The organism is Mesorhizobium sp. WSM3868, assembly GCF_002294785.1.
GTDB lineage: Bacteria > Pseudomonadota > Alphaproteobacteria > Rhizobiales > Rhizobiaceae > Mesorhizobium.
Genome location: NZ_NSGB01000009.1, coordinates 1 through 112,621, shown reverse-complemented (window position 1 = coordinate 112,621; position 112,621 = coordinate 1). Strand labels below are relative to the sequence as shown.

The window sequence follows — 112,621 nt, the reverse complement described above, 5'->3', positions numbered from 1 at the left end:
GCATCGACTATCGCGCCGAGGTCGAGAAGGCGCTGGACGAGGTCGCGGCCGAGCTGGAGAAGCATCTCGACTGCGATGCGCTTTTCGGGCTGGCGCGGTAGGTCCTCCCGTCGATGCGCATACGCTTGCCATTAGCGAAAGCTTCCGTCGCATCGTCATCCTCGGGTCTTCGCGTCCGCTTCGCTCCCGCTCCGCCCGTGGATGACGAAGTTCAGGCGTTTTCGCCAGCCGCAAATGCCGGCGCGGATAGCAACTACGCCTTCTCGCCCGCCTTCGGCCAGTAGGTGCCGAAGGACCAGACATTGCCTTCGGGGTCGAGGCAGATGAACTCGCGACTGCCATAGTCGCGGTCGACCAGTTCCTGGGTGATCCTGGCGCCGGCCTTCTTCGCCTTGGCATAGGCGGCATCGGCATCATCGACGGCGATGTAGATGGACTTGCCGCCGCCACCGCCGGGCTCGCCGACCATCTTGCCGTAATCGTCGTCGCGCGCGGTGCCGAGCATGATCATCGAGGACCCAAAGGTCAGTTCCGCGTGGTGAACGATGTCGCCATCGCCATAACGGGAGCGCAGTTCGAAGCCGAAGGCCTCGCTGAGCCAGTCGATCATCCTAGCGGCGTTCCTGTATCGCAGGGCTGGATAGAGACGGGGTGCTTCGTTTGTTGCTGGCATGACAATATCCCTGTGCCGGTTGAATGAATGCCAGTCTGTGCGAAGGCGGTTTCCACGTCTTGAAGAAATGTTACCTCGCCTGAGGCTTAGATCCGCGCGGCGAGCCCGGACGGCGTTTCGCCGGCAAGCTGACGGAATTCGCGCACCAGATGCGCCTGGTCGGCGTAGCCGCAATCGGCGGCAATGCCGGCCCAGTTGTCGTCCTGCCGCTTCGACAGCGACAGCGCGCGGTTGAAGCGCACGATGCGTGACAATGTCTTCGGGCCGATGCCGATCGCGTCGGTGAATTTCGCCGCCAGATGCTTGCGGCTCCAGCCGATCTCGCTGGCGAGCGCCGAAATGCGGGTGCGGCCGCCCGATGCGATGACCGTTCGGTAGGCCCAGGCGATTTCGGGCGAAAGCGCATGCGCGTCCGCGAGGCGGCCTGCGATGAACCCCTCGGCAATGTCGAAGCGCTTGTCCCAATCCGACGCTTCGCCGAGCTGTTCGCGCAGCGCGATGCCATCAAAGCCCATCGCATCGTCCAACCCGACCATGCGGTCGCGCAATTCACTCATCGCCAGGCCGAAGAATTGCCTGGCGCCGAGCGGCGTGAAATTGACCTGGACACAGCAGGCGGCGCCGAAGGATTCGATCATGACCGGGCCGGCATAGAGACCGGCGGCGAAGCTGGCGTAGCGATCGTTGTCGCCCGGGCTGCGGCCGAGCCCGATGGCGAAGGCTCCGGCGAAGCTGATCACCAGCGGTACAGTCAGCGAGGCATATTCGACCATGCGGAAATGGCCTGGCCGTATTTCCCGGTAGCCGCAGATATCCGTGACGATGCCTGCGAGAGAAGCGGCGGGTTTGCGCCGCACCATCTCGAAATGGAGGGCGGGAGAGCGAGTATCCTGCCGATGGCGCTCCGTCTCGTCGGACATGCCGCGAGTCTAGCAGAACACGCTCGCAAAAATCAAAAGCGCCCGGCAGGGCCGGGCGCCCCGAGTTGCCTGAGATTGGTGTTGGCGGTTAACGCAATTCCGGACGGAAAACCGCTGCACACTTTTCCTGGAATTGCGTCAAGCGCCGCGCATCAGACAGCCGCCGGCGAGCACGACATAGGCGATGAGCATGATCCACACCGACGCAAGAGGAATGAACGCAAGAAGGCCGAGAGCGGCGAGAAGGCCAATGACGGCGATGACCAACGAAATAATGAACACGATCTGCGTGGGCGCACTAAGATTCATGTCTGGTCCCTCCAACATGATTCGCAACACCCGAATTCTACCAGCAGGACAGTCACACACCAATGAGTTGGCGTAGGGGATTGGCCGGGTCGGCAAGCAGCTTCACCGCCAGCGCTACACACACGATCACCAGCAGCGGCTTGATCAGTCTTGCGCCGATTTTGATGGCGAGGCCTGCGCCGAGGCGGGCGCCCAGAAACTGGGCGACACCCATCATCAGACCGATCTTCCAGTCGATGACGCCGACGGCGGCGAAGACGACGAAGCCGCCGATGTTGGAGGCGAAATTGAGCAGCTTGGTGTGCGCGGTCGCCTTGAGCAGACCATAGCCGGCAAGGCTGACGAAGGCGAGCATAAGGAACGAGCCCGTGCCTGGGCCGAACAGACCGTCGTACAAGCCAATGGCAGGCACAACCGTTAGGCCGAATAGGAGCGGCGACAGACGTTCTGCGCGGTCAACGTCGTTCATGTTGGGTTTGAACGCGAAGTATAGAGCGATCGCGATCAGGAGAAACGGCAAAAGGGCGCGCAGGAAGTCGCCGGGCACGATCGTCGCCAGCAAGGCGCCGATGGCGCCGCCAACCAGCGCCAGCAGCGCGGGAGGCAGTTGTCGGCGCAGATCGACCTGGCCATTGGCGGCATAATGGATCGTGGCCGAGCCGGACCCGAACATGCCCTGCAGCTTGTTGGTGCCGAGCGCTGCCACCGGAGAGAAGCCCGCCAGGAGCAGCGCCGGGATGGTGATCAGGCCGCCACCGCCGGCGATCGAGTCGACGAAGCCCGCCGCGAAAGCGGCTGCGGTGAGCATGAAGACAGTCTGCAAGGTAAGGTCGATCATCGGGCTGTGGGTCAAGGCGGGGGACGGCTGCTTCCATCATGCTTAGACAGTTTGCGCAAGACCGATTCCACGCTAACAATTTCAACGGAATCGCAAAGGGAGGCTTACGGCGATGGCGCTGCTCGACCAGATACGCTCGATCTTCGACGGCGACCCGGGCGTGCGCAAGGTAGCGGACGATCCGGTGCTGTCGGCCGAGCTTCTGATGCTGTTCCGGATGATCCTGGCCGACGGCGCGGTGTCGGAGAGCGAGATGGTCGCCTTCCGGCACATCTGCAAGGAAGCCTTTGGCATTCCCGAAGCCTCGATCGACAGCGTCGTCGAATATCTCAACGACTACGGCTACGAGACCAACGGCTCACAAGCGATCGCGCTGTTCCGCGACCTCGATGTCGAGCGGCGAAAGCTGCTTGCGCGCCACATGGCCGAGATCGCGAAGGCGGATTCCAAGCTTGCCGAGAGCGAGGTGAAGCTGCTGCGTCGCACGCTCGACCTGCTCGACATCAGCCCGGTGGATTTGGTCAAACCGGAGGGCTGAGCGCGGGCTCGCCGCTTACCCTTGTTCCTGCATGCGTCGCGCTATGGCACGGTGAAGGTCCGGCGCCGCCGCGACCAGCGCCTGCGCGGCTTCCGAGCGCGGGCTGTCGAGCACATCGGCCGTCCTGCCGCGCTCGACGATCTTGCCCTCATGCATGACCAGCACCTCGTCCGACATGGCGCGGGCAACCGTCAGGTCATGGGTGATGAACAGATAGGCGATGCCGAGCTTCTGGTTAAGCTCGGCGAAGAGGTCGAGGATCTGGGCGCGGATCGACACATCCAACGCCGAGACCGGCTCGTCGGCGACGACCAGTTTCGGGCGGGTGATGATGGCGCGGGCGATCGACAGGCGCTGGCGCTGGCCGCCCGAGAATTCATGCGGATATTTGTCCATGTCGCGCGGGCCGAGTCCGACCTCATGCAGCGCATGCGCGACCAATTCGCGCCGCTCGGCTTTCGACGGCTGGGTCTCGAGAAGATGCAACGGCTCGGCGACCAGCTTCTCGACCTTCTGGCGTGGATCGAAGGAGCCGTAAGGGTCCTGGAAGACAACCTGCATGTCGCGCCTGGCCGGCTTCAGTTCGGCCTCTGACTTGCCGGTGATGGTCTCGCCGCGAAAGCGGATTGAGCCCGCCGTCGACTTGTCCAGTGCCAGGATCATGCGGGCGAGCGTGGATTTGCCGCAGCCGGAACGGCCAACGAGGGCTACCGACTGGGCCGGCTCGATGGTTAGCGAGACATCGTCGACGGCGCGAATCGGTTCTGCCGCCCGGAACAAGGATTTGCGCCGACCCGGATAGTCGCGGCTCAGGCCTTCGACTTCGAGCAGCGGCCTTGCCGAACCGGCAAGGTGTTTTTTGGGCCGCGCCGGCACATGCATGGAAGCCAGCGCCAGCTCGCGCGTGTAGGGGTGGTGTTGTGCCGACAGCGTGCGCGCGGTGTCGCCGGCCTCCATCACTTCGCCACCGCGCAGGATGGTCAGACGGTCGGCCATCTCGGTCACCACCGCGAGATCGTGCGAGATGAGCAGCAGGCCCATGCGGTTTTCGCTGACGAGGTCGCGCAGCAGGTCGAGGATCTGCGCCTGCAGCACCACATCGAGCGCCGTGGTCGGCTCGTCGGCGATCAGCAGTTTTGGCTTCAGCGCGCAGGCGATGGCGATGACGACGCGCTGGCGCTGCCCGCCGGAGAGCTCATGCGGGTAGCGCGACAGTGGGAACTTGGCTTCCGGCAGGCCGACACGGTCGAGCATTTTTCGCGCGCGATCCTCGGCCTCGGCGCGGCCCGCCCTGGTGTGCCAGCGAATGCCCTCGGCCACCTGCTCGCCGATGGTCTTGACTGGATTGAGCGCCGTCATCGGCTCCTGGAAAACCATGCCGATGTCGTCGCCGCGCAGCGCGCACATCTGGTCCTCGCTCGCTGCAAGGAGGTCGATGCCGTCGAAAGTGACGCGTCCGCGGGCTTGAGCTAGATGCGGCAGCAGGCTCATGATCGTCAGCGCCGTCATCGATTTGCCGGAACCGGATTCGCCGACCAGGCCGACCACCTCGCCGGGCGCAATCGCAAGCTCGACCTGCTTCAGGATCGGCATTCCGCCGATGACAAGCGACAGGTTCTCGATCTGGAGCAGGCTCATCGCCGCCGCCGCGATTTCGGATCGAGGATGTCGGCGATGCCGTCGCCGAGCAGGTTGAGCCCAAGCACGGTCACGATGATCGCCATGCCGGGAAAGATCGCCATCCACGGCGCCGTCACCATCCGCGTCTGCGCGTCGAACAGCATGCGGCCCCAGCTCGGCATTGGCGGCTGCGCGCCCAGGCCCACATAGGAAAGCCCCGCTTCGGCGAGCATGCCCAGCGCAAACTGGATCGTGCCCTGTACCAGCAGCAGTGTCGCGATGTTGGGCAGGATGTGCTCGATAGAAATCTGCGTCATGCCCTTGCCGGCAGCCCGTGCGGCGAGGATGAATTCGCGCGGCCAGATCGCCAAGGCGCCGGCGCGGGCCACGCGCGCAAAGACCGGGATGTTGAATATGCCGATGGCGATGATGGCGTTGACGGCGCCCGGGCCGAAAATGGCCGTGATCATGATCGCCGACAGCAGCGCCGGGAAGGCGAAGACGAGATCGTTGATGCGCATCAGCGCCTCGTCCGCAAGGCCGCCCCGCGCCGCCGCGAAGGCGCCGAGCGGCACGCCGATGCCCATGCCGATACCGACCGCCACCAGCGCCACCGCGATCGAGTTGCGTGCGCCGACCATGATCATCGAAAGGATGTCGCGACCGAAATGGTCGGTGCCGAACCAATGCGTCCACGAGGGCGCCTGCGTCTTGTCTGCGATCACCAGCTTGGTGACGTCGTAGGGCGTCCATACAAAGGAGAGCAGCGCGATCGCGGCCACCAGCAGCGTGATGGCGAAGCCGATCAGAAATGAGCGGTTGCCGAAGGCTTTGGCCAAAACCCCGGCAAGCGTTTCCTCGGGCAGGTCGACGCGCACCGTCATTGTCGCCCCCTGAGCCGCGGATCGACAACGGCGTAGGAGAAATCGACCAGCAGATTGACGGCGATCACGGCGGCGACCAGCAGCATCACGACGCTCTCGACGACGATCAGGTCGCGCTGGGTGATGGCCTGGAACACCAGCCGTCCAAGCCCCGGCAGATAGAAGACATTCTCGATGATAATGGTGCCGGCAAGCAGGAACGCGAATTGCAGGCCGAGAATGGTGAGCACCGGGATCATGGCGTTGCGCAGCGCGTGGCGCCAGAGCACGGCGCGGTAGGGCAGGCCCTTGGCGCGGGCGGTGCGGATATAGTCTTCGTTGAGCACCTCGATCAGCGCCGAGCGGGCGACGCGCGCCAGGATCGCCGCCTGCGGTAGCGCCAGCGCCACCGCCGGCAGCAGCAGCGATTTTACCGCCGGCCAGATCCCGGCGCCCCAGCCAGGAAACCCACCCGCCGGCACCAGCCGCAGCCAGACGGCGAAGAGATAGATCAGCATCAGCGCGAACCAGAAATTCGGCACGGCAACGCCGAGTTGGGCAGCACCCATGGCGACTGTGTCGCCGGCCCGGCCCTGGCGGCCGGCGGAAAACACCCCGACCGGAATGGCTATGACGGTCGACAGCGCCAGCGCGATTAGCGCCAGCGGCAGAGAAACGACGACGCGCTCACCCACGAGGTCGATGACGGGAACCGAATAGGTGTAGGAGCGACCGAAATCGAGGCTGAGCAACCCGCCCGCCCAGTGCAGGTAGCGCAGGACAAGCGGCGCGTTCAGGCCCATCTGGTTGCGCAACAGCTCGACCTGGTCGGCGCTGGCGTTGAAGCCCAGCATCAGGCGCGCCGGGTCGCCAGGCAGGATTTCCATGACCGCAAACACCACCATCGAGGCCAGCACCAGCGTGATGGCCGCGATGATGAGGCGCTTGAGGAGATAGGTGGCCATGGGAGGCGATCAGGCGACCGCGCCGGCCGTCAATCCGTCCACTTCACCTTGGTAAGGTCATTGGCCTGAATCGGTGCATTCTCCCACAGGCCCTGCAGCTTCGCGTCCCAGACCCCGACCTTCGGCAGCTCGTAAAGGAAGCCGACCACGGCGTCGTCGGCCAGGATCTTCTGCGCCTCTGCCAGCAGCTCTTTCCGCTTCGCCTCGTCCGAGGTCAGGTTGAGCTTGGCGATGATGGCGTCGAAGGCCGGGTTGTCGTAGTTGAAGTAATAGTCCTTGCGCGAATAGATATCGATGTCGTTCGGCTCGGTGTGGGAGACGATGGTGAGGTCGTAGTCCTTCTTGGTGAAGACCTGATCCAGCCATTGCGCCCATTCGACGGGGATGATCTCCAGATCGATGCCGACATCGCGCAGCTCGGACGCGATGATCTCGCCGCCAAGCCGCGCATAGGACGGCGGCGGAAGCTTCAGCGTCGCCTTGAAGCCTTTTTCTAGGCCGGCTTCCTTCAGCAGTTCCTTGGCCTTGTCGACATTGTGCGGATAGAGGCCGGTGAGGTCGACATAGTCTTTGTTGGCGGGCGACATATGCGAGCCGATCGGCACGCCGAGGCCCGCCGAGGCGCCGTCGATGATCGCCTTGCGGTCGAGCGCGAAGGAGATGGCCTGGCGCACCTGGAGCTTGTCGAAGGGCGGCTTCTTGTTGTTGATCGAAAGAATCGTCTCGCCTTCGGTGGAGCCGATCACCACCTTGAAACGCGGATCGTCCTTGACCTGAGCGACGCTGTCGGGATCGAAGAAGGGGAAGGCCTGGATGTCGCCGGAAAGCAGCGCCGGCACGGCCGCGGCGGCATCGGGTACGATGCGGAACTCGACCTTGTCGAGCGCAACCGGGGCACCCCAGTAATTATCCGACTTCACAAGCGTGATCGACGAGCCCTTGGCCCAGCTCTGGAACTTGAAGGGGCCGGTGCCGACCGGCTTTTCCTTGTTGGTGTCGGCCGATTTCGGTGACACGATCACCGCGTCGCCCCAGCCCATATTGTAGAGGAAGGAGCCTTGCGGGTTTTTCAGCGTGACCTTCACCGTCGCCGGATCGACGACATCGACCTTGTCGATCTGCGCGAACAGCCCCTTTTGGGCGTTGACCGAATTGTCGGCCCGGGCACGGTCGAGAGAGAATTTCACGTCATCGGCGCTGAAATCGCTGCCGTCGTGGAATTTCACGCCGGTGTGCAGCTTGAAAGTGTAGATCTTGCCGTCATCCGAGATGGTCCAGCTTTCGGCAAGGTCGGGGATCACCTCGCCGTTCGGACCGATGCGGGTGAGACCTTCGAAGACATTGGCGTAGAGCACCTCGTCGATGGCGGCGGCGGCGCCCGCGGTCGGATCGAGATGCGGGGGTTCGAGCGGAATGCCGATGACGAGGTCGGTGCGGGCCGAAAATGCCGACGTGGCGGCAGCGAAAATAAGCACAGCGGCGGCCAAAATGGTCTTCCACAGTTTCATTGCCGAACTCCCATGCGGTCAAACGGACAAGCCCAGCGGATAGAAGCGTGATTTGGCCTGTGAGTAAATTGCGTTTCGTGCTGCCGGGTGGCGCCAAGGGAAATGTTTTTCCCGATCAGCCGGTTGTACCGCGCAGCAGCACGTCGAGGCCGATCGCCATCACCTTGGCCGCGTCCACCATGTCGGCGATGCCCACCCATTCGTCCGGCCGATGCGCGAGATCGAGGATGCCGGGGCCATAAGCGATGCAGTCATAGATCTGGCCAATGCGGGCAACATGCTTCTGGTCGTAGGTACCGGGCGAGATGACGTATTCCGGCTCGCGGTCGAAGATTTCCATGATGCCCTTGGCGACGGCTTTCACCACCGGCGCGTCGCGCTCGGTCATCAGCGGCAGCACCTCCATCAGGTCGCGGATATCGTAGTCGAACTTTTCTCGCTCTCGCTTCAGCCGGTCGAGGATGCCGGTGACTTCACCCTTGACGGTGGCGAGGTCTTCCTCGAGCAGGAAGCGGCGGTCGATGGTCAGCCGGCAGGAATCCGGCACGTTGGGCGAGGGCAGTCCCGGCCGGAAATCCTCGGTCTGGCCGCCATGCACGGAATTGATGTTCATGGTCGAGCGCCGGGCGCCCTCGGGCACCACCGGCATGCGCGTCACCTTGCGGTCGAGCGCCGGGAAAAGCTCGTCCTCGAAGGCCTGCACGACGGCGCCCATATGGCGCACCGCGTTGTCGCCGAGGAACGGCATCGAGCCATGCGCGATCTCGCCCTTGGTCTCGATCTCGGCCCACCAGACCCCGCGATGGCCAAGGCAGATGCGGTCCTTGTTCAGCGGCTCGGGGATGATGACGTGGTCGACCTTCGGCTTCGAGAAATAGCCGAGCTTCGCCAGATGGGCGACGCCGCCGAACCCGCCGGATTCCTCGTCGACCGTGCCGGATATCTCTATGGCGCCGGGAAAGTCGGGGTAGACCTCCATGAAGGCTTCGGCGGCAATGACAGAAGCCGCCAGCCCGCCTTTCATGTCGCAGGCGCCGCGGCCGTAGACCCTACCTTCCTTCACCAGGCCGGCGAAAGGATCGACGGTCCAGCCTTCGCCGGCCTCGACCACGTCGATATGCGAGTTGAAATGGACGCAGGCACCGGGCGAGCGGCCGTCGAAGCGGGCGACGACATTGACGCGCGGGTAGCGGTCGGTGTCGCCGGGTGTGCCTTCTGCGCGAATGAATTCGGTTTCGAAGCCGAGCTTCTTGAGGCGTGCGCCGAGATACTCGGCACATGGCCGGTAGGCCTCGCCGGGCGGATTGACGGTCGGAAAGCGGATGAGCTCGGCGGTCAGCGCTATCAGGTCGTCGACCCGGTCATCGACGGCCCGGAGGAGTCGTTCATTCATCCTGCCGATTGAAAAAGCAACGCGGCGCTTTTGCAAGCTGCCTTTCGCGGTTGCCGGACAATGATTGAGGGCAGGCTCGCGCTTAAACCGTTGAGAGTGGGTGGCGGCCCAGCAACTATGACGGGAAATCATTCAAATTCGCGAATCGAATTGGCGAATTTGTCAAGGAGTGTGTGGTACTTAACGCACCTGCCGGCAAAAATGATGGAAAAGAACCACGTGATGGCAGGGGGCAATCGAAGGGGGTTCATCGCATGAAAAAATCCAGCCTCATGGCGGCCGTGCTGGCAACCACGTTGCTCGGCACGTCGATCGCAAGCCGGGCGGCTTCGCTGGTCGCCAATATCGACGTCTCGACGCAGACGATGACCGTCAGCAGATACGGCCAGGTGCTGTATCGCTGGAATGTATCGACGGCCCGTAGGGGCTACTTCACACCGCGCGGCAGCTACCGGCCGCAATGGACCGCGCGGATGTGGTACTCGCGCAAGTACGACAATTCGCCGATGCCGTATTCGGTGTTCTTCCGCGGCGGCTACGCTATTCACGGCACCGGCGCCGTGAAGTATCTCGGGCGTCCGGCCTCGCATGGCTGCGTGCGCCTGCATACGGCCAATGCCGCGACTTTCTATTCGATGGTGAAGGAAGCCGGCTACGGCAACACGCGAATCGTCGTCACCGATTGAAACGGGCCGGAGAGGGCTGACTACGCCGCAGGCAGCATCTGATGGCTGCGCCTGCTCCTTTCGGAGCGTTGCAGCAATGCCGCACATGCTTCGAAAACAAACAGCTTATACTAGCGCGAGCATCGCCGAAGCTGGTTTGCATGACGGCGCAGTGGTAAGTGCGAAGCGTTGTTCTGGCTGCTTGGGGACTTTAATGTATCGATTTCTATTGAGCGCTGCGATCGCGGCAACCGCAACCTCGGCTTTTGCTGCCGATGCACCCGTTCTTCTGGACCAGGAACTCGCGCAGCCGCATATATCAGGTTATGGCGAAATCTATCTCGGAGGTCTCTATTTCGCGACCCCCGGGGACGACTCGGATGGCACGACTGCCGGCGGCGCCTTTCGGGTGAATTTCCCGATCGACGCCCGCTGGAACATCCAGACCGACGGGGTGATCGATTCGCTTTGGGTCGAAGGCACGAACATCTACAGCTACGGGGGTGCGATCCACGGTTACTGGCGCGATCCGAGCTCATATGCGCTGGGTGGATTTGCGACGATAAACGGATTTGGCGGCAATAACGGCATCGGTGACTTAGACCTTTATACCTTCACTGTCGGTCCAGAGGCTCAGGCCTATTTCGGCAACGTGACGATCTACGGGCAGGCCTACTACGGGCAGTTGCGGGCCAGCGGCGAGTCCGAACATTTCGACAATTGGGGCGGCCGGGGTGTCGTGCGGTATTTCGCGCAAGACAATCTCCGCTTCGACGGCGAACTCGGCTTCTCGCGGCTGTCCGGTTTTGGCGGACATTTCGATACGGTCACGGCGGCATTGCAGGCTACTTATCGGTTCTCGGGGACCCCTTGGTCGGTATTTGGCCGCTATCAGCTGGATCACCTGACCTTCTCGGAGGCTTCAGGCAGCGTGAACATCCACAAATACGTGGTTGGCCTGCGGGCAAGCTTCGGCTCGGACACACTGCTTTCCGAGGATCGCAACGGTGCCACGATGGATACGTTCCGGCCGAACTTCACCATCCCCGCTCCGCTTTGAGACAGCTGAACCTGGAGCCGCGTGGACTTAGTCCTCGCGGCTGTGCGTTGCGCATGGGTCGCAACAGGGCTAGGGGAAAGCTATTTCAAAGCGGTTCCGTGTTTGATCCAGACGAAAGCGATCTGAACGTTCTGGGCCGCTTTAGCTGACCTTGGCCTGCTCACGCCGCTTACGTCGGCGGCCGCTCATCTCCCAGCGCTTGTGGAACCACATCCACTGTCCGGGATCCTCGCGCACCCAGCGCTCGACGACGTCGGCGAGCAGCTGCGTGGTGGCGTGAACATCGACGCTGCCGGTTTCGGTGCGCGGCAAGTCGAGCTTGTCTTCGATTTCCAATCGGAAACGGTTTCCCGGCAGCCTGACGCAGCGCGCCGGATAGACATCGCAGTCATAGTGGCGGGCGAGCATGCCCAGCACGGGATTGCTCTGGCAGGGGCGACCAAAGAAGGTCGTCTCGACGCCGTTCGTGAATTTCTGATCGACCAGCACGCCGATATTGCCGCCGTTTTCCAGGATGGCGGCAAGGGCGAACGATGCGCCGGTCGAGGACGGCAGCAGGCCTCCCATGCTCGAGCGGCGAGTCGAGTGGATATAGTCGGCAAGGTAGGGATTGTTGGGCGGGCGGAACAGCGCGGTGATGTTCATGCCGAAGGTGGCGGCGGCGACCGGCAAAAGCTCGAAATTGCCGAGATGGCCGGTGAACAGGATATGCGGCTTCTTTTCGCTGGCGATTTCGACGAAATGCTCGATGCCGCTGACCTCGACCCGGCCCGGCTTGGCGGCATTCGGGTCGAAATCGAAGAGGGCATCGAGGAAGATGTATTCGGCGGCAAGCCGGGCCATGTTGCCCCACATGTCGGACGCGATGGCCTCGATTTCGGCATCGCTCTTTTGCGGATAGGCAAGGCGCAGATTGTTGACGGCCACCCGGTGCCGTCCGACCATCGGCCCGATGCGGCGGGCGACGCGGTCGGCGAAGTTGAGCGCGCTGTCAGGCGGCAAAAGGCGCAGCAGGCCGATGACCGCCATGGCAAGCCGCGCCACCAGCCAGTGCTCCATTTGGCGTAGCCGCCGGCCATAGCGGAACATGAAGTCCCGGCGGGCTTTCTTGAGCACCTTGCCGACCATCTTGTCTTAGGAAACGCGAAGAATGATCTTGCCGAAGACGTCGCGGCCTTCCATGCGCTTCAGCGCGGCGTCGATGTCGTCGAAGCCGACTTCGGTGTCGATCACGGGCGCGACGAGACCGGCCGCCATCTTCTGCATGGCATCGGCCATGTTCTCCATGCGGCAGCCGAAGGAGCCGAGCAGCTTCAGCTGTTGCTGGAAAAGCTGCATCAGATTGACCTGCGTCGAGACGCCGGAGGTCGAGCCGCAGGTGACGAGGCGGCCGCCGCGCTTCAGGCACAGCATCGAGCCGGCAAAGGTGTCGGCGCCGACATGCTCGAACACGACATCGACGCCCTTCTTCTTCGTCAGCTTGCGCACCACGCCTTCGAAGCGATCCTCGCGATAGTTGATGACATGGTCGGCGCCAAGCGCCTTCGCCTTGTCGATCTTGTCGTTCGAGCCGACCGTAGTGATGACCGTGCAGCCCATGCGCTTCGCCAATTGGATGGCTGCGGAGCCGATGCCGGAGCCACCGGCATGGACGAGGATGGTCTCACCGGGCTCCAGTTTCGCGTTGTCGAACAGCATATGCTCGACCGTGCCGAAGGTGACGGGTGCGACGGCAGCGCCGATCTCGGAGACACCGGGCGGCGCAGGCACCAGGAGACGGGCAGGCAGGTTGATCTTTTCCTGCGCGAAGCCGTCGAGATGAAAACCGTGGACGCCGGAGACGTGCTCGCAAAGATTGTCGCGGCCCTCGCGGCAGGCACGGCAGAGCCCGCAGGTTCGCGCGCCGTAGATCGACACCAGTTGCCCGGGCAGGAGGGTGGAGACGCCGGGTCCGATCGCCTCGACCTCGCCCGAGGCTTCGGCGCCGACGACCAGCGGCAGCTTGCGCTTGGCGAAGGCCATGCCGCGCCAGCCCCAGACGTCGATATGGTTGAGCGCCACCGCCTTGATGCGGAGCGTCACTTCACCTTGCGAAGGCGGCGGGGGAGGCGGAAGGTCCACCGTTTCAAGGCGGCGGTCCTCGATAAGTTGCAATGCGCGCATTTGGCCTGTCGGTACTTTGGAAGCGGGAAAACGTCCGCTTAGACCGGTTCCCGCGCCATGACAAGGCAGGTGTTCTGGCCGCCGAAACCGAAGGAATTCGACAGAACCGTGCCGACCTCGGCGTTGCGCTTCTTGTTTGGCACCACGTCGAGCACGATTGCCGGATCAGGATTGTCGTAATTAATGGTCGGCGGGATAACGCTTTCGCGCATGGTCATCAGCGAGAACGCGGCCTCGACCGCGCCGGCAGCGGACAGCGTGTGGCCGATCATCGACTTGTTCGACGAGATCGGCATCGAGCCGATCCGCTCGCCGAACACGGTCGACAGCGACAGATGCTCCATCTTGTCGTTTTCCGGCGTCGAGGTGCCGTGCGCGTTGACGTAGTCGATCTCGTCCTCGCTCAAGCCGGCATCCGCAAGGGCGGCGCGTACCGCGGCGATGGCCGGCGAACCGTCAGGCTTGGAGCGGGTGCGGTGGAAGTCGTCGGCGCGCTCGCCGCAGCCGCGCATGATGCCGAGGATGGTGGCTCCCCGGGTAAGTGCCGCCTCCAGCGATTCCAGCACCAGCGCGCCGGAACCTTCGGCAAGGACAAAACCGTCGCGGTCCTTGGAGAAGGGTTTCGAGGCCTTTTCGGGAATGTCGTTGTGGGTGGAAAGCGCCGAGAGCAGCGAGAAGCGGATCAGGGCTTCGGCCGTGGCGGAGCCGTCGGCGCCGATCGACAGCGCCTTGTCGCATTCGCCGCGGCGGATCGCCTCGACACCGAGCTGGATGGCGGTGGCGCCTGACGCGCAGGCTGTCGACAGCGTGATCGGCAGGCCGCGCGTGCCAAAACGATCGGCCAGGCGATCGGCGATCGAGCCGAACTGGGTGGTCTCGAAAATGCCGAGCTCCTTCAGTCCGCGCGCCACGCGCAGCAATCTCTCGGAACCGCTTTCCTTCTTGTCGGAATTGTAGAGCGAGAAGCGGTCGGCCCAATCGAGCTCGACCGGCGGCGAGGCGAGAAAGAGCGGGCCGCCGAAATCGCCGGAACCGAGGCCGGCCTCCGACACCGCTTCCTGGGCCGCGGTCTCGGCCAGCTCGTAGGTGAGGAGGCTCGCACCCTTGGAGCTCGACGGCAGGAAATCGACCATGCCGGAAATGCGGGTGTTCAGATGATCGACGGGAAAGCGGGTGATCGGATGGATGCCGGATTTGCCTGAGGTCAGCGCCGCCCAGTTGTCGGCCTTGCCGACGCCAAGCGAAGTCACCACGCCGATGCCGGTCACGGCGACGATAGGCCTGCCCATGTGATCGCGGAGATTGGCCATGTTCTGTCTGTCTCGCTCTAAGCGGCCTTGATCAGCCCCAGGCCCTCGAATTGGTGATAGCCGATCGCCGTTGCAAGGACGGAGCTGGGGGCGCCTTCGAATGGTTGCTCCACTGTGGCATCGAAGACAGGGTAGGGGGCCTTGCGGTCGACGGCGAGCGCGGCAAGCGCCACGGCGAAGGGGAACTGCGCTTCCTTCATGTGGCCGGTGAGCGTCGAGAAGGCGCGCACTGCAAGCGCCGGGTTGGCATCGAGTGCCACCTTTTCGGCCGCCGTGGCGGCATGGGCGCCGGAGGCACCGGAAATGGTCAGCAATTCGCCGGCGGGCAGCGCCGCCTGCTTCAGCAAAGCGGCGATTTCGGCATTCAGCTCGCCGCGCCGGCGCCTCGCCCGGCCGGAAACCACAGGACCGAGCTCAGCATAGATCTTGCGACCCCGGCTCTGCGCATGCTCGCGCTGTTCGAGCACCAAGAAAGCGCCGCCCGAGCCCGTCACCACGCCGCCGCCTTCCGCGCCCTGTCTTTGCCAGACCGGTCTCCACGGGCCGCGATGCAGATAGCCGGCGAGTTCATAGCCGAGCAGCATGTCTGAGTGCTCGGTCTGGAACGCGCCGCCGACCAGCACATGGGTCGACTGGCCCGAGCGGATGCGCGCGGCGGCCGTCTCAACAGCCGAGACGCCGGCGCCTTCCTCGCCCATGAAGGTGCGAGACGAGCCGGTGACCTTGTGCACGATGGAGATGTTGCCGGCGAGCAGATTGGAAAGCTGGGCGAGGAAAAGCGTCGGCCGCAACTCCGTGGTCAGCTTCTCGTTGAGCAGCACGTCGCGGTCGTTGCGGCTCTCGGATGCTGCGAGTATCGCGCTGTCCACGGCCTCGTCGCGCTCGCCGCCGCCGGCCGCCACAACCATGTCCATGGTCGCGCAAAGCTCGTCATTGCCCTTGATGCCGGCGTCGTCCAGCGCCAGGCCGGCGACATAGGTGCCGAGCCGCTGCCAAGTCTCCATCTGGCGCTGGTCGCCGCGCTTGGCGATCTGCAGGTTCCAGTCGATCTCGGGCAGGGGATGAATTGTGTAGGGCGCAAAGCGCGTCGCATCGAGCACCGGCTCAACGCCCGGCTGGGTCAGCTTCTGCCAATGCGCGTCCGGTCCTTCTCCCAGCGAAGAGACAAGGCCGATGCCGGTGATGACGACGTCGCGCGGGCTGCTCATGAGCGGCTTTGCTGGTCAGGCTGGAGGCGGGGCAAGGTCGCGCTCTTCAGGCGGCCTTGGCCGCGACCAGCGCGTCGATCTTGGCGCACAGGTTCTGCATGACGAAGTAGTCGTCGGTCGAAGCCTTGCCGTCATTGACCTCTTGCGTCCACTTCTCGAGCGGCACCTTGATGCCGAATTCCTTGTCGATGGCAAAGACGATGTCGAGGAAATCGAGGCTGTCGATGCCGAGATCGTCGATGGTATGGCTTTCGGGCGTGATGGTGTCGATATCGATCTCGCTGGTGTCGGCAATGATCTTGGCGACTTTCTCGAACGTGGTGGACAAGGGCTCTTCCTTCGGTTGCGGGCGGAATCTGTCCGCATCTTGTTTTGGCGCTGTCTAATCGGTTTTTCCGGGCAGGAAAAGGCCTGACACGCCGGGCGCAGATGGGATGCCGGCTTTGTGGACGCAAGAAGGGCCGCCGGGCAACCGGCGGCCCTTCCCATTTTGCGTGGCGTAAGCTCAGCCTTCGCGGAGCTTGACCAGATCGTTGAGCAGCCCGCCCGTCCCGTTGTGGACAGTCAGGCGCTCGACCTTGCCGGCGATGGCCTCGAGAGCCTCAAGCTCCTTCAGCCGCAGCATCACCGGATTCTCGGCCATCACCTTGGCCGTGTTGAGCAGCGAACGCGTGGCGTTCGTCTCCTCGCGGCGGCGGATGACGTTGGCCTCGGCCTGCTTCTCGGCCGAAACCACCTGGTTGAGGATCTCGCGCATCTCGCCCGGCAGGATCACATCCTTAAGCGCGATATCGCTGACCTCGAGGCCGATCGCGGCCATGTCGGAACGCACCTTGGCGGCTGCCTCCTCATCGACCGTGATCTTCTTGTCGAGGATATGGTCGAGGGTGAGCGCGCCGAGCGTCTTGCGGAAGGCGTACTGCAGGGCGCGGTAGAGGGCTTCCGAGAAGTCCTTCACCGTGCTCACCGCCGTCACCGGATCGACGACCCGGTATTCGGCGGCGATGTTGACGCGGATCGTCACGCGATCCTTGGTCAGCACTTCCTGCCCGGCGACATCAAGCGACTGCCGCTTGAGGTCGACGACCTTCACCTGGACCATGCGCCCGACATTCCAGAAGGCGTGCACACCCGCGGCAAGCGTGCGGGTGTAGACGCCGTCCACGAACAGCAGACCGACCTGCCCGTCCACGACCGGATGCAGGAACATGTGTTCCGCCTTTCGGGCCTGGCCGATCCGGCGCATCAAGGCCGGATCGACGGCCAGATCGGCCGCCGTATCGACGGAGGTCACCGCCCACGGGCCGGCATCCGTCCACAGCACGAGCTTGCGATCCGGAGCGAGAACGGCATGAAGGGCGCCGTCGCGCTCGATCACGGCAATGTCGGTGCGCCCGGTGCGAACCACGGTGAAGTGACGCGCGGCCGCATCCGGGAGCTTGTCGAACAATGCCTTCTCGTAGGCCGAAACGAATTCCGGGTTCTTCAGGTCGTGCCTGGAGATTTCCAGGTTTCCGCGCCGGTTGTCGAGCCAATGTTCGCCCGGCATCAGGACAGCCTGGATCTCGCCCTTGTAGAGGGCGACGGCACGTTCATTTTCCTTCACGAGGACGCGCTGGCGTCCCAGAACCTTTTCGAGAATGGTCTTCATTGTCTTACTCCTGTCGGGCATGGCCCCATGCGAGGCGTCACGTCATGCGTCGATCGTCCTTTCGTTTCTCGTTTCGTTTCCCGGCACGGATGATCCGGAGACCGGTGGCATCGCCAGGCGGCGGGCCTTCGGGAGCGGATCGCGGGGCGGCAAGGCGGGCGCCGGCGCCCGAAGGCTCCTTTGCCGGCATTGCCGCGCCTTGATCGTCACCGCGAGCCTGGCCGCGAGCCGATGGCATCGGACCGTTCAATACGGCATCGGCCCGAAGGCTTAGCCGTCCGTCAGGTCTTCTGCATTCCGGTCCCCGGACCGTTTTGGATAACACCACCCAAAGGTGTCGGCTTAACAGGCCGTTGGAGAAGGAATCGAACCTTCGACAATCAGATTATGAGTCTGACGCTCTAACCAAACTGAGCTATCCGTGGTGCTGATGAAGGGACTCGAACCCCTGACCTCCGGACCCAAATCCGGCGCTCTTCCTCTGAGCTACATCGGCGATCCCAACACTCCGAAACGGCGCCGTACACAGCGCGGCAAAGCCGGCTGCGCGGGCGGAGACGAAAGCTCCAACCGTTGTGCTCGCTTCGGTTTTCGTGACCGGGAGCGCGCCTATAGGCCCTGCGACGGCTTGTCGCAAGCGGCATTATCGCGGGGGCTTGCGGCTTCTTGCGGCTGTGGCATTTCGGCCACAGTGCTGAGCTGGGCAGACCTATGCCGTCAGAAGGTGACGCGGCCGAGCACTTTGAGGCCGTCTCCATTAGGCGCCACGACCACGGCCTCGCCCTCGCGCGGCGAGACGCCGGTGAGCGCCTGGATGTTTTCCAGATGCGTGACCAGCACCAGAGTGTCAGAGCCGGAATAGCCCCGGATCTCCTTCATCACCGCCTCCATCTGAGCGGCCTTCTCAGCCGAATCGGTCTTGAGCAGGTCAAGCGGCGCAAATGGTTTCGGTTCGGCCTCGAAAGCGATGCGGGCGGTGTCAAGGCAGCGGCAGTAGCGGCTGGAGAGCACACGCTCGATGGGCGCCGCGCGCGCCGCAAACAGCGCCCCGATGCGGCTTGACTGCTGCTTGCCGCGCTCGGACAGGTTGAGCTGGGTGGCGCAATTGCCGATGTCGAAATTCGCCGGATCGGTGGTCCCGGTGACGAAGGCATGCCTAAGCAGGACGATATGGCCGCCATCGCGCAGCAGCGCCCAGCCGGCGTCGGTTGCGTGGGCGAGGGTGGGAACGGCAAGCAGGAAAAGCGCCAGGGCAAGTCGCAGCATGTGAAGTCCTTATGGCGGCCGGAGAGGCCGGGGCCATCTTCGGCATATAGGGACCGCAAAGCCGGCTGAAAAACAAGCAGAGGACCAACGGTCGGCCGGAGAACGGCCGATTGCACGGCGCTCGAGGCTTGCCTATCACGGTAAAGATGTCTCCGCCCGAACAATGACGGCGCTCACCGAAACCGTCCTCTTCGTCTTCAGTCTCGTTGCGCTCGGCTATCTCGCCGGCCTTACCGGCTATCTGAAGCCGGCAAGTGGTGAGGGCATATCCGAATTCGCCGTCAACGTGGCTATGCCGCTGCTCTTGTTCCAGACGATGGTGAAGTCCGATTTCCATGGCGTGGCGCCATGGTCGCTGTGGAGCGCCTATTTTGCGGCGGTTGCCGTCACCTGGTCCGCCGGGCACCTGGTCATGACGCGCCTCTTCGGCCGCGATGCCCGCGCCGGCATCGTCGGCGGCGTGTCCTCGGCCTATTCCAATGTCGTGCTGCTTGGCGCGCCCTTCATCCTCGGCATATTCGGCACCAGCGGGTTCGAGGTGCTGTCGCTGCTGGTCTCGATCCACCTGCCTGTCATGATGATGGCGTCAATCGTGCTGTTCGAGATGTTCGGCCGTCAAGACGAAGAGTCCGTGCATCCGCTGCGCGTCATCCGGAATTTCCTCAGGCGGCTGTTCGTCAACCCGCTCATCATTGGCATTCTCGCGGGGCTCGCCTGGCGCTTCACCGGCGCGCCGCTGCCGCCGCTGATCGAGCGGCTGGTCGACGCGCTGGCCGATACGGCCGGGCCGGTGGCGCTGTTTGCGATGGGGCTCAGCCTGCGCCGCTTCGGCATTTCCGGGAACGTGCGCCCAGCGCTCGCGCTGTCGGCGCTGAAACTCTTCCTGATGCCGGCCTTGGTGCTGCTCCTGGTCTGGCTGCTCGGCCTGCCGCCGCTGACGGCAAAGGTCGCCGTGGTCGTGGCGGCGCTGCCTTCCGGCATCAATTCCTATCTCATCGCCGTCCAATTCAACACCGGTCAGGCGCTGGCGTCCAACCAGATGACGATCGCCACGGCCAGCGCGGTGCTCACCACATCCTTCTGGCTGACGGTGGTCCTGCATGTGTTCGGCTAGCGCTCGTTTTTGCTGGCCCAACCCCTATATGCCATCTTGTGATTGCTTGCCGGGCTTTCCCTAGGTAAGAGCAATGCGCCAGCGTGCAGCCTTGCACGCCCCCGAATATCCAGAAAAACGGCCGATCAGCGCGCCGAACGGAGGCCAGACCATGCTTCAGAAAACCAGTCATTTCATGCGCCAGGCCAATCTCATCAACGGCGAATGGGTGCAGGCCGACAGCGGCCAGACCATCGACGTCAACAATCCGGCGACCGGCCTGAAGATCGGCACCGTGCCGAAGGCCGGCAAGGCCGAAACCCGCCGCGCCATCGAGGCCGCCGATGAAGCATTCAAGAGCTGGCGCAAGACCACCGCGCTCGAGCGCTCGAAGCTTCTGCGCAAGCTGCACGACGCAATGATGGACAATCAGGACGTGCTGGCCGAGTTGCTCACCATCGAGCAGGGCAAGTCGCTGTTCGAATCCAAGGGCGAGATCGGCTCGGCCGCGAGCTATATCCTCTGGTTCGCCGAGGAAGGCCGCCGCACCTATGGCGACATCGTGCCGTCGCCCTGGGGCGACCGCCGCATCCTGGTGACGAAGGAGCCGGTCGGCGTCATTGCCGCCATCACGCCATGGAACTTCCCGTCCTCGATGCTCGCCCGCAAGCTCGGACCGGCGCTGGCCGCGGGCTGCACGGCCGTGGTCAAACCGGCCTCGCAGACGCCTTATTCGGGCCTCGCCTGGGGCGCGCTCGCCGAAGAGGTCGGCTTCCCCAAGGGCGTCATCAACATCCTGACCGGTTCGGCCGGCGAGATCGGCGACGAGATCTGCGCCAACCCGCTGGTCAAGAAGATCACCTTCACCGGCTCGACCGAGGTCGGCAAGATCCTGATTCAGAAGTCGTCGACGACGGTCAAGAAAGTGTCAATGGAACTCGGCGGCAATGCTCCGTTCCTGGTCTTCGACGATGCCGACATCGATCGCGCCGTCACCGGCGCCATCACCGCGAAGTACCGCAATTCCGGCCAGACCTGCGTCTGCACCAACCGCTTCCTCGTCCAGGCGGGTATCTATGACAAGTTCGTCGAGAAGCTGGCCGCTGCCAGCAACAGTCTGAAGGTCGGCTCCGGCCTGGAAGAAGGCGTGCAGCAGGGGCCGCTGATCGACGAGAAAGCGGTCGAGAAGGTCGAGGAACTGATCGCCGATGCCACCTCGAAGGGCGGCAAGGTCGTTGCCGGCGGCAATCGCCATGCGCTCGGCGGCTCGTTCTTCCAGCCGACGGTCATCGCCGACGCCACGCCCAAGATGCGCTTCATGAAGGAAGAGATCTTCGGGCCGGTCGCCCCGGTGTTCAAGTTCGAGACCGAGGAAGAAGCGATCGCATTGGCCAACGACACCGAGTTCGGCCTCGCCTGCTATTTCTACACCGGCGATCTCGGCCGCGCCTTCCGCGTCATGGAAGGGCTGAAATACGGCATGGTCGGCGTCAATGAAGGCCTGATCACCACGCCCGAGGCGCCGTTCGGCGGCGTCAAGGAATCGGGCCTCGGCAAGGAAGGCGGACATCAGGGCATCGAGGACTATCTCGACACCAAATATGTCTGCATCGGCGGCCTCGGCCTCTGACACCGCTCGACTGGTGGGGCAGGCATCAGGCCTGCCCTTGCCGGAGACGGCCGGCGTAGTCCACAGATCAATGAACTGACGTTTTCGGGCACAGCGATGAAGGACGGCGAGGTCTTCGGCACGACGCAGGCGGGCGAGGCCGTTCGCCGCTTCACCATCCGTGGCGGTGGTCTCACGGCCAACATCATCGGGCTTGGCGCGATCATCCAGGATCTGCGGCTCGCCGGCCATGATGCGCCGCTGGTGATGGGCTACGACCAGTTCGAGCCATATGAGACCGACCGCGCCTATTTCGGCGCCGTCGTCGGCCGCTTCGCCAATCGCATTCGCGACGGCCGCTTCACCATCGCCGGCAAGCGCTACCAGACCGAGCGCAATTTTCTAGGGAAACACACGCTGCATGGCGGCTCGGAGGGCTATTTCCACCGGCCATGGTCGGTCTCGCTGCACGGGCGCGATTTCGTGACGCTGACACTGCACGATCCCGATGGCACGATGGGCTTTCCAGGCGCGCTGGACGTCACCTGCACCTACCGGCTGAAGATCCCCGGCACGCTCAGCATGGAACTGACCGCCACATGCGAGGAGCCGACGCTCTGTAATCTTGCGCAGCACTCCTACTTCAATCTCGACGACGGGGGCGCGGGCGACATTCTCGACCACCGGCTGATGCTCAATGCCGGCGCTTATACGCCCGTCGACGCAGAGATGATCCCGACCGGCGCGGTGAAGCCTGTCGACGGCACGCCCTATGACTTCCGCCAGGCGCGGCCGCTGCGCATGGAATCGGAAGGCGAGCAGCTTCCCTACGATCTGAATTACTGCCTCGCCTCCAGCCGTGGACCGCTGCACCAGGCAGCCTGGGTGCAGGGCGCCAGTTCCGGCGTCGAAATGGAAGTCTGGACCACCGAGCCCGGCCTGCAGCTCTATATCGGCCAGTATGTCGCGCCGTCCTCCCCTGGGCTGGACGGGCGCGGCTACAAAGCCTTTTCAGGCTTCTGCCTCGAAGCTCAGACCTGGCCCGACGCGCCGAACCGGCCCTATTTTCCACAGGCCACGCTTTGGCCGGGCCAGATCTACCATCAGGTGACGGAATACAGGTTCCGGCTCCCTAGCTAGATCCCAAAGGCTGTTCTTAGAATCTCGAACGGCGCGAGCGCGCCGCGCACCTGTACGACGGCCGCAGCCACCCGATGCGCGCGCCGAACCGCGTCGACTGGGGCGTGACCGGCAAGCCGGGCGGCGAGATAGCCGCCGTTGAAGGAATCGCCGGCGCCGGTAGTATCGACAGGCGAGGCGACATGCACTGCCTCGATTGTTTCCGAGGCGCCGTCCACGGCAATCAATGCCGGCTGCTCGCCGTTCTTGACGACAACCTCGCCGACCACTCCTCCGAGACGCCTGGCAGTTGTTTCCGGCGCCTCATCGCCAAACAGCATCTGCTCATCCGGAAAAGTGGGCAATGCGATATCCGCGACGGCGAGCGCTTCCAAGATCGCAGCCTGCGCGGTTTCACGGCTCGGCCACAGCCTGGGACGGTAATTCGGGTCAAAGGCGACCAGCGAACCCGCCGCGCGTGCTGTCGCGACGGCCGAAAGCAGGGTTTTGCGCGCGGCATCATCCAGAATTGCCAAAGTGATTCCGGAAAAATAGACAAGCGCCTGGTTTTCAAGACTTTTCGCCAGTGCCGCTGCATCGGAGGCAAGCTGGCGCGCGGCAGCATCGCTTCGCCAGTAAGTGAAGGCGCGCTCGGCTCCAGTGAGCGTGATGGCGTAAAGGCCCGGTCTTGCGCCGGCAATGACCGGGCTGCTGCCGATACCGATGCCGTTCTGGGCTAAGAACGCGATCTGATCGCGGGAAAAAGGGTCGTCGCCGAAGGCCGAGACATAGGTCGCGGGCCGGCCGGGGCTGAGCGCATGCAGCGCCCATAGCGTATTGAAGGTGTCGCCGGCAAAGCCCATACGCCAGTTCGGTCCTGCCTGACCCGACAGTTCGAGCATGCATTCGCCGATCGACGCGACACCATTGGCTTCCATATGACTTGTCCTCCTAAAGCTTTGGTGCTGTAGCTTTTTGCAGCCGGCAGCGCCATGCTTGGCGCAGGCCGATTTTTGCGCCAGAAGCGATTTCCCACAGGCGGGAGGGATGCTGCGCGCAGCCCGTGACGTTATCAGCCGAAGAGGAGCCGGTTTGGCATCGATATGGCGTTACATTCTTGCGGGTCTCGGTCTTGCTGCCCTGCTGGTCGGCATTCTGACTGTCGTCTACCTGACGGCGCCGCATTCGGCACCGGGCCCCGATACGTCGCGTTCGAAAAAGACGGCGAGCGGCCTGTTCGTTGCGAGCTTCGAGCCGGAGCGCGGCGTCATCCGGCAGGGCGAGTTGCAATCCTGGCTGCTGACACTGAAGACCTCCGCCGGCGCTCCGGTGGAGGGGGCCGCGATCACCGTTTCCGGCGGCATGCCGCAGCACAATCACGGCCTGCCGACCAGCCCGCAGGCGACCGACTATATGGGGGCGGGACGCTACCGCATCGACGGCGTGAAATTCACCATGACCGGCTGGTGGCAATTGCGGTTCGCGATCTCGGCGGCGGCGGGTTCCGATTCGGTCGTCTTCAACATCGTGTTGTGAGCGGCCGATGAAGCGTCTTCTCCGCCTCGCAAGCCTGTCAGCTCTGGCCGCGCTCGCTTGGCTTGGCGGTTGCGGCGAGCCCGAGTTCAGCGACGCCGAGAAGAAGACCATCGCCTCGCTGGCGTTGAACACGCTGCCGGCGCTCAAAGCGGACGACGAACCAGTATGCCGATGTGCCGGCCGCTGCAGCGCTCGGATCGACGCTGTTCTTCGATGTCGGCATGAGCCGCGACGGCACGGTGTCCTGCTCGACCTGCCACAAGATCGACCGTCAGTTCCAGGACGACCTGCCGCGGGCGGTCGGCGTCGGCCACACCAATCGCCGAACCATGCCGCTGGCCGGCGTGGCGCGCGATCCTTGGTTCTTCTGGGACGGACGCCGCGACAGTTTGTGGGCGCAAGCGCTGACGCCGCTCGAAAACCCGCTGGAGCAGGCCGGCAACCGCGCGGCCTTCGCGCATTACATCACGGACCGGTTCGGCGAGCGCTATGAGCGCATTTTCGGGCCGCTGCCCGATCTTTCCACCGTGCCGGCCAATGCCAGCCCGCTCGGCACCGAGGCCGAAAAGGCGGCATGGAACGCCATGCCCGCCAGGCAGGCCGAAGACGTCAACCGCGTCTTTGCCAACATCGGCAAGGCAATCGCGGCCTTCGAGCGCTCGATCGAACCTGGGCAGACGCGTTTCGACCGCTTCGCGATCGACCTCGCGACCGGCACCAAGCCGCAAGGCGATGCTGCCTTCTCGCCGGAAGAGATCCTCGGGCTGAAGCTGTTCATCGGCAAGGCCAATTGCGTGACTTGCCATAACGGGCCGCGCTTCACCGACAGTTCGTTCCACAACACCGGCGTGCCGCCGGTCAAGGATCTGCCGCCCGACCGCGGCCGGGTCGATGCCGTGGCTCAAGTGCAGGCGGACCCGTTCAACTGCTTCGGCAAGTTCCGCGACGGCGATGAAAGCGCCTGCCGCGAATTGCGCTTCATGGTGAAGGACGGGCAGCAACTCGTGCGCGCCTACAAGACGCCGTCGCTCAGGGGGGCAGCTACGCGTGCGCCCTATATGCATGCCGGGCAGTTCTCGACCCTCGACGAGGTGGTGGCGCATTATTCGAAAGCGGCGCCCAGCGTTGAAGGCGTTTCGGAGATCCACCCGCTCGAGCTTTCCGATCGCGAGCGCGCGGCTCTGGTGGCGTTCCTGAAGACTCTGTCGGAGTAGAGTCTTAATTTTGCGCGATTCCGGACGGAAAACGGCTGCGCACCTTTCCTGGAATTGCGCTAGCGATCCTTCACCGTTTCCATCGCCACGAAGGTGGAAGTCTGTGCCACGTGGGGAAGGGCCGAAATGCGCTCGCCGAGCACGCGGCGGTAGGCGGCGATATCTGTGGTGCGGACCTTCAGGAGATAGTCGAAGCTCGACGCCATCATATGGCACTGCTCGATCTCCGGCACGCCCTGCACCGCGCGGTTGAACGCGTCGAGCGCCGCCGAGCGCGTATCCGACAGCTTCACCTGGACGAAGGCGACATGTCCTTCGCCCATGCGCTCCCGGTCGATAATCGCGCGATAGCCTCTGATGTAGCCCTCCTTCTCAAGACGCTTCACACGGGCCTGCACCGGGGTCTTCGACAGCCCGACCTTCAAAGCCAGCTCGGACATTGAAAGCCGGCCGTCGCGCCCGAGCGCGGCCAGGATGTTGCGGTCAATGCGGTCCAATTGGTCTTCGCTCATCGGTCTTACGGTCAAAATGGCGGGAGCTAAGCCTATACGATAGCTCGAATGGACTGTCTCGTCGATTTCTTTGGACCGACCTGGGCTCCCAGCTGTGCTAGGTTGCGCCAATCGGTCCGGCGACCGCCAGACCTGCTCGCTAACGCTTGCTCTCATGGATCCGACATGCCGCTCGATGCCATCCGCCAGCAGATCCACGCCAACTATTTGCCCGACGAAGACGAGGCGGTGAGGCGACTGTCCGCGGCTGCCGGGCTTTCGGCGGAAGAGCGCAAGGCGATCTCGGCGCGTGCGGCCGATCTGGTGCGCGCGGTGCGCGGCTCGAGCGACCCTCGGCTGATGGAGGTTTTTCTTTCGGCCTATGGCCTGTCGACCAAGGAAGGCGTGGCGCTGATGTGTCTCGCCGAGGCGCTGCTGCGCGTTCCCGATGCCGAGACGATGGACGATCTCATCGCCGACAAGATCGCGCCGCATGACTGGTCGGCGCATTCGGGCAGCTCGAGTTCCATTTTCGTCAACGCCTCGACCTGGGCGCTGATGCTGACCGGCCGCGTGCTCGATGAAGGCGAGGGCGGCATCGAAGGCACGCTGCGCGCCATGGTGCGCAGGCTCGGCGAGCCGGTCATCCGCAAGGCCGTGGCGGCGGCGATGCGCGAAATGGGCGAGCAGTTCGTGCTCGGCCGCACCATCGCCGAGGCGGTCAAGCGCGGCCGTCCGATGACGCAGAAGGGCTATCTCTATTCCTTCGACATGCTGGGTGAGGCGGCCCGCACCGAGGCTGATGCGTTGCGCTATCACCGCGCCTATGCGGATGCGATTTCCTCGCTCGACGCGGGGTCCAATGGCCCGGACATTCGCTACAACCACGGCATTTCTGTCAAGCTTTCGGCACTGCATCCACGCTATGAGGTGGCGCAGAAGGAGAAGATGCTGCCGGTAATGGCCGAGCGGCTGTTGTCGCTGGCGCTTGCCGCGCGGCATTCGCGCATGGGCCTCAACATCGATGCCGAAGAGGCCGACCGGCTCGATCTGTCGCTCGACGTCATCGAACGCGTGCTCGCCGAACCGGAGCTTGCCGGTTGGGATGGTTTCGGCGTCGTCGTCCAGGCCTATGGCCCGCGCGCGGCCTTCGTCATCGACTGGCTCTATGCGCTTGCCAAAAAGTACGACCGCAAGATCATGGTGCGGCTGGTGAAGGGCGCCTATTGGGACACCGAGATCAAGCGGGCACAGACGCTTGGGCTTGCCGGCTATCCGGTCTTCACCCGCAAGACCAACACCGACGTCTCGTATCTGGCCTGCGCGCGAAAACTGCTGTCGATGACCGACCGCATCTACCCGCAATTCGCCACCCACAACGCGCACACGGTGGCTGCCATCCTGTCGATGGCGAAGGATCGCGACTCCTTCGAATGCCAGCGTCTGCACGGCATGGGCGAATCGCTGCACGAGACGGTGCGCAAGGCCGAAAGGACGCGCTGCCGCATCTACGCGCCGGTCGGTGCGCATTCCGACCTGCTCGCCTATCTGGTGCGGCGGCTCTTGGAAAACGGCGCCAACTCCTCTTTCGTCCACCAGTTGACTGACGAGGAGGTCGAGCCGGAAGAAATCGCCCGCGACCCGCTGGAGGCTGTAGAGAAACAAGGCCCCGCCGCCAATCCGGCGATCGCGCGGCCCGCCGCGATCTTCGGCGCCCACCGGCGCAATTCAAAAGGGTTCGACATCAGTGATGCGGTGACTCTTGCAGCCATCGACAGGGCACGGGCGGAATTCGCGGGAGCGGATCGCTGGCATGCCAAGCCGATCACGCGCGCCGCCGGCTACGGCAAGCCGCGCCAGATCGTCAACCCGGCCAAGCCCGATGAGGTCGTCGGCACAGTGCATGAGGCGGCGGCCAAGCAGGTCGCGACGGCCGTTCGCATCGCTGTGGAGGCGCAACCGGCCTGGGCAAAACGCCCGGTTGCCGAGCGCGCCGCGATCCTCAACCGCGCCGCCGACCTCTACGAGGCCAATGCCGCCGAGTTCTTCGCTTTGGCCACTCGAGAGGCCGGCAAGTCGTTGGCCGACGGCGTCGCCGAAGTGCGCGAGGCGGTCGATTTCCTGCGTTACTATGCGGCCGCGGCGGCGAATGCCGAAGCGGGCACTGAAGCCCGTGGCGCAATCGTCTGCATCTCGCCGTGGAATTTCCCGCTGGCCATCTTCACCGGCCAGATCGCGGCAGCGCTCGTCACCGGCAATTCGGTGATCGCCAAGCCCGCCGAGCAGACGCCGCTGATCGCCTTCCGCGCCGTCGAGATGCTGCGCGAGGCCGGCGTGCCGGAGGATATCATCCAGCTCCTGCCGGGTGACGGCGCTTCGGTCGGAGCGCCGCTCACCGCCGACCCGCGCATCGCAGGTGTCTGCTTTACCGGCTCGACCGAGGTCGCAAAGCTGATCGAAAAACAGCTGGCCGAAACGGCGGCGCCCGATGCCATGCTGATTGCCGAGACGGGTGGGCTGAACGCCATGATCGTCGATTCCACGGCGCTTCCCGAGCAGGCGGTGCGCGACATCCTCGCCTCCGCCTTCCAGAGCGCCGGGCAGCGCTGCTCGGCGCTGCGCGTGCTCTACGTGCAGAAGGATGTCGAGAAGAAGATGCTGGCCATGCTGAAGGGCGCGATGGAAGCCCTCAATGTCGGCGATCCGTGGCTGATCTCGACCGATGTCGGCCCGGTCATCGACGATGAGGCGCAGGCCTCGATCAGCGACTACTGCAAGAAAAAGGGGCTGGAGGGGCGCCTCATCGCCAAGCTCGAAGCGCCGGCTGCCGGCCGCTTCGTCGCGCCGCATGTCTTTCGGGTCAAAGGCATCGAGGAGATGGAGCGCGAAGTGTTCGGCCCGGTGCTGCATGTCGCCACCTTCGACGCCGACGACATCGACGCGGTGATTGCCGGCATCAACCGCAAGGGCTACGGCCTGACCTTCGGCCTGCACACCCGCATCGAGGGCCGCGTCCAGCATTTCGTCGACGGCATCCATGCCGGCAACATCTATGTCAACCGAAACCAGATCGGCGCCGTCGTCGGCTCGCAGCCCTTCGGCGGCGAGGGTCTGTCCGGCACCGGGCCGAAGGCCGGCGGGCCGCATTATCTGCGCCGCTTCCGCAAGGGCCCCCAAGCCGGCACGGAAGTCGGCGACGGCCACAAGGTGACGGCGACGGAACTCGCCGACAATCTGCCGGACCCGACACTTGGCGGCTGGTCGACGCGACCAGATCGCGTGGCGATTCTGAGAAAACATCTGCGCGGCAAGGGGGCTGCGGCCATCGCCGCCGCAGCGAGCCTCGATTTCGGGCAGGTCGACCTGCCGGGCCCGACCGGCGAGGCCAACACGCTGTCGCTGGCGCCGCGCGGACGGGTGCTCTGCCTCGGGCCGGATGCCGAGACGCTGCTTGCGCAGACAATCCAGGCTTTAGCCGCCGGCAATGCCGTTCTGGCAGTGGCGCCAGGCGCGCCGGCGGCGCTGTCGGCGCTGACCGGCAAGGGCCTGCCGCTGGCGGCGATCGACGGCCGGCCGGACCCGGTCGAGGCACGCTCGCTGCGCGTCGACGTCGTTGCCTTCTCCGGCACGCCGGAAGCGGCGCGCATCGTGCGCAAGGTGGTTGCCGAGCGCGCCGGGCCGATCGTGCCGCTGGTCGGCGAAGTGCTTAATCCGGCGGCTTATGCGCATGAGCGCGCGGTCTGCGTTGACACGACGGCGGCCGGCGGCAATGCCAGCCTGCTCGCGGCAGCCTAATCAGGTGCGGGAAGGCCGCCGCGTTCGCGGCGGTCAGGCGCCCTCGACGACCAAAAACCCTTCGAACTCGGGGTGGCCAAGATAATGCACCTTGGCGGTGCCGGCGTTGCGATGGGCGGCGCGGAAGTTCTCCGACTTCGTCCAGGCGATGAAATCGCGGAGGCTTTAAAAAGGGCCGATCCGCGCCTTGAACACCCAACTTGATTTGCCGGTCTCGGGTGGAATGGGAGGGAACGGGGCTTGCTTGCGCACCAGCGTCAAAGCGAACTGATCGAGCTCGGCGGACCCTGAACTTTCAGTGAGCTGCAGGTCGCTGACGCTGCCGTCGGCCGCGACGACGAAAACCACCCTGGCGTTGTTGCGAGCCTTGGCCTGGATCGATTTCGAAACGCGACGGTTGGCGCGCGCAAGTTTCTTCTGGATTTCACCGCTGTAGTGGGATTCCAGGGCATTGCCGGCAGCGGCCTGTTTCTTGCCCTTGCTGGCGGCAACAGGCGCGTCGCGTGTATCGCCATCCGCCGTGCCGCCGGTTGCATTGGTCTGGTCTGCCGCTGCCGATGGGGCTGGGGCGCTCGATGTCGCACTGGGGACCGGTGGCTGTTGAGGCTCGGCAAGGGGCGCTTCAGCGCTTTGCAGTTCGGTCGCGGGCGTAGGTTTGCTGTCGTCGGGGACAGTCTGGTCATCCTGGCGTGGGCTGGTGGCCGCCACGATATCCGGCGCGGAAGCGGCTTCCTTGACGGCTTGCGGCGGAAGCTGAGGCGTCGAGGGTTCGCTTGCTGGTTCCTGCGCTTCGACCGGCGGTGCGGGCTGCGCGGCCTGGCGTTTCACCGGCTGCAGATCGGGCACCAAGGTGACATCCACGGCGCCGGACGACTGGTCGTCCAGGGCGCTGCCGGTGACGTTGGCGCCGGACTGATCTGCGCCCTCGGCCCGAATCGCGTCCATGGAGTCGAATATCCCGGCAGGCGCGAACAGGAACGCGGCCGCCGCAGCGCCATGGAGCAGGCCGGAAGCGATGATCGCCACCGGCCATTTGCGATGCCCGGCCGAGTGCCGCGGCTGCATGAGCGGCTCGGCCGGCGTGATCGCCGGTTTGCTGCCTGCATCGGAGGAGTGATTGATGTCCTGCATGTCTCGCGCCGAGACCTGCTGTACGCGATAAGAAATTGTCAAATCAAGATCGGTTGCCGCCTATGGCCCACGCCATGGCGTCTCCTGGCGGGCCGGATGCAATCCCCACCTCTATACGCCGAAGGCGATGGCGGTTTTAGTCGAGGTCTTCAGGTCGCGCATGCAGGCCGTCGGCTCGACGCCGGTTCCAGCGCATTCCGTCGCGCTGTTGATCAGCACGCGGCCGAGCTTGCCGCAGTCGGCGCCCGCGAGATCGAAGCGCGTGACTTTCGTCTTGCCGACCGGCAGGTCCTTGAAATCGAGCACGGTGAGGCGGTCGACAACGCCGGACTCATTGAACAGCGCGATTTCGAAAGCGGACTTCGACAGGTCGGCGCCGAGCGCGTTGTTGACGACGAAGGTCAGCCGGCAGCCCTTGTCCGAAGGCTGCACGGCGTTGAGTTCGAGATTAAGGGCCGGCGCTGGCGCGGACTGGCCGCGCGCCGGCACCGGGCCGAGCGACATCGCCAGCGCCGAGGTCAAGAGACGGAGCGATGTCGTCAAGTTCATGGTTCTCAGCCTCCAAAGCGCATGGTTGCCGCAAGCTTCAGCGTGACGCCCGGTTCATAGAGGACGGCAGTCGTGCTTGCGTTGAGCGGATTGGTGTATTTGACATCGAACAGATTGTCGGCGCGGACGTCGAGCTTGAGGTTGTCGGTCGCCTGGTAACTGGCAAAGGCATTGACCAGCGTATAGTCCTTGGCCACCGGATTGCCCTTGGGCTTGCCGTTATATTGCACTTCACCGCCGACGGTGAGCCTGTCCTCGAGGAAGCGAAGTCCGAGCTGCGCCGTCACCTGCGAGGAGGGAATGGTGGCAAGGTCGGCCCGCTCGCCCTCATACGAGATGGTGTGGCCGTTGATGATCGAGGCCGAGAAGCCCGCATAGCCCCAGCCGGCGTCATAGACGCTTTCCAGTTCAAAACCGTTGATCTTGGCCTTGGCGAAGTTCTGGTACTGGAAGCAGATCGGGATGCCGGGGCCGAACGGGCAGCCGCTGGTCGGGTCGAAGGCCGACAGCGTGACGCCGTCGATATAGTCTTCGACATTGTTGTTGAAATAGGCGGCCTTGAGCCGCAGAGCGTCGCCGCCTTCGAAAATGTCGTTCTGCTTGTAGTTGACGCCGAACTCGACGGTCTTGCCGGTCTCAGGCTTGAGATTTGGATTGGGCAGGAAGGGGAAGGTGACGCCGGCCGGATGGTTACCGCTGATCAGCGTCTCCGTCAGCGAGGGTGAGCGGTAGCCTTCCGCATAGGTGCCGTAAAACTGCAGGCCGGCGAGGTCAGCGCTTTCGAAGGGCGATACGCCGATGGTGATGCGCGGCGACAGCCGGTCGCCTGATGTCTCGTGCTCGGAGTCCTTCAGGCTGTACCTGTCGTAGCGCAGGCCGGTGATGACCTCCAGCCATTCCCAGGTCAGCTTGTCCTGGACATAGGCGCCGGAGACGTTGCGCTTACCTGACGGCGTGTAGAAGCTGTCGCCGCCGGCTGTGCCCCCGGTTTCGACGTCGTCGCCGACCCAGTCACCGCCGTAGGTCAACTCATGCGCGATGCCGGCGGTCTCGAATCGCGACGTGTTCCATATGTCGAAGCCGGTCGTCCCGACATCGAAAGTCGAGAGCGACCCGGCGGGCAGCACCACGGGCAGGCCGGTCGTCGGATCGAAACGGTTCTGCGGGACGAGCGTCGTCAGATCGAGAAGCGTCTTGTTGTAAGAGGCGTTGATGTGGAGATCGAGCCAGCTTTTGGCATCGTCGGTGATGTTGTAGCGGGCGGTGAAGGTATTCGATTTCAGGTCGACATCGTTGGCCGGAACGCCGCCACTGGTCTCCGTCCACCCGTCCTTCGAGCCGACCCAGCCGAGCTTCAACTCGCTGTTCTCGGTCGGGCGAATGGTGGTCTTGAGCAGGCCGTTCAGCACGTCGAAGCCGGTGCCGGCAACGGTGTCGCCGCCACCGTTCTTGTAGTCGCCGTAGTCGCGGTAGACGATGTTGCCCAGAACGTCCCAGTTCTCGTTGAAGCGATAGGCGCCGCTAGCGCTGGTGGTCCAGCCCTTGCCATTCGTTTCATAGCGACCGGTCAGCGATCCGGCCCAGGTCTCTTCCGGCTTGAGGAAATCTCCGGCGTCCTTGGTTTCGAAGAACACCACTCCGCCGATGGCGCCGGCGCCATAGGTGTTGGCGACCGGGCCGCGGATCACGTCGACCGATTTGATGAGCTCAGGATCGACATAGAAGGTCGACTGCGTGCCGTGGTCGGAGCGCTGGAAATCCTGCCTGGCGCCGTCGACGATCACCGCCACGCGGCCGAAATCCTGCAGGCCGCGGATGTTGATGCTGGAGCTGACGCGTCGCGCGTCGGCCTGCACTGCAACTCCCGGCACGCCAAGCAGCATCTCGTTCGGCGTCGTCGCCATGCGGCGCTCAAGCTGTTCCTTGTCGACATGGCTGGCCGAGGCCAGCGACTGGATCGCCGTCTCGCCGGTGCGGCTAATGACGAGGATCTTGTCGAGCAGCGTCGAGTCGCCTGCACTTTTCTGGTCAGTCTTCTTTGTCTGGTCGCTCTGCTGGTCAGCCGCCGGCTGGGTGGCCTGTTGCGCTTTGGCCGCCGGCATACAGAGCGCGATTGCCGCCGCGCCAGCCAGCAAGGCCGCCATTTCCTTCGCCATCGGCCGATCTGTCGGCCGTCCCCAATTCACCAACCCCATGCCCCAACTCCAGATTCTCAGGCTCGATGCTGGCTGGCGCGGGGCTCGCTCGCATTTTTGATCGCGTCCGGCGTCTTAAATGTTGACTCATTTAGTCCGGTAATGCACGACTAGTAAACATGAGAAATCGAGTCAAGAATTTAATCGGCATTTGACGAGGCGACCGGCCCGGTGGCCGGCACAGGAAAAAGGGACCGAATGAGATGAACAGCCATAACCCAAGCGACTTTCGCTACCGCGGCCGCCGCTCCGACGACGTGCCCGCGCGTTTTGACCGCGTGGCGATGTCAGTGCGCACGCTCTCCAGCAACGCGCTGTTCCAGGGCGAGCATGAGATTGGCATCGAACATCATGGTGCTCTCTACCGTCTGAAGATCACCCGCCAGGGCAAGCTGATCCTCAACAAGTAAGCACGATCGGCAGACGAACAGGGCAGACAAAAAGTGGGCAGGTGGACGATATGGACCAACGCGTGAAGCCGTCGCCGGACGAGATCCGGGGTTCGCGGGAAGACAATCCGAAGATGCGCGAGCGCGATTTGGCGGCCCAACTCGGCATTTCGGAAGCAGAGCTGGTCGCGGCACATTGCGGCCATGGCGCCGTGCGCGTCGAGCCGCGCGTCAATGACTTGCTGAGCGACCTCGAAGCGGTCGGCGAAGTGATGGCGCTGACCCGCAACGAAAGCGCCGTGCACGAAAAGATCGGCGTCTACGACAAGGTCGTCACTGGCAATCACAACGCCATGGTGCTCGGCGAGAACATCGACCTGCGCATCTTCCCGAAAGTGTGGGCACATGGCTTTGCCGTCGAGAAACGCGACGGGGGCGAGATCCGCCGCAGCCTGCAGTTCTTCGATGCGGCCGGCGAGGCCGTTCACAAGGTGCATCTGCGGGCGGCCTCGAACCTCTATGCTTACCAGAAGCTGGTGGCGAGCCTTGAATCGTCGAACCAGGAGCCGACGATCGCAATCGCCTCAAGCGCGCCGGAGGACGAAGTGGAGGTGCAAGCCTCGGTAGCCAGCATCGACGACCTCCGCGACCGCTGGAGCCGGATGACCGACGTGCATCAGTTCTTCGGCATGCTGAAGACGCTGAAGCTCAGCCGCCGTGAGGCGGTGCGCATGGTCGGCCAGGACTATGCATGGCTGCTCGACAATGATGCCGTCAGCGCCATGTTTCACCACGCGGCGGAAGGCGAGATGCCGATCATGTGCTTCGTCGGCAACCGCGGCTGCATCCAGATCCATTCCGGCCCGATCAAGTCGGTCAAGCCGATGGGGCCGTGGATCAACGTGCTCGACGAGACCTTCCACCTGCATCTGAGGACCGATCACATCCATGAAGTCTGGGCGGTGCGCAAGCCGACCAATGATGGCCATGTCACGTCGCTCGAGGCTTATGACGCCAAGGGGGGCATGATCATACAGTTCTTCGGCAAGCGCCATGAAGGCGAGGGCGAGCGCGAAGACTGGCGCTTCCTGGCCGAGAACCTGCCCCGTATCCCCAGCCCGACCGCTGCATGAGGCGAGACTCGATGCGTGTCGTTCACCGTTTCCGCTCTACGCTTGCGCCGCTGATCGGCGTTCTGCTTGCCGCCGCCGCTCTGCCTGCCGGAGCCGATGAAGGTAGGGCCGTCTTCTCCGACACCTCGCGGATTGCCTCCATCGGCGGCTCGATCACCGAGATCGTCTATGCGCTCGGCGAGGAAGGTCATCTCGTAGCCCGTGATTCGACCAGCTCTTTCCCGCAAGCCGCGCAGAAATTGCCTGATGTTGGCTATATGCGCGCGCTGTCGCCGGAGGGCGTTCTGTCGGTCAATCCATCGGGGATTCTAGCCCTGCATGGCAGCGGCCCGAAGGAAACCGTCGACGTGCTGAAGAAATCGAGCGTGCCCTTTATCGAGGTGCCGGAGCGCTACAGCCATGAAGGCATCCTCGAAAAGATCCGCACCGTCGGGAGGGCGCTGGGGGTCGAGGCCAAGGCGGAGAAGCTCGCTGCGGAGACGGACGCGAAGCTGAAGTCGGCCGAAAAGCAGACGGCCGCGATCAAGGAGCGCAAGCGCGTCCTGTTCGTGCTGTCGATCCAGGGCGGCAAGATCCTGGCCGCGGGCAGCGATACGGCCGGAGACGGTATCATCAAGCTTGCCGGCGCCGTCAACGCGGTCGAGGGTTTCTCCGGCTACAAGCAACTGTCCGATGAGGCGATCGTCACCGCAAGGCCCGATGTGCTCCTGATGATGAAGAACGCCGGTCCGCCGATCTCGGAAGATGAGCTGTTCGCCAAACCCTCGATCGCCTCGACGCCCGCGGGAGCTGCCCGTAAGCTGATCAGCATGGATGGCGGCTACCTGCTGGGCTTCGGGCCGCGCACGGCTGAGGCGATCCACGACCTCGCCGTCTCGCTTTACGGCAATCAGGCCGCGGACTGAGCGGTGATGGCCGAACAGTCGATTGCGGGGCCGGCGCGCAGGGTGATGGCAGCCGATGGCGACCGCTCGGCGCGGGCAAGGATCGTCATCCTGCTTTTGTCTGTCGCGCTTGCCCTGTCCATATTCCTGTCGCTGACCTCGGGCGCTTCGGACGCGTCCGCCATCCGCGTCATACGCGACTGGCTGACCGGAGGCGTGCCGGCCGATACGGCACTCGCCGCGCGCGACCGGCTGATCGTCTATGACATCCGCATGCCGCGCGTGCTGCTCGGCGTGCTGATCGGCGCCGCGCTCGCCGTCTCCGGCGCGGTGATGCAAGGACTGTTCCGCAACCCGCTCGCCGATCCCGGCCTGATCGGCGTCTCGGCCGGATCGAGCCTTGGCGCGGTGGCAATCATCGTGCTCGGCACAACCTGGCTTGCGCCTGTCACGCTCGCCCTCGGCACGCTCGCCCTGCCGCTGGCAGCCTTCTTCGGCGGCCTGGCGGTGACGCTGCTGCTCTATGCCATAGCAACCCGCCACTGCCGGACGTCAGTCGCCACGATGCTGCTCGCCGGCCTGGCGATCGCCGCCCTTGCCATGGCGATCACCGGCATACTGGTCTTCGTGGCCGACGACAGACAATTGCGCGACCTCACCTTCTGGCAGCTCGGCTCGCTTGGCGGCGCCACTTGGCCGAAAATCGGCACGGTCGGACCGGTGATGTTGCTGGCACTGGCGGCGATGCCGTTCCTGTCGCGCGGCCTCGATGCGCTGGCGCTCGGCGAGGCGACCGCCGGCCATCTCGGCATTCCGGTCCAGCGGCTGAAATATACGGCCATCGTCGGCGTGTCGGCGGCGGTTGGTGCGTCCGTCGCCGTCAGCGGAGGCATCGGCTTCATCGGCATCGTCGTGCCGCATCTGTTGCGCCTCGCGATCGGTCCGGACAACCGCTACCTACTGCCGGCCTCGGCCTTGCTCGGCGCCTCGCTGCTTCTGCTTGCCGACGCGGTCGCCCGCACCATCGTCGCGCCCGCCGAACTGCCGATCGGCATCGTCACGGCAGTGGCCGGCGCGCCGTTCTTCCTGTGGATCCTGCTGCGCAAGCGCGGCGTCATTGATCTGTGAGCAGCCGATGATCGAAGCCCAGGACATCTCCGTAGCGATCGGCTCCAGGCGCATCGTGTCGCATGTAGATTTCACGGCGCGGCCGGGCGAGGTAACGGCAATCGTCGGGCCCAATGGCTCGGGCAAGACGACGCTGCTCAAGGCGCTGACGGGCGAGCTCTCCTATACCGGCACTGTCATCCTCAATGGCCGAGACCTGGTTTCCATGAAGCCGGTGGAGGCAGCGACGCATCGCGCCGTGCTGCCGCAATCCACCACGCTGTCCTTTCCCTTCACGGTGCTAGAGATCGTTCGTCTCGGCCTGATCGGCGGGCGTTCCGGGGTGCTGCCCGGCGAGGATGCGCGCTTGCCCGAGCGGGCGCTGGCGCGTGTCGATCTCGACGGCTTTGCCGGCCGCTTCTACCAGGAGCTTTCAGGCGGCGAGCAGCAGCGCGTCCAGCTTGCCCGTGTACTTTGCCAGGTCTGGGCGCCGGTTCTCGAGGGCAGGCCGCGCTACCTTTTCCTCGACGAGCCTGTCTCCAGCCTCGACGTCAAGCACCAACTCATCATCATGAATATTGCGCGCGATTTCGCCCGGCGCGGCGGCGGCGTGGTGGCGATCCTGCACGACCTCAATCTGACGGCCATGTATGCCGACCGGATTTTCGTGCTCTCTCGTGGCCAGCTGGCTGCCGCCGGCTCGCCGCAAGACGTGCTCAATGACGAGCTGATCGAAAAGGTGTTCGACTGCCGGCTCAAGGTCGGCGCACTGCCTGCTGGAAGCGTTCCGTTCGTGTTGCCGCAATCGGCAGCTTAGGCGGCCGGGGCGCGCTGCTCCAGGAGGTCGATGCCAAGCAGGTGGCGCACATTCGGGCGCGCCGCGACGAGGTCGGCGATCGTGTAGCGGGAGAGCACGGCGAAGAAGGCGTTGAGCGCTTCGCGCAGTGCCGAATTCAAGGCGCAGCTGTCGACCAACGGGCATTCGGCGGCGTCGTTCTCGAAGCACTCGGCCATGGCGAAGCTCTCTTCGGTGACGCGCACGACGTCGAACAGGCTGATCTGCTCTGCCGGGCGGCCGAGCCTGACGCCGCCATTGCGGCCGCGCACCGTCTCGACCAGGCCGGCCTCGACCAGCGGCTGCAGGATCTTGAACAAAAACAGCTCCGAAACCGAATAGGCGGTGGCGATCTCGGGGATGCGGCTCAGCCGATCGCTGTTCGCGGCGCAATACATCAGTATGCGCATCGCATAGTTGGTCTGGCGCGTGAGCCGCATGGTGATCCTCGTGAAATGAGCTTGGGCCGAATATGGCCCATAGTTTGGAACAATTCCAGACTGGACCGCTACATAGCTGAATAATCTTGTCAACTTTTTGTGCGTGTCCGCCGCATCGCGCCGCAATGCGCTTTGAGCGAGCGTTTCCCCGGCGCAGGCCCTAGATAAGTCCGGGTGCAATAGGGAAGGCCTTTCCATGTCACAATCAGCTCAGGCCCTCGCGCCGGTTCGATTCGACGCCGATGCGCAGGCAAAGCTCTCGGCATTGCGGCGGACCAAGTTCGTCGCCGCCGCAGCGCTTGGCCTATGCATCCTTGTCTTCGCGCTCGCCAAGTCGTTAGAGGTCACCCATCCGTGGCTCGGCTTTGTTGCCGCGTTCGCCGAGGCGGCGATCATTGGCGGGCTGGCCGACTGGTATGCGGTCGTGGCTTTGTTCAGGCGCCCGCTCGGCCTGCCGATCCCGCACACTGCCATCATTCCTGAGAACCAGCACCGCATCGCCGACAATCTCGGCCGGTTCATCGAGGCCAATTTCCTTGCGCCGGAGCCCGTGCGGGAAAAGCTCGCCGAGGTCGACTTTGCGGCCCTCGTCGCCGACTGGTTGGCCGACGCCGAACGCGCCGCCGACCTGTCGCGATTCGTCGCCCGCCTGGTGCCGCAGACGCTGACCGCCGTGGAGCAGTCCGGGCTGCGCGACTTCGTCACCAGCCGCTTGCTGGAGCAGATCGAAAAGGTGCCGCTGGCGCCTTTAGCCGCGGAGCTGTTGTCGGCGCTCACCGACGACCGGCGCCACCAGAAACTGTTCGACGAGTTCACCAGGGTGGTCGGGCGCTTCCTGAACGACGATAAGGCGCTGGCGACGATGCGCGAAAAGATCCGTGAGGAACTGCCGTCGCTGTTCAACCTGTTTCGCGCCGACGCCTATCTGCTCAAGAAGATTGTCGCTTCCGCCGGGTTGCTGCTGGAGGAGGTGCGGGCCGATCCCGATCATCCGGCGCGCGCCGAGTTCGACCGTTTCGTACTTCGCTTCGTCGAGCGGCTCAGGACCTCGAAGCAATATGCAAGGCGCGCCGAAAAGCTGAAGCGCGATTTCCTGGGCCGTCCGGAAGTCAGGGCTCTCGCCGGCGACACTTGGGCAAGCCTGCGCTTGTTCATCGAGCAGGACGCCAACGCGGCCAATTCGACGATTCGCGAGCACCTCGCCAACCTGTTCGTCGAGGTCGGACGACATTTGGCCGACGATGCCCAGATCAGGGCCGACATGAACCAGGGTTTTGTTGTGGCGCTCGCCTCCTTCGTCGAAAGCCAGAAGAGCGGCGTGTCGAAATTCATCGCCGATCAGGTCAAGCGCTGGGATCTGGCCCAGCTGACGCGGCTGATCGAGATCAATATCGGCAAGGACCTGCAGTATATCCGCTTCAACGGCATGGTGATCGGCGGTCTGGCCGGCTTGGCACTCTATACGGCGGAGCGGCTGCTTCTCCTCAATTGACGCGGACCGGGCGCGCACTATTCTCCCTAGTGGGCGCTGTAAAAGCGGCAGATCGGGAGGCGACGACATGGCAAGACAACCGGAATCCGACTCGTTTCTGGACATCTTCAGCAGGTTCGGCCGCGACTTGAAGCTGCCGAAGGTCGACATCCAGGCGATCCTCGATCACCACCGCAGGAATCTCGAGGCTCTGGAGAAGTCGGCCAGGGCAAGCGCCGCCGGCGCGTCATCCATTCTGTCGAGACAGCACGAAATGGTGCAGGAGGCGCTCGGCGAAATTACCCGGATGGCACGCAACTACCAGCCTCCGGGCAATCCGCAGGAGTTGATGACGAAGCAGGTGGATTTCGCCAGGAAATCCTTCGAGACAACGCTGAAGAATGCCGGCGAGGTCGCCGACCTGGTTCGGAAATCCGGCACCGAATCGGTCGAAATCCTGCGCGACAGGATCAAGGACGCGATGGCGGAAATCCGGGCCGGCTACGACGGGAAGTGAGCAATCCAGGACGCCTATTCGGGTTTTCCGGATCGGGTTCAGGCGGCTGAGCAATCGGCGCGTCCGGCTGCGCGTTCGCGGCTTGCCGTAAATCCGTCAACTCTGAGGGTGAAATCGAGGCGCCGCGAATTGACAGGAGCCGCCGGTTCATGGTCGGGAGATTGGCAGAAGCCAGCAGGAAAGCAGGAATGACGGAAAATCGGCCGAGGACGCCGCCGACCTTTGAACAGTTGCGGACAATGGCCGGCCAGGAGATCGGCGTCTCGGACTGGACGACGGTCGACCAGCAGCGCATCGACCAGTTCGCCCAATGCACGGGCGACCACCAGTGGATACATGTCGATCCGGAGCGCGCGAAGCGGCAGAGCCCGTTCCGCACTACGATCGCGCATGGCTATCTGACGCTGTCGATCATCGGCGCGCTGGCGCTGGAGATGGGCATCGTGCCGGAAAACACGCAAGCCGCCTTCAACTATGGCTTCGACAAAGTGCGCTTCCTGGCGCCGGTGAAGTCCGGCGCACGTATCCGGCTGCGCACGACGCTGCTCACCATGGAAGACCGCGGCCCCGGCCAATATCTGATGAAGGCCGCGAACACCGTCGAGATCGAGGGCGAGCAGAAGCCGGCGCTGACTGCCGAGACGCTGGTGATGATGTATGAGCGCCGCAAGCGGGCAGGCGCCTAAGCTCTGCCGCTGCCGGGCTGCGTCGCGCCTTTGCGGCGGGACGCCGCCATTGCCCTTTCAAGCACTCTGAAGTTGCGCTCATCGGCGCATTGGGCGACGTTGAAACGCATGAAGCGGCCGGCGGAGTGCGACAGGCTGAAGGCGTTGCCGGGCGCCAGCACGACATTATCCGCCAGCGCATGGCGGGCGACATCGGCGGCGTCGATGCCGTCGGGCAGGCGGCACCACAGGAACATACCGGCCGCCTGATCGATCCAGGGCATAACGTCCATTGCTTTCAGCCTGCCGGCTGTTTCGGCCATTGCGCGCGACAGGCGGGTGCGCAACTGCTCGACATGCTTGCGGTAGCTGCCGTCCTTCAGCAGAGTCAGCACCAGTTCCGAGGAGAGCCTCCCGCCGCCGAAAGTCGTGGCGATCTTGAGGTCAATCAGCCGTTCCATCCAGTCGCGGGGCGCGGCGATGAAGCCGCATCGCACCGAAGCCGACAGCGTCTTCGAGAAGGAACCGATCTGGACGACGCGGCCGAGGCCATCGAAGGCCGCGAGCCGCGGCGCCGGCGTGTGCTCGAAATCGGCGAAAATGTCATCCTCGACGATGGCAAGATCCGATTGATCGGCAAGCTTGAGCAGCCGGTGCGCTATAAGCGGCGAGAGCACCGCGCCGGTCGGGTTGTGAAGCGCGGAATTGGTGATGTAGAGGCGCGGCTTGTGCTCGGCGAGCGCTTGCGCGAAGAGGTCGATATCGGGCCCTGAGGGTGTCATCGCGACACCGACCACTTTGGCGCGGTGCGCGCGCAGCAACGCATGGAAGTTGAAATAGCAGGGATCGTCGACCAGAACCGTATCGCCCGGCTCGAGGAGCAAGCGGCACAATAGGTCGATCGCCTGCGTCCCGGACTCGGTGAGCATGATCTGGTCCGGCGAAGCCTCGACGCCGTGCGCCGACAGGCGGCGGGCAAGCAGCTGCCGCAGTGCCGGCAGGCCAAGCGGCGTGCCGTAGTCGGCAAGCGTCGCATCGTCGGCTCGGGCGGCGCCGCGCAGTGCTTGCCGCAACGCGGCCTGAGGCATCCAGGAAGCCGGCAGCCAGCCGCAGCCCGGTTTCAGCATATCGTCGCCTGCCTCCAGTGCTTGCCGCGAGACCCAGAGCGGGTCGACGGTGCGGTCGAGCCGCGGGCCGATCTCGGCCAGCGACAGCGGCGCAAGCGGGCCGGCGGCAAAGAAGCCGGAGCCCGGCCGCGAGCGGATCGTGCCTTCCGCCGCAAGCCGCTCATAGGCCTCGACCACCGTAGATTTTGACACCTGCATCGTGCCGGCGAAGGCGCGGATCGAAGGCAAGCGCGCGCCCGGCGTCAGGATGCGCGCGGCGATCCGCTGCCGGATTGCCGACATGACGGCTTCGACGAGCGTTCCGGCATTCGTCGCCTTCGGGTCGGGCGTGTCCATCTGTACTTCCCTGTCGACCAATACAGTTTTGCGGAATTGTACCCCATTGTCTCTGGCAACGCCATGCGCTGCGCCGGTACAGAAGCGCAAACGGAGCGGATGATGGATAAGAGTTTCAACGGCTGGCTCAACGGCTTCATCGGCGTTCTGATCTTCAGCGGCTCGTTGCCGGCGACGCGCGTGGCGGTGGTCGATTTCGACCCGACCTTCCTGACATCGGCCCGTGCGGCGATCGCTGGCCTGCTCGGCATCGCAATGCTGTTCCTATTCCGCGAGAAGCGCCCGGATCGCGGGGATCTGGTCTCGCTGGTCGTCGTTGCGCTGGGCGTCGTGGTCGGCTTTCCCCTGCTGACGGCGCTGGCGCTCACACATGTTACTGCGGCGCATTCCATCATCTTTGTCGGCCTGCTGCCGCTGGCGACAGCGATCTTCGGTGTGCTGCGCGGCGGCGACCGTCCGCGCCCGGCCTTCTGGCTGTTTTCCTGCCTGGGCAGCACGCTCGTCGCGGGTTTCGCGCTGTCGCAAGGCGTGACCGCCTCACCGGTCGGCGACGGGTTGATGCTCGCAGCCATCATCGCTTGCGGGCTGGGCTATGCGGAAGGTGCGGCGCTGTCGCGCAAGCTCGGCGGCTGGCAGGTGATCTGCTGGGCCTTGGCGCTGTCGCTGCCGGTCATGTTGGCGTTGAGCTTTGCGACCCTGCCGCCGTCTTTTGCCGCTGTCGGCTCCGGCGCATGGATCGGCCTCGCCTATGTCTCGCTGTTCAGCATGCTGATCGGCTTCGTGTTCTGGTATCGCGGCCTGGCGCAGGGCGGCATCGCCGCGGTCGGGCAATTGCAACTGCTGCAGCCCTTCTTCGGCCTGGCGCTCGCGGCGAGTCTGCTGCACGAGCAGGTCAGCCCGCTGATGGTGGTTGTCACGCTCGGCGTGGTGGCCTGCGTGTTCGGGGCGAAGAAGTTCGCCAGGTAGGAAGCCTACTCAAAACTTCGTCACCACGCCGATGCCGATGCCCTCGAAGCCGCCCATCGCCATCAATGCGGCTGGCGCCTCATCGAGGCTGATCCTTTTGCCGACCAACAGTTCGGGATTCAGCTTGCCGGTGCGAATCATGTCCATCATGGCGGAATAGCGGTAGGCCTGCATGCCGTGGCTGCCGAGGATTTCGAGCTCGAAGGCGATGACCTTGTCCATCGGCACTTGCGGGCGGGCATGGTCGCCCAGCATCAGCCCGACCTGAACATGGCGACCGCGCCGGCGCAGATTGGCGATCGAGTTGAAGCACGTGGTTGGATGGCCGAGCGCGTCCATCGACATATGCGCGCCGCCGTTGGTGATCTGCTTGACGGCCTTGACGACATTGGGCGTGGTCGAAGCGTTGATGGTCGCGACCGCGCCGATCTTTTTCGCAAACTCCAGCTTCTCGTCGGTCAGGTCAATGGCGATGACATTGGCGCCCATGGCGCTGGCGATCATGATCGCCGAGAGACCGACACCGCCGCAGCCATGCACCGCCACCCACTCGCCGGGCGTCACCCGGCCCTGGTCGACGATGGCGCGGAAGGAGGTGACGAAACGGCAGCCGAGGCTGGCGGCAGTGGCGAACTCCATCTCGTCCGGCAGGCGTACGAGATTGGTGTCGGCATGCTCGATGCCGACATATTCGGCGAACGAGCCCCAGCCCGTGAAGCCAGGTTGGGTCTGGTGCTCGCAGACCTGATGGTTGCCGGAGTTGCATTCGAAGCAGCGGCCGCAGCCGACGGCGAAAGGCACGGTGACGCGGTCGCCGGCCTTCCAGCGGCTCACCTGCTTGCCGGCGGCGACGACGACGCCCGCCAGTTCATGGCCGGGGACATGCGGCAGCGTGATGCCGTCGTCATGACCCATCCAGCCATGCCAGTCGCTGCGGCAAAGACCGGTCGCCTCGACCTTGATGACGACGCCATCCCCCGCCGGCTTGGGGTCAGGCACGGTCTGGATCGTGGGAGCTTCGCCGAATTTTTCGAAGACGACAGCTTTCATGGGAGTGCTTTCTATCCAGTTCAAAGGGCAGGGCGATTTTGGGTAATAGGTCCCAAGCTAAGTCGGCCATGGTGGTTAGTCGAGCAATGGTTGCCGCTTGCAAAACCACTCGCCGGCTTCGGCATCCCATGGCCAAACACCGGAGGTTGTCGGAAAGATAAGCTGCAGAATCCGGAAAACGGGCCAGTTGTAAAACCATAGGTCCCAACCGAAATATTCAGGGTAGTGGTCGGGATGGACCGCACCGAATTGACAGTCGAAGCCACCTCCCAGGAAACCCGGCGCCTGCTCTCCAACGTTGAACCTCTCGCCGCTGCGCACTCGTCGGCAATACTCGTTGATGATGGTCTGCGAAAGCTCCGGCTTGAACCCGATGACGACCAGCTCAGGGGCTTTGAAATTGTACTCTATCCCCACCGAGTAAGCGAATGGCGGGTGCTCGTCGTCCTCCAGCACGTAGAGAATATGACAGCCATACTCCTCCATATCGGCGAGCGTCTTAGCCTCGTCGGGATCCCTGGCTTCCCTACTCGGCATCGATCTGGTTCTGCGGCGCAGCCTTCTGGAACGCCGGCAGCGCCATGCAGGCGGCGTGGATGCGCGAGATCACCGGATAGGCCGCCATGTCGACGCCGAAGCGGGCATTGTTGGTGACCTGCGCGGCGAGGCAGATATCGGCGAGCCCCGGTGTATCGCCATGGCAGAACCTGCCGGTCTCGGGCGAGGCGGCCAGAATCTTTTCAAGCGGGTGGAAACCTTCATTCACCCAATGCCGGAACCAGTTGACGACATCTTCGTCGCCGGCGCCGAACAAGGTGCGCAGCGAGGTGAGCACGCGCAGATTGTTCACCGGATGGATGTCGCAGGCGATCATCTGCGCCAGCATCCGGACCCTGGCGCGTCCCAGCGCATCCTTGGGCAACAACGGCGGCTCGGGCTCGATCTCGTCGAGATATTCGATGATCGCCAGCGACTGGGTTAAAAGCGTTCCGTCGTCGAGCACCAGCGCCGGTACCAGCCCTTGCGGATTGACCGCGAGATAGGCGGGCTCGAGATGCTCGCCATGGCGCAGATGGTGGGGCACATAGGTGTAGACACGCCCCTTCATCTCCAGCGCGATCCGCACCCGGTAGGAGGTGGAGGAGCGATAATAATTATGGAGGACGAGGTCGCTCATCGCTTCGGCTGCCCGATGGTGACCTCGACGGCGCCGATGCCGTCGACGCCACCAGTGATCTTGTCGCCCGCCTGAACCGCACCAACGCCGGCCGGCGTGCCGGTGAAGATCAGGTCGCCGGGCTGGAGCTCGACCGCTTCGCTGCAGATCGAGACGACATCGGCGACGGGCCAGATCAGCTCGGCGAGGTCGCCGTCCTGTTTTATGTCACCGTTTACAGCTAGCCAGATGCGGCCCTTTTCGGGATGGCCGGAATTTGCGACGGGAAGCAGCGGGCCGCAAGGCGCGGAGAAGTCGAAGGCCTTCGACCAGTCCCAGGGGCGAGCCGCTTTCTTCGCCTGGTCTTGCAGGTCGCGGCGAGTGAGGTCCACGCCGACGCCATAGCCCCAGACATGCGCGAGCGCCTCGGTGAGGGGGATGCGGAAGCCGGCCTTGCCGACCGCCACGACCAGCTCGATCTCGTGGTGGAGATTGCCAGTCAGCGGCGGGTAGGGGATCTCTGCGCCGTTGTCGACCACGGCGTCGGCCGGCTTGGTGAAGAAGAAGGGCGGATCGCGCTCGTCATTGCCGAGTTCTCGCGCATGCGCCGCGTAGTTGCGGCCGACGCAGAAGATGCGGCGCACGGCAAACCGTTCCGCCGAGCCGGCCACCGCGACCGAAGCGATCGCGGGCGGAGGGAGGACGAAGTCTGCCATAGGCGGTCTCTGCGTTGGATATGAATCGATCCGCACATTCTGCCGATTTCGGCAGGCGGGCAAGGCATTAGGCCACGAAACATTGCCGACTATGGCGGCTTCACCAAGCGGCGGCAGGACCCGCCCGCGGCCCCTTTTTTTTTGTTTCGCAATCGCTTGGCAGGAACTGCCTGTGAATTCGCTGCTTCGCACTTGCACAAGATTATTCCGCACTGCAAACTAAATGCGGCGGGGAAAACGAAGCGGTTCCAGGCACGGCTTGCCGGGACCTCGAGTTGCGAGGGACGGGCATGACCGACATCTCCGCGACGGCCGGCGTCCTGCCGCGGGCCGCAGCCGACAAAGCGGCACGGGCAAGGCTGGCCTATCTCGACGGCTGGCGCGGCCTGTCGATCGCCCTGGTGCTGATCGGCCATTTCTTTCCGATTCGCGGCATCAACCTCGGCGTGCTCGGCGTCGAGTTCTTCTTCGTGCTGAGCGGCCGGCTGATGGGAGAAATCCTGTTCGTCGAGCGCTTTCCGCTGAAGAAATTCTTCAAGCGCCGCTTCGCCCGCGTCTATCCAGCCCTGCTGGTGTTCGTGATTGCCGTCATGATCGGGCTCTCCGGCACCTTCATTGCCTTCAAATGGAAGGCGGCGCTTACCGCGCTGACATTCACCTACAACTATGCCGGCATTCTCATCAATCGCGCGGGCGCGCTCGACCATATCTGGTCGCTTGCCATCGAGGAGCATTCTTATGTCATCCTGGCGCTGATCAGCGTAGCGGTTTCCAGGCGCGCGAATGTCGTGCGCTTGCTTGTCATGCTGTCGCTGCTCGCTATGGCCAACGGCGCTATTTCCTACTGGGTCTTCGGTATGGACTACGAAACCAGCTATTGGCGAACCGACGTGCATATCGCCTCGATCCTGCTGTCGGCGGCGATCTGCCTGCTCAAGGCCGATGGACACCTGCCGGCATTCCTCAGGAACCGGCATCTGGCGCTGGGGGCCGCGGTCGGGGGAATCTTGCTGTTCCTCGATCCGGTGCCGACCCCCTTGCACTATCTGCTGGGCGTGCCGCTGCTGGCGCTCGCCGTCAACACGCTCGACTTCGCCGGCGGCTATCTGACCGGCCTACTGTCATCGCGGCCGATGGTGATGCTGGGGCTGTGGTCCTACTCGCTCTATCTGTGGCAGCAGCCCTTCTATAAATTCGTCCATGACCGCGACGTGGCGGCGATCCCGATGCTGGCCGCGGTCTTCGCCTGCGCCCTGGCGAGCTACTACATCGTCGAGAAACCGGCGCGCGGCTGGCTCAACCGCAATTGGTGAGGAGGTCAGGCCTTGCCGGTTTTTTGTGCGGCGAGATAGCGGCGAAGCCCGGCTTCGCCGCGAGGTGTGGTCCAGCGGTGATTCCACGCGAAAGCCGGCCTGAGCAAGGGTGCCAGGAGTTTGAGGATCGGCCTCTCCACGATGACCTGCCAGGTGAGCTTCACATGCGTTCCGCTTCCGGCTGGCGACAGTTCGGCCCGCCACAGGCCGTCGAAATCGCCGAAGGTCTTGACCACCACCAGCCGGCCAGGCTCGAGCTCCGCGGCCTCGATGATGAAGTTCAGCTCGTAGGGCAGGGCGCCTCGCGCCCTGGCTCTTGCCCGTGACCCGACGACGGCCTTGCCTTTCTTGTCGAGCGGCTCGACTTCCTTGTAGGCGTCGCCCCACCAGAGCGGCAGCAACTCGGCGTCGGACAGAACGTCCCACACTTCCTGCGGCGTGGCATCGGGAATGTTCCAACTCTCGTCGAAGCGGAAGACGTTGCTTGGCATGATGTCACGCCCCCAGCACGCGAAGGCGATACATTAGCTGTAGCTTCTGTTTGTGGCCAGTGCGGCCGTCGCACGAACCTTGTTTGGCTCATGGTTGAAAGCCTCTGGCTTTCAGGCCTTGCGCTAGTCGATCGGCTTGGCGTAGTAGCGCACCGACTTCCTGCCGCCGTGGATCACGGCATCGCCGACCTCGGCAAAGCCGAGCGCGGCGTGAAAGGCATCCGATGTGGGGTTCGGGGGATCGGCATTGACCTCGCAGGTTACGATCGTGTGGCATGCGCGCCTGACATGCTCGAACAGATCCTCGTAGAGACGGCGGGCATGGCCACGGCCGCGCGCTTCGGCCGCGACCACCACCCGGTCGACATAGACGAAGCGGGGGTAGCGCTCACGAAACCAGAGGAAGTTCGGGCTTTCGTAGCTGGCATCCTGATCGAAGCACATGATGAAGGCTTCGAGCGTCCCGATGCGGCGCGTGTAGAAAGCCTGCCCGATCAGGAATGACAGGCGCTCCGGCTCCAGCCAGGACAACTCGGCGGCATGCTCGTTGTTGAGAGCGAGAATGGCGGCCTCGTCGGCAGGCGAAACGCGTTCGATCGGCGCGCGATCTTTCGACATCGTCACTTCCCGCATCAGACCCTCGCGGCCGCGATCGTTGCCGCCGCCAAGTCCTGGTCGGTCACCGTGTTGCGGTACTCGCGATCGAGATCGGTGCCGCCCATGCCGACATGCGGGTTGCGGTAGCGCATGGCGCTCGGCACGTCGGCAAGCGCGGCGAAATGCATCTCGGTCAGTCCGGTTTGCCGGCGAACCTCGCCGATATTGTCGGGCGCCAACCCGCCGCAGCCGAGGATGATGATGCGTGCGCCGGCCTGGCGAACCAAGCGCGCGAGCAGATCGACGCCCTCCAGCGCCGTGTCGCGTTGCCCGCTGGTCAGCACGCGGCCGACCTTGCAGCGGATCAGCGCTTCGAGCGCCTCGGCCGGGTTACGCGTCATGTCGAAGGCGCGGTGGCAGGTGACATTGAGGGGACCGGCGGCGCGCACCAGTTCGCTCATTCTCGCCTCATCGATTGCGCCGTCAGCGGTCAGGCAGCCGACGACGATGCCGGCGACGCCGAGATCGCGCAGCGCGCCGATATCGGCCAGCATCGATTGGTATTCCGCCTCGCTGTAGCGAAAATCGCCGCCGCGCGGGCGCACGATAACATGAAACGGGATGGTCGCACGTTCGAGTGCTACGCGCACCGTGCCGAGGCTCGGCGTAATGCCGCCTTCGACGAGGCTGGCGCAAAGCTCGACCCGGTCGGCGCCGGCGGCCTGCGCGGCAAGCAGCCCGTCAATGCCTTCGACGCAGAGTTCGATCAGGGGCCTTTGAGCGTCGGTCACCATCATCCATCCGTGTTGAAGAGAAAGCGCAGCCCTAGCATCGGGGCGATCGAGGCGAAAGCCGCATCAATCGGTCCAGCAAGCGAAAGCGTCACTTTGCACTTTCGGTTTTGTTCGGCGCGCAGTTATTGATTGCTCAAGCCTTGGAGCGCCCGCCCTACCGCGGAACAGCTGAGCCCCGTTGCCTCGCTACTGCTTCAGGATTGTGTTCTTGGCGCCTTGTTCGACCTGGTCGATCACCAGCAGCTTCACCGGATCGCTGCCGATATTGGTCGCCTGATGCCACTGGCCGATCATCTCGACGATGAAATCGCCGGTCTTGTAGGTGTTGCTGTTGCCGGTCTCGACGTTGGTGACCTTGAGGGTGCCTGCCTCGACATAGGCATAGCGCGGGAAGGGATGTTTGTGCACCGGCAGCGTCGCGCCGGGCGCGATCTGATAGGCCGAGACCTGGACCTCGACATTCTTCTGGGGCAGCTTGATCGGCTGGCCGGATGCCGTCGTCGTCTTGGACGCCAATGGCGTCACGACAACAGGTGTGGCCGAACTGTCCAGAGCGTCGGCGGTGGTTGCATAAAAAGCGGCCGCCAGCAGCAGCGCCGATGCCGGAATGTTTCGCACGATTTCCTCCCGAAATGGTCGGCAAAATCGCCTAAGCGCTGTCGACTCGCAAGGAGAAAGGATTTTGGGGCTTCCCGGGCCGTATGAACTATCAGCTGCCAGGTCCTTCAAATCTGCCCCGCACTTGGGTGCTGCCGCACCCAGTCCCTTGATAGACCGGAATCATCCCCTAGTTAGTTTCCCTGGCGTAGTCGCGAGTTGCCTGGGGGTGCTGCGTCGTTCTGACGGCATGCGGCGGAAGGACGGCTGGCCGAAGCGCCTTTGGAGGGTGCCGTGCGTCAATATCTGGGATCCAGCTTGGTCCGTTTCGCGTTCGCGTGCTCTGTCGCGATAGCTTGCGCGGGAGCCGCGGCCGCCGGCGAGCGCGGCCAAGGTCATAACGCTGGTGGCGATCACGGGAATAACGGAGGTCATGGCGCTGGCAGCAACAACGGTCAGCACAACGGAACTAGCGGCGATCCCGGTGGCTCCGGCGGCAGTCCGCCGTCTGACCCACCGTCCCCACCGTCTAACGATGACGGAAGCAGCCCCACCACAACCGGGTCAGTGACGTCAAGGGCGGGCGTAGCCGGCAACGGCGGAAGGTCGCTCGACCTTCCGCCCGCCCTGCTGCCCTTCGAAGACAGCGCCATTCCACTGGCAGTCCATCCAATCGAAGTGCTGCCGGGTGTCCCGGACAACATCGTTCGTGCCTGCCGTGAGGCAATCGAGCAGGCCGCAGCTCAGTTTGGCGCGACCAGTGTGCGCGTCAGCAGTGCAGGTTCCGTACGGCGGTTGAGCCGTCAGAGGATATCGGCTCCCGTCCAGGTCAGCATCGACTACGGATATCAAAACGGCGTCGAGACGCGCCAGGCGCCGGTCGGCTGCGAATTGAACGCGAAAGGCAGCGTGATCGGGCTGACATAGCGCACAGTGGGAGCCCTCGCCGTAGACGTCCGAGTTCATGCCGCCCAGCGCCCGATTTTCCAGGGCAGTCGTTCCAGCTCAGTCCAACGTCGAATGGCTTGGCCGGAGGGAAAACGGAAGCGTGATGGCACGCACACGGATTTCGCGCGACGGTTTGCGAACCTTGCTGGACGTAGACTTCTTTTGGCTGACAGCTTTCGTCTGACCTGCGCCGGCCGATGCGCGGCCAGTGCGCGGCTTCAGCGGCGGCTCTATCTGAGCGTCGCGGCGCTGAGCCCGAAGCTTGTCATTATCGGCGCGCGCGGCGGCCAGCTCGCGGGCGAAAGAAACCGTCGCTTCACGTTGCTTGTCCAGAGCCTCCTTCAGCCTCATGGCGGCCTGTCCCAAAAGTTGGCGGGCTGTGTCACGCTCGAGGCGGGCTTTGTTGAGGTTCTCTCCGACCGACACTGCTGAAGCGCGTTCTCGTTGCAGAGCCTGCGCCGTCTCGGCAGCACTCTGCTCCGCGCGCTCTTTCGCTGCGACCGCCTTGGTGCGCTCCTGCAACGCTGCGTCGCGCTCCAGCCGGGCCTTGTCGAGGTCCTCCCGGGTCGCGACTGCCGAAGCGCGTTCGCGCTCCAGCGCCTGCGCCGTCTCGCTAGCAGTCTGCTCCGCACGTTCTCTCGCTGCGACAGCCCTGTCTCGCTCCTGCAACGCCGCGTCGCGCTCCAGCCGGGCTTTGTCGAGGTCCTCACGGGCCGCGACTGCCGAAGCGCGTTCGCGCTCCAGCGCCCTCGCTGTTTCAGTTGCAGCCTGCTCGGCATACACTTTCGCCGTGACAGCCTTAGCTCGCTCCTGCTCAGCCGCGTCGCGCTCGAGGCGGGCTCTGTTGACATCCTCTTGGGCCGATATTGCTGAAGCGCGTTCGCGTTCCAGAGCCTGCGCCGTCTCGGCGGCAGTCCGCTCGGCACGCTCTTTGGCTAAGACGGCCTTGGCTCGCTCCTGTTCGGCCGCGTCGCGCTCGAGCCGGGCTTTGTCGAGGTCCGCACGGGCCGCGACTGCTGAAGCCTGTTCCCGTGCCAATGCCTGCGCCGTCTCGGCAGCAGTCTGCTCAACCCTCGCTCGCGTCGCGGCGGCACCGGTCCGTTCCCGCTCAGCCGTGTCCGCGATCGCGGCCTTGGACTGCTCCATTTCAGCGATGTCGGCACGAAGGTCCTCCGACTTCCGGCGCTCCTCGTCAAGCATCCCGCTCGCTTGCGCCAGCGAAGCCTCGGCTCTGGCGCGATCCCCGGCGGCTTTGGCCTCCAGCTGTTCAATTTGCGCTCGCGCTTGCGCTAGGTCGCGCGCCATCTGTTCGGTTCGCTCCCGTTCGAGGCGAGCAGCGGGCATCTGTATAAAGACATGGTCGATGGTTTCGCTGATCCGCGCGCGGACATCTTGCGCAATCCACCGCAATGCCTCGAGCGTGCGGGCTGCCACACGTTCGTTGCGCAAACGCTCCTCGCTGGCGTCGGCGGCGGCTGCCATGCTTGTCTTCAGCACCTCGATCTGCTTGCGCGTCTCAGCGAGCGCACTCTCCAGAGAGGCGCTCCTGGCGCGCTCCTCCTCCATCGCTCGGTGCTCCTGGCCAGCCAATTCCGTGGCAGCTGCTGCCTGAGCACGAGCTGCCTCGACCTGTGCTTCGGCAGCGTTGAGATCCGAGTTGGGCAATTCGCCGCTCGTGGGTGCGTCGGCTGATTCGGGCATATCCAATGCCGTGCTGGCAGGACTCTTCAAGCGGCGTGAAAGATCGGGAAGGGAGTAGCTATCGGCCCGCGAAACAGCGGGGGCGCTTTCGACCGGCTTTTGTCTCGTCAACGCATAGCCAAGCGGCACGGCCAGACAAATTGCGGCGACGCTCAAGCGTAACAACGGGCTCGTCGGCCTGCGAACACGGGGAGGTAAGGCCATGGCGAAGCTTGTCGCCGGAGCGAAAGCATCGGGCAGGTCCTCGCGCGAGTTCTCGCCCGCTTCGGGCGTCGTGTTGAGATAATCCTTTCGCACCCCGGACTTACCGGAGTTTAGACCCCGAACATCCGGGGCCGGGGGCACGGCGGCCGGGGAAGAAGCCGCCTTGGCTGCAAGATTGCGTGGGCGATCCCAGGCCCAAGAAGCCTCATCGAGGGGAATAGGCGTGCTTTCGCTCAGGTAGCCATACTGGTGACGCCGTCTCGCTGCGATGAGGATACGCCGGACCACAAGGAAGAAGCCTACCAATACAAATATTGTCATCCCGCCCAGGAGAGCGAGACCTGTGTCGTCTGCGTAAAACCCGGCAAGATCTGACATCGCCGTACCTGCGCGGTTTCCGATGTAACTTTAAGCTCGTGAAGCGGTGTGTGGCTCCTCGCCCTGGCTAACTTTGCTGCCTGCCTTCGAAGCTGTCACCGCTTCGGCCCCCGTACTGGGGGAATTTTGTTTGGCTGGGCGCCGGTCGAAAGCCAGCTCGCGCCTCTCCATCTTCAACGTCCCGGGGAGTTCTCCCACGGTGCGCGCCATGCCACCATTTCGGAGTCTGGAAGCTCCATCGTAAAGTTTAAGCTAGGTCACAGACCTCGGTGGTCAACCATCTGGGCGACAGTTCGGCCATGCAAAATGGCCATCGCGGTGCCCGGCACGAGCACCAAGACTCCCGCGGCTACCTCATCAAGCTCGACGAACTGGTGACGATGCCGAAATCGGCAGGCCACTTGGTCCTGCTGCTGAGAGAGGATCTGGCACTTGGCGGATCTCAGTAGATCGTCATGAGGATCGGCAGGTAACTGCCTGCTCGCAGTTGTTCGATTGCTTCAATGGCGGGATAGGCTGCGGGGAAGTACAGTCCATCCTGGAAGTTGCGCTTGAGCGCTTTCGGGGAGAAGACAACTTCGGCAGAGTCCGTATATTGGGACAGTTTCGGCCAGAACAGCGGCGTATAGCGCGCATAGGAATCGTATTGCGAGCCGAAGATCGTCTTCAGGTGTTCGGCCTCTTTGGCTGCCGTGATGACCAAGATCCAATAGCTGGAAAATCCCAGCGCCAGAGCGACGGCGATCGATCCATGGATCAATCCGATCCCAGCTGCTCCAAGCGTAGAAAAGAGATAGAGCGGGTTTCTGGTCAACGAGTAGGGGCCGGAGGTAATCAACTCCAGATTCTTCTTTGAACCGATATAGAGAATGCTCCACATTCTGCCAACGAAGCAGGTGAGGACCAGGCCGAGACCCGCCATCTGGATCAGTTCATGTACGCCCCCACCCAATCCGGGGTGCGAAAACAGGATAACGGTTGCAGCAACCAGCCCCGCTGCCCGAGCGGCGTTTATTCGCATCCTTTGATTGACTGACTGAACTCTCATCGAGGCCCCCGGCAATGAAGAGGCCGTGTTTCTGGGCTCCGCATTTTGACGGCACCCCCCGATATGCGGCTCGCTTGCGCTTGCCAGGCTTTGCTGGCCGTGCGGTTGAACAGGAGGGGTATCGATCATTGGATCGTCTCCTCGGTAAGCTGAAGGAAGACGTCCTGGAGCCGCCCGCCCTCGGCCTCGAAGGCGAGAATCGGCATCTCGGCGCGGATCAGGACGTTCGGGATTTCGTTGTTGAGATGGCGGCTTGGAGGTGTTTTGGTCGGATCAAGAAGTTCGACGCGCAGCCAGCCCGCGTCTCCGTTGACAAAATGTCCCGTGATGGGCTGCAGAATGGTCGTCAGGATGCGGATGGAGGTCGCTTCTGTGTCGATCGTTCCGCCTGCGCGCCGGCCGGGTTCTTGGCTTCCTCGGCCCAAACGGCGCTGCAGGCAAAACGCCTTTCGTGACCCATAGGACTTGTTAGGGTCTTCGGGCGCGAAGACGTGAGCAGATGAGCCGGGCGCTACGGCGACACTTCCGCGAGACATTCAGTGCAGGCTCCCTCGTGCCTGCCAGCACGCTTTCAGGTTGACGCGCCTATTTATCGCTGCAGTCGTTAGGCTTTACGATTCGGCAGTTGAGCTGACTCGCTTGCGAAGGGATTACCCCTTTTTGCGAAGGGGCCTCGTCCGTGATGTCCGACATCAACGCCAGAGTGGGCTTAACCGACAGCGGGATTTCGGCTCATTGTAGCGCTTGAAGGAAGTCGTCGCCGAGCAGGCGCTGGAGCTGCGGCTGCAAAAAAGGCATGATCGCGACGGGAGCGACGACGGTCCCCGGAACGGCGCCACCTCCGCTGGGGGCGTCCGGAACTTCGCATGAGCCGCTACGGCTTTCGGTTAGGCCGGCAAAGCCGTTTTGGGCTATCGGTCCGCCGGCGCGCTTTGTCCTATCTTGGGTTTCCAACGTCGGGCAACGGTCGCTCAGGCTGCCTTAGCCAGCCTACGCTCCGCTGGGTAGCGCGGCGCGTGGGTCCCGCAACACTTGCCATTGGTGGGTCGCAGTGCCGCAGGCGAAGCTCGCGCAAATACGTACAGCCGCACACCGCCGCAGAGCCACTAGGAGTAAGCCAACTCGGCGCCGCGGCAGAGGCGGCAAAGCGGCACTGCTGCTTGTCTGGTCGACTCCAGTGTTGGTGCTCCGTGAAAGCCGATGAGGTCATATGAAGGAGGTCCCCCATGAAACCTGTTCGTTACTGCCTGGCGCCCGGCGCATTCGTCCTCGTGCTTGCCGGGGCGGCCGGCGCGTCGGCCGCGGAACAGCCGATAGCCTGCAAGAAGGTGCCGTTGGTGGTGCGGGACATGTTCCACAAGGATTTTCCCGTCGCCAAGGTCAAGGCATGCGCCCGCGAGGTCGAGAACGGAGAACTGGTTTTCGAGATAGCAAGCGTCGAGGGCGCAATGACGCGCGATGTGCTCTACCATCGCGATGGTAAGGTCATCGTCGTCGAGGAATCAATTCCGATGGAAGCGGTGCCTCAGTCGGTGCGCGCGGCCGTTGATACGAAATTCGCAGGTGGAAAGATCAAGCTCGCGGAGAAGCTGATGCGCGACGGCAAGGTAAGTTACGAGTTCCAGATAAGCTACAAGGGCAAGAACGTTCAGCCCGTCTTCGATCCGGATGGAAAGGAAGTGAAGGGCTGATGGACGCAACTCTTGTGCTGAAGGGTCACTGAATAGCTTCAATCAGCCTGAGGGAAGGAACAAGTTCGGCGCATGCAGACGGGCTTGCGGACCTCACTCGAGTTCAGCAGAAGGCAGCCGTCAACAAGCGTCGGACATCCGGACGATCGAGCCTACCTGCCTAACTTCACGTGTCCACCGAACTGGAGCGTCGCGCGCACACTGAAGGTGTGCGTTCTCTCGTCCTCAGCATTCTCCGCGAATGTGTAGCCGGCGCCGAGGTTCCATTTCGCCGCGCCGGACGGCGCGTCTTCTTCCCCGGACGCATAAATCACTTCGAAATCCGCCAATTGCTCGCGGGTGTCCGGACCGTCGGCGACAAAGTTCCGCTGCTGCGTGTAGGTGGCTATGTAGGTCATAGGTTGCACTTCCAGCGCGACAGAGCCGGTGAGAAGCAGAGCGTCGTCCGGACCGCCGTCGAAATGCTTGAGGTAGGCCGATTCGCCGAGAAGCCTCAGTGTGTTCCCGTTAAGGTCGAAGCTTCCAGTGGCGGCAGCAAGGTAAGCCAATTCATTGCCGGTCCCCGGCAGCGGTTCCTCTTCTTCTTCTTCCTCCTCCTCCTCCCCTGTGTCGGCGGACAGCCCGGGCTTCTGGTATCGGATGCCGAGCCGATAGCCGAATTCACCGTCCTTGTAACAATCGCCCTTTTCCGCCCCTTTGCAGCCATCAAGGGTAACCGAGAATGAGGATAAACCGGTGGTGTTGCCGGCACCGCCATCCGCCAGCGTGGTCCGTCCACGGTTGGTAAAGAGCGACTCGCTGAGGAACGTCCGGTCGGTCGTGAATACCGTCGCGGCCAAGGCATTGTTCAGCCCAAAGCCCTCGAAGCCAACAACAGCTTCGCCACCCAGACGTTCGTCAGCGTCAAAAACAGACGCCAGATCCGGGGCGTGTATCCCCGGCAGGGCTTCGCTGGCCAGGCTGAACACCGTGTCGAACTTTCCGGCCCTCACGGTCAGGGGATCGACCTTAGCGAGAGCATAGAGCTCACCGACATAGGTGCCGATCCCTTGAAAGGCCGCATTCTCCCCGGGTTCCGGGTCGACCACGGGCTCGGTAATGATGGCACTCACGAACCGAAGATAATCCGTCGGCGCGTAGAAAAGATCGAGCTCCAACTTCGGAAAGAACACATCGGATCTCAGGAAAGACGGATGTGCGCCAAATATCCAGTCGTTCTGCAGCTCCGCGGTAGCCTCGTACCCCGCGCAGGGCGCAGCGCATTCCTCGGCCAGAGCCGGTATCGTTTCTTCGGCCAGAGCCCGCTCGTGCTCCTCTGCCAGTGCCGAAGCCGAAGAGTACAGCAGCCCTATGCCACTAAGTGCTAAGATAAAAAGGCGAATGACCTGCGAGCCCCCATGAGATGCACCACGCGTCGATGATATCCGATGAGTCCACTGTGGCAACTGCGATTTCGTCATTTTGTCCCTTACAAACGCGACTTGTCCGATACAAACGCAAACGTGTCGCATCTCTACAACACTTCTTTGCTATTCCGCGCCCGGTACGCTCGCCGAGGACCGCCGGCGCAGCAAATTGGCGGTCCCGCTTCGCCTTCCTCGTTCGCATGGCACTCCCGGACCGAAGCAAACTGCGCCACGGCACGCCCAGCCTTTTGCTGGAGGCGCACTCCCACGCAACCGACGCGAGCACTCACGCGTGAGTCACGATCATAATAAATTTGTATGAACTATTTCTCTACTCCGAAAGTTAGAGGTCGCCGGATATACGGTAAAAGCGCCTTGCAATATTGATTAATTATGCGGCGCCCTCCCGCATGATACGCTTTGGGACTGTCTCTGATCTGTCGCAGGCGCGGTTTCGCGCGCCGCGGAATCGTGGGGGATTGCCGTGCTGCAAACGCTCGTCAAGCTGAGTCTGGAATTTCGGCATCTGGTCATAGCAGCCGCGATACTCCTGGTAGCGGCGGGTGCCGTTCTTCTTCCCAAGGCCAGAATCGACGCTCTTCCCGAGTTCGGGGCGCCGGTCGTGGAGGTGCAGACCGAGGCGCTCGGCTTGTCGACAGGCGAAGTCGAAAGCCTGGTGACCATCAATCTCGAAGAGATTCTGACCGCGACGCCGTTCCTCAAATCGATTCATTCCAAGTCGGTGCCGGGGATGGCTTCGGTGTTGCTCACCTTCGAGCCCGGCATGGATCCAATGAAAGCCCGACAAATGGTGCAGGAGCGTCTTACGATGGCTTGGGCCCTGCCCAATGTCTCGAAGCCACCCACCATGCTGCAGCCCAAGTCGGCGGCAGGCCGTGCCATGATCGTCGGACTGTCGTCCAAGACCGTGTCGCTGATCGACATGTCGGTGCTGGCCCGGTGGACGATGACGCCGAAGCTGCTCAGCGTGCCGGGCGTCGCCAACGTCGCGATCTGGGGCCAGCGCGCTCGCCAGCTTCAGGTGCAAATCGAACCTCAGCGCCTCGAATCGGCTGGCGTCTCGCTCGATGAAGCCGTAGAGAGCGCCGGGGATTCGCTCTGGGTCTCGCCGCTCAGTTATCTGGAAGCGTCAGTACTCGGAAGCGGAGGCTGGATCGACACGCCGAACCAGAGGCTCGGCATCCAGCATGTGCAACCGATCAGCAAGGCCAGCGACCTGACGAAGGTTGCTGTCCCGTCTTCCGCGCTCAGGCTAGGAGACGTGGCCGAGGTCGTCGAAGGCCATCCGCCGCTGATCGGCGATGCGATGATCAACGGACAGCCTGGCCTCATTCTCGTCGTCGAGAAGCTTCCCAACGTCGACACCAAAGCGGTCGTAGCGGGGGTCGAAGCTGCGCTCGCGGAGTTGAGCCAAGGCATGCCGGGCATCGACGTCGACGCCTCCCTCTACCGCGCCTCCGACTACGTCGACAGCGCCTTGGCCAATCTGGTCCGGATGGTGATCGCCGCCATGGTGGTCGTGTCAGTAGCCCTCTTCCTGTCCTTGACGCCGGTCGGCGCGGCGAGCATCGCCGTCGTCGCGATCGTCCTGTCGTATGTCGCGGCACTTGTCGCTCTCTATTTCAGCAGCCCCATCTTCAACCTGATCCACCTGGCCGGCCTCGCGGCCGCGCTTTCCCTCGTGGTCGACACCGCGGTAGTGGCTGCCGAGGCCATCGGGCGGCGCCTCCGCGCCGGTGGCGTCCGTCCGCTCGCCGCGCCTCTATTCGATGCGATCGGCGAAATCGGCAAGCCAATGATCTATGCAGCGGTGATCGGTCTGCTGGCGGTCGCTCCGATACTCGGACTCGACGGCGAAACCGCGGCATTCTTCCGGCCGCTGGCTCAGGCCTATGGCGTCACGGTGGCCGCTGCCATGGTCGTCGTGCTCTTGGCGGCGCCCGCCCTCGCGATGGTCTTTTTCCGCTCGGGCAGCGCAGCAGGAAACAGGTCCGAACCTGTGGTGGCGCGGCTGTTCGGTGCAGCCTACGGGCGGCTGCTGGGCAAGTTCTCGGCGACGACCGGTCCTGCCTATGCGATCGTGGGTCTCGGTGCGTTGGCGCTACTCGCGGCGACGCCCGCCCTGAAGTGGTCGCCGTCGCCGTCCTTTGACGAAGGCACCGTCCGCGTTTCGTTCAAGGCCGCGCCGGGTGCATCCTTGCCCGCCATGATCCGGACGATGGCGCGACTGGAATCCGAAGTCCGCGCAATCGACGGAGTCAGCTCCGTCGCTGGCCATCTCGGCAGGGCCATCACGGGCGACCAGGTCACCGGCATCGAATCCGGGCAGCTCTGGATTGGCCTCGACGAGCGGGGGAACCGAGCCGCGGCACTGTCGCAAATTCGCAACACGATGGAAGGCTTCGCGGACCTCGAGGCGAAGGTTGAAGGCTATCTGGCCAGTACGGCCGGGCGGATCTTCGCCGACGCCGGCGAACCAGTGGTGGTCCGCATCGAAGGGGCCGAGACGGCCGTGCTTGAAGAGCAGGCAAAGCTCGTCGCGGCGAGAATCGCCGCCATTGACGGCATCAACTCCGTACGTCTCGACAAGAACGCTTTCTCGCCCGAAATCGAGGTCAAGGTCGACGTTGCGGAGGCGGCCGCACGTGGACTGAAACCGGGGGACATCCGGCGCGCGGCAGCGACGGTCTTCGCCGGGCTCGAGGTTGGCAATCTGTTCGAGCAGCAAAAGGTCTTCGACGTGGTCGTTTGGGGGACTCCCAACGCACGAAGCAGCATCGCCGACGTCGAGAATCTTCTGATCGAAACGCCTGATCGCCCGCATACACGCCTCGGCGATATCGCCGAGGTGCGGATGGTGCCGCAGTTGAGCACCATCGAGCGTGACGGCGTCACGCGCAGCATGGACGTTCACGCCAGCGTCGCAGGCCGCAGCGTCACGGCAGTGGCGGAAGACGTGGCGGCAGAACTCAAGAAGGTGCAACTCCCCTTCGAATACCATGCCTACGTTCGAGGCGAGTATGCCGAGAGCCGTGCAGCCATGCTGCAGGTGACGCTCTTCGCAGCGTCGGCGGCAGTCCTGATCTTTTTCCTGCTGCAGGCGGCATTGCAAAGTTGGCGACTGGCGACCGGCATGTTCCTTTCGCTGATGGCAGTATCGGGTGGCGTCGCGGTGATCCTCGTAGCGGTAACGGGCACCGTTTCGGTTGGGGCGCTTGCCGGACTTCTCGCCGTCCTCGGGCTTGCACTCCGCAACGGTCTGGTTCTGGCCAGCCGCGTCGATCAGACCGGGGAGGGTGACGAATCCTGGCCGGACCTTGTTGCGGCGGCGGCGCGCGAGCGCTTCGCGCCCATGCTGACGAGCACGCTGGTCACCTGCCTCGCCTTCCTTCCCGCGGTGGTCATGGGCAGCGCCGCCGGTCTGGAGATTCTGCATCCAATGGGATGGGTTGTGATCGCAGGCGCAGTCATTTCAGTGCTGATCAATCTGTTCGTCCTACCGGCCATGATGCTCCATTCCGGCCCGGTTTCACGACGCCTTGGAGGAGTTGCACATGCTTCGCAATAGGCTTTTTCTTACGTCATCCCTCGTCGCCGGTGTGACTTTCGGCGTGGTTGCCACGGGATCCTTCGCGGCCGCGGAGTCGCCCGCAGGCGCGCCTGCCAAGCTGGTAGAGGTCGCAGGTTCCCCCTTTCCACGCGTGGTTCTGACCGAACAGGCCGCCAAACGACTGAGCATCCAGACCGAAGCGGTGCGGGAGGAGACGGCGAAGCGATGGATGATGATGAACGCCCAGGTCGAGATCGCGAGCGGTGAACCGTCGATGAATGCAATTACGGAGACGGCTTCCATCGCGCCGGCCAGTGTGAGCGACCAAGTCCGGCAATCCCTGATCAGGGTGCCTGTGGACGCGGCGAGCCAGATGTTGATCGCGGTTGTCACCGAAGAGGATGACGAAGACGAGACCGGCGACCACGACGAGTTTGCCGAGATTTTCGGCGTCGCCAACCCGGCGGACGAGGACAAGGACGGTCTAGTGGTCGTGCTGCTGACCGGCCAAGGCCGCTCCGGTAAATATTACAAGGCGCGGCCGGTGGCGGTGAAGGACCGGGACGACGGGCGGTTCTTTGAATTCCTCGAGGCAAGCAGCGGCGTCAAGCCCGGCGATCATGCGTTCGTGGCCATGAAGGCACCGGAGAGCGGCAGGATGGCGAAGATCGTGCCTTACTCGTCGGTTATCTACGACGAGCACGGGAACAGCTGGCTCTACTCCAACCCGGAGCCGCTGGTCTTCGTCCGCCAAAAGGTGGCTGTCGAGCGCGTCCTCGGCGACATAGCAGTTCTGTCGGACGGACCAGCGAGCGGTACGCCGGTCGTGTCGGTCGGCGCGGTCGAGCTGATGGGGGTTGAACTGAAGTTTGGCGGGCACTGAGCGGCGTGAAAGACATTCCGCCGCTTGCGAACGTCTGAGTTAGCCGGCGTCCAATCATCCGAACAAAGGACAGGGCCATGTTCCGCTGGATCATCGGCACGAATCTTAAATACCGGTATCTGGTACTGGCCGCGGCAGCGCTGATGGTGCTGCTGGGTCTGGACGTGTTCCGCAAGATGCCGGTGGACGTCTTCCCCGAATTCTCCCCGCCGCTGGTGGAGATTCAGACCGAGGGTATCGGCATGTCGACCGCCGAGGTCGAGGAGCTGATCACCATTCCCCTCGAGGATGCACTGCGCGGCACACCGGAACTCGACGTCATCCGCTCGAAGAGTGTGATGTCGCTGTCCTCCATTGTCATGATCTTCAAGCGGGGAACCGACATCATGCACGCGCGGCAGCTCGTCCAGGAGCGCGTGCAGCTTGCGTCGGCCAGACTGCCGTTCGGCTCGAGCCCGCCCGTCATGCTGCAGCCCTTGTCCTCGACCAGCAGGACCATGAAGATCGGCCTCTCGTCTAAGGAGCTCACTCAGCTCGACCTGTCGATGACCGCCTACTGGAAGATCCGCTTCCGCCTGCTGCGCGTGCCCGGCGTCGCCAACGTGGCGATGTGGGGCGAAAAGCTCAAACAGCTGCAGATCCAGGTCGATCCCGCGCGCATGCTGAAACGCGGCGTGACGCTGAACGAGGTCATGGAGGCTTCGGCCGATGCGCTGGACTTCGGCCTGCTGCCGATGGCGAGCTCAGCCAAGAGCCAGACCGTAGGCTTCATCGACACCGCCAACCAGCGGCTGTATGTCGGCGCCGACGTAGCGTCCAGCGTGAAGCTGGAAGACGTCAAGAGAATTCCGGTCGAGTCAAAGGCCGGCGAGCAACTGGTGCTGGCGGACTTTGCCGACGTCACCTGGGGGGAACCGCTGCCGATCGGCGACGCTGTGATCAATGACGGTCCCGGCATGATGCTGATCGTCGAGAAGTTCCCGTGGGCGAACACGCTGGAGGTCACGCGCGGCGTCGAGGCAGCCTTCGCCGAAATGAAGGACGGCCTCAAAGGTATCGACGTCGACCTGCAGATCTTCCGCCCGGCGACGTTCATCGAGCTCTCGATCCACAATCTGACAATGGCCTTGCTGGTGGGATCGGTCCTGGTGGTCTGCGTTCTCGGCGCCTTCCTGTTCGAGTGGCGGGTGGCGCTCATCAGCCTGCTGGCGATCCCGCTCTCTCTGGTCGCCGCGGGACTTGTTCTCTACTGGCTCGGGACGACCATCAACACGATGGTGCTGGCCGGCTTCGTCGTGGCGGTGGGATCGGTGGTGGACGACGCTATCATCGACGTCGAAAACATCACACGGCGATTGCGCGAGAATCGCCGCAGCGGCGCTGGCAAATCGGTGGCATCAGTCATCCTGGAAGCATCGCTCGAGATCCGCAGCCCGATCGTCGCCGCAACCCTCATCATCGTCATCTCGGTCATTCCTGTGTTCTTCATGGGCGGTCTGTCGGGCACTTTCTTCGTGCCGCTGGCGACGTCCTATTCCATCGCGCTCCTCGCTTCGATGGCCGTGGCGCTGACGGTGACGCCGGCACTCTGCCTTATCCTGCTTCAAGGAGCGCCGATCGAGCGCGTCTCGCCGCTGGTCGGGTGGTTGCAGCGAGGCTATGCCGCCATGCTGTCGAGGATCATCGCTGCTCCTCGCGCGACGTTTGGGATCACCGCGGTCGTCGTGGTCGCGGGATTAGGCGTTTGGCCGCTGCTCGGAACCTCGCTCCTGCCCTCCTTCAAGGAACGTGACTTCCTCATGCACTGGCTGACGCCGCCCGGGACATCGCACGCCGAGATGTATCGGATGACGGTAGCTGCCAGCAAAGAACTGAGATCCATTCCCGGAGTGCGCAACTTCGGCGCTCACATCGGCCGGGCGCTGGTGGCCGACGAGGTGGTGGGCATCGACTTCACGGAGAACTGGATCAGCGTCGATCCAAAGGTCGACTATGACAAGACCCTGAAAGCCGTTCAGGACACGGTCGACGGCTATCCCGGTATCTATCGCGACGTCCAGACCTACCTTCGCGAACGCGTGAAGGAAGTGCTCACCGGATCGAGCGAGTCGATAGTGGTTCGGATTTTCGGGCCTGACGCGGCGGCGTTGCGCGAGCAGGCGGTGAGGGTCCGCGACGCCCTGGTCGGCATCGAGGGCCTGATCGACCTACACGAGGAGCCGCAGAAGACGGTACCGCAAATTCAGGTCACCGTGGATGTCGCCAAGGCGGCTTCCAGAGGTCTCAAGCCCGGCGATGTTCGTCGCGCTGCTGCCGTGATCTTCGCCGGTCACGAGGTGAGCGACGTTCATCGCATCGGAAAGGTGTATGACGTCATGGTATGGTCGACGCCCAAATCGCGGCGCGGCCTCGACGACGTGCAGAACGTTCTCCTGGATACTCCCGACGGCGGTCAGGTCCGGCTCGGCGACGTTGCCGAAGTCAAGATTGCCCCGGTGGCCAGCACCATCAAACGCGAGAACGCCTCGCGCCGCCATGACGTGCGTGCAAATGTGCGCGACCGCGACCTGGGCTCCGTCGTCCATGAGGTTGAGCAGCGCCTGGCCAAGATCGAGTTTCCGCTCGGCTATCATGCCCAGCTGCTGGGCGAGGCGGCGGAACGCAACGCTGCGCAAAACAGGCTCGTCTATGCCTCTGTCGTCGCCGCGGTCGTAATCTTCATGCTGCTGCAGGCCTCCTTGAGAAGCTGGAGGCTCGCTGCCCTGGTTTTCCTTTCACTGCCGGCCGCTATGGTCGGCGGGGTCATCGCCGCCTATCTGGGCGACGGCATCATCTCGCTAGGCGGCCTCGTGGGGTTCCTGACGGTGTTGGGCATCGCGGCCCGCAACGGGGTGCTTCTGATCCACCATTTCCTGCATCTGGAGCGCGAGGAGGGCGAGCCCTTCGGACCGGAACTTGTCCTGCGCGGCGCGCGTGAACGCCTTTCGCCCATTCTCATGACGACGCTGGCGACCGGTCTTGCGCTCGTCCCACTGGTTGTTACCGGCAACATTCCCGGGCAGGAAATCGAACATCCGATGGCCATCATCATTCTGGGCGGGCTGATCACGTCAACGCTTCTGAACCTCTTCGTCGTGCCTGCCATCTATCTCAGACTCGGTTCGCTGCAGGCGCGATCGCCGGCGCGGACCACAGGTCTCGGCCTGGAACCATCTCCCCTTTGATGCAAGGCCCGAGATTTAGACCAGAACGTTCGTGACTCTACCGCATTCAATCCACCGGCTATACCGTTGACGATCATCTCGATCGCGCAGCGAAAGAGCATGACAACTTACAAAACTCGGAGGACTTGGAGCAGCAAGGAACGCGTCCGTGTTCACAAAGCAGGCGGACAGAGCCGGGGGCGAGCCGGCGGGGGTTAGGAAACGAAATACGGCACCGGCTGACGGCAACTATACGCTCCTGCCGCTATGATGGGGCACGCATCCATAGGTGAAGCAGCGTCGCTAATTCCCGCGCGGTCTGGGTTTTGGTCCTGGAAGGCTTTCGCACGGATTTGCGGCCAATCTCGCGATTCGCGGATCTCTTAGCCAGACAGTCTTCTTTCTTCTTTCTAGAATCTCGTTGCGGCCCACATCGACGGCCGATTGGCCTTTCGCGGCAAAGGCATAGTCGGCTCGGTTCGTGCGATAGTCTTCCTTTTGGATGGACATCTTTTTCCTCCCGGTCCGCGGCTTCCCTCCACTAGCCTGGACGGAGAACACTAGCTGCCGATGCATGGCAGGAGTCTACAAATTGAGGATTGTATTAAAATGATACACTCCACCCGTTCGTCTCACGGGCGCCGCTCAGCATTACCCTGAACCGGCCCGTATGCCGCGCCTATTCGTCGCTATCCTCATCGTCGCTTTCGGAATGCTGTTCCGGACCGCATCGCCCGCTTGCGCTTCAACGTGCGCTTGGCAGCCTTGGTCATAGCCGTGGAAAGTCTTGTGCAGTTGCCGGGGCGGCAACAAGGCCGGGTTGTCCGTGGAAGGTGGTCTCGCCACAGCGCCCGGCTCCCAGGCGGGTAAGCAGGGTGAGTTATGCTATATACGTCGCGTTCGTGGTCGGATACGAGCCGATGGATCAGGAAAGACTTCTGGCCGCAGTCCTCCTAGCTGATGTCGTGGGCAGCACGCCGCTCTATGAGCGCATCGGCGACGATGCAGCTCTGCAGCAGATCTCGGATTGCCTCGACGCGATACGCGAGATCGTCGCCCGGCACGGCGGTGACTTCATTTACTCGAAGGGCGATGACGTGCTCAGCCTGTTCGATAGTTCGGAGGCGGCGCTGAGGGCCGTCTTCCAAATCAGCAGCGAACTGACGAAAGGGCCGTTGCACGCCCGGATCGGATTGCATTTCGGGGCGGTCATTCGCGCGCGGGGCGCGGTATTCGGAGACGTTATCAATGTCACCGCAAGGTTGTCCACCACGGCCAACCCCGGGGAGGTGCTGATCAGCCAGAGCTTCTTCGAAGCCCTTTGCGCGGATAGCCGCAGTGCCCTGCGGCTCCTCGACAAAATGGCTTTCAAGGGAAAGCAAGAACTCTTCGATGTCTATACCCTGGGGAGCGAGGATCGGGCCCTCAGTACGCAAATCATCAGCCGGGGCACGGTTATCGAGAGACGCTCCGCCCCGCCGCGGCAGATCAATCTGGTCATCCGCTATGGAGATCAGTTGCGATCCTGCCGAAACAACGAATTGGTGACGATCGGCCGATCCCCGGAATGCAACATCGTCATCCAGCGGCCCTGGGTCTCAAGGCACCACGCAACCTTCACCCTTTCGAATGGCAAGGCCGTCCTTATCGAGCGAAGCTCGTCGGGCACATTTGTGTCGATGGGACCCGACCATGAGGTATTCGTGCGCCGCGAAGATATTCTTCTCTTCGGCTCCGGCGTTATCTCGCCTGGACGCAGATCGTCCCTCGGCGACGCCGAAATCCTTCACTACGAAATTATCTCAGGCTGACCCGGCCGGGCTTGACCGTTGCCGCATGCTGCCGGATCCAGCGCCGCGCGCTTGCAGAATCGGAAGTTCATTCAATCAAATGAAACAATGGCAATTGGCTCCCCGGGCCGGATTCGAACCAGCGACCAACCGGTTAACAGCCGGTTGCTCTACCACTGAGCTACCGGGGAACGGAGGCTCTGACGTGAGTGGCGCAGCCTATAGCAAACACCTTTCGGCTTTGCAAAGCAGCAATTCGCAATTTTTCTGCAGTTTTTCGTGCGGCGATTTGTGGCATCGCTTCGGCGTGCCCACATATGAGCGGCTTGACACCGGCATGGAACAATGCGGCTGGTCGTCCTTTGGTATTTATGACATCGGCCGCGCAGATGGGATCTGGCTTTAAATGACGGCAACTGACGACGATAACCCGCCGGCGCGCAAGATCACGGTCTTCGGCCGCGACTTCTCCATGCCGCGCTCGCGGGGATTGCGGATCGCAATCGGCGTGCTGCTCACAATCGGCGGGATTCTGGGCTTTCTGCCGATTCTCGGTTTCTGGATGGTTCCGATCGGCCTGCTGGTCCTGTCCTACGAATTCGCACTGGTGCGTCGTCACAGGCGCCGCTTCGTGGTCTGGTGGGAACGCCGCCGCCGGCCGGATTGAGAGCTTTGCAGGGAGAGAGTCCAGCAGGTGCCGGCGACACCATCGGGATCGGCCGCAAGCAATCGGCAACCACTGCCTTCGATGAGGAATGGGAAAGCATCGGGAATGACTTGCCGGTGCTTGACGACCTTTCACCGCCAACATATTGAGTTGCCCCGGAACGCCGGGAGCATGGAAGGCCTCGTGGCGGAGTGGTTACGCAGAGGACTGCAAATCCTTGCACCCCGGTTCGATTCCGGGCGAGGCCTCCAATGCCCGGGCTCCGGCGCTGTCGCGCCGGGGCGCTAGGTTCCGGTCGAATTGGCCCGCGTCATTTGCCTGGAAATCGGATCGGGCGCGGGCAGCGAATTGGGCGCGGGAAGCGGGTTGGTTGGGACATGAACGCTGATTTCTCCGAACGCCGCGTGAAGATGGTCGATGGCCAGATCCGCACCACCGATGTGACCAGCGCGCCGCTGATCGAAGCGATGCTTTCCGTGCCGCGCGAGGCTTTTGTCGGCGCCGGGCAGCGGGACCTTGCCTATATCGACGAGGACATCCGCATCACCGATGGCGTCAGTGGCGGCGGTGCCCGCTACCTGATGGAACCGTCACCGCTCGCCAAGCTTTTGCAACTGGCCGAAATCAGCGACACCGATTCGGTGCTCGATGTCGGCTGCGGCACCGGCTATTCGGCCGCGCTGCTTTCCCGAATCGCAAAATCGGTGGTCGCGCTCGAAAGCGACCCGGCGCTTGCCGAAGCGGCGAAGTCGACCCTTTCGGCACTGGATTGCCAGAACACCACCGTAGTGATCGGGCCGTTACCGCAGGGTCATGCCGCCGCGGCACCCTATGACGTCATCTTCATCGGCGGCAGCGTCGAGGAGGTGCCCGCGGCATTGCTCGGCCAGCTCGGCGAGGACGGACGGCTGGTTGTGGTCGAGGGGCAGGGCAACTCTGGCGTTGCGCATCTTTTTGTCAAGGCCGGGGGGGTTGTAACCGGCAGACGCGCATTTAATGCGGCAATTAAGCCACTACCGGGGTTCGAACGTGCTCATGCGTTCGAATTTTGAGCGGTTTTGCCTTGCAGCGAAGGCGCTGTCATGATCGCTTGCGCTTGAACAATCGTTGCTGATTTGCTTCACGTGCATTTTCGGGGGCTGTCAGCGGGGGACGATAAACACGCGGCGCTAGCTGATCCGGAAGGAAAAGGTGCGCGGCGTGGTTCCCATGCAAACGAATGAGGGATAATACGTGCCGCCCCTACACAAGACTTTTCTATCAGCCATACTTGTTTCGGCGACCGCGCTTTCGCCGCTGGCAGCATCCGCCGAAACCATCACCGGCGCGCTCGCCAAAGCCTATCAATACAATTCCCAGCTGAATTCCGCCCGCGCGGGCACCCGTGTCACCGACGAGGGGGTTGCCATCGCCAAGTCCGGCTACCGGCCGACGATCAGGGGATCGGCAAGCATCGACTACACGAGCAGCCGCAACAACAATCTGGGTCAAACCTTAAATATCACTACGGGCAATTTCGGGGTTGAGATCGATCAGACGCTGTTCGACGGCTTTCAAACCAAGAACAATGTCGCCGCCGCCGAAGCGCAGGTCAGGGCCTCGCAAGAAAGTCTCCGCAACACCGAAGAGAACATCCTGTTCAACGCGGCAAGCGCCTACATGGATGTGATTCGTGATCGCCAGATCGCGGTCCTGACCGCACAGAACCTGCAATTCCTGACCGAGCAGGCGCGCGCCGCGCGGTCGCGCTTCGAGGTCGGAGAGGGCACCCGCACCGACGTCGCACAGGCCGATGCCTCGCGGGCGACCGCGGTGGCGCAACTCGCCAGCGCTCGCGCGACGGCGCTGGCAAGCGCTGCGACCTACCACCAGATCGTCGGCGACGAGCCGGGCAAGCTCAAGGCGGCCGCGCCGGTTGGAAAGCTGCTGCCTGGAAGCCTCGATTCGGCCTTCACCATTGCCGCCGCGGAGCATCCGGCCATCCTTGCCACCGAGCATCTCGTCGACGCCGCGGCCTTTTCGGTTAAGTCGGCCGAAGGGGCGCTATTGCCGCAGCTTTCCGCCAGCGCCGGGATTTCGAGCCAGTATCGCAACACCTCGCCCGGCGTTTTTGCATCGGCGGGTTCCGAAGGAACGACCAATTCGGCCAATATCGGTGCAACGCTTACCGTGCCGATCTATTCGGGCGGGCGCACCTCTGCGCTGGTCCGCCAATCGAAGGAATCGCTCAGCCAGGCCCGCATCGAGGTCGACGTCAGCCGCGACCAGGTGCGCCAGGCCGTGGCTTCGGCGTGGACGCAATACACCGCCGCGCGCGAAAGCGTGGATGCCAACAGGCAGGTGATCGCCGCCGCGCAACTGGCGCTCAACGGCGTCATCGAGGAACGCAATGTCGGCCAGCGCACGACGCTCGACGTGCTCAACGCGCAGAACGCCGTCATCACCGCCAAGATCAACCAGGCGAGCTCCGAGCGCGATGTCGTCGTGGCGAGCTACGCCATCCTGTCGGCGATTGGCCGCCTGTCCGCCGGCCAACTCGGCCTGGCGGTCACGAAATACAACCCGCAAGAGCACTACAACGCCGTTAAGGACAAGTGGATCGGGCTGCGCACGCCGGACGGCCGCTGAACCTTTGGCATTTCCAAAAGCGCCGCGTGTCCAATGGATGCGCGGCGCTTTTGCATTGGAACCAGACGGTCGGCTGCCGGCGGCGTAGCGAGCTAATCTGTTGAAATCCAACGTCTCCCCAGATTGGGGATTCTCGGATGACGATCGGTCGGTTACGCTGTCCGCATTGATTCGAATTCCGGTCTTGGCGGAATGGAAATCTTGAACAAGTCACAAAGGCGGCGGATGTGACGATGGCGACAGCGAGCAGCGCGCAGCGCGAACCTTCCATGGAAGAGATACTTGCTTCCATCCGAAGGATCATCGAGGACAGCGATACCGGCCGCAAGCAACCGGCGGCGGACAACGGTGACGTTCGCCAGGACCTCCGGCCGACGCCGGCGGCGCAGACGGCCGACCTTGACCCCTTCCGTTCCGAGCTCAACGCCGGATCCGCTCCCAGCAAGCCGGTGAGTTTGGCGGAGATACAGTCCCAGCTTGCGGCGTCCGATCCGACGATCGCCGAGACCGGCCCTGAACCGGTGAAGACCGCGCCCGCTCCCACCACCCTGGCGGAAGTCGGGGCCAGGGTAGCCGCCGAGCCGGACACCCCGGCGGTCGCGAGGGCAGCGGAGAGCGTGCCGCAAAGTGCCGATACCATCGTCGCCGATTGGCGGCGCGAGATCGCCGCCGTTGGCGGAAACTCCGTCAAGGCGAAGGTAGCAACTCCGGAAGTGGCGCCCGAAGTCAAGATCGACGAGGAGGATCTTGCCGCGCCAACCACCGAAACCGCGGCGCCCGACAACGTTTCGGCGCCATCCTCGGCCGACCTGCCGCCAGCCCGGCCGGCAATCCTGTCCAAGCATGCGGGCCGTCAGGTCGCGGCGGCCTTCGGCGAGCTTTCCGATGCCTTCGCCAGCCGCAGCAAGAAGAGCTTCGACGAGATGGCCGAGGAGATGCTGCGGCCGATGCTGCAGGACTGGCTCGACAACAACCTGCCGACACTGGTCGAACGGCTGGTGCGCGAGGAAATCGAGCGCGTGGCGCGCGGCGCGCAGTGATTTCGTCTGGGCTTTCAGCGTAAAAGCGCCGCCGTCGGGCGGTGCTTTTTGTTTCCGCGAAAATGCGGCCGCGCGATTTGTCTTGCGATGAGTCATGGGCTTGCCGCAGATCGCCGCAAGCCTATCTGGGCAAGGCGGGCCCATCCTTCTCGCGGTTGACTCGGCCAAGAGCTTCCGATTTACACCGGACGCTTGTTCCCGACAGTTCGGACTTCCTCCATGCTTGATAAAACCTACGACGCCAAGACCGTCGAGCCGAAGATCGCCAAAATCTGGGAAGAGGCCGATGCGTTCCGCGCCGGCGCCGGCGCAGAGGAAGGGGCGGAAGCCTTCGCCATCGTCATCCCGCCGCCGAACGTTACGGGCTCGCTGCATATGGGGCACGCGCTCAACAACACGCTGCAGGATATCCTGGTGCGGTTTGAGCGCATGCGTGGCAAAAATGTGCTGTGGCAGCCGGGCATGGATCATGCCGGCATCGCCACGCAAATGGTGGTCGAGCGGCAGCTGATGGAGAGGCAGATCCATCGCCGCGACCTGACGCGCGAGGAGTTCATCGAAAAGGTCTGGGAGTGGAAAGCCGAATCCGGCGGCGCGATCTTCAATCAGCTGAGGCGGCTCGGTGCCTCGGCCGACTGGGGCCGAGAGCGCTTCACCATGGACGAGGGTCTGTCCAAGGCGGTGCTGGAGGTGTTCGTCACCCTCTACAAGCAGGGGCTGATCTACAAGGACAAGCGGCTTGTGAACTGGGATCCGAAGCTGTTGACGGCCATTTCCGACCTCGAGGTCGAGCAGCATGAGGTCAACGGCAATCTCTGGCATTTCCGCTACCCGGTCGAAGGCCTGGCGTTCGATCCCGAGAATCCGAAGACGTTCATCACCGTCGCCACGACACGCCCGGAAACCATGCTGGGCGACACGGCGGTGGCGGTTCACCCCGACGACGAGCGGTTTCGCGATCTGGTCGGCAAGAACGTCATCCTGCCGATCGTCGGCCGCAGGATACCGGTTGTGGCGGATGAGTATTCGGATCCGGAAAAGGGTTCCGGCGCGGTCAAGATCACCCCAGCGCATGACTTCAACGACTTTGAGGTCGGCAAGCGCCACAAGCTGCCGGCGATCAACATCCTGACCGTCGAAGCCTACATCAAGCTCAAGGATAACGAGGAATTCCTTGCCGGTCTTGAAGTGACGCCGCTGCGCCAGGCCGTCTGGGATGAGCTCGACGGGCTGGATCGCTTCGTGGCGCGCAAGAAGATCGTCGAGCTGATGGAAACCGGCGGGTTCCTGGAAAAGGTCGAGCCGCATCGCCACACGGTGCCGCATGGCGATCGCGGCGGCGTGCCGATCGAGCCGTTCCTCACCGACCAGTGGTACGTCAACGCGGCGGAGCTCGCCAAGCCGGCCATTGCCTCTGTGCGCGAGGGCCGCACGAACTTCGTGCCGAAGAACTGGGAGAAGACCTATTACGACTGGATGGAGAACATCCAGCCCTGGTGCATCTCGCGGCAGCTGTGGTGGGGGCACCAGATTCCGGCCTGGTACGGGCCGGACGGACGCGTCTTCGTCGAGAAGACCGAAGAGGAGGCGCTGGCCGCGGCGGTCGAATATTATTTGGCGCTGGAAGGCCCGTGGAAGGCCTGGGTTGAGGACAAGCTTGAAAATTTCAAGCCGGGCGAGATCCTGACGCGCGACGAGGACGTTCTCGACACCTGGTTCTCCTCGGCGCTGTGGCCGTTCTCGACGCTCGGCTGGCCTGACCAGACGCCGGAGCTGAAGACCTACTACCAGACCGACGTGCTGGTGACCGGCTTCGACATCATCTTCTTCTGGGTGGCCCGGATGATGATGATGGGCCTGCATTTCATGAACGAGGAGCCGTTCCACACGGTCTATGTTCATGCGCTGGTGCGCGACAAGAACGGGCAGAAGATGTCGAAGTCGAAAGGCAACGTCATCGACCCGCTCGAACTGATCGACGAGTATGGCGCCGACGCGCTGCGCTTCACCTTGACCGTGATGGCAGCGCAGGGGCGCGACGTGAAGCTCGACCCGGCGCGTATCGCCGGATACCGCAATTTCGGGACCAAGCTCTGGAACGCCACGCGCTTCGCCGAAATGAACGAGGTCGCCAGGAACGACGATTTCTGGCTGCACGACGCCAAGCTCGCGGTCAACCGCTGGATCCTGACCGAGCTGACGCGGGCGGCGCGGGCGATCACGGAGGGCATCACCACCTACCGCTTCAACGAGGCGGCGGGCGCCGCCTATCGCTTCGTCTGGAACTTGTTCTGCGACTGGTATCTGGAACTGCTTAAGCCGGTGTTCATGGGCACGGACGAGGCGGCCAAGGCGGAGAGCCGGGCCTGTGTCGCCTTCGTGCTGGACGAGATCTACAAGCTGCTGCACCCGATGATGCCGTTCATGACCGAGGAGCTGTGGGCGCAGACCGCAGGCGAGGGGAAGGTACGCACCTCCCTGCTTTGCCACGCCGCCTGGCCCGCGCCCGATTTCGAGGATGACGAGGCTGCCGCCGACATCAACTGGCTGGTCGAGCTCGTCTCCGGCATTCGCTCGGTGCGCTCGGAAATGAACGTGCCGCCGGCGGCGATCGCGCCGCTGACGGTGATCGGCGCCAATGCCCTTACACAGGAAAGACTGGAGCGCCACGCCCAGGCCATCAAGCGGCTGGCGCGCGTCGGCGACATCGCGCTGGTCGATGCGCCGCCGAAAGGCTCGGCCCAGATCGTTCTCAACGAGGCAACCGTCTGTCTGCCGCTCGGCAGCCTGATCGACCTTCAGGCCGAAGCAACGCGGCTGCAGAAGGAACTGGCCAAGGTGACCGAGGAGATCGCCCGCCTGCACAAGAAGCTTTCCAACGAGAAGTTCGTCGCCAACGCGCCGCAGGAGGTGGTCGAGGCAGAGCGCGAAAAGCTCGCCGAATATCGCGAGGCGCAAGAAAAGCTTTCGGTCGCCTTAACCAGGGTGCGCGACGCCGGCTGAACGACAAGATTCGGCTCCGCTGGCGCGCGGGTTTCCGATGCGTCATTTCACTCGGATACGGGCCTGCCGCTGCGTTAATCTTGACGTAAACGGAAAGTTTTGGCCCCATTGTTGCCGTAATGTAACAATCGGGCCTATTCCGTTCAAAAAGGCCTGTTTTTGAGCTGTTTCGGACCGTTTTTGCAATTTTTTCTCTCGCTCCGATGCCGAGTGAGCCGCGTTTAGGGCTCAATTGGCGGCCGATGACCATGGCCAAAATACGAGCTGTCAAGGTGTACATGTACAGCTCACGAATTCGTGGTTGCGCCGTTAACCGGAATTGGTTCTAGCTTGCCCCACTTCGTGTTTCGGGGAGGGATTTCCATGAACGTTTTGCGGCTCAAAGCACTGCTGGGGGCAGGGTGCTTCTCGCTGGCTTTGATCGGATCGGCGATGCACCCGGCGCATGCCGGCGGCTTGGAGCGCGGCGGCTACGACATCGACCTGCTGTTCGACCCGGCGCCGTTCGCGACGGAAGCGGAAGCTACCTATGTGATGCCGGATCGCAAGCTCAAGAACGCGGTCGATACCAGCGGTGCCGGACTCACAGTCAGCAGCACAGCGAACGACAGCGAGAACTACTGGGTTCCGCGGATCGGCGCGAAGGCTCAGATCGTCCAGGGCGTGGACTGCATGGTTGACTATTCGCAGCCTTGGGGGGCGCATACTGCGCCTGGCATCTGGAACGGCTCATACTCAAACATTGAAACCGATATCAAGAGCAACAATTACGCTGCGACCTGCTCCTATAAAATGGATGCCGGCAAGGGCCAGATCCGGTTTATCGGTGGTGTATTCTACCAAGAGGTTTACGGCTTCAAGGAGAGCTACGCAAATCCGCTTCTGGGGACCACACTCGGTCGCGTGGATTTGGATAGCAGTGGCTGGGGTTGGCGTGCGGGCATTGCGTACGAAATTCCTGATATCGCGTTGCGCGCCAGTCTCGTTTACAACTCGCAAGTAAAACTTGACAATATATCCGGCACGCTGACCGTCGGCGGGTTCCCAACGCCGATTTATTCTCCGACGCAGAGCATGCCTGACACTCTGGAATTAAAGATGCAGTCGGGCATTGCTCCTGGTTGGCTTGCCTTCGGCTCGATCAAATGGGTCAACTGGAGCGTGCTGCAAAGTGTGCCGATTTGCCCAACGATTGCTCCTGCGGCGGCGTGCTTTACCAACGGGCCGGGTCAAGTAACTTCGCTTGACCTGATGTATCGCGACGGGTGGACGGTTTCCGGCGGCATCGGCCATAAATTCAATGAGCAGTGGAGCGCTGCCGGTCAGCTCAGTTGGGACCGCGGGACCTCGCATGGCTACGGCTCTCAGACGGATACCTGGACGCTGGGTGGCGGCGTCGCCTATACACCGAAGCCCAATATCGAAGTTCGTCTAGCTGGTGCGATCGGCGTGATGACGAGCGGCCATTCGGGAGTGGTGACCGGGGAAAATGGCTATCAGGCTGGCACCGACGTCAGCTACGACTTTGGCAACGATCTGGTCACGGCGATCTCGGGTGGCATAAAGATCAAGTTCTAAGCCGCTCCCGCAATTCCGCGAAGAAGGCCGGGCACCGCCCGGCCTTTTTCTATTGGGCAATCAAAGGCCTAGGCTGGTTGGCCGATCCTGTGTTGCAAATTAGCTGCACAGCCGGCGCTTCAGACGATTGTGACGTTTCAGCAACAGTTTATGAACAAGCCCCGCGCTAAGAGCGTCGCCGAGGGGACTGCCCATTTCCCGCCATAAACCCGGAGCAACTCGAATAGGTCTCGGGATGCGTGCCAGGTTGGCTCGGCGATGGGACCGGCCGCGGGGTGTGCGGCAAGGACGACGATGGACGCCAAGGCAATCTCCAAGGCCAAGCTGCCCAGCCGCTACGTGACCGAAGGTCCGGCGCGCGCGCCGCATCGTTCATACCTCTACGCCATGGGACTGTCGGCGGCCGAGATCGCGCAGCCGCTGGTCGGCGTCGCCAGCTGCTGGAACGAGGCCGCTCCCTGCAACATCTCGCTGATGCGCCAGGCGCAGGTGGTGAAGAAGGGCGTCGCGGCCGCCAATGGCACGCCGCGCGAATTCTGCACCATCACAGTCACGGACGGTATCGCCATGGGCCACCAGGGCATGAAGTCGTCCCTGGTGTCGCGCGAGGTGATCGCCGATTCAGTCGAGCTCACCATGCGTGGCCATTGCTATGACGCGCTGGTCGGGCTTGCCGGCTGCGACAAGTCGCTGCCCGGCATGATGATGGCGATGGTGCGGCTCAACGTGCCGTCGATCTTCATTTATGGCGGTTCGATCCTGCCCGGCAGCTACCGCGGAAGGCAGATCACCGTGCAGGATGTGTTCGAGGCGGTCGGGCAGCATTCGGTCGGCACGATCTCCGATGCCGAGCTGCTCGAGATCGAGCAGGCCGCCTGTCCGTCGGCAGGGTCGTGCGGCGCCCAGTTCACCGCCAACACCATGGCCACGGTCGCCGAGGCGATCGGGCTGGCCTTGCCCTATTCCTGCGGCGCGCCTGCGCCCTACGAAATGCGCGACCGGTTCAATTTCGCTTCCGGCGAAAAGGTCATGGAGCTGATCGCGAAAAACATCCGGCCGCGCGACATCGTTACCCGCAAGGCTTTGGAGAATGCCGCGACGGTCGTGTCGGCCACCGGCGGCTCGACCAACGCGGCACTGCATCTGCCGGCGATCGCGCATGAGGCGGGTATCAAGTTCGACCTCTTCGACGTGGCGGCGATCTTCGAAAAGACGCCCTATATCGCCGACCTCAAGCCCGGCGGCAAATATGTCGCCAAGGACATGTTCGAGGCCGGCGGCATTCCGCTCTTGATGAAGACGCTGCTCGACCACGGCTATCTTCACGGCGACTGCATGACGGTCACTGGCCGCACTTTGGCCGAAAACATGGAGCACGTTGCCTGGAATGAGAGCCAGGATGTTGTGCGTCCCGCCAATCGGCCAATCACCAAGACAGGCGGCGTTGTGGGCTTGAAGGGCAACCTCGCCCCCGAAGGCGCGATCGTGAAGATCGCCGGCATGTCGGAGCTGAAATTCTCAGGCCCGGCGCGCTGCTTCGATTCGGAAGAGGAGTGCTTCGAAGCGGTCACGCAGCGCAATTACCGGGAGGGCGAGGTTCTCGTCATCCGCTACGAGGGGCCGCGCGGCGGTCCGGGCATGCGGGAGATGCTGTCGACGACGGCAGCGCTCTACGGCCAGGGCATGGGCGGCAAAGTGGCGCTGATCACCGACGGCCGTTTTTCCGGTGCTACACGTGGTTTCTGCATCGGCCATGTCGGGCCGGAGGCGGCGGTCGGCGGGCCGATCGGGCTCATCAAGAATGGCGACGTGATCTCTATCGATGCCGTTAATGGCACGATCGAGGTGGCGCTGTCGGATGCCGAACTCGCGGCCCGGGCCAAGAAATGGAAGGCGCGCAAGACCGACTATCAGTCCGGCGCGATCTGGAAATATGCGCAGACCGTAGGGTCGGCCCGCGACGGCGCGGTCACCCATCCGGGCGGCGCAAAAGAAACACACTGCTATGCGGACATTTGAGGTGTTGAGGTCATTTGTCTTGCCGGCACTGGTCGCGGTGGCGACCTTGGGCGCCGTCGGGCAGGTCATGGCCTTCGACGACAAGGTGTTCGACGACAAGACCGGGGTCAAGCCGCAGTCGAGCCCGTGGGCGGTGTTCCAGTTCGGCTTCTCCGCCTACAAGAACGGCCACAAGGACCAAGCGGTCGAGGCCTATAAATATGCCGCCGAGAACGGCCAGATCGGCGCCACCTGGAAGCTTGCGCGCATGTATGCCCAGGGCGACGGCGTGGCCCGCGACGACTATGCGGCCTTCAAGTTCTTCTCCGAGATCGTCGATCAGGATGTCGAGCCCGGCTCGCCCGAGGAAAGCTATGTCTCCGACGCGCTTGTCGCGCTCGGCGACTATCTGCGCAAAGGTATCCCCGGCAGCCCGGTCGAGGAGAACGAGGTTGCGGCGCAGGAATACTACATGCGCGCCGCCGCCAACTACCGCAACCCGAACGCGCAGTTCGAGATCGGTCAGATGTTCCTCAAAGGTGAGGGCGGCGTGAAGGCCAGCGTCAAGCAGGCCGGGCGCTGGCTGCAACTCGCGGCCGAAAAAGGCCATGCCGGCGCGCAGGCGACGCTCGGCAATCTGTTGTTCCAGAGCGGCAAGATCGTGCGCGGCCTGGCGATGATGACGGCTGCCTTGGAGCGTGCCCCGCCGGCGGATCAGCCCTGGATCCGCAGCATGCAGGAAGAGGCCTTCGCCGCGGCTGGCGAAGCCGACCGTCGCACGGCGATTTCGCTCGCCGACGACATCCTGACCAAGGGCAACAACGGCGACCAGTAGGCCGCAGCTTCGGCTTCAATTTTCGGTAGGTTCCGTCGGCGCCGTGATTGAGGTCGGGTGCAGTTTCGGCGCCTGATTCTCGCCGGGGCAGTCGTCCTGGACCTTCGTCCAGGACGTGTTGTTGAGAACCATGTCGCAGCGGGCGAGGTGACTTTCGCCGGCAATGGTCAGGCAGGCCGTCTCACCGAGCTTGAACGATTTGCCGTTGGCAAGACACTCCGGCGCCGCGAGCGCCGGCGCGGCAAATGCCAGCGCAAGGCCGACCGGGCAAAGAACAAATCGGATCGCCATCGAACCCCGCAACAATCCCGCATCAGACACACGATTTGTGGCGACATCAGGGTTCGGCAAGAGTCCGCAAGCAGCGCCTTCAGGCCGGCTGCAAGCGCAGATCGATGGCCACCGGCACGTGGTCGGAAGGTTTTTCCCAGGCGCGGACGTGCTTTTCAACCGAGGCCGACGAGAAGCGGTTAGCGGCTTCGGGAGACAGCAACAGATGGTCGATGCGGATGCCGTTGTTCTTCTGCCAGGCGCCGGCCTGATAGTCCCAGAAAGTATAGACATCCGGCGAATCGGTCACGGCGCGCACGGCCTCCGTGAACCCGAGATTCTTCAGGCGCCGGAAGGCCTGCCGCGTCTGAGGCTGGAATAGCGCGTCACTGCGCCAGTTTTCGGGGAACCTGGCGTCGGCGGGCTCGGGGATGACGTTGTAGTCCCCGGCCAGCACCAGCGCTTCCTCGAGCCTCAGCCGCTCTTCCGCCCAGCGCTCTAGCCTCGCCATCCATGACAGCTTGTAGGAAAACTTCCGCTCGTCATCGACTGGGTTGCCGTTCGGCAGATAGAGGGAGGCGACCCGCAGCGCGCCCTTATCGGTCGAGAAGACGCCTTCGATGAAGCGCGCGTGGTCGTCGGCATCGTCGCCAGGCAAACCGCGATTGACCTCGTCGAAGGGCAGCTTCGACAGGAGAGCGACGCCGTTGAAGCTCTTTTGGCCGTTGGTCTCGACATTATAGCCCAGCGCCTCGATCTCGGCCCGCGGGAACTGGTCGTCGACGGTCTTGATCTCCTGCAGGCACACGATGTCCGGCGCGCTCTCGGTCAGCCAGTGGGTGAGGTTGCCGATGCGGGCGCGAACGCCGTTGATGTTCCAGGTGACGATCTTCATGCGGACCTCAATGTTCTTCCGGCGCAAGGCGCTCGACGAGGCCGATCGTATTGCCTGCCGGATCCTTTAGAAAGGCCATCCATTCGCTTTCCCCCGCCGGACCGAACCGGCCCTCGGTGTCGCGATGGACCAGCGCCGGCGACGCGGTGAAAGGAACACCGGCTGCTTTCGCCTCGGCATGGAAGGCCTCGAGGCCGGCAATATCGAGATAGACGGTGCCAGGGGGCACGCCGTCGCCAAAGAACAGCCGCACGCCGCCCGCGATGATGAAGGCGATGCCCGGCGGATCGTAGCGCGCATGCACGCTCATGCCGAGCACATCGTGCCAGAAAGCCAGCGTTCTATCGAGATCGCGCCCAGCCGACAGCGCGACCTGACGGACCGCGCCTACCGTGGGCATGGCGGCCCGCTAGACGGAGAAGCTGGTGCCGCAGCCACAGGAGGCGACAGCGTTCGGGTTTCGAATCTGGAAAGACTGACCCATAAGGTCATCGACGAAATCGATCACCGAGCCGCCCATATAGACCAGCGAGAGGTCGTCGATGAGGATCGTGGCGCCATCCTTCTCGATGGCTACGTCGTCGTCGTTGCGACTACCGACGAGATCGAACCTGTAGGAGAAGCCGGAGCAGCCGCCGCCTTCGACGGAAACGCGCAAGGCATTCTTGCCCGGCTCGCCGGCCAGAATCCTGGCGATCCGCTTCGCGGCCGCTTCGGTCATCTCGACCTTCATGGCAGTCTTGGCATCCGCGCCCATCGGCGTCACCTTGCTTTCGGTTTCCCATGATAGGTATGAAGCTGAGGGGGGCAAGTCAACTGGTGGGCGAATGGGCAAGGGTGCTCTCGGCGATATCGGTTTCGGCTACCGGCCGCGCGCCGTTTACGCGAGCGATCCGGCGCGCTCGCGCGGCCGCCTGTTCGATGAGCCGGAAAGCCCGACCCGGACGCCATTCCAGCGTGACCGCGACCGCATCATCCATTCCACCGCCTTCCGCCGGCTGAAGCACAAGACGCAGGTGTTCATTGCGCATGAGGGCGATCACTACCGCACCCGGCTGACGCATTCGATCGAGGTGGCGCAGATTGCCCGCGCCCTGGCACGCGCGCTGCGCGGCGACGAGGATCTGGCGGAGGCAGTGGCCTTGGTGCACGATTTCGGTCACACGCCTTTCGGCCATACCGGCGAGGAGGCGCTGAACGAAAAGATGGCCGGCTGGGGCGGCTTCGATCACAACGCGCAGTCGCTGCGCGTCGTCACCCGGCTCGAGCGGCGCTACGCCGAGTTCGACGGGTTGAACCTCAGCTGGGAGACGCTGGAAGGGCTGGTCAAGCATAACGGGCCGCTTACCAATGCAAGCGGGAAGGGGCTCAAGGGCGCCGTGCCGCAGGCGATCCGCGACTATTCCGCACTGCACGACCTCGAGCTCGACCGCTTCGCCGGCATCGAGGCGCAGTGTGCCGCGATCGCCGACGATATCGCCTACAACACGCATGACATCGACGACGGCCTGCGTGCCGGCCTGCTGACGCTGGACATGCTGGAAGACGTCGGCCTGCCGGGCTCGATCCTGAGTGGCGTGCGCGCCCGCTACCCGCAACTCGACGACGTTCGCACCGGCCACGAGCTGATGCGGCGGCAGATCACGCTGATGGTGGAGGATGTCATTGCTGCCGCTACCGACAATATCGAGCGCCTCAAGCCGGACAGCGCCGATGCGGTGAGGGCCGCGGGTGAGACGATGGTCACCTTCTCGGCCGAGATGGCGGCAGCCGAAAAGGAGCTGAAGGCCTTTCTCTACAAGCATCTCTACCGGCATGCCGAAGTGATGCGCGTGCGGGCGGATGCCGAGCAGATCGTCCGCGACCTGTTCGATGTCTATTTCGCCGACCCGCGCGCCATGCCGGACGGCTGGCGCGAAGGGCTCGACAGGGCGCAGGATCGCATCAAGGCGCGCAGCGTCGCCGATTTCCTGGCCGGAATGACCGACACCTATGCGCTCAAGGAGCACAGGCGATTGTTTGACCATACGCCGGATTTGGGCTAGGGCGAGCCACGTTTTTGTCGGCCAAGCAGCCGGTCCCTCTTAAAGCCCAGAGCATACCCGATGAATATCTTCGCCGATTTCAACGCGCGGATCGTAAGAGCCGTCGAAGCCCTTGATCTGAAGGACAAGGATGGCGGAGCGCTGGATCTGTCGCGCATCGCGGTCGAGCCGCCGCGCGACGCCAGTCATGGCGACCTTGCCACCAATGCGGCGATGGTGCTGGCAAAGCCCACCGGCCAGAACCCGCGCGCGCTGGCCGAGCAGCTGACCGCAGCGCTGCGCAGCGATGCCGACATCGCTTCCGCCGATGTTGCCGGCCCGGGCTTCGTCAATCTCCGGCTGAAGGACGGCTTCTGGCAGGCGCATTTGGCAGTGCTGCTCGGCGAGGGCCGCAACTATGGCCGCTCCAAGATCGGCGGCGGCCGCAAGGCCAACGTCGAGTATGTCTCGGCCAATCCGACCGGCCCGATGCATGTCGGCCATTGCCGGGGCGCCGTCGTCGGCGACACTTTAGCCAACCTGATGGCCTTCGCCGGCTACGATGTGACCAAGGAATATGTCATCAACGATGCCGGCTCGCAGATCGACGTGCTTGGACGCTCGACCATGCTGCGCTATCGCGAGGCGCTCGGCGAAGCCGTCGGCGAGATTCCGCCAGGCCTTTATCCAGGCGACTATCTGATACCCGTCGGGCAGGCGCTGGCCGAACAGTTCGGCCTCGGCCTGCTGGAGATGCCGGAAGACGAAGCGCTGGCGATCGTCAAGGATCGCACGGTCGACGCGATGATGGCGATGATCCGCGAGGATCTGGCGCTGCTCAATGTTCATCATGACGTGTTCTTCTCCGAACGCACGCTGCATGCCGACAACGCCAAGAAGATCCGCGCCGCAATCGCCGACCTGACGCTGAAGGGTCATATCTACAAAGGCAAGCTGCCGCCGCCGAAAGGCGAGAAGCCGGACGACTGGGAAGACCGCGAGCAGACGCTGTTCCGGTCGACCGCGGTCGGCGACGACATGGACCGGGCGCTGGTGAAGTCGGAAGGCTCTTTCACCTATTTCGCCGCGGACGTCGCCTATCTCAAGGACAAGGTCGAGCGCGGCTTCGTCGATCTCATCTATGTGCTCGGCGCCGACCATGGCGGTTACGTCAAGCGGCTCGAAGCGCTGGCTCGAGCGGTCGCCGGCGACACGGTCAAGCTCACGGTCCTGCTCTGCCAACTGGTGAAGCTGTTCCGCGACGGCGAGCCGGTCCGCATGTCGAAGCGGTCAGGGGATTTCGTCACGCTGCGCGACGTGGTGGAGGAGGTCGGCCGCGACCCGATCCGCTTCATGATGCTCTACCGCAAGAATGATGCGCCGCTCGATTTCGACTTCGCCAAGGTCACCGAGCAGTCCAAGGACAATCCGGTGTTCTACGTGCAATACGCTTCGGCGCGCTGCCACTCGGTGTTCCGGCAGGCGAGCGAGCAATTGGGCGAAGCGAATTTCGACCGCGACCGGCTTGTGGCCTCGGTTGCGTCGCTGACGGACGAGGGCGAAATCGGCCTGATCCGGAAACTCGCTGAATATCCACGGCTAATCGAATCCGCGGCGCTTGCGCTGGAGCCGCACCGGCTGGCATTCTACCTCTACGATCTGGCGTCGAGCTTCCACGCACACTGGAATCGGGGCACCGACAACCCAGACTTACGTTTTGTTAAGGTTAACGACCCACAATTGACGTATGCCAGACTGGGGCTGGTGCAGGCTGTTTCGGATGTTTTGACCTCCGGCCTGACGCTGATAGGAGCTGATGCGCCTACCGAAATGCGTTAGGTTTGACTAAAAAGCCTGTCACCTTTTGCCCACATTGCGCTGGTAAGGGCCAACCCTGCGCGACGTCCATGGCGTCCGACTGTGTGCGAGTTCGGGAACAATAATGGCAGACAGAACCCAGCTGAAAGTAGCCGCAAGCAATCACATCGCCGACGACGATCCGTTCGCCGAACTGACCCGCATCATGGGTTTCGATCCGCGTCAACCGGTCAGGCCGCAGTCGCCGGCGGCCGCAAAGGCTGCGCCCGCGAACCAGGCTGCCGATGGGGCCGACTTCGACATCGACCTCGAAAAGGAGCTGATGGGCGACTTCGACATTGCCGAGGAAAGCGAGCCGGCGGCGCAGCAGCCTGCCCAGGCTGCGCCGGCTTACTGGGCTGCCACTCTCAGCGACGACGAGCTCGCCGCTTCTCTCGAACGGGATTTCGTCTTTGACGATGCGGCGGATCACGCCCATTTTGCCACGCCCGCTGTTGCTACGCCCCCTGCGCCGGAGCCGGCCGCGGACACGGCGTTCGACGATGATTTCGACAAGGCGGTCGCGCGTTCGTTGGAAGTCTCGCCCGTGCAGGACGACCTTTCCGTCGACCAGGAAATGGCGGCCTCCCTGGATGAGGGCTTCTGGATCGACGACCAGCCTGACACGGACGAGAGCGCCGCCGCGGCCGCCGAGCCTGCGGCTGTCGAGCCTGCTGTCCTTGAGCCTGCGGACGAGACGGCGTTCGACGCCGATTTCGACACTGCGGTCCAGATGTCGCTCGAGGACGAGTTGGCCTTCGATGACCGTGATATCGAGCAGCCCGAAGGCGCCGACGTGCAGCCGATCGAGGCTCACGCCGCTGTCGACCAGCCCATCGCCGCTGAAGACTACGAGAGTGGGTCCGATCAGGCCGAATTCGTTCAGTCCGCATTTGATCAGGCCCATCTCGATCAGGCCCATTTCGATCAGGCCCAATTTGAGCAGTCGACGGCTGATATCGCCATGGATATCGATCAGCCGCAGCACCTGATCCTGGAACAGGAACTGTCGGTCGACGACGAGCCATCGCCGGCCCTCGAGGCGCCTGTCGAGGCCGAGCATTTCGCCGCCGATCCCGAGCCCGCCTTCGATCCCCAACCCGATCACGGAGCTGTAGCCGATCAGGTCTTCGAAGACGATTTCGAGCTCAGCTTCCGTGACGCGCTTGCCGAGGAGCCGGAAGGCCCGGCTGTCGATCCTGAACCGGTCGCCGGTCACGAGGCTGCGGCTGAAGAGGTCTTCGGAGACGATTTCGAACTCAATTTCGACAACGTGCCGTCTGGGGAATCGGAAGCGCCGGCTGCCGAGCCCGTCGCCGCGGCGGAGCCGTCAATCGCGGAGCCTGCTCCTTCTGTATCGGCACCGGTTCCGCCGGTTGCGGCAGTCGAGCCGGCTAAGCCGGCCGCAGGCGAGCGCAGCCTGGAAGACGAACTCAATGCGCTGCTTGGCGCCATGACCGCGCGGCCGATCCCGGCGCCGGTCCCGGTTGCTCCCGTTCCGGCCGCCGCACCGGCACCGCGGTCGGTCGTTCAGCCGGCTGGCCACACCGACCAGAAGGCTGGCGTGGCCGATGAGCTCGATTGGGATCTCGACGCACGCAACGAGCCCGCCTACGGCACGCAGACCGCCCAGTCCGCCGATGCCGATCTCGATAGGCTGCTCGCCGGCGAACTCGACCGGCAGGGCTTCGAAGGCGCGGCTTCCGAACAGGATGCCGAACCCAGCATAGATTTCGATGACGAGGCTTTCGACGCCGCCTTCGCCAAGGGCATCGAGATGGACGCGCCGGTCGCGCCTGCCGAACCGCCAAAGTCGTGGAGCCGCGTGACCCCGGTCGCAGCGCCGGTGCACGCCTCTTATGCCACGCAGCCTGCGGCTACGGCGCCGCAAACCGCGGCCCCTGCCTACGAACCGGTGAAGGATTATTCCGCATACGCCAAGCCGGCGCCGCAGATGCTGACGCCTGCCTATCGTGCGGAGCCGGCGAAGGACTATGCCGGTTACGCCACGCCGGCCCCGGCGCCGCAGATGTCGGCGCCTGCCGATCGTGAGGAGCCGGCGAAGGACTATGCCGGTTACGCCACGCCGGCCCCGGCGCCGCAGATGTCGGCGCCTGCCTATCGTGAGGAGCCGGCGAGGGACTATTCCGCTTACACCAAGCCAGCCGCGGCGTCGCAGTCTCGCCAGCAGGAGGAAATGCCCGATGTCGAGACGGTCGACGTGCCGGAGCGCGTGGTGGCGTTGGCCGACGACCTCGACATTCCGGAGCTCAGCTTCGAGGAGGATCAGCCTGCGGCGCCTGCCTATGACGATCTCGATGCCGAGTTTGCCGGCCTGCTTAGCGAGATGAACGCAACCGAGATCGCTCAGGCGCCTGTGCAGAGCCGAGGCTATGAGGACGACTCCCACAATGCCGGATTCAAGACCGGCTACGACCGCCGCGAGTTGCGCGCCGAGACGGCCGCTGCACCGGCGACCCTGTCCCATTCCGCAGCTGCAAGCCAACTCGATGCAGACGATTTGCCCGGCAGCCGGCCGGTCTCGCAGGCGGACGACTTCGCCGTCGACGAGCTTGACTACGATCCTGAGCTCGACGAGGCGATGACTGTGCCCGGCTTTGCCGAGCGCGAAGCCGCGAAGCCGCGAAGCCGTGGCATGATGCTTGCCGCGCTCGTCGGCGCCGTTGTGGTCGCGGGCGGTCTCGGCGCTCTCGCCTTCTCCTTTGGCGGCAAGGGCGGCAGCGAAGCGCCCGTGATCGTGAAGGCGGACAATTCGCCGATCAAGGTCAAGCCGCAAAACCCGGGCGGCACCGTGGTGCCGAACCAGGACAACAAGGTCTATGACGCCGTGGCCAAGGGTGGGGCGGCCAAGCCCGCCGAACCGGCGCAGCAGAAACTGGTGACCAACACCGAGGAACCTATCGACGTGGCGTCGAAGGAACCGCCGCAGAGCCGGATCGTCGACCTTTCGCCTGACGACACCGACGCCGCACCTGGCACCAACTCAGCCGGCAATGCGGCCGCGGCAGCGCCCGCGCCGGACACGGCAGCTCCGGCCGCAGCCGCGCCGGCACCGGCCGAAGCCGCGCCGGCTCCGGAGGCCGCAGCGCCGGCACCGGACGCAGCAGCGCCGGCTCCCGACGCAGCAGCGCCAGCGCCGGCTGACGCCCAGGCCGCCGCCCCCGCAACCCCACAGCAGGCCGCTCCGGCGCCGAAATCGGAAGACCGCATCGCCCAGGTTCTGCAGGAGGCAGACAAGGGGACCAACAACGATGTCGTCGCCGTGGCGCCGCGCAAGGTGAAGACCATGATGGTGAAGCCTGACGGCTCGCTAGTTCCGCGCGACGACCCGGCTCCCGCGCCGCAGGTCGCGGCAACCGAACCGACCGATCCGGCGCCGCAGCACGTCGCTTCCGCCGGGCAGGGCGATGCCCAGCCGACAGGCGCCGTCACGCCGGCAACCGATCAGGCTGCCGACCAGGGCGGTGATGACCAAAGCGCTGCCGCCGCGGTGAAGCCAGCCGCCGCGGCGAAGACCGAAGCCAGGGTCCAGTCCGCCAACACGCCGGCGAAGGTGCCGGTGGCGCCGCCGCGTCCGTCCGATCAGCCGGTCGATATCGTGGGCGAGGTCAAGCCCGACCAGGTCGCCTCCATCGATCCGGCGGCGGCAGGCGGCGGCTCGTGGTCGATGCAGATCGCTTCGCAGCCGACGGTTGAAAGCGCCCAGTCCACCTACCAGGACCTGCAGCGCCGTTACGGCAGCGTGCTTGCCGGACGCACAGCCAACATCGTCAAGGCGCAGATCGCCGGCAAGGGCACTTTCTACCGCGTCCGGGTTCCGGCCCAGTCGCGCAACGACGCGATCAATCTGTGCACCAACTACAAGGCGGCCGGCGGCACCTGCTTCGTGTCGCGCTGATCATCTAGCACCGTTCAGAGCCGGCGCCGCCGCGAGGCCGCGCCGGCTTTTTCGTTGTGGACGGCTATCGGCATTCATGCGGCAGCGGTCAGGGTCAGTCCCTTTGCTTTCGCAAATCTTAGGGCGGTTCAGCGCCGGCAGAAACGCAGAACCGCATAACTCCTTGTTTTTGCGCAATTCCGGGCGCAAAACGGTTACACATTGTTCCTGGAATTGCTCTAAGCTTCGATTCATGACCGAATCAAAATCCATGATCCTCGGCTGTGCCGGGAAATCCCTCACCGAAGATGAAATCCGCTTCTACGGCGACGAACGTCCTTGGGGCTTCATCCTGTTCGCGCGCAATGTCGGCGAGACCGAGCAGATCCGCGACCTGGTCGCCTCGATGCGCGAGAGCGTCGGACGCCCGGATGCCCCTGTCTTCATCGACCAGGAGGGCGGCAGGGTACAGCGCCTGCGGCCGCCGCTGGCGCCGAACTATCCTGCAGGCGGAGCGCTCGGCGCGCTTTGGCGCGACGATCGCGAGGCCGGCCGCCGCGCCGCGTGGCTGCTCGCGCGGCTTCACGCCTTCGATTTGCTGCGCCACGGCATCACCGCCGACTGCCTGCCGGTGCTCGACGTGCCCATTGCGGGCGCCAGCGATGTCATCGGCGCGCGCGCCTATGGTATGGAACCAAATGCCGTGATCGAGCTTGGCCGGGCTTCGGCCGAGGGCCTGATGTCGGGTGGCGTCCTGCCGGTCATGAAGCATATTCCCGGCCACGGCCGCGCCTTTGCCGATACGCATTTCGCGCTGCCGACGGTCGACACGCCGCTCGCCGAGTTGCGGCAACATGATTTCGCCCCGTTCAAGGCGCTCAACCACCTGCCGATGGCGATGACGGCGCATGTCGTCTACAGCGCGATCGACCCGGACAATCCGGCGACGACCTCGGCCAAGGTCGTCAACGAGGTGATCCGTGGCGAGATCGGCTTCGAAGGGCTCCTGATGAGCGACGACACCTCGATGAAGGCACTTTCTGGGGATTTCCCGACAAAGGCGGCCGCGATCCTTGCGGCGGGCTGCGATCTCGTCCTTCACTGCAACGGCGTTTTCGAGGAAATGTCGGGGATCGTGTCGCGTACGACGGTGCTCGAAGGCAAGTCCTTGGCGAGAGCGGAGCGGGCGCTGGCCTATATAAAGGACCGCGACGTCGCGGACGAAAGCACCATACGCGCGGAATTCGCCACCTATTTCGACGCGGTGGCCTGAACCGAAGGGAAAGCAAGGCAAGTGGCGGAAACATTGGACAGCAAGGCCGCGAAGGCCGCACCGATGGACCGTCTGTGGGCCGAGAACGACGAGTCACGTCTGACCGGCGATCCGTCGCTCGTGGTCGATGTCGCCGGCTTCGAGGGCCCGCTCGATCTTCTGCTGCATCTGGCGCGCAACCAGAAGGTCGATCTCGCCCGCATCTCGATCCTGGCGCTCGCCGAGCAATATCTGGCCTTCATCGAGAAGGTGAGGGCGCTGAGATTGGAGCTCGCGGCCGACTATCTGGTCATGGCGGCATGGCTTGCCTTCCTCAAGTCGAAGCTGTTGATCCCGAAACAGCCGGGCGAAGAGGGCGAGAGCGGCGAGGAACTGGCAGCGGTGCTGCAATTCCGGCTGAAGCGGCTGGAGGCGATGCGTGATGCCGCTGCGCGGCTGGTCAACCGCAACCGGCTCGGGCGCGACGTCTTCGCGCGCGGCATGCCGGAAATGGTGATCGTCGAGAAGCGCAATGCCTATTCGGCCTCGCTCTACGATCTGCTGACCGCCTATGCGCAGCAGCGCCAGCGGCAGGCGATCAGCAACGTGACGATCGCCAGGCGCGCCGTATGGTCGCTGAAGGACGCACGCGACGTGCTGGCACGGCTGGTCGGAACGATTGGCGACTGGACGGCGCTCGACAGCTTCCTGATCCAGTATCTGGCGGCGCCGGAAGAAAGGCGCACGGCAGTCGCCAGTTCGTTCGCCGCGACGCTCGAAATGGTGCGCGAGGGCAAGCTGGAAGTGCGGCAGGATCAGGTCTTCGCGCCGATCTATCTGCGCGGCCGCGCACAAGGGGTCAAGGCAGTCGAGGTGGCATCATGAGTGAACGGGCCAACGCTTCGGTCATCCCGTTCAAGGTCGAACCGGAAGCCGAGATGGCCGAGCAGGGTTCTATCGAGAACCCCGCCGAGCGGCTGCAATTGTCGGAAGCAGTCCGCATGGCCGAGGCGATCATCTTCGCCAGTGCCGAGCCGGTCAGTGAAAGGCAACTGGCGGCGCGCCTGCCCGAGGGCGTCAACATCGCGGCGGCAATGGCCGATCTGCAGGAAATCTACGCCAAGCGCGGGGTCAACCTGGTGCGGGTCGGCGACGCCTGGGCGTTCCGCACCGCCGGCGACCTGGCTTTCCTGATGAGCCGGGACTCGGTCCAGCAGAGAAAGCTTTCGCGCGCGGCGCTCGAAGTGCTGGCGATCATCGCCTATCATCAGCCGGTCACCCGCGCCGAGATCGAGGATATCAGGGGGGTCGAGACCTCGAAGGGCACGCTGGACACGCTGCTGGAGACGGAGTGGGTCAGGATGCGCGGCCGGCGCCGCACGCCCGGCCGTCCCGTGACCTACGGCACGACCGACGCTTTCCTCGATCACTTCGCGCTGGAGGAGATCCGCGACCTGCCCGGCATGGAAGAGCTGAAGGGCGCCGGATTGCTCTCGACGCGCATGCCGTCCAATTTCTCGATGCCTGTGCCGCCGGCCGATCCGGACGCGCTGGCCGAGGACGAGGATGCGCTGACCGATATCGACCTCGAGGAGCTCGGATTGCTCACGCCGCGCGTCACCGAAGAGTGAGTGCGAAACCGATACGAATGGTCTATTAGCAGGGGCTGCGCGGATTCGTAGCAAGGCGCTCACGCTGAAAGTGCGTGACATCCGCTAGCCATTTTACCAACTTCATTGCGGTTGTGTTTGAATCCCCGAGCGAAAACGCATAGATCATCGCCGAGGGAAAACATTCGAGAGAGATTGTTATGGGTTCACTATCGATATGGCACTGGCTGATCGTTCTGGTCATCGTGCTGCTCCTGTTCGGCCGCGGCAAGCTGCCGGAGCTGATGGGCGACATGGCCAAGGGCATCAAGAGCTTCAAGAAGGGCATGGCTGAGGACGATACCGACGACAAGCGGACCGTCGAGCACCGCGCCGACGAGACCGTATCGCCGGGCAAGGAAAAGGTCAGCAAGAGCTGAGTCCGGTTGTTGCTTTGAGCATGTCGTTGTCCCAGAACCCTTTCGTGTTTTTGGGCGACAGGCTCTCGTTGGAATAGATTGCCATGTTCGAAGTCGGCTGGAGCGAGCTGCTGGTGATCGCGGTCGTCATGATCGTGGTCGTCGGGCCGAAGGATTTGCCCAACATGCTGCGCACGTTTGGCCGCACCGCGGCCAAATTGCGCGCCATGGCGGGCGACTTCCAGAAGCAGTTCAACGACGCCCTGAAGGAAGCCGAGCTTGACGATGTCAAGGACTCGGTCGACAGCCTTCGTGGGCTCAGCCCGATGAACGAAATCCGCAAGCAGCTCAATCCGTTCGAGCAGGCGGCGGCCGACGTTCGGGCCGGCGTCGATACGATGATGAAGCCCAAGCCGGCTTCCGATCGGGCGCCCTCGGATGCAACGACCCCGCAGCCTGCCGAGCCGCTGAAGAACGGCGCGACGGAAATCCCGGGCATCAACGGAACCGACGTCGCCCCGGCTGTGCCGATGTCCCCGCCAGCTGCGCCGATCTCCCCGGCCTTGAATGAGGCCTCCGTGACCACGCCCATTGCGGAGACCGCCGGGTCCGCCCAGCCGGCGAAAAAAGTGGCCGCGTCGAAGACGAAAGCCGCCGGTGCAGCGGCGAAAGCCGCATCGGCCAAGGCTCCGGCGCCTAAAGCCCCGGCAAAATCTGCGCCGGCGCCCGCAAAGGCCGCAGCGCCTGCTAAGAAGGCGGCACCCAAGGTTGAGGCCAACCCCGCGGCGAAGAAGCCGGCCGTGAAAAAGGCCGCCGATGCCAAGAAGACGGCAGGAGCCGCCAAGTGAGCGTCTCGGACAAGGAGAGGGAAGAGATCGAGAAATCCTCGGCGCCGCTGATCGAGCACCTTGTCGAGCTGCGCCGGCGGCTGATCTGGTCGCTGGGCGGCTTCTTCATCGCCTTCCTCGCCTGCTTCTTCTTCGCCAAGCGCCTGTTCAACCTTCTGGTCGTCCCGTTCAAATGGGCGACGCAATGGGCTGGGCTCGACCCGCACAAGGTCGAGCTGATCTACACGGCGCCGCAGGAGTTCTTCTTCACCCAGGTGAAGCTCGCCATGTTCGGCGGCATGGTCATCGCTTTCCCGCTGATCGCCACGCAGATCTATAAATTCATCGCGCCGGGTCTCTACAAGAACGAACGCAGCGCCTTCCTGCCGTTCCTGATTGCGTCGCCCATCCTGTTCCTGATGGGCGCCTCGCTGGTCTATTTCTTCTTCACCCCGATGGTGATGTGGTTCTTCCTCGCCATGCAGCAGGTCGGCACCAACGACCAGGTGCAGATCTCCTTGCTGCCGAAAGTGTCGGAATATCTCAGCCTGATCATGACGCTGATCTTCTCCTTCGGCCTGGTGTTCCAGCTGCCGGTGGTGACCAGCCTGCTGACGCGCGTAGGCCTTCTGTCGTCGCAGGCGCTGGCCGAGAAGCGCAAATGGGCGATCGTCATTGCCTTCGTCGTCGCCGCGGTGTTGACCCCGCCCGATCCGATGAGCCAGATCGGCCTCGCTCTTCCGACCATCGTGCTCTACGAGGTCGCGATCTTCACTTCGCGCCTGATCGAGCGCAGCCGGGAGCGCGACCGGCTGGCGCGCGACAGGCAGGAAGAGGCAGGCAGCGCTGTCGCCGGAAAGACGCCGGACGCGCCGTCAACCTAGCGCTAAAACCTGGTCCCAGGCCTGAAAAACACGGCTGCCGGCTGCTGCTGTCTTGCATCGATCAGGGATGCGGTTTACGCCCTCGAACCTTACTCGAGGACGGAAAGCCATGCTTGACATCAAATGGATTCGCGACAACCCGAAGGCCCTTATCGAAGCGCTGGTGAAGCGCTCGTGGTCGGCTGAGGACGCCCAGTCCGCCGTCGAGGATTTGATCGCCAGGGACGAGGAGCGCCGCACCCATCTCAGCGAATTGCAGGTCAAGCAGGAGCGCCGCAATGCCGCTTCGAAGGAGATCGGCAATGCCATGCGCTCGGGCGAGGCCGCGCTTGCTGAAAAGCTCAAGGCCGAGGTCGGCGAGATCAAGGCGTTCATCCAGAACGGCGAGGCGCGCGAGCGCGAGCTCGACCAGGCGCTGAACGACTCGCTTGCGGTCCTGCCCAACGTGCCGCTCGACGACGTGCCGGTCGGCAAGGACGAGCACGACAATGTCGTCAAGCGCGTCGTCGGCGATGTGCCGACCCGCCCGAACTGGGTGAAGGAGCATTTCGAGATCGGCGAAGCGCTCGGCATGATGGATTTCGAGCGTGCGGCGAAGCTGTCCGGCTCGCGCTTCACAGTGCTGAAGAGCCAGCTGGCGCGCATGGAGCGCGCGCTCGGCCAGTTCATGATCGACCTGCACACGACAGAGCACGGCTATGAGGAGATCCAGCCGCCGCTGATGGTGCGCGACGAGGTTCTCTTCGGCACCAACCAGCTGCCGAAATTCGAACTGGACCTGTTCTTCACGCCGCATGGCGACGGACGGCTGGGCCTGATCCCTACGGCGGAAGTGCCGCTGACCAATCTGGTGCGCGAGGAGATCACGCCGCATGAGAAGCTCCCGCTGCGCTACACGGCGCTGACGCCGTGCTTCCGCTCGGAAGCGGGCTCGGCCGGCCGCGACACGCGCGGCATGCTGCGCCAGCACCAGTTCTACAAGGTCGAGCTGGTGTCGATCACCGACCAGGAAAGCTCGCTCGCCGAGCATGAGCGCATGACGCAATGCGCCGAGGAGGTGCTGAAGCGGCTCGGCCTACCGTTCCGCACGGTGACGCTCTGCACCGGCGACATGGGCTTTGGCGCACGCAAGACCTACGACATCGAGGTCTGGCTGCCGGGCCAGAACGCCTATCGCGAAATCTCGTCCTGCTCGGTCTGCGGCGACTTCCAGGCGAGGCGCATGGATGCCCGCTACAAGGACAAGGACGGCAAGGGCAACCGGTTCGTGCACACGTTGAACGGCTCCGGCACCGCGGTCGGCCGCGCTCTCATCGCCGTCATCGAAAACTACCAGAATGAGGACGGCGGCGTAACCATTCCTGAAGTGCTGCGGCCTTACATGGGTGGTCTTGCCAAGATCGAATCGAAATGAGTTCATGCGCATCCTGCTGACCAATGATGACGGCATCCACGCCGAAGGCCTTGCGTCGCTCGAGCGCATCGCCCGAACGCTCTCGGATGATGTCTGGGTGGTGGCGCCCGAGCAGGACCAGTCCGGCTACGCGCATTCGCTTTCGATTTCGGAACCGCTCAGGCTGAGGAAGGTCGGCGAGAAGCATTTCGCCGTGCGCGGCACGCCGACCGACTGCGTCATCATGGGCACGAAAAAGATGCTCCCCGGGCCGCCTGACCTCATCCTTTCGGGAGTCAATTCCGGCGCCAACATCGCCGACGACGTTACTTATTCGGGCACGGTTGCCGGCGCCATGGAGGGGGCGCTGCTCGGTATCCGTTCGATCGCGGTCAGCCAGGCCTATTCCTATCTGGGCGAGGACCGCGTCGTCCCTTACGAGACGACCGAAGCGCTGGCGCCGGCGCTGCTCGAAAAGCTGATCGCAACGCCGCTGCCGGAAGGCGTGCTGCTCAACGTCAATTTCCCGAACTGCGCACCCGACGAAATCGAGGGCACGGTCGTCACCGCGCAGGGCAAGCTCGTGCACAGCCTTTGGGTCGACGAGCGCCGCGACGGTCGCGGTCTGCCTTATTACTGGCTGCGCTTCGGTCGGGAGCCGGTCGAAGGCAAAAAGGGCACCGATCTTTACGCGCTGCGCAACCGGCTGGTGTCGGTGACGCCGCTGCAGCTCGACCTCACCGCCCATGAACTCCGCGACCAGCTGACCAAGGCGCTGTCATGACCATGGCTATCGACGACCGTGAAGGTTTCGCCGCTTTCCTGCTGCGGCTGCGCGGCAGGGGCACGGCGCCGAAGGCACTGGTCGCTGCTTTCGAGGCGACGCCGCGGCGCGGCTTCCTATCCGCGCAGTTCCATTCGATCGCCTGGTCGGAAGGCATGCTGCCGATCGAATGCGGCGAGGCGATCGAGGGCGCGGACCTGCAGGCGGCGGTGGTTGCGGCTTTGGCCATCGAGCCGGGCAACCGCGTGCTCGAGATCGGCACCGGGTCCGGCTATACGGCAGCCGTGATGTCCAGGCTTGCCGCGCGCGTCGTCAGCGTCGACCGCTACAAGACCTTGACCGAGCAGGCAAAGCAGCGATTCGAGGCGCTCGGCATCAGCAATGTCATCGTACGCCAGGCCGACGGCTCCAACGGCCTGCCCAACGAAGGGCCGTTCGACCGCATCATCGCCTGGGCGGCCTTCGAAAGCCTGCCGCGCTTCCTGCTCGATCAATTGTCGAGCGGTGGCGTCGTCATCGCGCCGATCGGCCCGGAGGAGGGAGAGCAGGTGCTGGCCAAGCTCACCAAGGTCGGCAGCCGTTTCGAGCGCGAGGACATCGGCATGGTGAGGCTGCAGCCGGTCCTGCGCAGCGTTGCCGCGGTGATCTAGCGCGCCAGCCCTGCGATCGACGGCTAACCGCGTCGAACGCGCCTGCGACCCATCACTGTAGTCAGCCACCCCAGCGGTAGTTCAGGTGCAAACCAACGAGATCGACATCCTGATCGATGCGCTCGGTGCTGAAGGGGCCCCCGGGCGCGCCAACGACCGTGAAGGTGGTGGTCTTGTCGGGCATGAACAGGTGATCGTATTCGATCGCGAGTGACCAATTCGGGGCAAAGCCATATTCAAGACCGGCACCCAAGGCACCGCCCCAGCGGGTCTGATCGTCTGTCTCGCCGGCGGGCGTGTCGGGTGAAAAGAGAACATCGAAACGGTCGTGAGTCACGGCCGCGCCTCCCTTGACGTAGAATAGGGCGTTGTCGACGCTGTACCCGACTTGGGCGGTCAGCAAGCCAAACCAGTCGACATGGGACCGATTTATGAAGACGGGAACAACGATGTCGACGTTGGAACCTTTCAAATCGGCCCAATTCCCTTGAGCCTCCAGGCCGAAGACCCAATCGCTGCGCTGCCAGCGGTAGCCGAGCTGAGAGCCGGCCGTCCCGCCGGTGGCGTTATGACAACCTTCGCTGCCAAAAAACGCTGAGGTCCAGCAGGAGTGGCTCGAGCCCCAGCCGCCATTGGCGCCGATGTAAAAGCCGCTCCAATCATACCCAACGTCGGTCTTCGTAGGGACAGGAACGGCGAGATCGGCGGCGGACGCGTGCGCAACGGCGCTTAGAGCAGCAGCAAAAGCCGCTGCGGCGATCAGAACTCGTTTCATCAGGGTACCCCTCCCGGTTGCATCCACGTTAGCCGAACTCAACCGAAAAATGCTGTTACCTCGGCGCAACAGCAAGGATAATTTCCAGAAGCCTGGACGATTCTGGCAGGCACCGCTTTGGCAGCGCAGGCGTGGTCAAGTGAGGGTGGTGCCGCTGCTCGCCCGGTCTCATTTCGTGCGCTTCGCCGGCTCCCGAGACGCCCCTCTCGTCTCGATCGGCACGATCTGTCCGGACTTCGTCGCGCCTGTCGAAAAATGTTTTAAGAAAATTTTCGGCGGATTTTAATGGGTTAACCGGCCAGTAACATTAACGCGCTTTAATCATGACCAGTTTGTACCGGGTCTGTGCGGGTTAGTGCGATGCAATTCAATGGTTTGAAGGCAAACGGACGCAATCTGGCGCGCGGCTGCGCCGTCCTCATGATCGCCGGTGCCGCGGCAGGCTGCAGCTCCCAGGCGATGCGCTTCAATGGTGTCGACGACGTCTTCACATCGTCCACCAACAATCAGCGCGCCATCATCAACAAGCAGAATGTCGACCAGCCCTATCCGGGCGATACGGTCGCGCCGGCCCCAGTCGACGGCAGTCACACCCAGTCGGTGAGCCGCTCCAGTCTCGAACCGGTGACGTCCCAGCAATTGCCGCCGCCCTCGGCGCCGGCCGCCGCCAAGCCGATACGCACCGCCTCGGCCCCGGCACTTGCGCCGGCTCCTGCCGCGCCGCATCTCGACAGGACGGCAACCAGCACAGTCGCGCCGGCCAAGCCGTTCAAGACCGCCGAGCCCGACGCGGTGCGCAACGCAAGCGCGGCGCCGCACGCGACCGAGATCGTGGTGAGGGAAGGCGAGACGATTTCCGGTCTGGCCCGCCAATATCATGTGCCGGCCGATGCGATCATCAAGGTCAATGGGCTCGATGCCAGCAAGGGCATCAGAACCGGCCAGAAGATCGTCATTCCGGCCTATGCCTATTCGAGCAAGGGCGGCCCGAAGCTTGCCGACGGCACCAAGCCCGCCAACACGCCGCAGCAGCCCGCCGGCGCGCCGGAGAAGGTCGCCGTGCTGCCGCAGCAGCCAAAACTCAAGGACGGCAAATCCGCCGCGCAGGTCGATGCGTCGGCGGCGGCCAGCGGTTCGAAGAGCGCCACGCCCGCCCAGATGGCCGAGGCAAAGCCGGCCGGCGCCGGCGGTACCTACACCGTTCAGCAGGGCGATTCCCTGTCTTCGATCGCCCGCAAGACCGGCGTCGGCGTCACGGCGCTCAAGCAGGCCAACGGCATGAAGGACGGCCTCTTGAAGATCGGCCAGACGCTCAAGGTTCCGGCCGGCGGCACCGTTGCCGTCGCTGCCGCGAAGCCTGTCGCGACCAAGCCGACCGTCGATCCGGTGACGACGGCAACCACGCAGCCGCCGGCAAAGACCACACCGTCGGAGACGCTCGCCTCCTACACGCCGCCGAAGAAGGACGCCAAGGTCATCCAGCAGGCCGAGGACGACGATGCAGTGGCGCCGGATGCGACCGGCATCGGCAAGATGCGCTGGCCGGTGCGCGGCCGCGTCATCTCCGGCTTCGGCTCCGGCAAGGACGGCGTCGACATCGCGGTGCCGGAAGGGACGCCGATCAAGGCGGCCGAAAACGGTGTCGTCATCTATGCCGGCGACGGCCTCAAGGAGTTCGGCAACACGGTGCTGGTGCGCCACGAGAACGGCCTGGTCACCGTCTACGGCCACGCCAGCTCGATCGAGGTGCAGCGCGGCCAGAAGGTCAAGCGCGGCCAGGAGATCGCGCTGTCCGGCATGAGCGGCACCACGGACTCGCCGAAGCTGCACTTCGAGGTGCGCAAGAACTCTGCCCCGGTCGATCCGAGCGGCTATCTCGAATAGAACAAGAACAAATTGCGGGCCGCCTGACCTCCAGTCCGGCCCGCCGGCTTCAGCCCGCTCCGCCAGGAGCGGGCTTTTTCAGTGCAGCCGGTGATATGGGCTATTAGTCCTTAAGCGGCTTGCCGAGCCGTCCGGCAAGATCCTGGGTGAACTGCCAGGCGACGCGGCCGGAGCGGCTGCCGCGCGTCGTTGCCCATTCCAAGGCTTCCGCGCGCAACGTCTCGGGATCAATCGCGAGGGCATGGTAACGGACATAGCCGTCGATCATGTCGAGATATTCGTCCTGCGAGCATTTGTGGAAGCCGAGCCACAGGCCGAACCGGTCGGAGAGCGAGACTTTTTCCTCCACCGCTTCCGACGGGTTGATGGCGGTCGAGCGCTCATTGTCGATCATATCGCGCGGCAGCAGGTGCCGACGGTTCGACGTGGCGTAGAAGATGACGTTGGCCGGGCGGCCCTCGACGCCGCCTTCGAGTGCCGCCTTGAGCGACTTGTAGGAAGTGTCGTCATGGTCGAAGGAAAGGTCGTCGCAAAACAGAATAAAGCGGTAGGGCGCTGCCTTCAAAAGGCTCATCAGCTTGGGCAGGGTGTCGATGTCCTCGCGATGGATCTCGATCAGCTTCAGCGGCCGGTCAAGCTTGTCCGAGGCATTGACCTTGGCGTGCACGGCCTTGACCAGCGACGACTTGCCCATGCCGCGCGCGCCCCACAGCAACACATTGTTGGCGGCGAAGCCGGACGCAAAGCGCTCGGTGTTGTCGAGCAGGATGTCGCGGACCCGGTCGACTCCGCGGATCAGGCCGATGTCGACGCGATTGACCTTGTGGACCGGCTCCAGGTAGCCGGGATCGGCCTGCCAGACGAAGCAATCGGCCACGCCGAGGTCGGTCTCGGGAACCGGTGGCGGCCCGAGACGGGAGACCGCGTCTATCAGGCGGTCGAGCTTTTTGTTCAGGGCATCCAGGCTATCGGTCATTTCCGGTCTTTTTAACTTGGCAATCACGGAACGTGAAACGGATCCGCGGCTGCGCACCAAGAACCAACTGCAAGCTTCTGTTGTAGCACGATCTTTTCGGCCGGCTCCAACCGGTTTCCGGCTGCGACGCTCTAGCACGCGCCAAACGGCTGGAAAAGCAACGGATTCGGCGGGTCGCGCAGTTGCATTGGCAACTTTACCGACTATATTCCGCCCAAATTTCGCGGGGCCGTCCCGGCGGTATTTCACCATCCAGGAGTTTCTTGATGTTCGTCACACCGGCATACGCCCAAGGCGTCGGCACGTCGCCCGATATGTTCATCGGCATTTTGCCGTTTGTCCTGATTTTCGTGATCATGTATTTTCTGATCATCAGGCCGCAGCGCACGCAGTTGAAGAAGCGCCAGGAAATGCTGGCCGCAGTGCGCCGCGGCGATACGGTGGTGACCGGCGGCGGCTTCGTCGGCAAGGTGACCAAGGTGATCGACGACAATGAGCTGGAGATCGACCTTGGCGGCGGGACCAAGGTGACGGCGCTGCGCTCGACCATCTCCGACGTGCGGGTCAAGGGCGAGCCGGTGGCGAACCAGAACGCCAAGAAGTAATCACCACCTCGATGGCGGAACGCTGCCGCTTGTACGCCTAACGGATAAGAACGAATGCTTTATTTCTCGCGCCTGAAGATGATCCTGATCTGGCTGGCCGTGGTCGTCACAGTGGTCCTCGCCGCGCCCAACCTGTTTCCTGCAAGCATGCTGGCGCAACTGCCGAGCTGGGTGCCAAAGCGGCAGATGACGCTCGGCCTCGACCTTCAGGGCGGCTCGCACATCCTGCTTGAAATGAATCAGAACGATCTGATCAAGGATAGGATGGAGACGACGCGCGACGAGATCAGGACGCTGCTGCGCGAGGCCAATCCCAAGATCAACTACACCGGCCTTTCCGGTTCCGGCCGCACCGTGCAGGTTCGCATCACGGACCAGACTCAGATCGACCAGGCCAAGAAAGTCCTGAAGCCGCTGACCGATCCGGTGGCGGCGGGACTGTTCAGCGGCGGCTCCGTCCAGGAAATGTCGCTGGATGACTCCGAGCCCGGCCTGCTCAAATTCACGGTCACCGACGCCGGCCTGAAATACCGCACCTCGACGGCTCTGTCGCAGTCGATCGAAGTGGTCGAGCGGCGCGTCAACGAGCTCGGCACGACCGAGCCGATCGTGCAGCGGCAGGGCGACGACCGAATCCTTGTCCAGGTGCCGGGCCTGCAGGATCCGCAGCGACTGAAGGAAATCCTCGGGCAGACCGCCAAGCTGACCTTCCAGATGGTCGACCAGTCGATGCCTGTGCAGGATGCGCTGAAGGGCCGTCCGCCCGCGGGCTCTTCCGTCCTCTACTCGCAAGACGATCCGCCGGTCCCCTATCTCATCGAAAACCGCGTCATCGTTTCCGGCGAAAATCTGGTCGACGCGCAGGCGACCTACAATTCGCAGACCAACGAGCCGGTGGTTTCGTTCCGTTTCGATTCCAAGGGAGCGACACGGTTCGGCCAGGCGACGGCGCAGAATGTCGGCAAGCTGTTTGCCATCGTCCTCGACAACCAGGTGATTTCGGCGCCGCAGATCCGTGAGCCCATCCTGGGCGGTACCGGGCAGATTTCCGGCAATTTCACCCCGCAGAGCGCCAATGACCTTGCCGTGCTGCTGCGCGCCGGCGCGCTCCCGGCAACGCTGACGGTCATCGAAGAGCGCACCGTGGGTCCAGGCCTCGGCCAGGATTCCATCCATGCCGGCAAGGTGGCGGGCGTGATCGGTTCGATCCTCGTCGTCGCCTTCATGTTCGTCGCATACGGCTTCCTCGGCTTCCTCGCCAACATCGCGCTGGCCGTCCACGTGGCGATGATCGTTGCGCTGCTGTCGCTGCTGGGCGCCACGCTCACTTTGCCCGGCATCGCCGGCATCGTGCTCACCATCGGCATGGCGGTGGACTCCAACGTTCTGATCTATGAGCGCATTCGAGAGGAGCGGCGACTTGGCCGCTCGGTGATCCAGTCGATCGACACCGGCTTCGCCAAGGCGCTGGCAACGATCGTCGATTCCAACGTCACCTCGCTGATTGCCACCGTGGTGCTGTTCTGGCTGGGCACAGGACCGGTCAAGGGTTTCGCCATCACCTATGCGATCGGCATTCTGACCACCGTCTTCACCGCCTTCACCTTCACCCGCATGCTGGTGTCGATCTGGCTGCGCCGCGCCCGTCCGAAGGAATTGCCGCGCGCGCCGGTCACCTTCATTCCGCCCGGCACCAGGATCCCATTCATGGGCATCCGCCGCTGGACGTTCGCTTTGTCCAGCATCTTGTCGATCCTGTCAGTTGTCGGGTTCCTCACCATCGACATCAATTACGGCATCGACTTCAAGGGCGGCTCGATGATCGAGGTGCAGTCCAAGCAGGGCGACGCCGATCTCGGTGACATCCGCAACAGGCTCTCCGAGCTCAACATCGGCGAGATCCAGGTGCAGCAGTTCGGCGCGCCGAACGACGTGTTGATCCGCGTCGGCACGCAGGACGCCGGCGAGAATGCCGAGCAGACAGTCATCGACAAGGTGCGCGGCGAACTGCAGGACCAGTATGACTTCCGCCGCGTCGAGGTGGTCGGACCGACGGTCTCCGGCGAGCTCGCCAAGCAAGGCACGATCGCCATGCTCATCGCGCTGGTCGGCATCCTGCTCTATGTGTGGTTCCGCTTCGAGTGGCAGTTCGCCGTCGGCGCCATCATCGCCACGGTGCACGATGTGGTGATGACCATCGGCTTCTTCGTCATAACCGGACTGGAATTCAACCAGTCGTCGCTGGCGGCGATCCTGACCATCATCGGCTATTCACTCAACGACACCATCGTCGTCTATGACCGCGTCCGCGAAGACTTAAGAAAATACAAGAAGATGCCGTTGCCGCAGCTGTTGAACAACGCCATCAACGAGACGCTGTCCAGAACCACGCTGACCTCGGTGACCACCATCCTTGCGCTGTTGGCACTGGTGCTGTTCGGCGGCGAGGTGATCCGCTCCTTCACGCTGGCGATGCTGTTCGGCGTGGTGTTCGGCACCTATTCGTCGATCTTCATCGCCGCTCCGCTGCTGATCCTCTTCAAGCTCAGGCCGCAGGCCGCAACCGCCGAAGAGACCAAGCCGGCGAACGGCAAGGCCGTGGCGACCTGAAGCCGTCAGAGCCGGATGATCTCAGGTCGAGTCGACCTGAGATCTGAATCCGCTCTAAATCAAAGAGATAGAGCATAATGTCGTCCGAAAACCGCTCCACCCTTTTCGGCATCATGCTCTAGCCCCATGGCCAAAGGCATCGTCATCCGAGAGGCGCATTTCCCGGGCAGGGCGCCGGTCGAGGCCTATGGCAATGGCGGGTTCCGCTTTGCCGACATGTCGCATCGAGGCTCGCTGCTGTGCCTGCCGTCCGGTATCCATGGCTGGGAGCCGGCCGATCCGCTGGCGCTAAAAGCTTCGGACTTCGACAAGCTGTTCGCCCAGGCCGACAAGGTAGAAATCCTGCTGGTCGGCACCGGCAAGGATCTGCGGCCGCTGCCGGCTGCACTCCGCTCCGCGCTGAAAGGGGCCGGCATTTCGGCCGACCCGATGTCGACGGGCGCGGCCGTGCGCACCTACAATGTGCTGCTGGCCGAGGACCGTGCCGTGGCCGCAGCGCTGATCGCCGTCGATTGATGGCCGGCATGCCCAACATCGTCATGGATGCGGTGCGTGCCGCAGATCATGATCGCTATCTATGCGCGCTCTACGCGCCCGCCGACAGGCGTGACGCGTTGCTTGCGCTCTATGCCTTCAATGCCGAGGTCGCCGGCGTTCGCGACCGCATCCACGAGCCGCTGCCGGGCGAGGTCCGGCTGCAATGGTGGCGCGATGTCATCTTGGCCGAGGGCGAGGCGGAGACAGGTCATCCTACCGCCGACGCGCTGAGGGCGGCGATCGCCGCCAACCATCTGCCGAAGGCCGCTTTCGAGAACATGCTCGAAGCGCGTATCTTCGATCTCTACAACGATCCGATGCCGTCGCGGACCGACCTGGAGGGTTATTGCGGCGAGACGGCCGCGGCGCTCATCCAGCTTGCGGCGATGGTGCTCGATCCGAATGCCGCGCCACGCTTTGCCGAACTGGCGGGCAGGGCGGGCTGCGCGCAGGCCATCACCGGCTTGCTGCTTTTGTTGCCGCTGCACCGTCGCCGTGGACAGTGCTTTATCCCCTCCGATATCCTGGCAGCCGCCGGCACCTCGCCGGAAGAGTTCGTCAAGGGCGACGGCGATGCTGCCGCGGAGCGCGCGGTCGCGGCGATGATCGCGCTGGCGCGAGAGCATCTCGGCGCTTTCGAGAAGGGCGCGTCGGCTCTCCCCGTGTCGCTGCGCCCCGCCTTCCTGCCGCTGGCGCTCACACATGCCTATCTCGACAGGATGGAAAAGCCGGGTCGGTCTCCACTCGGGGGCACTTCGACCCTCTCAACCTTGCGCCGGCACTGGCTGCTCTTGCGTCATGCCATGCATGGCTGGACGCCCCTTTGACGTAAACGTCAACCATGCTAGGGGTTCTGCGCGTGGACTCGCATCAGAGAAATGCGAGCCAGCGGAGGACCGCCTTTCCATGAGCCTGCCAGTCTTGGTCGTCCTTGTCGTGTTCGGCATCGCGCTGTCGGTGGCGGCCGTGCATTTCACCGGCGGCACGATGACCGCGACACTTGCCGGGGCTGAACACGCGCTCGCACGTTTTGCCGAAGACTTTCCAGACGAAAAGCCTGGGGCGGTCAGGCTGACATCCGACAGGCAAGCCGCCATCCTGGAACTCGACCCGCAGCGCTGCGGCATCGTCCAGAGCATCGGCGACTGTTTCCTAACCCGCATCGTCACGCCGCGGGATGTGCTCGCCCTGGTGCGGGAAGGGAATGTCTTGTCGCTGAAAATGGATGATTTCACCTGGAAAGGCGGGCGGTTTGCCTTCGCCGACGAGGCAGACGCGCTGAGCGTGGCGGCGGCGCTGCTGAGCCACGATCAGATCCGAGAGGCGGCGTGATGGACGATTACAATTTCCCGCAGGTCACCCAGCTTGCCATCCCGTTCTTCGTGACGGCGATCCTGATCGAGCTCTGGCTGGTACGCACCGGCCGCGCCAAGGGATCGTTCGAGACGCGCGACACGCTGGCCAGCCTGATGATGGGGACGGGCAATGTCGTCGCCGGCCTGCTGCTCGGTGTCGTATCCTACTGGACGCTGCTGTGGCTCTGGCAATTCCGTTTCTTCAATCTCGGCCTGTCGATCTGGGTGTTTGTCGCCGCCTTCCTGCTCGATGATTTGCGTTACTATGTCTACCACCGCATGGCGCATCGGGTGCGCTGGGTTTGGGCCGAGCACGTCAACCATCATTCCAGCCAGCATTACAATCTCTCGACGGCGCTCCGGCAAAGCTGGACCGGCCTCTTCACCTTCATGTTCGTGCTGCAGGCGCCGCTGGTGCTGCTCGGCTTCCATCCGGCCGTCATTGCCTTCGTCTTCGGCTTCAACCTCGTCTGGCAGTTCTGGATCCACACCGAAACGATCGGCAAGATGTGGAGCTGGTTCGAATTCGTCTTCAACACGCCCTCGCACCACCGCGTCCACCACGCCACCAATCCGCGCTATCTGGACGCCAACTATGCCGGCACGCTAATCATCTGGGACCGCATGTTCGGCACTTTCGTCCCGGAACTGGACGAGGACCGGCCGCGCTACGGCATTGTCAAGAACATCGGCACCTTCAACCCGCTGAAGGTCGCCTTCCATGAATGGATCGGCATGTTCAAGGATGCGATGATGCCGGGACTGACGCTCGGCCGGCGTCTCAGCTATCTGATCCAGCCGCCAGGCTGGAGCCATGACGGCTCGCGCGATACGTCGGAGACGTTGAAGGCGGCCTATGTGCGGAGGAATCCGTCCGAAGCAGGAAAGCCGGGATTGCCGGCGGCGAGCGCCGAGCCGGCGGAGTAGCTATTCCGCTGCCTGCGCCTGCGAAGGCAGGCCCAGCCACACGCGACAATCGGCCAATGCGCGCGCCGTGATCGCGCGGCGCTTGGCAACGGTCTTGTCCTTGCCGCGCAGGCGCTTGCCTTCGGACTTTGGAGCCTCGACCGGCGGGAACAGGCCGAAATTGACGTTCATCGGCTGGAAGGAGCGCTTGCCCGGCTCGTCGTCGGAGACGATGTGGCCGCCGGTAATATGGTTGAGCAGCGCGCCGAGGGCCGTGGTCGAGGGCGGCAGTGAGGCCGCCCGGCCGAGCCGTTCGGCCGCGGCGAAGCGGCCGGCGAGCAGGCCGATCGCGGCGCTTTCGACATAGCCTTCGCAACCGGTGATCTGGCCGGCAAAACGCAGGCCGGGGCGCGACTTCAGCTGCAGCGACGGATCGAGCAGCGTCGGCGAGTTGATATAAGTGTTGCGGTGCAGGCCGCCGAGGCGGGCGAATTCGGCATTCTCCAGTCCGGGAATGGTGCGGAAGATGCGGATCTGCTCGGCATGCTTCAGCTTGGTCTGGAAACCGACCATGTTGTAGAGCGTGCCCAGCGCATTGTCCTGGCGAAGCTGCACCACTGCATAGGCTTTGACCGACGGATTGTGGACGTTGGTCAGCCCCATCGGCTTCATCGGCCCGTAGCGCAGCGTCTCGACGCCGCGCTCGGCCATCACCTCGATCGGCAGGCAGCCGTCGAAATAGGGCGTGCCTTCCCACTGCTTGAACTCGGTTTTTTGGCCGTCCAGCAACGCCGCCACGAAGGCGAGATATTGCTCCTTGTCCATCGGGCAGTTGATGTAGTCCTTGCCGGTGCCGCCGGGGCCAACTTTGTCGTAGCGCGACTGGTACCAGCAGGTGTTCATGTCGATGGTGTCGAAATGCACGATCGGCGCGATGGCGTCGAAAAAGGCGAGCGCATCGGCGCCGGTTGCTTCGGCAATCGACTGCGCAAGCGAAGGCGCGGTCAGCGGACCGGTGGCGATGATCGCCTGGTCCCAATCCGCCGGCGGAAGTCCAGACACTTCCTCGCGCTGGATGGCAATCAGCGGATGCGCTTCGATTTTTGCGGTTACTGCCTCGGAAAAAGCGTCGCGGTCGACGGCTAAAGCGCCGCCGGCCGGGACTTGGTGCGCGTCGCCGGCGCTCATGATCAGCGAGCCGGCGAGCCGCATTTCGGCATGGAGCAAGCCAACTGCATTGGTCTCGGCGTCGTCCGAGCGGAACGAGTTGGAGCAGACGAGCTCGGCGAGCCCGTCGGTCTTGTGCGCGTCGGTGCCGCGCACCGGGCGCATCTCGTGCAGCACGACCGGCACGCCGGCTTCTGCGATCTGCCATGCGGCTTCGGAGCCGGCGAGGCCGCCGCCGATGACGTGAACGGGATCTTTGCTCATGAGCGCCGAGATAGTCGCTTGGCGCGGCGAATGCAATTGCCGGCTTCGACGGGCCGACTACCTCCAAAACAACAACACCCGCCGGGGGAGGAGGTCCGGCGGGTGTCGTTTTGGGGGTCGATCCTCGGGAGGAGGTGAAGATCGACCATATTCGTCATTGCCGGGGAGGAGGTCGGCTTTGACGAAATTCCTTCCGCCAATTGAAGGGGCGGATCCTTTCGGAGAACAACGCCCGCCGGGGGAGGAGGTCCGGCGGGCGCCGTTTCGGTGGTCAACCTTCGGGAGGAGGTAAAGGCTGACCGTATCCGTCAGGGTCGGGGAGGAGGTCGACCCTGGCGAGATTCCTTGTCAAACCGCCTTGCGGGCGATCATCTTGATCTCGTCGCGAACGATGCCGAGATCATTGAGCTGGCGGTTCGAAAGCCGACCCAGCTCAGAAACCGTCTCGCGATAAACGCGCCAGTTACGGTAGCTGCGGATCAGGTTCATTGTCTTGCTCTTCTCAAAAACTGGTTCGGACCATTCGCGGTCCGAAGCGGATTAGACCGCCTTGCGAGCGACGTAGTGAATGTCGCTGCGGCTGATGCCGAGGTCGGTCAGTTCACGGTTCGACAGGCGGCTCAGCTCGGAAACGGTGTCCCGGTAGCGGCGCCAGTTGCGGTAGTTGCGGATCAGGTTCATGGTAGTGCTCGTTTCGTCTTTGGTTCGGATCATTCCGTTTGTGTACGAACGGAAAATAGGCGGGGTCATATCGGTTTAAAAGTGCCATTGGTGCATGGCAGCAATGCAAATTGTGCAATGCAACATTAACGGCGATTCACGCTTGCGCCATAAGCAAGACCGAATCGGAAAATGCCGTTGCGTCAACGATTTGCGGCGCGCGGTTGTAAAATGGCCAAAGCTCGGGGGGAACGGATGGCGGGCTATGCGACGAAGGTGAGGGCCGATATCGCCCGCTGGCGGGCGGCGGGCCTGATCGACGCGCCGACGGCGGACGCATTAACGCGTGACGTTGCCGCCAACGATCGCGCCTCGCTGAGCTTCGGCTCTATCCTGGCGATGATGGCGGCGTTACTGTTCGGTGCCGCGATCCTGATCTTCGTCGCCGCCAACTGGGAAGCCATTCCGCGCCTGGCGCGCGTGACGGCGCTGTTTGCTGTCATCCTCGGCGGTTATGTCGCTGGCGCCGTTCTGAAGACACGCGACCATGCGGCGATCGGTGAGGCGCTATGGATCATCGCCGCCGCGGCCTTTGGCGGGTCAATCGCGCTGATCGGTCAGATGTATCATCTGTCGGGCGACGAGGCTTCGGCATTGCTGACGTGGTGCGCCGGCACGGCGCTGGCGGCGGTCGCATTGCGCTCGAACCCGCTCACCGTCGCCTCCGTCGGCATCGCCGATGCCTGGCTGTTCCTTAAATGGGGAGGATTTTTCCGCCGTGCCGAGTTCCCGCATCTCTTCGCCGCTATCGTGCTGGTGCTGTTCGCCATCTCATTCTGGACACGCAGCCAGGCGGCGCGGCACGTCATCATCCTTTCGATCGTATTCTATCTCCTGCTGCTGGCGATCGACCACAACACGCTCCAGGTCGCGATTCCGCTCGTGCTCGTCTCGATGCTGCTGTTCGCGGCAGCGATCTTTGTCGCCGAACCCGTCGACAGCGTCGTGCAACTCGGCGGCAGGCTGCCATTGCATGCGCTCATCGGCTTTCTTGCCGGCCTCGCAATGGTCCAGTTCGAACTGGCCGATGAGGCGAGCTACAACAGCGGCTTTGCCATTGCCTCGGCAGCCGCGCTTGCCGGCATCGTCGCGGCGATCATGCTCGGCGGCCGTGAAAGCAGAGGCTTGCGCTGGGTGGCGTATGCCGGCTTTGCCTTCGAGCTCGCCATTATCTATGTGGTGATGTTGCAGTCGATGCTCGACACGGCGGGCTTCTTCCTGTCCGCGGCCATGCTGCTGGGAATACTGGCGCTGGTCATCATCCGCGTTGAAAAACGAATGAAGACGCCCGCCGGAGGAGCAGCGGCATGAGCGGCAAAAGACTGATCATCGCGGCGCTGGTGACGGCGCTTGTCCAAATCGGCTTGCTGGGCTGGATCATCGCCGGACGCGCGGCGATCCTGCGCAACGGCAAGGAGGTCCTGCTCAAGGTTGAGCCCGTTGACCCGCGCGATCTTCTGCGCGGCGATTATATCTCGCTTGGCTATGACATCTCGCGCATCCCGGTGAAGCTTATCGCCAACATTCCGCCGGGCAAGTTCACCAGCAACGACTCCGAGATCGTCGTCAGGTTGAAGAAGGCTGTGGACGGCTACTGGCAGCCGAGCGCGGCATGGTTCGATCAGGCGCCGGCGCCTGCCGCTTCCGATGAGGCCGACATTGTCGGGCATGTAGCGGATGGCTGGGATCTGCGCTCACCCGAGATGACGATCACGCCGGAATACGGGATCGAGCGTTTCTACCTGCCGGAGGGCAAGGGGATGGCGATCCAGAACGACATGCGCGTGCGGCCGTTCGGCGTCAAGCTGGCGCTCTCCGCCGATGGCAAGGCGCAGATCAAGGCGCTCATGGACGGCGACAAGACGCTGTTCGAGGAGCCGCTTTATTAGTGTGTTCGGGCCTGGGCGTCAGCGCGACGGTCCGGGTTAACGACGGTCCTGGTTATGGCCGGACATCGCCCGTCTCGGCGATGATTTTGGGATAGGGACCGATCGATATCGTATAGCTGAAGTCCGCTACGCCTTTCTCCTGCTTGTGTGTCGAGGGGCTGCGCACAATCCAGTCGTAGATGCCTGAGACGTTGCAGCGATCGTTGGCGCAGCTGACCGCAATGCTGTCATTGCGGACGTTGTATCCGCGTTCAGGCCATCGCTGGTAATAGCTCCTCTTGTCCTCAATGATCGAACTTAGGTTCGTCAACTTGCCATGATAGTCGACCGTGGGAGCGTAGGACGCCCGAGCCTGAGCAAGAGCGAAATCGTTGTTATCGCCATGATGCTCGATGAGATCCCTGACGAAGGCGACCGCAACGCTTTCCGGCTGTTGCCTGGCGTCGGGCGCAGGAGCGGACACGGACGCAGGATCCGGCGTCGTTGATACCTGCAATGCATCCGCTTGCGGCTGGTTCGCTGCGGCATTGGTCACACGCAACTCTGCCATTTCGCTGGCCGATAGGTACCGTATGTCATGCTTGTCATAGCTCGAAGCCAATTCCATCAGCTTGGGATCCGCTCCCATCTCGACCACATAGGATATGATTGCGGCCGTGCCGAACTGGAAACGGGCCTCCGCGTCTTCATTTGACATCCCGTCGGCCGGTTTGAGGGACGGCCGATGAACGCCGATGGAACCTGGTTCGGCAACGCGGTGGACGCCGCCCAGGAAGGCCAGTGAGCAGGCTGAAGCGCACTGCAATTGGCGAAGCTGAAGAGTATCCAAACCCGCCGCCCGGATCATTCGCTCCCCAAGCGAATCGCACTGCCGACGTTGCCGCCGCGGGAGTTGAATACGATCATCCTGGCCCTGCTGCTCGCAACCGCGTTGCTGAAGGCGTTCAGGGGTTCATTGGCGCCAAACTCACCGGATACAAGAAGCATTGGCTGCTGGCCCGGAGAGGAAACCGAAGTGTACTCCAAGGCCTCAACGTGACATGTCGCTGCCGCGACAGCCGACCCAACCGCCAGAACCAGAGAAACTACGCGCACAACCTGACAGAGCCCCAACCTGCCTGTTGCTGCGACTAAGAACCTGTTGACGCGCTATTTCAAGGGAATTGCACACGAAAAAGCGGGTTGTCTGCTCGAGCCTTTGCGTGCGCCGCCAGGAGTTGATGGCTCCGATCCTTCCTGCCAAAGGTTCGGAGGACACCCTTCGCTCTGACGACCATGGGGTGGCCTACCACCAGAAGCTCGCAGGCGAAGGGTGGTGCGGATGAAGGGACTCGAACCCCCACGCCTTTCGGCACTGGAACCTAAATCCAGGGCGTCTACCAATTCCGCCACATCCGCGTTCCCCGGCAATCCCATGTAGCCATCATTCTGTCAATGTCGGGGTCCAAGTCACCGTCATTCTCGTAATCGCGAAGATGGTTGAAAATTAGCCTAGCCTGTGACAAAAGGCGTGTCGAATGTGACGGGACGCGACTATCCGCTTCTGCCGAATGTAAGAAGAAGTAGGAAAAACAAAGACTTCTTCACATTTTGGAAGCGCAGTTCAGGAGAGTTTGAGCCGCATTGGCGGTCAAATCACCAGGTTCCGTACCAAAGCCATTTCCGGCAAGAATATACCGGCAGGCTGTAAACGGCTAAGGACCGTTTGGCAGCCTCGTTGGTGAAAACAAAGGTTTTAGGATGCAGGTCACCGAAACGCTCAACTCCGGTCTCAAGCGCGAGATCAAGATCACCGTGCCGGCCGGTGACATGGAAGCCAAGCTGATGGCGCGGCTGAACGACGCCCGCGGCAAGGTGCGGATCAACGGTTTCCGCCCGGGCAAGGTACCGGTGCAGCACCTGCGCAAGATGTACGGCAAGTCGTTCATGGCCGAGGTGGTCAACGAGATCCTCAACGACTCGACCCGCTCGATCATCTCGGGCCGCGGCGAAAAGGCCGCCATGCAGCCTGAAGTCATCATGACCGAGGACGAGAAGGAGGCGGAGAAGATCCTGGCCGGCGGCGCCGACTTCGAGTTCCGCCTCAATTACGAGGTCATCCCGGCCATCGAGGTCAAGGATTTCTCCGACATCAAGGTGACGCGTCAGGTTTACGACGTGCCGGAATCGGAGGTCGACGACCAGGTGAAGCGGGTCGCTGAATCGGCTCGCAGCTACGAGCCCAAGGAGGGCAAGGCCGCCGAAGGCGATCGCGTGAGCATCGATTATGTCGGCAAGATCGGCGGCGAGGCGTTCGCCGGCGGCGCCGGCACCGACCAGCCGCTGGTGCTGGGCTCGAAAGAGTTCATCCCGGGCTTCGAGGACCAACTGGTCGGCACCAAGGCGGGCGATGAGAAGCAGGTCACGGTGACCTTCCCGGAGAACTACCAGGCAGCGCATCTGGCCGGCAAGGAAGCCACCTTCGACGTCACCGTCAAGGAAGTGGCCAAGCCCGGCGCGCTCGAGATCAATGACGAGACGGCCAAGAACCTTGGCCTGGAATCGCTGGAGCGCCTGCGCGAGATCGTGCGCGGCCAGATCGAGAACCAGTTCGGTTCCATGACCCGCCAGAAGGTGAAGCGCCAGCTGCTCGACCAGCTCGATGCCGCCTATTCCTTCGAGGCGCCGTCGAAGCTCGTCGAGGCCGAGTTCAACAACATCTGGGCGCAGGTCAACCGCGACCTCGAAGCCGCCGGCCGTACCTTTGCCGACGAAGAAACGACGGAGGAAGAGGCGCGCGCCGAATATATGCGCCTGGCCGAACGTCGCGTGCGTCTCGGCTTGGTTCTTGCCGAGATCGGCGAGAAGGCCGGGGTCACCGTGTCGGACGAAGAACTGCAGCGCGGCCTGTTCGAGCAGGTTCGCCGCTTCCCGGCCAACCAGCAGCAGGAAGCTTTCGAGTTCTACCGCAGCAACCCCGAGGCGATTAATTCGCTCCGCGCGCCGATGTTCGAGGAAAAGGTCGTCGACTATTTGCTGGGCCAGATTTCGGTCGAGGACGTGAAGGTCAGCAAGGAAGAGCTGATGGCGGACGACGAGGAGGCCGAGAGCGCCAGCAAGGCGAAGCCGGCGAAGAAGGCTTCCTCCAAGAAAGCCGAGGCCAAGGCCGGCGAAGCAGCCGGTGAGGCGGAAGAGCCCAAGAAGAAGGCCGCGCCGAAGAAGAAGGCCGCCAAGGACGCCGAGTAAAACCGGCGATAAGCTGATTTCGAAAGGCCGCCCACGAGGCGGCCTTCAGACTGCTGACAAACCCCTGGCGTTTGCCGGGGGTTTTTGATTCACTGGGTCATGTTGAAGCGACCCGCCCCTGAACAGAC

General features: G+C 63.5%; 102 protein-coding genes, 5 tRNA genes and 2 pseudogenes (1 of these 109 cut by a window edge). 59 read left to right on the top strand and 50 right to left on the bottom strand.

Annotated elements, in window-relative coordinates:
- A protein-coding gene (locus CK221_RS16500) for a cobyric acid synthase (RefSeq protein WP_095778482.1) crosses the window boundary here: on the top strand, positions 1-101 show its end. It extends 1,375 nt beyond the left edge of the window; only the last 101 of its 1,476 coding nucleotides appear in the window; the start codon falls outside the window, past its left edge; the stop codon is at positions 99-101.
- A gap of 152 nt (positions 102-253) precedes the next feature.
- Here CK221_RS16500 and CK221_RS16495 read toward each other — a convergent pair whose 3' ends face one another.
- From CK221_RS16495 to CK221_RS16480, 4 genes are all read right to left on the bottom strand, one after another.
- On the bottom strand, positions 254-673 hold the full coding sequence (locus CK221_RS16495; protein WP_095778481.1) for a VOC family protein: 420 nt from the start codon (positions 671-673) through the stop codon (positions 254-256).
- 86 nt (positions 674-759) lie between these two features.
- Positions 760-1,593, bottom strand: coding sequence for a helix-turn-helix domain-containing protein (locus CK221_RS16490; protein WP_095778480.1), 834 nt, complete (start codon positions 1,591-1,593; stop codon positions 760-762).
- A 138-nt stretch (positions 1,594-1,731) separates the two neighbouring features.
- Entirely contained in the window at positions 1,732-1,902 is a 171-nt protein-coding gene (locus tag CK221_RS16485; protein WP_082980616.1) for a hypothetical protein, read from the bottom strand.
- A gap of 52 nt (positions 1,903-1,954) precedes the next feature.
- Positions 1,955-2,740: a TSUP family transporter gene (locus CK221_RS16480; protein ID WP_095778479.1), complete on the bottom strand. Its 786-nt coding sequence runs from the start codon at positions 2,738-2,740 to the stop codon at positions 1,955-1,957.
- Positions 2,741-2,852: 112 nt separating this feature from the next.
- Between CK221_RS16480 and CK221_RS16475 the strand changes: the two genes are divergently transcribed.
- Complete coding sequence (locus tag CK221_RS16475; protein WP_066999766.1) at positions 2,853-3,278, top strand: TerB family tellurite resistance protein; 426 nt, start codon at positions 2,853-2,855, stop codon at positions 3,276-3,278.
- A gap of 15 nt (positions 3,279-3,293) precedes the next feature.
- Here the strand turns inward: CK221_RS16475 and CK221_RS16470 are convergent, their stop codons facing one another.
- The 5 genes from CK221_RS16470 to CK221_RS16450 all read right to left on the bottom strand — a co-directional run bounded on the left by CK221_RS16470 (position 3,294) and on the right by CK221_RS16450 (position 9,627).
- The gene (locus CK221_RS16470) at positions 3,294-4,916 is read right to left on the bottom strand and encodes a dipeptide ABC transporter ATP-binding protein (protein ID WP_095778478.1); all 1,623 of its coding nucleotides are present in this window, start codon (positions 4,914-4,916) and stop codon (positions 3,294-3,296) included.
- The gene (locus tag CK221_RS16465) at positions 4,913-5,782 is read right to left on the bottom strand and encodes an ABC transporter permease (RefSeq protein ID WP_095778477.1); all 870 of its coding nucleotides are present in this window, start codon (positions 5,780-5,782) and stop codon (positions 4,913-4,915) included. The genes CK221_RS16470 and CK221_RS16465 overlap by 4 nt, the downstream gene beginning before the upstream one ends.
- The gene (locus CK221_RS16460) at positions 5,779-6,726 is read right to left on the bottom strand and encodes an ABC transporter permease (RefSeq protein ID WP_095778476.1); all 948 of its coding nucleotides are present in this window, start codon (positions 6,724-6,726) and stop codon (positions 5,779-5,781) included. The genes CK221_RS16465 and CK221_RS16460 overlap by 4 nt, the downstream gene beginning before the upstream one ends.
- A gap of 29 nt (positions 6,727-6,755) precedes the next feature.
- A complete protein-coding gene (locus CK221_RS16455; protein ID WP_095778475.1) occupies positions 6,756-8,234 on the bottom strand; it encodes an ABC transporter substrate-binding protein in 1,479 nt (492 codons plus the stop codon).
- A 115-nt stretch (positions 8,235-8,349) separates the two neighbouring features.
- A complete protein-coding gene (locus tag CK221_RS16450; protein ID WP_095778552.1) occupies positions 8,350-9,627 on the bottom strand; it encodes an acetylornithine deacetylase/succinyl-diaminopimelate desuccinylase family protein in 1,278 nt (425 codons plus the stop codon).
- Positions 9,628-9,881: 254 nt separating this feature from the next.
- Between CK221_RS16450 and CK221_RS16445 the strand changes: the two genes are divergently transcribed.
- Together CK221_RS16445 and CK221_RS16440 are read left to right on the top strand one after the other, a co-directional pair.
- Positions 9,882-10,313, top strand: a complete 432-nt coding sequence (locus tag CK221_RS16445; RefSeq protein ID WP_066999783.1) for a L,D-transpeptidase — start codon at positions 9,882-9,884, stop codon at positions 10,311-10,313.
- A gap of 193 nt (positions 10,314-10,506) precedes the next feature.
- On the top strand, positions 10,507-11,352 hold the full coding sequence (locus CK221_RS16440; protein WP_143749059.1) for a hypothetical protein: 846 nt from the start codon (positions 10,507-10,509) through the stop codon (positions 11,350-11,352).
- A 141-nt stretch (positions 11,353-11,493) separates the two neighbouring features.
- Here the strand turns inward: CK221_RS16440 and CK221_RS16435 are convergent, their stop codons facing one another.
- The 9 genes from CK221_RS16435 to CK221_RS16390 form a co-directional block, all read right to left on the bottom strand.
- Positions 11,494-12,480, bottom strand: a complete 987-nt coding sequence (locus tag CK221_RS16435) for a lipid A biosynthesis lauroyl acyltransferase (protein ID WP_095778473.1) — start codon at positions 12,478-12,480, stop codon at positions 11,494-11,496.
- A 6-nt stretch (positions 12,481-12,486) separates the two neighbouring features.
- Positions 12,487-13,515 carry a zinc-binding dehydrogenase gene (locus CK221_RS16430; protein WP_095778472.1) on the bottom strand — a complete coding sequence of 343 codons (1,029 nt, stop codon included), beginning with the start codon at positions 13,513-13,515 and terminating at the stop codon, positions 12,487-12,489.
- 38 nt (positions 13,516-13,553) lie between these two features.
- Positions 13,554-14,825, bottom strand: coding sequence for a beta-ketoacyl-ACP synthase (locus CK221_RS16425; RefSeq protein ID WP_095778471.1), 1,272 nt, complete (start codon positions 14,823-14,825; stop codon positions 13,554-13,556).
- Between the two features lie 17 nt (positions 14,826-14,842).
- A complete protein-coding gene (locus tag CK221_RS16420; protein WP_095778470.1) occupies positions 14,843-16,033 on the bottom strand; it encodes a beta-ketoacyl-ACP synthase in 1,191 nt (396 codons plus the stop codon).
- Positions 16,034-16,079: 46 nt separating this feature from the next.
- A complete protein-coding gene (locus tag CK221_RS16415) occupies positions 16,080-16,361 on the bottom strand; it encodes an acyl carrier protein (protein ID WP_066999801.1) in 282 nt (93 codons plus the stop codon).
- Between the two features lie 177 nt (positions 16,362-16,538).
- Positions 16,539-17,684, bottom strand: coding sequence for a slipin family protein (locus CK221_RS16410; protein ID WP_095778469.1), 1,146 nt, complete (start codon positions 17,682-17,684; stop codon positions 16,539-16,541).
- A 353-nt stretch (positions 17,685-18,037) separates the two neighbouring features.
- A tRNA-Met gene (locus CK221_RS16400) sits at positions 18,038-18,106 on the bottom strand.
- A tRNA-OTHER gene (locus CK221_RS16395) sits at positions 18,107-18,180 on the bottom strand. It abuts the tRNA gene before it with no gap.
- Positions 18,181-18,401: 221 nt separating this feature from the next.
- The gene (locus tag CK221_RS16390) at positions 18,402-18,950 is read right to left on the bottom strand and encodes a histidine phosphatase family protein (RefSeq protein WP_095778467.1); all 549 of its coding nucleotides are present in this window, start codon (positions 18,948-18,950) and stop codon (positions 18,402-18,404) included.
- A gap of 163 nt (positions 18,951-19,113) precedes the next feature.
- Here CK221_RS16390 and CK221_RS16385 point away from each other — a divergent pair, with 163 nt between their 5' ends.
- From CK221_RS16385 to CK221_RS16375, 3 genes are all read left to right on the top strand, one after another.
- Positions 19,114-20,064 (top strand): AEC family transporter, encoded by a 951-nt coding sequence (locus CK221_RS16385; protein WP_095778466.1) that lies wholly within the window; start codon positions 19,114-19,116, stop codon positions 20,062-20,064.
- A gap of 151 nt (positions 20,065-20,215) precedes the next feature.
- The gene (locus CK221_RS16380) at positions 20,216-21,673 is read left to right on the top strand and encodes an NAD-dependent succinate-semialdehyde dehydrogenase (RefSeq protein ID WP_095778551.1); all 1,458 of its coding nucleotides are present in this window, start codon (positions 20,216-20,218) and stop codon (positions 21,671-21,673) included.
- A 96-nt stretch (positions 21,674-21,769) separates the two neighbouring features.
- Positions 21,770-22,792, top strand: a complete 1,023-nt coding sequence (locus tag CK221_RS16375; RefSeq protein ID WP_095778465.1) for an aldose epimerase family protein — start codon at positions 21,770-21,772, stop codon at positions 22,790-22,792.
- Here the strand turns inward: CK221_RS16375 and CK221_RS16370 are convergent.
- On the bottom strand, positions 22,789-23,709 hold the full coding sequence (locus CK221_RS16370; protein ID WP_095778464.1) for a sugar kinase: 921 nt from the start codon (positions 23,707-23,709) through the stop codon (positions 22,789-22,791). The two genes, CK221_RS16375 and CK221_RS16370, sit on opposite strands and share 4 nt — an antisense overlap.
- Positions 23,710-23,863: 154 nt before the next feature.
- Between CK221_RS16370 and CK221_RS16365 the strand changes: the two genes are divergently transcribed.
- Both CK221_RS16365 and CK221_RS16360 read left to right on the top strand, forming a co-directional pair.
- Positions 23,864-24,307, top strand: a complete 444-nt coding sequence (locus CK221_RS16365; RefSeq protein WP_067329635.1) for a FixH family protein — start codon at positions 23,864-23,866, stop codon at positions 24,305-24,307.
- Positions 24,308-24,314: 7 nt separating this feature from the next.
- Positions 24,315-25,521, top strand: a pseudogene (locus CK221_RS16360) (cytochrome c peroxidase).
- Positions 25,522-25,580: 59 nt separating this feature from the next.
- Here CK221_RS16360 and CK221_RS16355 read toward each other — a convergent pair.
- Entirely contained in the window at positions 25,581-26,033 is a 453-nt protein-coding gene (locus CK221_RS16355; protein WP_095778463.1) for an Lrp/AsnC ligand binding domain-containing protein, read from the bottom strand.
- Between the two features lie 165 nt (positions 26,034-26,198).
- On the opposite strand from CK221_RS16355, the gene putA reads away from it, so the two are divergent.
- Complete coding sequence (putA, locus tag CK221_RS16350; protein ID WP_095778462.1) at positions 26,199-29,807, top strand: bifunctional proline dehydrogenase/L-glutamate gamma-semialdehyde dehydrogenase PutA; 3,609 nt, start codon at positions 26,199-26,201, stop codon at positions 29,805-29,807.
- Between the two features lie 33 nt (positions 29,808-29,840).
- Here the strand turns inward: putA and CK221_RS16345 are convergent.
- From CK221_RS16345 to CK221_RS16330, 4 genes and pseudogenes are all read right to left on the bottom strand, one after another.
- Positions 29,841-29,963 (bottom strand): annotated as a pseudogene (locus tag CK221_RS16345) (antibiotic biosynthesis monooxygenase); the annotation flags it as partial.
- 9 nt (positions 29,964-29,972) lie between these two features.
- Entirely contained in the window at positions 29,973-30,833 is an 861-nt protein-coding gene (locus CK221_RS16340; RefSeq protein ID WP_245430662.1) for a TonB family protein, read from the bottom strand.
- 216 nt (positions 30,834-31,049) lie between these two features.
- Entirely contained in the window at positions 31,050-31,487 is a 438-nt protein-coding gene (locus CK221_RS16335; protein ID WP_067329442.1) for a hypothetical protein, read from the bottom strand.
- A 5-nt stretch (positions 31,488-31,492) separates the two neighbouring features.
- Positions 31,493-33,682, bottom strand: a complete 2,190-nt coding sequence (locus tag CK221_RS16330) for a TonB-dependent hemoglobin/transferrin/lactoferrin family receptor (RefSeq protein ID WP_095778460.1) — start codon at positions 33,680-33,682, stop codon at positions 31,493-31,495.
- 203 nt (positions 33,683-33,885) lie between these two features.
- Between CK221_RS16330 and hemP the strand changes: the two genes are divergently transcribed.
- From hemP to CK221_RS16305, 5 genes are read left to right on the top strand one after another with little or no spacing between them, the layout of a single operon-like run.
- Positions 33,886-34,092, top strand: a complete 207-nt coding sequence (gene hemP / locus CK221_RS16325; protein WP_066999851.1) for a hemin uptake protein HemP — start codon at positions 33,886-33,888, stop codon at positions 34,090-34,092.
- Positions 34,093-34,142: 50 nt separating this feature from the next.
- Positions 34,143-35,204 (top strand): hemin-degrading factor, encoded by a 1,062-nt coding sequence (locus CK221_RS16320; protein WP_095778550.1) that lies wholly within the window; start codon positions 34,143-34,145, stop codon positions 35,202-35,204.
- Between the two features lie 11 nt (positions 35,205-35,215).
- Positions 35,216-36,109, top strand: a complete 894-nt coding sequence (locus tag CK221_RS16315; RefSeq protein WP_095778459.1) for a hemin ABC transporter substrate-binding protein — start codon at positions 35,216-35,218, stop codon at positions 36,107-36,109.
- 6 nt (positions 36,110-36,115) lie between these two features.
- Positions 36,116-37,216, top strand: a complete 1,101-nt coding sequence (locus CK221_RS16310; protein WP_095778458.1) for an iron ABC transporter permease — start codon at positions 36,116-36,118, stop codon at positions 37,214-37,216.
- Between the two features lie 7 nt (positions 37,217-37,223).
- Complete coding sequence (locus tag CK221_RS16305) at positions 37,224-38,012, top strand: heme ABC transporter ATP-binding protein (protein ID WP_095778457.1); 789 nt, start codon at positions 37,224-37,226, stop codon at positions 38,010-38,012.
- Here CK221_RS16305 and rirA read toward each other — a convergent pair.
- Complete coding sequence (gene rirA / locus CK221_RS16300) at positions 38,009-38,470, bottom strand: iron-responsive transcriptional regulator RirA (RefSeq protein WP_066999863.1); 462 nt, start codon at positions 38,468-38,470, stop codon at positions 38,009-38,011. The genes CK221_RS16305 and rirA overlap by 4 nt on opposite strands.
- Positions 38,471-38,666: 196 nt before the next feature.
- Between rirA and CK221_RS16295 the strand changes: the two genes are divergently transcribed.
- The 3 genes from CK221_RS16295 (at position 38,667) to CK221_RS16285 (ending at position 41,144) form a co-directional block, all read left to right on the top strand.
- Complete coding sequence (locus CK221_RS16295) at positions 38,667-39,962, top strand: DUF445 domain-containing protein (RefSeq protein ID WP_095778456.1); 1,296 nt, start codon at positions 38,667-38,669, stop codon at positions 39,960-39,962.
- Between the two features lie 67 nt (positions 39,963-40,029).
- Complete coding sequence (gene phaP, locus CK221_RS16290; protein ID WP_066999869.1) at positions 40,030-40,458, top strand: TIGR01841 family phasin; 429 nt, start codon at positions 40,030-40,032, stop codon at positions 40,456-40,458.
- 188 nt (positions 40,459-40,646) lie between these two features.
- Positions 40,647-41,144: a MaoC family dehydratase gene (locus CK221_RS16285; RefSeq protein WP_066999871.1), complete on the top strand. Its 498-nt coding sequence runs from the start codon at positions 40,647-40,649 to the stop codon at positions 41,142-41,144.
- Here the strand turns inward: CK221_RS16285 and CK221_RS16280 are convergent.
- Positions 41,141-42,586, bottom strand: a complete 1,446-nt coding sequence (locus CK221_RS16280) for a PLP-dependent aminotransferase family protein (RefSeq protein ID WP_095778455.1) — start codon at positions 42,584-42,586, stop codon at positions 41,141-41,143. The two genes, CK221_RS16285 and CK221_RS16280, sit on opposite strands and share 4 nt — an antisense overlap.
- 102 nt (positions 42,587-42,688) lie before the next feature.
- Here CK221_RS16280 and CK221_RS16275 point away from each other — a divergent pair, with 102 nt between their 5' ends.
- Entirely contained in the window at positions 42,689-43,552 is an 864-nt protein-coding gene (locus CK221_RS16275; RefSeq protein WP_095778549.1) for a DMT family transporter, read from the top strand.
- 9 nt (positions 43,553-43,561) lie between these two features.
- Here the strand turns inward: CK221_RS16275 and CK221_RS16270 are convergent, their stop codons facing one another.
- The 4 genes from CK221_RS16270 to CK221_RS16255 all read right to left on the bottom strand — a co-directional run bounded on the left by CK221_RS16270 (position 43,562) and on the right by CK221_RS16255 (position 46,474).
- Positions 43,562-44,602 (bottom strand): zinc-dependent alcohol dehydrogenase family protein, encoded by a 1,041-nt coding sequence (locus tag CK221_RS16270; RefSeq protein WP_095778454.1) that lies wholly within the window; start codon positions 44,600-44,602, stop codon positions 43,562-43,564.
- A 75-nt stretch (positions 44,603-44,677) separates the two neighbouring features.
- Complete coding sequence (locus CK221_RS16265) at positions 44,678-45,139, bottom strand: DUF4262 domain-containing protein (RefSeq protein ID WP_095778453.1); 462 nt, start codon at positions 45,137-45,139, stop codon at positions 44,678-44,680.
- Positions 45,129-45,779, bottom strand: coding sequence for a maleylacetoacetate isomerase (gene maiA, locus CK221_RS16260; RefSeq protein WP_095778452.1), 651 nt, complete (start codon positions 45,777-45,779; stop codon positions 45,129-45,131). The genes CK221_RS16265 and maiA overlap by 11 nt, the downstream gene beginning before the upstream one ends.
- Positions 45,776-46,474 carry a fumarylacetoacetate hydrolase family protein gene (locus CK221_RS16255; protein ID WP_095778451.1) on the bottom strand — a complete coding sequence of 233 codons (699 nt, stop codon included), beginning with the start codon at positions 46,472-46,474 and terminating at the stop codon, positions 45,776-45,778. The genes maiA and CK221_RS16255 overlap by 4 nt, the downstream gene beginning before the upstream one ends.
- A 290-nt stretch (positions 46,475-46,764) precedes the next feature.
- Here CK221_RS16255 and CK221_RS16250 point away from each other — a divergent pair, with 290 nt between their 5' ends.
- Positions 46,765-47,787: an acyltransferase gene (locus tag CK221_RS16250; RefSeq protein WP_095778450.1), complete on the top strand. Its 1,023-nt coding sequence runs from the start codon at positions 46,765-46,767 to the stop codon at positions 47,785-47,787.
- 5 nt (positions 47,788-47,792) lie between these two features.
- Here the strand turns inward: CK221_RS16250 and CK221_RS16245 are convergent, their stop codons facing one another.
- The 4 genes from CK221_RS16245 to CK221_RS16230 form a co-directional block, all read right to left on the bottom strand.
- Entirely contained in the window at positions 47,793-48,278 is a 486-nt protein-coding gene (locus tag CK221_RS16245; protein WP_095778449.1) for an SRPBCC family protein, read from the bottom strand.
- A 123-nt stretch (positions 48,279-48,401) separates the two neighbouring features.
- On the bottom strand, positions 48,402-48,896 hold the full coding sequence (locus CK221_RS16240) for a GNAT family N-acetyltransferase (RefSeq protein ID WP_095778548.1): 495 nt from the start codon (positions 48,894-48,896) through the stop codon (positions 48,402-48,404).
- A gap of 14 nt (positions 48,897-48,910) precedes the next feature.
- On the bottom strand, positions 48,911-49,669 hold the full coding sequence (locus tag CK221_RS16235; protein ID WP_179295154.1) for a copper homeostasis protein CutC: 759 nt from the start codon (positions 49,667-49,669) through the stop codon (positions 48,911-48,913).
- Positions 49,670-49,855: 186 nt separating this feature from the next.
- Positions 49,856-50,287, bottom strand: coding sequence for a cupin domain-containing protein (locus CK221_RS16230; RefSeq protein WP_095778447.1), 432 nt, complete (start codon positions 50,285-50,287; stop codon positions 49,856-49,858).
- 546 nt (positions 50,288-50,833) lie between these two features.
- Between CK221_RS16230 and CK221_RS30290 the strand changes: the two genes are divergently transcribed.
- The gene (locus CK221_RS30290; RefSeq protein ID WP_170950190.1) at positions 50,834-51,193 is read left to right on the top strand and encodes a hypothetical protein; all 360 of its coding nucleotides are present in this window, start codon (positions 50,834-50,836) and stop codon (positions 51,191-51,193) included.
- A gap of 78 nt (positions 51,194-51,271) precedes the next feature.
- Here the strand turns inward: CK221_RS30290 and CK221_RS16220 are convergent, their stop codons facing one another.
- Positions 51,272-53,212, bottom strand: coding sequence for a hypothetical protein (locus CK221_RS16220; protein WP_143749058.1), 1,941 nt, complete (start codon positions 53,210-53,212; stop codon positions 51,272-51,274).
- Positions 53,213-53,766: 554 nt separating this feature from the next.
- Here CK221_RS16220 and CK221_RS16215 point away from each other — a divergent pair.
- Positions 53,767-53,946 carry a hypothetical protein gene (locus CK221_RS16215; RefSeq protein WP_095778444.1) on the top strand — a complete coding sequence of 60 codons (180 nt, stop codon included), beginning with the start codon at positions 53,767-53,769 and terminating at the stop codon, positions 53,944-53,946.
- Here the strand turns inward: CK221_RS16215 and CK221_RS16210 are convergent.
- Together CK221_RS16210 and CK221_RS16205 are read right to left on the bottom strand one after the other, a co-directional pair.
- Positions 53,940-54,674, bottom strand: coding sequence for an isoprenylcysteine carboxylmethyltransferase family protein (locus tag CK221_RS16210; RefSeq protein ID WP_245430661.1), 735 nt, complete (start codon positions 54,672-54,674; stop codon positions 53,940-53,942). The genes CK221_RS16215 and CK221_RS16210 overlap by 7 nt on opposite strands.
- The gene (locus CK221_RS16205) at positions 54,671-55,081 is read right to left on the bottom strand and encodes a hypothetical protein (protein ID WP_143749057.1); all 411 of its coding nucleotides are present in this window, start codon (positions 55,079-55,081) and stop codon (positions 54,671-54,673) included. The genes CK221_RS16210 and CK221_RS16205 overlap by 4 nt, the downstream gene beginning before the upstream one ends.
- 690 nt (positions 55,082-55,771) lie before the next feature.
- On the opposite strand from CK221_RS16205, the gene CK221_RS16200 reads away from it, so the two are divergent.
- Positions 55,772-56,236 carry a hypothetical protein gene (locus CK221_RS16200; RefSeq protein WP_095778442.1) on the top strand — a complete coding sequence of 155 codons (465 nt, stop codon included), beginning with the start codon at positions 55,772-55,774 and terminating at the stop codon, positions 56,234-56,236.
- A 152-nt stretch (positions 56,237-56,388) separates the two neighbouring features.
- Here the strand turns inward: CK221_RS16200 and CK221_RS16195 are convergent, their stop codons facing one another.
- Positions 56,389-57,696: a hypothetical protein gene (locus tag CK221_RS16195; RefSeq protein ID WP_245430660.1), complete on the bottom strand. Its 1,308-nt coding sequence runs from the start codon at positions 57,694-57,696 to the stop codon at positions 56,389-56,391.
- A 430-nt stretch (positions 57,697-58,126) separates the two neighbouring features.
- Here CK221_RS16195 and CK221_RS16190 point away from each other — a divergent pair, with 430 nt between their 5' ends.
- The 4 genes from CK221_RS16190 (at position 58,127) to CK221_RS16170 (ending at position 67,110) form a co-directional block, all read left to right on the top strand.
- The gene (locus tag CK221_RS16190; protein ID WP_179295153.1) at positions 58,127-61,231 is read left to right on the top strand and encodes an efflux RND transporter permease subunit; all 3,105 of its coding nucleotides are present in this window, start codon (positions 58,127-58,129) and stop codon (positions 61,229-61,231) included.
- Positions 61,218-62,096 (top strand): hypothetical protein, encoded by an 879-nt coding sequence (locus tag CK221_RS16185; RefSeq protein WP_095778440.1) that lies wholly within the window; start codon positions 61,218-61,220, stop codon positions 62,094-62,096. The genes CK221_RS16190 and CK221_RS16185 overlap by 14 nt, the downstream gene beginning before the upstream one ends.
- 77 nt (positions 62,097-62,173) lie before the next feature.
- Complete coding sequence (locus CK221_RS16180) at positions 62,174-65,320, top strand: efflux RND transporter permease subunit (protein ID WP_095778439.1); 3,147 nt, start codon at positions 62,174-62,176, stop codon at positions 65,318-65,320.
- An 899-nt stretch (positions 65,321-66,219) separates the two neighbouring features.
- Positions 66,220-67,110: an FHA domain-containing protein gene (locus tag CK221_RS16170; RefSeq protein WP_143749056.1), complete on the top strand. Its 891-nt coding sequence runs from the start codon at positions 66,220-66,222 to the stop codon at positions 67,108-67,110.
- A gap of 95 nt (positions 67,111-67,205) precedes the next feature.
- Here the strand turns inward: CK221_RS16170 and CK221_RS16165 are convergent.
- Positions 67,206-67,280: transfer RNA gene (locus CK221_RS16165), tRNA-Asn, on the bottom strand.
- 14 nt (positions 67,281-67,294) lie between these two features.
- Between CK221_RS16165 and CK221_RS29820 the strand changes: the two genes are divergently transcribed.
- From CK221_RS29820 to CK221_RS16120, 10 genes are all read left to right on the top strand, one after another.
- A complete protein-coding gene (locus CK221_RS29820; protein WP_095780750.1) occupies positions 67,295-67,495 on the top strand; it encodes a hypothetical protein in 201 nt (66 codons plus the stop codon).
- Positions 67,496-67,756, top strand: a complete 261-nt coding sequence (locus tag CK221_RS16160) for a hypothetical protein (protein ID WP_066999931.1) — start codon at positions 67,496-67,498, stop codon at positions 67,754-67,756. It abuts the gene before it with no gap.
- Positions 67,757-67,933: 177 nt separating this feature from the next.
- Positions 67,934-68,007, top strand: a tRNA-Cys gene (locus tag CK221_RS16155).
- Between the two features lie 126 nt (positions 68,008-68,133).
- Entirely contained in the window at positions 68,134-68,808 is a 675-nt protein-coding gene (locus tag CK221_RS16150) for a protein-L-isoaspartate O-methyltransferase (protein WP_095778437.1), read from the top strand.
- Between the two features lie 181 nt (positions 68,809-68,989).
- The gene (locus CK221_RS16145; protein WP_095778436.1) at positions 68,990-70,384 is read left to right on the top strand and encodes a TolC family outer membrane protein; all 1,395 of its coding nucleotides are present in this window, start codon (positions 68,990-68,992) and stop codon (positions 70,382-70,384) included.
- A gap of 233 nt (positions 70,385-70,617) precedes the next feature.
- Positions 70,618-71,424, top strand: coding sequence for a PopZ family protein (locus CK221_RS16140; RefSeq protein ID WP_095778435.1), 807 nt, complete (start codon positions 70,618-70,620; stop codon positions 71,422-71,424).
- A 219-nt stretch (positions 71,425-71,643) separates the two neighbouring features.
- Positions 71,644-74,427 carry a valine--tRNA ligase gene (locus tag CK221_RS16135; protein ID WP_095778434.1) on the top strand — a complete coding sequence of 928 codons (2,784 nt, stop codon included), beginning with the start codon at positions 71,644-71,646 and terminating at the stop codon, positions 74,425-74,427.
- A 363-nt stretch (positions 74,428-74,790) separates the two neighbouring features.
- Positions 74,791-76,005, top strand: a complete 1,215-nt coding sequence (locus CK221_RS16130; RefSeq protein WP_095778433.1) for an OmpP1/FadL family transporter — start codon at positions 74,791-74,793, stop codon at positions 76,003-76,005.
- 294 nt (positions 76,006-76,299) lie between these two features.
- Positions 76,300-78,024, top strand: a complete 1,725-nt coding sequence (gene ilvD / locus CK221_RS16125) for a dihydroxy-acid dehydratase (RefSeq protein WP_095778432.1) — start codon at positions 76,300-76,302, stop codon at positions 78,022-78,024.
- A complete protein-coding gene (locus tag CK221_RS16120; protein ID WP_066999951.1) occupies positions 78,011-78,838 on the top strand; it encodes a tetratricopeptide repeat protein in 828 nt (275 codons plus the stop codon). The genes ilvD and CK221_RS16120 overlap by 14 nt, the downstream gene beginning before the upstream one ends.
- A 15-nt stretch (positions 78,839-78,853) precedes the next feature.
- Here the strand turns inward: CK221_RS16120 and CK221_RS16115 are convergent, their stop codons facing one another.
- The 4 genes from CK221_RS16115 to erpA form a co-directional block, all read right to left on the bottom strand.
- Positions 78,854-79,129 carry a hypothetical protein gene (locus CK221_RS16115; RefSeq protein ID WP_066999955.1) on the bottom strand — a complete coding sequence of 92 codons (276 nt, stop codon included), beginning with the start codon at positions 79,127-79,129 and terminating at the stop codon, positions 78,854-78,856.
- A gap of 79 nt (positions 79,130-79,208) precedes the next feature.
- The gene (xth, locus tag CK221_RS16110; RefSeq protein WP_067329529.1) at positions 79,209-80,003 is read right to left on the bottom strand and encodes an exodeoxyribonuclease III; all 795 of its coding nucleotides are present in this window, start codon (positions 80,001-80,003) and stop codon (positions 79,209-79,211) included.
- A gap of 7 nt (positions 80,004-80,010) precedes the next feature.
- Positions 80,011-80,403: a VOC family protein gene (locus CK221_RS16105; RefSeq protein WP_095778431.1), complete on the bottom strand. Its 393-nt coding sequence runs from the start codon at positions 80,401-80,403 to the stop codon at positions 80,011-80,013.
- A gap of 9 nt (positions 80,404-80,412) precedes the next feature.
- Complete coding sequence (erpA, locus tag CK221_RS16100) at positions 80,413-80,760, bottom strand: iron-sulfur cluster insertion protein ErpA (RefSeq protein WP_095778430.1); 348 nt, start codon at positions 80,758-80,760, stop codon at positions 80,413-80,415.
- 70 nt (positions 80,761-80,830) lie between these two features.
- Here erpA and CK221_RS16095 point away from each other — a divergent pair, with 70 nt between their 5' ends.
- The 12 genes from CK221_RS16095 to CK221_RS16040 all read left to right on the top strand — a co-directional run bounded on the left by CK221_RS16095 (position 80,831) and on the right by CK221_RS16040 (position 95,580).
- Entirely contained in the window at positions 80,831-82,048 is a 1,218-nt protein-coding gene (locus CK221_RS16095; RefSeq protein ID WP_095778429.1) for a deoxyguanosinetriphosphate triphosphohydrolase, read from the top strand.
- 60 nt (positions 82,049-82,108) lie between these two features.
- Positions 82,109-83,866 carry an arginine--tRNA ligase gene (argS, locus tag CK221_RS16090; RefSeq protein WP_095778428.1) on the top strand — a complete coding sequence of 586 codons (1,758 nt, stop codon included), beginning with the start codon at positions 82,109-82,111 and terminating at the stop codon, positions 83,864-83,866.
- Positions 83,867-83,969: 103 nt separating this feature from the next.
- Positions 83,970-87,803, top strand: a complete 3,834-nt coding sequence (locus CK221_RS16085; protein ID WP_095778427.1) for an SPOR domain-containing protein — start codon at positions 83,970-83,972, stop codon at positions 87,801-87,803.
- Between the two features lie 232 nt (positions 87,804-88,035).
- Positions 88,036-89,055 (top strand): beta-N-acetylhexosaminidase, encoded by a 1,020-nt coding sequence (nagZ, locus tag CK221_RS16080; protein ID WP_095778426.1) that lies wholly within the window; start codon positions 88,036-88,038, stop codon positions 89,053-89,055.
- Between the two features lie 63 nt (positions 89,056-89,118).
- On the top strand, positions 89,119-89,919 hold the full coding sequence (locus CK221_RS16075) for a ScpA family protein (RefSeq protein ID WP_067000872.1): 801 nt from the start codon (positions 89,119-89,121) through the stop codon (positions 89,917-89,919).
- Positions 89,916-90,665: an SMC-Scp complex subunit ScpB gene (gene scpB, locus CK221_RS16070; RefSeq protein ID WP_066999981.1), complete on the top strand. Its 750-nt coding sequence runs from the start codon at positions 89,916-89,918 to the stop codon at positions 90,663-90,665. Before CK221_RS16075 ends, scpB begins: the two co-directional genes overlap by 4 nt.
- A gap of 179 nt (positions 90,666-90,844) precedes the next feature.
- Positions 90,845-91,063: a twin-arginine translocase TatA/TatE family subunit gene (locus tag CK221_RS16065; protein ID WP_066999984.1), complete on the top strand. Its 219-nt coding sequence runs from the start codon at positions 90,845-90,847 to the stop codon at positions 91,061-91,063.
- Positions 91,064-91,146: 83 nt separating this feature from the next.
- Positions 91,147-91,890 carry a Sec-independent protein translocase protein TatB gene (tatB, locus tag CK221_RS16060; RefSeq protein ID WP_095778425.1) on the top strand — a complete coding sequence of 248 codons (744 nt, stop codon included), beginning with the start codon at positions 91,147-91,149 and terminating at the stop codon, positions 91,888-91,890.
- Positions 91,887-92,753 carry a twin-arginine translocase subunit TatC gene (gene tatC / locus CK221_RS16055; RefSeq protein WP_095778424.1) on the top strand — a complete coding sequence of 289 codons (867 nt, stop codon included), beginning with the start codon at positions 91,887-91,889 and terminating at the stop codon, positions 92,751-92,753. Before tatB ends, tatC begins: the two co-directional genes overlap by 4 nt.
- 109 nt (positions 92,754-92,862) lie before the next feature.
- Complete coding sequence (gene serS, locus CK221_RS16050; protein WP_095778423.1) at positions 92,863-94,167, top strand: serine--tRNA ligase; 1,305 nt, start codon at positions 92,863-92,865, stop codon at positions 94,165-94,167.
- A gap of 4 nt (positions 94,168-94,171) precedes the next feature.
- Positions 94,172-94,930 (top strand): 5'/3'-nucleotidase SurE, encoded by a 759-nt coding sequence (gene surE, locus CK221_RS16045; RefSeq protein WP_095778422.1) that lies wholly within the window; start codon positions 94,172-94,174, stop codon positions 94,928-94,930.
- The gene (locus CK221_RS16040; RefSeq protein ID WP_066999999.1) at positions 94,927-95,580 is read left to right on the top strand and encodes a protein-L-isoaspartate(D-aspartate) O-methyltransferase; all 654 of its coding nucleotides are present in this window, start codon (positions 94,927-94,929) and stop codon (positions 95,578-95,580) included. The genes surE and CK221_RS16040 overlap by 4 nt, the downstream gene beginning before the upstream one ends.
- Before the next feature lie 61 nt (positions 95,581-95,641).
- On the opposite strand, the gene CK221_RS16035 is transcribed toward CK221_RS16040, so the two are convergent.
- A complete protein-coding gene (locus CK221_RS16035; RefSeq protein WP_095778545.1) occupies positions 95,642-96,355 on the bottom strand; it encodes an outer membrane beta-barrel protein in 714 nt (237 codons plus the stop codon).
- Positions 96,356-96,715: 360 nt separating this feature from the next.
- On the opposite strand from CK221_RS16035, the gene CK221_RS16030 reads away from it, so the two are divergent.
- Positions 96,716-98,239, top strand: coding sequence for a LysM peptidoglycan-binding domain-containing M23 family metallopeptidase (locus tag CK221_RS16030; protein ID WP_095778421.1), 1,524 nt, complete (start codon positions 96,716-96,718; stop codon positions 98,237-98,239).
- Between the two features lie 103 nt (positions 98,240-98,342).
- Here the strand turns inward: CK221_RS16030 and CK221_RS16025 are convergent, their stop codons facing one another.
- Positions 98,343-99,215, bottom strand: coding sequence for an ATP-binding protein (locus CK221_RS16025; RefSeq protein ID WP_095778420.1), 873 nt, complete (start codon positions 99,213-99,215; stop codon positions 98,343-98,345).
- Between the two features lie 266 nt (positions 99,216-99,481).
- On the opposite strand from CK221_RS16025, the gene yajC reads away from it, so the two are divergent.
- The 6 genes from yajC to CK221_RS15995 all read left to right on the top strand — a co-directional run bounded on the left by yajC (position 99,482) and on the right by CK221_RS15995 (position 105,249).
- A complete protein-coding gene (yajC, locus tag CK221_RS16020; protein ID WP_095778419.1) occupies positions 99,482-99,820 on the top strand; it encodes a preprotein translocase subunit YajC in 339 nt (112 codons plus the stop codon).
- 54 nt (positions 99,821-99,874) lie between these two features.
- Positions 99,875-102,430 carry a protein translocase subunit SecDF gene (gene secDF / locus CK221_RS16015; RefSeq protein ID WP_095778418.1) on the top strand — a complete coding sequence of 852 codons (2,556 nt, stop codon included), beginning with the start codon at positions 99,875-99,877 and terminating at the stop codon, positions 102,428-102,430.
- A gap of 126 nt (positions 102,431-102,556) precedes the next feature.
- A complete protein-coding gene (locus CK221_RS16010; protein ID WP_095778417.1) occupies positions 102,557-102,946 on the top strand; it encodes an Mth938-like domain-containing protein in 390 nt (129 codons plus the stop codon).
- Between the two features lie 8 nt (positions 102,947-102,954).
- Positions 102,955-103,794 (top strand): phytoene/squalene synthase family protein, encoded by an 840-nt coding sequence (locus CK221_RS16005; protein WP_245425711.1) that lies wholly within the window; start codon positions 102,955-102,957, stop codon positions 103,792-103,794.
- Positions 103,795-103,873: 79 nt separating this feature from the next.
- On the top strand, positions 103,874-104,299 hold the full coding sequence (locus tag CK221_RS16000) for a hypothetical protein (RefSeq protein ID WP_095778416.1): 426 nt from the start codon (positions 103,874-103,876) through the stop codon (positions 104,297-104,299).
- A complete protein-coding gene (locus CK221_RS15995; RefSeq protein WP_179295152.1) occupies positions 104,299-105,249 on the top strand; it encodes a sterol desaturase family protein in 951 nt (316 codons plus the stop codon). Before CK221_RS16000 ends, CK221_RS15995 begins: the two co-directional genes overlap by 1 nt.
- Here the strand turns inward: CK221_RS15995 and trmFO are convergent, their stop codons facing one another.
- From trmFO to CK221_RS15980, 3 genes are all read right to left on the bottom strand, one after another.
- Entirely contained in the window at positions 105,250-106,659 is a 1,410-nt protein-coding gene (gene trmFO, locus CK221_RS15990; protein ID WP_095778414.1) for a methylenetetrahydrofolate--tRNA-(uracil(54)-C(5))-methyltransferase (FADH(2)-oxidizing) TrmFO, read from the bottom strand.
- A 348-nt stretch (positions 106,660-107,007) separates the two neighbouring features.
- The gene (locus CK221_RS15985) at positions 107,008-107,148 is read right to left on the bottom strand and encodes a DUF1127 domain-containing protein (RefSeq protein ID WP_067000031.1); all 141 of its coding nucleotides are present in this window, start codon (positions 107,146-107,148) and stop codon (positions 107,008-107,010) included.
- Between the two features lie 51 nt (positions 107,149-107,199).
- On the bottom strand, positions 107,200-107,340 hold the full coding sequence (locus tag CK221_RS15980; protein ID WP_006335194.1) for a DUF1127 domain-containing protein: 141 nt from the start codon (positions 107,338-107,340) through the stop codon (positions 107,200-107,202).
- A gap of 234 nt (positions 107,341-107,574) precedes the next feature.
- On the opposite strand from CK221_RS15980, the gene CK221_RS15975 reads away from it, so the two are divergent.
- On the top strand, positions 107,575-108,690 hold the full coding sequence (locus tag CK221_RS15975; RefSeq protein WP_095778413.1) for a DUF2157 domain-containing protein: 1,116 nt from the start codon (positions 107,575-107,577) through the stop codon (positions 108,688-108,690).
- Positions 108,687-109,268, top strand: coding sequence for a GDYXXLXY domain-containing protein (locus CK221_RS15970; protein ID WP_095778412.1), 582 nt, complete (start codon positions 108,687-108,689; stop codon positions 109,266-109,268). Before CK221_RS15975 ends, CK221_RS15970 begins: the two co-directional genes overlap by 4 nt.
- A gap of 52 nt (positions 109,269-109,320) precedes the next feature.
- Here CK221_RS15970 and CK221_RS15965 read toward each other — a convergent pair whose 3' ends face one another.
- Together CK221_RS15965 and CK221_RS15960 are read right to left on the bottom strand one after the other, a co-directional pair.
- Entirely contained in the window at positions 109,321-110,115 is a 795-nt protein-coding gene (locus tag CK221_RS15965; protein WP_143749055.1) for a hypothetical protein, read from the bottom strand.
- A 466-nt stretch (positions 110,116-110,581) separates the two neighbouring features.
- A tRNA-Leu gene (locus CK221_RS15960) sits at positions 110,582-110,666 on the bottom strand.
- A gap of 342 nt (positions 110,667-111,008) precedes the next feature.
- Between CK221_RS15960 and tig the strand changes: the two genes are divergently transcribed.
- Positions 111,009-112,493, top strand: coding sequence for a trigger factor (tig, locus tag CK221_RS15955; RefSeq protein ID WP_095778410.1), 1,485 nt, complete (start codon positions 111,009-111,011; stop codon positions 112,491-112,493).
- Positions 112,494-112,621 lie beyond the last annotated feature (128 nt).

Excerpts from the sequence above, each read along its gene's own strand:
- CK221_RS16105 (WP_095778431.1), bottom strand. The coding sequence starts at position 80,403 with ATGCCCACGGTAGGCGCGGTCCGTCAGGTCGCGCTGTCGGCTGGGCGC.
- CK221_RS16135 (WP_095778434.1), top strand. The coding sequence starts at position 71,644 with ATGCTTGATAAAACCTACGACGCCAAGACCGTCGAGCCGAAGATCGCC.
- tig (WP_095778410.1), top strand. The coding sequence starts at position 111,009 with ATGCAGGTCACCGAAACGCTCAACTCCGGTCTCAAGCGCGAGATCAAG.
- CK221_RS16115 (WP_066999955.1), bottom strand. The coding sequence starts at position 79,129 with ATGGCGATCCGATTTGTTCTTTGCCCGGTCGGCCTTGCGCTGGCATTT.
- CK221_RS16205 (WP_143749057.1), bottom strand. The coding sequence starts at position 55,081 with ATGTCTCGCGGAAGTGTCGCCGTAGCGCCCGGCTCATCTGCTCACGTC.
- CK221_RS16330 (WP_095778460.1), bottom strand. The coding sequence starts at position 33,682 with ATGGGGTTGGTGAATTGGGGACGGCCGACAGATCGGCCGATGGCGAAG.
- CK221_RS16265 (WP_095778453.1), bottom strand. The coding sequence starts at position 45,139 with ATGCCGAGTAGGGAAGCCAGGGATCCCGACGAGGCTAAGACGCTCGCC.
- CK221_RS16370 (WP_095778464.1), bottom strand. The coding sequence starts at position 23,709 with ATGGAAGCCAATGGTGTCGCGTCGATCGGCGAATGCATGCTCGAACTG.
- CK221_RS16185 (WP_095778440.1), top strand. The coding sequence starts at position 61,218 with ATGCTTCGCAATAGGCTTTTTCTTACGTCATCCCTCGTCGCCGGTGTG.
- serS (WP_095778423.1), top strand. The coding sequence starts at position 92,863 with ATGCTTGACATCAAATGGATTCGCGACAACCCGAAGGCCCTTATCGAA.
- CK221_RS16280 (WP_095778455.1), bottom strand. The coding sequence starts at position 42,586 with ATGGACACGCCCGACCCGAAGGCGACGAATGCCGGAACGCTCGTCGAA.
- CK221_RS16495 (WP_095778481.1), bottom strand. The coding sequence starts at position 673 with ATGCCAGCAACAAACGAAGCACCCCGTCTCTATCCAGCCCTGCGATAC.
- scpB (WP_066999981.1), top strand. The coding sequence starts at position 89,916 with ATGAGTGAACGGGCCAACGCTTCGGTCATCCCGTTCAAGGTCGAACCG.
- tatB (WP_095778425.1), top strand. The coding sequence starts at position 91,147 with ATGTTCGAAGTCGGCTGGAGCGAGCTGCTGGTGATCGCGGTCGTCATG.
- CK221_RS16200 (WP_095778442.1), top strand. The coding sequence starts at position 55,772 with ATGAAACCTGTTCGTTACTGCCTGGCGCCCGGCGCATTCGTCCTCGTG.
- surE (WP_095778422.1), top strand. The coding sequence starts at position 94,172 with ATGCGCATCCTGCTGACCAATGATGACGGCATCCACGCCGAAGGCCTT.
- CK221_RS16445 (WP_066999783.1), top strand. The coding sequence starts at position 9,882 with ATGAAAAAATCCAGCCTCATGGCGGCCGTGCTGGCAACCACGTTGCTC.
- CK221_RS16380 (WP_095778551.1), top strand. The coding sequence starts at position 20,216 with ATGCTTCAGAAAACCAGTCATTTCATGCGCCAGGCCAATCTCATCAAC.
- CK221_RS16475 (WP_066999766.1), top strand. The coding sequence starts at position 2,853 with ATGGCGCTGCTCGACCAGATACGCTCGATCTTCGACGGCGACCCGGGC.
- CK221_RS16295 (WP_095778456.1), top strand. The coding sequence starts at position 38,667 with ATGTCACAATCAGCTCAGGCCCTCGCGCCGGTTCGATTCGACGCCGAT.
- CK221_RS16465 (WP_095778477.1), bottom strand. The coding sequence starts at position 5,782 with ATGACGGTGCGCGTCGACCTGCCCGAGGAAACGCTTGCCGGGGTTTTG.
- CK221_RS16040 (WP_066999999.1), top strand. The coding sequence starts at position 94,927 with ATGACCATGGCTATCGACGACCGTGAAGGTTTCGCCGCTTTCCTGCTG.
- CK221_RS16250 (WP_095778450.1), top strand. The coding sequence starts at position 46,765 with ATGACCGACATCTCCGCGACGGCCGGCGTCCTGCCGCGGGCCGCAGCC.
- CK221_RS16490 (WP_095778480.1), bottom strand. The coding sequence starts at position 1,593 with ATGTCCGACGAGACGGAGCGCCATCGGCAGGATACTCGCTCTCCCGCC.
- CK221_RS16235 (WP_179295154.1), bottom strand. The coding sequence starts at position 49,669 with ATGGTGACCGACGCTCAAAGGCCCCTGATCGAACTCTGCGTCGAAGGC.
- CK221_RS16030 (WP_095778421.1), top strand. The coding sequence starts at position 96,716 with ATGCAATTCAATGGTTTGAAGGCAAACGGACGCAATCTGGCGCGCGGC.
- CK221_RS16095 (WP_095778429.1), top strand. The coding sequence starts at position 80,831 with ATGGGCAAGGGTGCTCTCGGCGATATCGGTTTCGGCTACCGGCCGCGC.
- CK221_RS16460 (WP_095778476.1), bottom strand. The coding sequence starts at position 6,726 with ATGGCCACCTATCTCCTCAAGCGCCTCATCATCGCGGCCATCACGCTG.
- CK221_RS16440 (WP_143749059.1), top strand. The coding sequence starts at position 10,507 with ATGTATCGATTTCTATTGAGCGCTGCGATCGCGGCAACCGCAACCTCG.
- rirA (WP_066999863.1), bottom strand. The coding sequence starts at position 38,470 with ATGCGGCTCACGCGCCAGACCAACTATGCGATGCGCATACTGATGTAT.
- CK221_RS15970 (WP_095778412.1), top strand. The coding sequence starts at position 108,687 with ATGAGCGGCAAAAGACTGATCATCGCGGCGCTGGTGACGGCGCTTGTC.
- CK221_RS16010 (WP_095778417.1), top strand. The coding sequence starts at position 102,557 with ATGGCCAAAGGCATCGTCATCCGAGAGGCGCATTTCCCGGGCAGGGCG.
- putA (WP_095778462.1), top strand. The coding sequence starts at position 26,199 with ATGCCGCTCGATGCCATCCGCCAGCAGATCCACGCCAACTATTTGCCC.
- secDF (WP_095778418.1), top strand. The coding sequence starts at position 99,875 with ATGCTTTATTTCTCGCGCCTGAAGATGATCCTGATCTGGCTGGCCGTG.
- CK221_RS16430 (WP_095778472.1), bottom strand. The coding sequence starts at position 13,515 with ATGCGCGCATTGCAACTTATCGAGGACCGCCGCCTTGAAACGGTGGAC.
- CK221_RS16470 (WP_095778478.1), bottom strand. The coding sequence starts at position 4,916 with ATGAGCCTGCTCCAGATCGAGAACCTGTCGCTTGTCATCGGCGGAATG.
- nagZ (WP_095778426.1), top strand. The coding sequence starts at position 88,036 with ATGACCGAATCAAAATCCATGATCCTCGGCTGTGCCGGGAAATCCCTC.
- CK221_RS16455 (WP_095778475.1), bottom strand. The coding sequence starts at position 8,234 with ATGAAACTGTGGAAGACCATTTTGGCCGCCGCTGTGCTTATTTTCGCT.
- hemP (WP_066999851.1), top strand. The coding sequence starts at position 33,886 with ATGAACAGCCATAACCCAAGCGACTTTCGCTACCGCGGCCGCCGCTCC.
- erpA (WP_095778430.1), bottom strand. The coding sequence starts at position 80,760 with ATGGGCGCGGATGCCAAGACTGCCATGAAGGTCGAGATGACCGAAGCG.
- argS (WP_095778428.1), top strand. The coding sequence starts at position 82,109 with ATGAATATCTTCGCCGATTTCAACGCGCGGATCGTAAGAGCCGTCGAA.
- CK221_RS15965 (WP_143749055.1), bottom strand. The coding sequence starts at position 110,115 with ATGATCCGGGCGGCGGGTTTGGATACTCTTCAGCTTCGCCAATTGCAG.
- maiA (WP_095778452.1), bottom strand. The coding sequence starts at position 45,779 with ATGAGCGACCTCGTCCTCCATAATTATTATCGCTCCTCCACCTCCTAC.
- ilvD (WP_095778432.1), top strand. The coding sequence starts at position 76,300 with ATGGACGCCAAGGCAATCTCCAAGGCCAAGCTGCCCAGCCGCTACGTG.
- CK221_RS16270 (WP_095778454.1), bottom strand. The coding sequence starts at position 44,602 with ATGAAAGCTGTCGTCTTCGAAAAATTCGGCGAAGCTCCCACGATCCAG.
- yajC (WP_095778419.1), top strand. The coding sequence starts at position 99,482 with ATGTTCGTCACACCGGCATACGCCCAAGGCGTCGGCACGTCGCCCGAT.
- xth (WP_067329529.1), bottom strand. The coding sequence starts at position 80,003 with ATGAAGATCGTCACCTGGAACATCAACGGCGTTCGCGCCCGCATCGGC.
- CK221_RS16180 (WP_095778439.1), top strand. The coding sequence starts at position 62,174 with ATGTTCCGCTGGATCATCGGCACGAATCTTAAATACCGGTATCTGGTA.
- CK221_RS16195 (WP_245430660.1), bottom strand. The coding sequence starts at position 57,696 with ATGACGAAATCGCAGTTGCCACAGTGGACTCATCGGATATCATCGACG.
- CK221_RS16240 (WP_095778548.1), bottom strand. The coding sequence starts at position 48,896 with ATGTCGAAAGATCGCGCGCCGATCGAACGCGTTTCGCCTGCCGACGAG.
- CK221_RS16210 (WP_245430661.1), bottom strand. The coding sequence starts at position 54,674 with ATGATCGATACCCCTCCTGTTCAACCGCACGGCCAGCAAAGCCTGGCA.
- CK221_RS16425 (WP_095778471.1), bottom strand. The coding sequence starts at position 14,825 with ATGGCCAATCTCCGCGATCACATGGGCAGGCCTATCGTCGCCGTGACC.
- CK221_RS16450 (WP_095778552.1), bottom strand. The coding sequence starts at position 9,627 with ATGAATGAACGACTCCTCCGGGCCGTCGATGACCGGGTCGACGACCTG.
- CK221_RS16255 (WP_095778451.1), bottom strand. The coding sequence starts at position 46,474 with ATGGCAGACTTCGTCCTCCCTCCGCCCGCGATCGCTTCGGTCGCGGTG.
- CK221_RS16035 (WP_095778545.1), bottom strand. The coding sequence starts at position 96,355 with ATGAAACGAGTTCTGATCGCCGCAGCGGCTTTTGCTGCTGCTCTAAGC.
- CK221_RS16305 (WP_095778457.1), top strand. The coding sequence starts at position 37,224 with ATGATCGAAGCCCAGGACATCTCCGTAGCGATCGGCTCCAGGCGCATC.
- CK221_RS15980 (WP_006335194.1), bottom strand. The coding sequence starts at position 107,340 with ATGAACCTGATCCGCAACTACCGCAACTGGCGCCGCTACCGGGACACC.
- CK221_RS16375 (WP_095778465.1), top strand. The coding sequence starts at position 21,770 with ATGAAGGACGGCGAGGTCTTCGGCACGACGCAGGCGGGCGAGGCCGTT.
- CK221_RS16410 (WP_095778469.1), bottom strand. The coding sequence starts at position 17,684 with ATGAAGACCATTCTCGAAAAGGTTCTGGGACGCCAGCGCGTCCTCGTG.
- phaP (WP_066999869.1), top strand. The coding sequence starts at position 40,030 with ATGGCAAGACAACCGGAATCCGACTCGTTTCTGGACATCTTCAGCAGG.
- CK221_RS16315 (WP_095778459.1), top strand. The coding sequence starts at position 35,216 with ATGCGTGTCGTTCACCGTTTCCGCTCTACGCTTGCGCCGCTGATCGGC.
- trmFO (WP_095778414.1), bottom strand. The coding sequence starts at position 106,659 with ATGAGCAAAGATCCCGTTCACGTCATCGGCGGCGGCCTCGCCGGCTCC.
- CK221_RS16085 (WP_095778427.1), top strand. The coding sequence starts at position 83,970 with ATGGCAGACAGAACCCAGCTGAAAGTAGCCGCAAGCAATCACATCGCC.
- CK221_RS16480 (WP_095778479.1), bottom strand. The coding sequence starts at position 2,740 with ATGATCGACCTTACCTTGCAGACTGTCTTCATGCTCACCGCAGCCGCT.
- CK221_RS16485 (WP_082980616.1), bottom strand. The coding sequence starts at position 1,902 with ATGAATCTTAGTGCGCCCACGCAGATCGTGTTCATTATTTCGTTGGTC.
- CK221_RS16335 (WP_067329442.1), bottom strand. The coding sequence starts at position 31,487 with ATGAACTTGACGACATCGCTCCGTCTCTTGACCTCGGCGCTGGCGATG.
- CK221_RS16075 (WP_067000872.1), top strand. The coding sequence starts at position 89,119 with ATGGACCGTCTGTGGGCCGAGAACGACGAGTCACGTCTGACCGGCGAT.
- CK221_RS16420 (WP_095778470.1), bottom strand. The coding sequence starts at position 16,033 with ATGAGCAGCCCGCGCGACGTCGTCATCACCGGCATCGGCCTTGTCTCT.
- CK221_RS16435 (WP_095778473.1), bottom strand. The coding sequence starts at position 12,480 with ATGGTCGGCAAGGTGCTCAAGAAAGCCCGCCGGGACTTCATGTTCCGC.
- CK221_RS16320 (WP_095778550.1), top strand. The coding sequence starts at position 34,143 with ATGGACCAACGCGTGAAGCCGTCGCCGGACGAGATCCGGGGTTCGCGG.
- CK221_RS16130 (WP_095778433.1), top strand. The coding sequence starts at position 74,791 with ATGAACGTTTTGCGGCTCAAAGCACTGCTGGGGGCAGGGTGCTTCTCG.
- CK221_RS16160 (WP_066999931.1), top strand. The coding sequence starts at position 67,496 with ATGACGGCAACTGACGACGATAACCCGCCGGCGCGCAAGATCACGGTC.
- CK221_RS16170 (WP_143749056.1), top strand. The coding sequence starts at position 66,220 with ATGGATCAGGAAAGACTTCTGGCCGCAGTCCTCCTAGCTGATGTCGTG.
- CK221_RS16275 (WP_095778549.1), top strand. The coding sequence starts at position 42,689 with ATGGATAAGAGTTTCAACGGCTGGCTCAACGGCTTCATCGGCGTTCTG.
- CK221_RS15975 (WP_095778413.1), top strand. The coding sequence starts at position 107,575 with ATGGCGGGCTATGCGACGAAGGTGAGGGCCGATATCGCCCGCTGGCGG.
- CK221_RS16025 (WP_095778420.1), bottom strand. The coding sequence starts at position 99,215 with ATGACCGATAGCCTGGATGCCCTGAACAAAAAGCTCGACCGCCTGATA.
- CK221_RS16390 (WP_095778467.1), bottom strand. The coding sequence starts at position 18,950 with ATGCTGCGACTTGCCCTGGCGCTTTTCCTGCTTGCCGTTCCCACCCTC.
- CK221_RS15985 (WP_067000031.1), bottom strand. The coding sequence starts at position 107,148 with ATGAACCTGATCCGCAGCTACCGTAACTGGCGCGTTTATCGCGAGACG.
- CK221_RS16285 (WP_066999871.1), top strand. The coding sequence starts at position 40,647 with ATGACGGAAAATCGGCCGAGGACGCCGCCGACCTTTGAACAGTTGCGG.
- CK221_RS16150 (WP_095778437.1), top strand. The coding sequence starts at position 68,134 with ATGAACGCTGATTTCTCCGAACGCCGCGTGAAGATGGTCGATGGCCAG.
- CK221_RS16355 (WP_095778463.1), bottom strand. The coding sequence starts at position 26,033 with ATGAGCGAAGACCAATTGGACCGCATTGACCGCAACATCCTGGCCGCG.
- CK221_RS16385 (WP_095778466.1), top strand. The coding sequence starts at position 19,114 with ATGACGGCGCTCACCGAAACCGTCCTCTTCGTCTTCAGTCTCGTTGCG.
- CK221_RS16065 (WP_066999984.1), top strand. The coding sequence starts at position 90,845 with ATGGGTTCACTATCGATATGGCACTGGCTGATCGTTCTGGTCATCGTG.
- CK221_RS16140 (WP_095778435.1), top strand. The coding sequence starts at position 70,618 with ATGGCGACAGCGAGCAGCGCGCAGCGCGAACCTTCCATGGAAGAGATA.
- CK221_RS16120 (WP_066999951.1), top strand. The coding sequence starts at position 78,011 with ATGCGGACATTTGAGGTGTTGAGGTCATTTGTCTTGCCGGCACTGGTC.
- CK221_RS15995 (WP_179295152.1), top strand. The coding sequence starts at position 104,299 with ATGGACGATTACAATTTCCCGCAGGTCACCCAGCTTGCCATCCCGTTC.
- CK221_RS16310 (WP_095778458.1), top strand. The coding sequence starts at position 36,116 with ATGGCCGAACAGTCGATTGCGGGGCCGGCGCGCAGGGTGATGGCAGCC.
- CK221_RS16000 (WP_095778416.1), top strand. The coding sequence starts at position 103,874 with ATGAGCCTGCCAGTCTTGGTCGTCCTTGTCGTGTTCGGCATCGCGCTG.
- CK221_RS16005 (WP_245425711.1), top strand. The coding sequence starts at position 102,955 with ATGCCCAACATCGTCATGGATGCGGTGCGTGCCGCAGATCATGATCGC.
- CK221_RS16245 (WP_095778449.1), bottom strand. The coding sequence starts at position 48,278 with ATGCCAAGCAACGTCTTCCGCTTCGACGAGAGTTGGAACATTCCCGAT.